This window comes from Streptomyces marispadix, assembly GCF_022524345.1.
Classification (GTDB): domain Bacteria; phylum Actinomycetota; class Actinomycetes; order Streptomycetales; family Streptomycetaceae; genus Streptomyces; species Streptomyces marispadix.
Map to the genome: position 1 here is coordinate 402,138 of NZ_JAKWJU010000002.1, position 114,090 is coordinate 516,227.

The window sequence follows — 114,090 nt, forward strand, 5'->3', positions numbered from 1 at the left end:
GGCCCGCACCCAGCCTGGGCATCTTGTGGAGGAGGCGCTGTGAGCAGCGACCCGTCGTGGGGCCGCGTCGATGAGGCGGGGACCGTTTACGTGCGTACAGCCGACGGCGAGAAGGTCGTCGGATCGTGGCAGGCAGGCTCCCCGGAGGAAGCGCTCGCCTACTTCACGCGCAAGTACGAGGGCCTGGTCGTGGAGATCAGCCTCCTGGAGCGGCGTGTGAAGACCACCGACCTGTCCACCAAGGACGCCACGACCGCGATCGAGCATCTGCGGGAGCAGGTCGACGCCCACCATGCCGTAGGCGACCTGGACGCGCTCGGCAGGAGGCTCGACGCCCTCACGGAGGCGGTGGAGAAGCGCCGCGAGGAGCGCAAGGCGGAGAAGGCACAGCAGAACGAGCGTGCCCGCCGCTCCAAGGAGGAACTGGTCGCCGAGGCCGAGGAGTTGGCGCAGAGCGAGCAGTGGCGCTCGGCGGGTGAGCGGCTGCGCGCCCTGGTGGAGAACTGGAAGCGCTTGCCCCGGCTGGACCGCAAGACCGACGACGAGCTGTGGCGCCGCTTCTCCCACGCCCGTTCGGCGTTCTCCAAGCGCCGCAAGGCCCACTTCGCTCAGCTCGACGCGCAGCGCGAAGAGGCCCGCCAGCGCAAGGAGAAGCTGGTGGCGGAGGCGCAGGCGCTCTCCGACTCCCGTGAGTGGGGCCCCACCGCCGCCAAGTACCGCGATCTGATGCAGGAGTGGAAGGCCGCGGGCCGCGCCCAGCGGGAGCACGAGGAGGACCTGTGGCAGCGGTTCCGCAGCGCGCAGGACGTCTTCTTCCAGGCGCGCAGCGAGGTCTTCGCCGAGCGGGACGTCGAGCAGCGGGAGAACCTGGCACGCAAGGAGGAGCTCGCCGCGGAGGCGGAGAAGCTGCTTCCCGTCACCGACCTCAAGTCGGCGCGCAGCGCGTTCCGCGGTCTCAACGAACGCTGGGACGCGGTGGGTCATGTGCCCCGTGACGCGCGGGCCCGCATCGAGGGCCGTATGCACGCGGTGGAGCGGGCGATCCAGGAGGCCGAGGAGGCCGAGTGGCGCCGCACGAACCCCGAGGCGCGGGCGCGGGCGGCGGGACTGACCGGGCAGTTGCAGGACGCGGTGGACAAGCTGCGCGGCCAGGCCGAGAAGGCCCGCGCTGCGGGGAACACCGCGAAGGCGGAGAAGCTGGAGAAGGAGCTGGCGGGGCGGCAGGAGCTGCTGGACCAGGCGATGAAGGGCCTGGAGGAGTTCGGAGGCTGACCGGCCGGCGTCAGGCGGTCCCGGTCCGTTCCGTCGGTCGGGTCGGTCTGTTTGGTTTCGGGTGCGCCGCGTGGAGGCACGCGGCGCTCCGGTCTTTCCGGGGCCGAACTCGCCGCGTACGCGCGGCAGTCGGCGACGCGGGCGGTCCTCAGGAGGGCCGTCGTGCGGACGTCACGCGGTAGACGTCGTAGACGCCCTCCACGCTGCGCACCGCCTTCAGCACATGTCCCAGATGCTTCGGGTCGCCCATCTCGAAGGTGAAGCGGGAGGTGGCGACACGGTCGCGCGAGGTCTGGACGGCTGCCGAAAGGATGTTGACGTGCTGGTCGGAGAGGATGCGCGTCACATCCGACAGCAGCCGTGAGCGGTCGAGCGCCTCGACCTGAATGGCGACGAGGAAGACCGACGACTGGCTGGGCGCCCACTCGACCTCGATGATCCGCTCGGGCTCCTTCGTCAGCGAGTCGACGTTGACGCAGTCCGTACGGTGCACGGAGACGCCGTTGCCCCGGGTGACGAAGCCGATGATGGGGTCGCCCGGCACCGGCGTACAGCAGCGCGCGAGCTTGACCCACACGTCGTCGACGCCCTTGACGACGACGCCCGGATCGGAGTTCGCCCGCCGCTTGGCGCGGCGCGCGGCCGACGGCATCGGCGGTGCCGTCTCGGCGAGGTCCTCGTTCGCGGCGTCCTCGCCGCCGAGGGACTGCACAAGCTTCTGTACGACGCTCTGCGCCGAGATGTGCCCCTCGCCGATGGCCGCGTAGAGGGCGGAGATGTCCGCGTAGCGCATCTCGTGGGCGAGGGTGACGAGGGAGTCGCCGGTGAGGATGCGCTGGATCGGCAGGTTCTGCTTGCGCATCGCGCGGGCGATGGCGTCCTTGCCCTGCTCGATGGCCTCGTCGCGGCGTTCCTTCGTGAACCAGGCGCGGATCTTGTTACGGGCACGGGGCGACTTCACGAAGCCGAGCCAGTCGCGGGAGGGCCCGGCGCCCGGGGACTTGGAGGTGAAGACCTCGACGGTGTCGCCGTTGTCGAGCGTCGACTCCAGCGGTACGAGGCGGCCGTTGACGCGTGCGCCGATGGTGCGGTGTCCGACCTCGGTGTGTACGGCGTAGGCGAAGTCGACGGGTGTGGCCTCCGCGGGCAGCGCGATCACGTCGCCCTTGGGCGTGAAGACGAAGACCTCGTTGCGGGAGAGGTCGAAGCGCAGCGACTCCAGGAACTCGCCCGGGTCCTCGGTCTCCTTCTGCCAGTCGAGCAACTGCCGCAGCCACGACATGTCGTTGACGTGCTCGTCGCCCTTGCCGGTGCCCTTGGGCACGTCCGTACGGACCTTGGAGGCCCCTGCGACGGCCTGCTGCTTGTACTTCCAGTGCGCTGCGATGCCGTACTCGGCGCGCCGGTGCATGTCGAAGGTGCGGATCTGGAGTTCGACGGGCTTGCCGCCCGGCCCGATGACCGTCGTGTGCAGCGACTGGTACATGTTGAACTTCGGCATCGCGATGTAGTCCTTGAACCGGCCGGGGACCGGATTCCAGCGGGCGTGGACGGTGCCCAGCGCGGCGTAGCAGTCGCGGACGGTGTCCACCAGGACGCGGATGCCGACCAGATCGTAGATCTCCGCGAAGTCCCGGCCGCGGACGATCATCTTCTGGTAGACGCTGTAGTAGTGCTTGGGGCGGCCGGTGACGGTGGCCTTGATGCGGGCGGCCCGCAGATCCGCCTGGACCTCGTCGGTGACGACTGCCAGATACTCGTCCCGTTTGGGCGCCCGCTCGGCCACGAGGCGCACGATCTCGTCGTACATCTTGGGGTAGAGGATCGCGAACGCGAGGTCCTCCAGCTCCCACTTGATGGTGTTCATGCCGAGCCGGTGCGCCAGCGGCGCGAAGATCTCCAGGGTCTCGCGGGCCTTCTGCTCCTGCTTGGCCCGCTTGAGATAGCGCATCGTGCGCATGTTGTGCAGCCGGTCGGCGAGCTTGATGACGAGGACCCTGGGGTCCTTCGCCATGGCAACGACCATCTTGCGTACGGTCTCGGCCTGCGCTGCCTCGCCGAACTTGACCTTGTCGAGCTTGGTGACGCCGTCCACGAGGAGGGCGACCTGTTCGCCGAAGTCCCGGCGGAGAGTGTCGAGTCCGTACTCGGTGTCCTCGACGGTGTCGTGCAGCAGGCCCGCCATGAGCGTCGCCGGGTCCATGCCCAGCTCGGCGAGGATGGTGGTGACGGCGAGGGGGTGGGTGATGTACGGGTCGCCGCTCTTGCGCTTCTGGCCGCGGTGCCAGCGCTCGGCGACCTGGTAGGCGTGCTCGATCTGGCGGAGGGTCGCGGACTCGATCTTCGGGTCGTTGCCGCGGACTATCCGCAGCAGGGGCTCCAGCACGGGATTGAAGGGGCTGGACCGTTGCACGCCCAGGCGCGCGAGCCGGGCCCGTACGCGGTTGGAGGAGCCGGAGCGGCCGGAGACGCCGGAGACGGCGCGGGCCGGGGCCACCCGCTCGCTGTGCGCCTTCCCGGAGGTGACCTGGGCGGGGGCGACCTGTGCGGGGGCGGCTACGGGGTGCTCACCGGCCGCGGCGCCGGCGGTGCCTGGACCGCTCTCCGGGGTGCCCGCGCTGATGGGACCCTGCCCGTCGGGGGCCGCCCCGTCGCCGTTGTCACCGGACTTGCCGCGTCCGCCGCGCTGCGAACCCGCCGCGCCACGGGACCCACGGCGCTCACCGGGGCCCGCCGCCTTGCCGGGGCCGCCGCCGCTCGCGACGCCTTCGCCCTCCTGAGGCAGCTCGTCCCGTGCCGCGGCGAGAGCGCCGGGCCCGCCGGGCTCGGCGTCATGACGCTGTGCCGCAGTGTACGGCTGGGCCTCGTCTGGCAAGAGCACTCCTCGTTGGACCCCAGGTCGGACTGCCATGGTATCGACCACGGGGGCGACCCCGCCCACGGCCGCTGGTGGGGCACAGCACGAAGGCGGTCACCCGCGTCTCCTGGGGAGAACGTACCGGGTGACCGCCTCGCGGCAGTCTCTCGTGGTCAGACCGTGACCAAGGCGTCCAGCGGGGCGTCGCGCAGCGCGGGCTTCAGCCTGTCCCGGCCGCCGAGGAAGCCGAGTTCCATCAGGACGGCGATCCCGGTGACGTGCGCACCCGCCCTGCGGACGAGCTGGAGCGACGCCTCGGCTGTGCCTCCGGTGGCCAGCACGTCGTCGATGATCAGCACCCGGTCCTCGGAGGCGAGGTCCTCGGCGTGCACCTCCATCTCGGCGGTGCCGTACTCCAGCTCGTAGGACTGGGCGAGGGTGGCACCTGGCAGCTTGCCGGCCTTGCGTACGGGGACGAAGCCCAGGCCCGCGCTTACCGCCACGGGGGCGGCGAGGATGAAGCCCCGTGCCTCCAGGCCGACGACCTTGGTGGCTCCGCGCTGTACGCAGATGTCCGCGAGGGTCTCGGTGAGCACCTTGAACGCCTCGGGGTCGGCGAGCAGCGGCGTGATGTCCTTGAACATCACGCCCGGGACCGGATAGTCCGCCACATCGCGGATGCGGCCGAGCAGGAGGTCGCGTACGCCTGCTGGGACGGTCGCCTCTGGATCGCTCGTGCTGCTGCTTGTCACGCGTTCACCTGCGCTTTCCGGATGGGCGGTTGCGGCTGCGGTTACGGGAGGAGGGCTGCCGGCGCTGGGCTCGTGCACCGGCGGCTTCGTTCCGCCCGCGGGGGCCGACGACTCCGGCCGCGGCCGTGGCGGGGTCGACCTGAACGCTGCCGTGCCCCGGGCCCGGGACGCCGTCCTCAGGGCCGGTGCCGTCCGGGCCGTCGTCCCCGAAGTCGTCCTGGGCCTCACGGCCCTCGTTCTTGGCCCGCTTCGCATGTACGCGCCTGGCCAGCGCCTTCATCTGCGGCTCGCGCTCCTTGAAGTCGGCGACGAGCGGAGTGGCGATGAAGATCGACGAGTACGCGCCCGCTGCCAGGCCGACGAAGAGGGAGAGGGCGATGTCGTTGAGCATGCCGCCGCCGAGGAGACCGCCGCCGATGAAGAGCAGACCGGCTACGGGGAGCAGCGCCACGACGGTGGTGTTGATGGAGCGCACCAGCGTGGAGTTGATGCTGCGGTTGGCGATCTCGCTGAAGGTGTAGCGGGTCTGCTTGGTGACGTTGCGACTGCTCTCTCTGAGGCTGTCGAAGACGACGACCGTGTCGTAGAGCGAATAACCGAGGATGGTGAGCAGACCGATGACGGTGCCCGGTGTGACCTCGAAGCCGACGAGCGAATAGATGCCGACGGTGATGGTGATGTCGTGGACCAGCGCGATGAGCGCCGCCAGGGCCATTCGCCATTCGAAGGCGATCGCCAGATAGATCACCACGAGGACCATGAAGATCCCCAGACCCAGCCAGGCCTTGTTGGCGATCTGCTCGCCCCAGCTAGGGCCGACGAGCTGGGTGTCGATGTCGTTGCCCTCGACCTTGAGGTCGCCGGCGATGCTCTCCTTCACCTCGCTCGACTTGGCCGTGTCGAGGCCGGCGATCTGGATGCGCATGCCGCCGTTGCCCAGCTTCTGGACGATCGCCTGGTGCCCGGACTCCTGCTCGGCGATCTCCTTCGTATGAGTGACCGTGGCCGAGGTCTTGGGCGTGGTCAGGACCGCGCCGCCCTCGAACTCGATGCCCATGTTGAGCCCGCGCACGACCAGTCCGACGATCGCCGTGATCGTGATGAGGATGGAGATGCCGTACCAGAGCTTGCGGTGGCCGATGAAGTCGTAGCCGACGTCACCGCGGTAGAGCCGGGCACCGATGTTGCCGAGTCGCGACATCTCAGGCCTCCTTCGGGTCGGTGCGGACGGCGGACGCGCGTCGGCCGCGGCGCAGTGGGGGTTTGGCGCCGAGCCTTCTCGGGTCGAGACCCGACCACGGGTGGCCGCTGGAGAAGAACCTCGTACGGGCGAGCAGCGTCATCAGCGGCTTCGTGAAGAAGAAGACCACGACGATGTCGAGCAGCGTGGTCAGTCCGAGCGTGAACGCGAAGCCCTGGACCTTTCCGACGGTGACGATGAAGAGCACCGCGGCGGCGAGGAACGACACGAAGTCGGACACCAGGATCGTGCGCCGGGCGCGCGGCCAGCCCCGCTCGACGGCGGGCCGCAGCGTACGGCCCTCGCGGATCTCGTCACGGATGCGTTCGAAGTAGACGATGAAGGAGTCCGCGGTGATGCCGATGGCGACGATCGCACCGCACACGGCCGGGAGGTTCAGCGCGAAGCCGATCGCCGGGCCGAGCAGCGACATGATCGTGTACGTCAGTACCGCGGAGACCAGGAGGCTGAGGATCGCGATGAACGACAGCCCCCGGTAGTACGCCACGAGGTAGACGACGACGAGCGCGAGCCCGATGGCGCCCGCGATGAGGCCGGCTTGGAGCTGGTCGCTGCCGAGCGCGGGGGTCACGGTCGTGACGTCCGACTCCTCGAACGTCAGCGGCAGCGCGCCGTAGGAGAGGATGTTGCCCAGCTCCTGCGCGGACTCCTGGGTGAAGCTGCCGGAGATCTCCGCGTTGGACGACAGCCGCTGGCTGACGGAGGGAGCGGAGACGACCTCGCCGTCGAGGGCGATGGCGAACTGGTTCTGCGGCTGCTGCTTCTTGGCGAGCTTGCCCGTGGTGTCGCCGAAGTCGTCGGAGCCCTTGCTGTCGAAGGACATCGTGACGATCCACTGGCCGCGCTGCTGGTCGAACTGGGCCTTGGCGTCGGTGACGTTCTTGCCTTCGACGCCGACCGGGCCGAGCACGTACTTGACCTTCTCCTTGGCGTCGCACGCGAGGACCGGCTCGCTCGACTTCGCCGCGGAGGCCCGCTCGCTGACCTTGGCCTTGGCCTGCTTGCTGTTGCAGTCAAGCTTCTGGAGCTTCTTCGCCAGCTCCGGCGGGACGCCGGGCGGCTGCTGTTGCTGCGGGGGCGTGGTGGGCGGCGGCGTGGACTTGTCCGGCTTGGGGGTCGGCTTGTCGTCGGCGGGGGCGGCCTTCGCCTTCAGCCCGTCCGTCACGGCACGGCCCTGATCGCTCTGGCCGCCCTGACTGTCCTGGCCGCTCTGCTGTCCCTCGGTGCCGCCCGGTTTGTCGCCCGTCTGCGGCGACTTGGAGGGGGACTTCGAGGGTGACTGCGACGGCTGCTGCTGCGGCGGCTTGGGCTGCTTGGTGGTCGGCGCATACGTCAGCACCGGGCGGAAGGCCAACTTGGCGGTCGTACCGACCTGTTCACGGGCCTGCTTCTCATTGGTGCCGCGGGGGATGTTGGCGATGATGTGCCGGTCGCCCTGGGTCTGGACCTCGGCCTCCGAGACGCCCAGACCGTTGACGCGCCGCTCGATGATGCCCACGGCGGTGTTCATGTTGGTCTGGTTGATCGCGTTCGGCTTCCCCGGCTGGTTCTTGGCCTCGAGGGTGATGCTCGTGCCACCCGCGAGATCGATGCCCAGCCGGGGCGTGCTGTGGCCGGAGAGGAACATCCCCCCGGTCAGGCCCACCATGGCCAGCAGGATCAGAAACAGCGAACGCCATGGTTTCGCGTGTGCGCCCGGGCTCCTGCGGCCTTTCTTCGGTGCTGCCACCTTCTCGTCTCTCCTGTCCCAGCAGCCGGTGCCGGACCCAGGAGTCGAGTGGGGCCGCCACGCGGCGCACAGATGGTCTGCGGACGTGCTCCGCCGCCGGGCCCGGTCAGTGGCCCGGCGGCGCCGACCTTACTCGGAGTCGGTGCCCTTGCGCTTGGCATCCTCGGGCTGGGCGTCATCCTTGGCCGGCTTGTCCTTCGCGTCCGTCGCCGCCTCCTTGGCGTCACCGGCGTCCGCGGTGTCCTCGCCGTCGTCGCTGCCGGACTTGGCGAAGTCGACCTTGGAGCCCTCGGCATCGTCGTCGTCCGAGGTGAGGGCCGAGGCGTCGTCGGGCACGACGGCGTCGATCGCGTCGTCGGCGGGCGTGCCGTTGACGATCCGCTCGTACTCCTCCTGCTCGAGTACGGCGCCTACGGCGTTCTTGGCGTAGAGGGCATGGGTGCCGGGAGCAACCTCAAGGAGGACCGTGTCGTCGCGGATCTCCTTGACGGTGGCGTACATGCCCCCGATCGTGCGGACACCGGTGCCCGGCGTCATCTGGTCACGCATCTGGGCTGCCTGACGCTGCTTGTTCTTGGCGGACCGGGTCATCAGGAACATCGCCCCGATGAGCACGATGAAAGGGAGGAGAGTAACGATATTCACGGCGGGAGAAAGTCCTTCGCACGACCGCCTTCGGCGGCCTGGATTTCGGGGTGGGCGTGCCGCCCTTGAAGGGACGGCGTCGGCGGAGTCTAAGCGAGCCCTCGCCAATGGAACAACGTCAAGAGTGCCACGGGGGTTCCTGGACGGATCCTCACCTACGGGTCACTCTCCGAACAACCCCTGCTGGCCCGTGGCCGCCGCCGGGTCCGCAGGGTGCCCGGCCTGCGGCGGACGGGCCAGGCCCAGGTGGTCCCACGCCGCCGGGGTGGCCACGCGGCCGCGCGGTGTACGGGCCAGCAGACCCTCCCTTACGAGGAAGGGCTCGGCCACCTCCTCCACGGTCTCCCGTTCCTCCCCCACAGCGACCGCCAGCGTGGAGAGGCCGACGGGGCCGCCGCCGAAGAGTTTCACCAGGGCGCCGAGGACGGCGCGGTCGAGCCTGTCGAGTCCGCGTTCGTCCACCTCGTAGACGCCGAGGGCGCGGGAGGCGATCTCGCGGTCGATGGCGCCGTCGGCCTTGACCTGGGCGTAGTCGCGCACCCTGCGCAGCAGGCGGTTGGCGATGCGGGGTGTGCCTCGGGAGCGGCCGGCGATCTCGGCGGCTCCCTCGGCGTCGGTACGTACGTCCAGCAGGCGGGCGGAGCGGTGGACGACCTGCTCCAGTTCGGCCGGTTCGTAGAACTCCATGTGCGCGGTGAAGCCGAACCTGTCGCGCAGCGGCGGCGGCAGCAGCCCGGCGCGAGTGGTGGCGCCGACCAGGGTGAAGGGCGGCAGCTCCAGCGGGATGGCGGTGGCGCCGGGGCCCTTGCCGACGATCACGTCGACTCGGAAGTCCTCCATCGCCATGTAGAGCATCTCCTCGGCGGGCCGCGACATCCGGTGGATCTCGTCGAGGAAGAGGATCTCGCCCTCCTGGAGCGAGGAGAGGATCGCGGCGAGGTCCCCGGCGTGCTGGATGGCAGGGCCCGAGGTGATGCGGATCGGGGCGCTCATCTCCGCCGCGATGATCATGGAGAGGGTGGTCTTGCCGAGGCCGGGAGCCCCCGAGAGCAGTACGTGGTCGGCGGTGCCCTGCCGCTGGCGGGCCGCCTTCAGTACGAGGTCGAGCTGCTCGCGCACCTTGGACTGGCCGATGAATTCGCTCAGTTCCTTGGGGCGCAGCGCGGCCTCGACGGCGCTCTCGTCGGTCTCGGCCTCGGGACCGACGAGGCGGTCGCCGGCGTCGTACGACTCGGGCCGCCCGGACTCGTCCCCTCCGTGCGCTGCGTTTTCGCCGTACTCGTCGCTGGTCATGGCGCCTGCCTCCGGCCGTGGTGGTGCCCGCTGCCGAGCGCGTGAGGGCGGGCGTACGGGCGCAAGGCCGCCGCGAGTGTCTCCGTGACCGTGCGCATGCCGGCGGCCGTGGTGCCCGTAGTGATCGTGCCGCCCCTGCTCAAGCCCAGTCCCGAGCCCATGCCCCTACGTGTGCTCGTCCCCGCTCGCGTGCCGCGGTCGTCATGCCGTGTCGTCCCGCTCTGAGCCGCCCTCATCTCACCGGGCCCGGTTCAGGGTCTGGAGCGCGGCGCGCAGCAGTTGCGGTACGGGCGGCTCGGCACCGGAGGCCGCCGCCTCCTCGGCCTGCGGGGCGACCGCCGCCACCGCCTCGTCGGCCTCACGCGTCGCATACCCCAACCCGACGAGTGCGGAGTGCAGTTGGCCGCGCCAGCCGCCGCCGTGCGCTCCGCCCGCGGCCTGCCCTGGTAGGGCGGCGGACGCGGCCGTCAGCGGTTCGCCGAGGCGGTCCTTCAACTCCAGCAGAAGCTTCTGCGCGCCCTTCTTCCCGATGCCGGGCACCGCTGTCAGCGCCTTCTCGTCGCCGCTGGACACAGCGGCACGCAACGCGTCGGGCGAGTGCACGGCAAGCATCGCCTGTGCCAGACGCGGGCCGACTCCGCTCGCCGTCTGGAGCAACTCGAAGGTCTGGCGGGCGTCTTCGTCCTCGAAGCCGTACAGGGTCAGCGAGTCCTCCCGTACGACGAGGGAGGTGGCCAGCTTGGCGTGGTGCCCGACGCGGAGCTGCGCGAGCGTGCCCGGCGTGCACTGCACGGCCATGCCCACGCCGCCGACCTCGACCACCGCGGCGTCGGGAGCGAGCGAGGCGACGGTGCCGGAGACGAAGGCGATCATCGGGCGGTGCCTTTCGGAGCTGCGGTGCCTTCAGGGGCTGTGGAGCCTCGGGGGCCTGTGCTGCCGTTGGGGGCCTGCGTGCCCTTCGCGGCCCGGGACGGCGCGGAGCGTTTCGCGAACTCCTGTGCCTGGGACCGGGCTTGGGCCCGGGCGAGGGCCGACTGCCCCGTATGCGCCTGCTGCTGGAGCTGCTTGAGCCGCTGCTGCGCGGGCACCCGCCAGATGTGGCAGACGGCGAGCGCCAGTGCGTCGGCCGCGTCCGCGGGACGCGGCGGCGCGTCGAGGCGCAGCAGCCGCATCATCATGGTGCCGATCTGCTGCTTGTCGGCCCTGCCCGTGCCGGTGACGGCGGCCTTGACCTCGCTGGGCGTGTGCATCTCGACGGGCAGTCCACGGCGTGCCGCGCACAGCATCGCGACCGCTGCGGCCTGGGCCGTGCCCATCACCGTACGGACGTTGTGCTGGCTGAACACCCGCTCCACGGCGACCGCTTCGGGCTCATGCCGCTCCAGCCACTCCTCTATGCCCTGCTCGATGAGCACGAGGCGCTCCGGGACGGCGACGTCCGACGGGGTACGCACCACGCCCGCTGCCCTCATCGTCAGCGGCCTGCCGGCGGTCCCCTCGACGACCCCGAGGCCGCAGCGGGTCAGACCCGGGTCGACTCCGAGCACACGCACGCCCGTCCTCCTCGCTCGCGGTTGCGGCTGCGACATGTTCCCGCAGGTTATCCGCAGGCACCGACAATCCCGCCGCGCCTGGGCGCGCCCGCAGGCCCGACTGCCCGTGTTCCGTGCGCAGTCGGCCGTCAAAGACCCGCGGACACACCCGACGTCGTACGGCAGGGCGGCAGGCACGGCAGCACAACGGGCACGGCGAAGAAGGACGGGGCTCAGGCGGCGACGCCGTGGCTCAGGCGTCGACCTTCGCCATGACCTCGTCGGCGACGTCGAAGTTGGCGAAGACGTTCTGCACGTCGTCGCTGTCCTCCAGTGCGTCGATCAACTTGAAGATCTTCCGCGCGCCTTCCTCCTCCAGCGGGACCTGCACGCTGGGAAGGAAGCTGTTGTCGGCCGACTCGTAGTCGATGCCCGCGTCGACGAGTGCGGTACGCACCGCGACCAGGTCGGTGGCCTCGCTGATGACCTCGAAGTTCTCGCCCAGGTCGTTGACTTCCTCGGCGCCCGCCTCCAGCACCGCCGCCAGCACGTCGTCCTCGGAGAGTCCGTCGTCGCCCTTGGGGACGATGACGACGCCCTTGCGGTTGAACAGATAGGAGACGGAGCCGGGGTCGGCCATGGAGCCGCCGTTGCGCGTCATCGCGACCCGTACATCCGACGCGGCGCGGTTGCGGTTGTCCGTCAGGCACTCGATGAGGACGGCGACGCCGTTCGGCCCGTAGCCCTCGTACATGATCGTCTCGTAGTCGGCGCCGCCGGCCTCCAGGCCCGCGCCGCGCTTGACCGCGCTGTCGATGTTCTTGTTCGGGACGGAGCTCTTCTTCGCCTTCTGGATGGCGTCGTAGAGGGTCGGGTTGCCGTCCGGGTCGGCACCGCCCGTACGGGCCGCGACTTCGATGTTCTTGATCAGCTTGGCGAAGAGTTTGCCGCGCTTGGCATCGATCACGGCCTTCTTGTGCTTGGTGGTTGCCCACTTAGAGTGGCCGGACACAGCCTCGCTCCTTCGACGTCACCGACATGAACCAACCCGGAGATCCTACCGTCAGCCGCCGGGGGCGCCGACCGCCCCACCAGGCCGCACGCGATCCCCGGCGCGGCCCCTGCCGGTCCTGACAAGGCGGGCACTCACCGCGCCCGTTCAGGCACGCGCGGTGCGCACCGTCTCCACGAACATCGCGTGCACCCGGTGGTCGCCGGTGAGTTCGGGGTGGAAGGACGTGGCGAGCAGCGCGTCCTGGCGCACCGCGACGGTGTGCCCGTCGTGTACGGCGAGGATCTCGGCGCGCTCCCCGGTCGACTCCACCCAGGGCGCCCTGATGAACACCCCTTCGACGGGGCCGCCTTCGACGCCCTTGACGTCGAGGGGCGCCTCGAAGGACTCGTTCTGACGGCCGAAGGCGTTGCGACGGACGATCATGTCGATTCCGCCGACGGTCTCCTGCTCGGGCCGCCGCGCAGGAGCGCCGGAGCCGCCCGAGGGCTCGCCTTCGAAGACCGGCGAGGGGTCGAGGATCTTGTCGGCGAGCAGGATCATCCCCGCGCAGGAGCCATAGGCGGGCATGCCCGCCCGCACCCGCTCGCGCAGCGGCTCCATCAGGCCGAAGGCGACGGCCAGTTTGGCGATCGTCGTCGACTCGCCGCCGGGCACGACCAGGCCGTCGACCTCCGCGAGTTCCTCGGGCCGCCGCACCGCGACGGGGCGCGCGCCCGCCGCGGTGAGCGCGGTGAAGTGCTCGCGGACGTCGCCCTGTAGGGCGAGTACGCCGACGGCGGGTGCGGTCACTGACAGGGGCCTCTCGTACGGGAGTTGTGTTGCGGAAGTCTCGTCACGGCGTGTGCGGCGTCCCGCCGAGGCGGTGGACGGGCCGGGCCGCCGGGGCCGCAGCCGTCACCAGCCGCGTGAGGCGTAGCGCTCGCCCTCGGGCAGGGTGTCGCAGTTGATGCCGACCATGGCCTCGCCGAGTCCGCGCGACGCATCGGCGATGATCTTCGGGTCGTCGTAGAAGGTCGTCGCCTTGACGATGGCGGCGGCGCGCTTCGCCGGGTCGCCCGACTTGAAGATCCCGGAGCCCACGAAGACGCCCTCGGCGCCGAGTTGACGCATCAGCGCGGCGTCCGCGGGGGTGGCGACACCTCCCGCGGAGAAGAGCACCACCGGCAGCTTGCCCAGCTCGGCGACCTCCCTGACCAGTTCGTACGGCGCACGCAACTCCTTGGCGGCGGCGTACAGTTCGTGGCCGTCGAGCGACTTGAGCCTGCCGATGTCGCCGTTGATCTGGCGCATGTGGCGTACGGCTTCGACGACGTTGCCGGTGCCGGCCTCGCCCTTGGAGCGGATCATGGCGGCGCCCTCGGAGATGCGCCGCAGGGCCTCGCCGAGGTTGGTGGCTCCGCACACGAACGGGGTGGTGAAGGCGAACTTGTCGCTGTGGTTGACCTCGTCGGCCGGGGTGAGGACCTCGGACTCGTCGATGTAGTCGACGCCCAGCGCCTGGAGGAGCTGGGCCTCCACGAAGTGGCCGATTCGGGACTTGGCCATCACGGGGATGGTGACGGCCTCGATGATCCCCTCGATCATGTCCGGGTCGGACATGCGCGCGACGCCGCCGTCCTTGCGGATGTCCGCGGGGACGCGCTCCAGGGCCATGACCGCGACGGCACCGGCGTCCTCGGCGATCTTCGCCTGCTCCGGTGTCACGACGTCCATGATCACGCCGCCCTTGAGCTGTTCGGCCATGCCGCGCTTGACGCGGGCGGTGCCGGTGGCGGGGGCCTGGGCGGCGGTGGCGGTGGCGGCAGAGGCGGAAGACGGGGTGGACACGTATGACCTCACTCGACGGTAAAAGTACGACAGGACCATGGTAGGTCCGTTCCATACACCGTCCCGGAGAGGGGTGGCCTTGGAAAAGGGCCAATTCCGCTGCGGTGGACTGGGGGCGGGGCGTTGTGGCCTTACGTGACCGCCGGGCCACAGGCTGCTCAACGGACCGCCGGGGGCCGCACCCCGCGCCGTCTCCCAGGGTCTCCGTCGCCCCGATCTCCCTTACGCCGGCGCCCCGTTGCCCCGGTCCGCGAGCGCCGGCGGCGGCTCGTCGTCCATCTCGAAGGCCAGCGGGAACGGTGCGTACCCGGCCAGCCGCAGCCAGCGCACGGTGCGATGGCGGCGCAGCGCGCGAGCGGCCCGCACGGCGTCGTTGTGGAAGCGCCGCGCCATCGGCACCCGCCGTACGGCCGCCGCGAGTTCGCTCGCCGCCTCCTCACCGCCCGGCGCGGCCCGTACGGCCTCGACCTGCGTGCTCTCGTCGAATACCGCGCGCAGCGCCTGGCTCAGCTCGCTCTCGGCGACCTCACGCTGTTCCTCGGCGGCCTGACGGGCGTCGTGCGCGGCCTGGTACAGGACCATCGACGCGGCCGGATCGAGGACTCCGGCGGTGGCCAACTCCTGGGCGATGGAAGCCCGTCGGAGGAGCTGGGCGTCGAGCGCCGCCCGTGCCGCGTCGATGCGGGCGTGCAGCCGGTCGAGCCGTCCGGCCGTCCAGCTCAGATAGACGCCGACGAGGAGCACCGCCACGGCAAGCAGGATCAAGGTGGTCATCGTGGGCATGGCTTCCGCGCTCTCCCTCGTTCACCGGCCGGCGGCACGGCGGCGTCGCCGGTCACGGGCGTCATCGGTAACGGTCGGCATCGGTAACGGTCGGCATCGGTAACGGTCGGCATCGATCACGAGCGGCATGGATCTCGGGCGCCGTCGGTCACGGCGTCATCGGTGGGCGGCATCAGTCACGGGCAAGGCCGAAGCGGGCGAGGAATCCGATGCGTTCGTCGGGTGCTACCGCTGCCGCCCCGTCGGTGACGGTCTCGTAGACGGCGAGGATGTCGGCGCCCACGGTCGACCAGTCGAAGCGGCGTACATGGCGGCTCCCGTACGCACGAAGTGCCGCCCGGCGCTCCGGGTCGGTCAGCAGCCGCACGGCGGCGTCCGCGAGCGCGTCCGCGTCCTCGCTGGGGAACAGCTCGCCCGCCTCTCCCCCGTCGAGCACCTGCGCGAAGGCGTCCAGGTCGCTGGCGAGCACGGGGGCGCCCGCGGACATCGCCTCGACGAGGATGATCCCGAACGACTCGCCCCCGGTGTTGGGCGCCACGTAGAGATCGACGCTGCGGAGCAGCCGCGCCTTGTCCTCGTCGCTGATCATGCCGAGGAACTCAACGCGCCCTCGCACGCCTTCGGGCAGCTCCTCCACGGCCTCGTCCTCGTCGCCGCGTCCCGCGACCAGCAGCCGTGTGTCCGGAAGCGATTCGAGGATGCGCGGCAGCGCCCTCATCACCACGGGAAGTCCCTTGCGGGGCTCGTCGATCCGTCCGATGAAGCCGATGGTGCCGCCCTGCCACTCCGCCTTGGGCTCCGCGCGTGCGAAGAAGTCGACGTCGACGCCGTTGGGGATGACGACGGCGTCGCCGCCGAGGTGCTCGACGAAGGTGCGGCGCGCGTACTCGCTGACCGCGATCCGTGCGCTGATCTTCTCCAGCGCGGGCTGGAGGATCGGATACGCCGCGATCATCGCCCGCGAGCGGGGGTTGGAGGTGTGGAAGGTGGCGACGATCGGCCCCTGCGCGGCCCAGCAGGTGAGCAACGCGAGGGAGGGAGTGGCCGGTTCGTGGATGTGCAGCACGTCGAAGGCGCCCTCGTGCACCCAGCGCCTGACGCGTGCCGCGGACAGGAAGCCGAAGTTGAGGCGTGCCACGGAGCCGTTGTAGGGCACGGGCACGGCACGCCCCGCCGACACGACGTACGGCGGCAGCGGCGTCTCGTCGTCGGACGGCGCCAGTACGGACACCTCGTGCCCGGCGGCGTCGAGATGCTCCGCCAGGTCGCGCACGTGGAACTGGACGCCGCCCGGCACGTCCCAGGAGTACGGGCAGACGATCCCGACCCTCATCGCTCGCGGTCCTCCCCTGGGGCGGTGCGGCGCCCGGAGGCACGCTCGTCGACGTGAGCCGCCTCAGCGTCGGACCCGGCCGCGCCCGCCGTGCCGTCGCCCGAAGTGCCGCAGTTCGCGGGGCCGCTGTTCGCCGGACCACTGCCCGAAGTGCCGCTGCCCGCCGGGCCGTTCGCCGCCGGGCCGTCTCCCTCCGTAGCGACCGGCGCTGAGTCGGCCGCCGGGCCGTCCCCCGTACCGCCGTGCGGCTCCCCCGCCCCCTCCCGCACCGGCAGGTCCGAGAGCCACAGCCGCTGAAGCATGTGCCAGTCCTCCGGATGTCCCGCGATGCCCTCGGCGAAGCGGTCGGCCACGGCCTGGGTCATCGCCGACGTCTTCTCCTCCCGTGTGCCCCGCGAGGGCACCTCGACCGGTGGGTGGACCATCCCCTCCATCCGCGGCGGCTCCTCGTACCAGAGCGTCACCGGCAGCAGCAGCGCCCCGGTCTGCTGGGCGAGCAGCGCGGGCCCCGCGGGCATGCGCGTACGTTCGCCGAAGAAGTCCACCTCGACGCCGGAGGACGACAGATCACGGTCGGCCACCAGGCACACCAGGCCGCCGTCGCGCAGCCGCCGGGCGAGCGTGCCGAAGGCGCTGCCGCCGGAGTGCGGCAGCACCTCCATGCCGAGCCCCTCCCGGTAGGCGACGAAGCGGTCGAAGAGCGATTCGGGCTTGAGGCGTTCGACGACCGTGCTGAAGGGCGTCTTCAGCACGGTCGTCACATACGCGCCCGCCAGATCCCAGTTGGCCAGGTGCGGCAGCGCGAGGATCACGCCGCGGTCCGAGGCGATGCCGTCGGTCAGCCTGCGCAGCTCGTGGATGTGGACGTTGTCCCGTATGTGCGGCTCCTGCCAGGCCGGTAGCCGGAACGACTCCATCCAGTACCGCAGATACGAGCGCATCCCGGCCTGTGACAGCTCCCTGAGGCGCTCGGAGGAGGCCCCTGGCACCACACGCGCCAGGTTCGCCTCAAGCCGGCGTACGCCCTTGCCGCGCTGTCTCCAGGCGGTGTCCGCGATGGAGCGGCCCAGCGCCGCCGCGACCGGTTCCGGAAGCCTGCGCACTCCGGCCCAGCCCAGCCCGTACAGCGAATCGGTCAGCCGCTCGGCGGGAGTGCTGCTCACGCGCCCGTCCCCTCCGCCTCGGCGGCCTCACGCCGTACGGTCACCACCCGCTGCCCGAGAGTCACGAGGCTGCCGAGGGCGACGGCCCACAGAGCGATGGGCAGCAGGACGCCGATGTAGGGGACGCCGAAGGTCGTGAAGCCCGAGAATCCGGCCAGGACCAGGGTGATGACGAGCCGTTCGGCGCGCTCCACAAGGCCGTTGACGTTCACCGGCAGGCCGATGCTCTCGCCTCGGGCCTTGGTGTACGACACGACCTGGCCGCTGGCAAGGCAGAAGATCGTCACCCCGCACATCAGGACGCTGTCGCCGCCGCCCGCGTACCACAGCGCGATGCCGCCGAAGACCGCCGCGTCCGCGACGCGGTCGAGCGTCGAGTCGAGGAAGGCGCCCCAGCGGCTCGAACGCCCGAGCTGCCGGGCCATGTTGCCGTCGACGAGGTCGGAGAAGACGAAGAGCGTGATGACGACGGTGCCCCAGAAGAACTCGCCGAGCGGGTAGAAGACCAGCGCTCCCGCGACCACTCCTCCGGTGCCGATCAGGGTGACCGTGTCCGGGCTCACTCCCAGCCGCAGCAGCATCGTCGCGAATGGGGTGAGGACACGCGTGAAGAACGCACGCGCGTACTTGTTCAGCATGGCCGTCCCGTTGATCGATGGCGGGGCCGGCAGCGGGATGCGCGGCCGGCGGGCCCATGTTAGCCAGGCTCGCAGGCCCCCGGGCCCAGGGTCCACGGGCCGCACTGGCCTACGTATGGACGCGTGCGGAGTGCGGTGGAAAGCTCGAAGTAACGCGGCAAACGCGTCGAAGCCAGACGGACCCAGCAGGTGTCGACCGGAAGGCGGGACACATGGGCGACAAGGCGAGCACACACCCCGGAGCCGCCGGCAGGGCAGCGGCGGCCGACCACCCCTCCAAACTGCGGAACGTGGTACTGGTCGGCCACAGCGGCTCGGGAAAGACCACCCTCGTCGAAGCACTCGCGCTGGCCTCAGGGGCAGTGACGAGAGCCGGCAGGGTGGAGGACGGCGGAACCCTCTCCGACTACGACGAGATCGAGCACCGTCAGCACCGTTCGGTGCAGCTCTCGCTGGTGCCGGTCGAGTGGGAGGGAATCCGGATCAACATACTGGACACCCCCGGATATGCGGATTTCGTCGGGGAGTTGAGGGCCGGTCTGCGTGCGGCGGACGCGGCCCTCTTCGTCGTCTCGGCGGCGGACGGCGTCGACGGCGCGACCCGGCTCGTATGGGAGGAGTGCGCGTCCGTGGGGATGCCGCGGGCGATCGTGGTGACCCATCTCGACGCCGCACGCGCCGACTTCGAGGACATGGTCTCGGTGTGCCAGCGCGAGTTCGGCGGCGAGGACCCCGACGCGGTCATTCCGCTGTATCTGCCGCTGCGCGGCGAGCAGGGCGCCGACGGCCAGGCCCCCGTGGAGGGGCTGCTCGGCCTGCTCTCCCAGCGCGTCTACGACTACTCCTCCGGCACACGTACCGAACGCGACCCCGATCAGGGGCAGTTGCCGCAGATCGAGACCGCCCGCAACAGGCTCATCGAGGGGATCATCTCCGAGAGCGAGGACGAGACCCTCATGGACCGCTACCTCGGCGGTGAGGAGTGCGACATCCAGACCCTGATCAAGGACCTGGAGAAGGCCGTCGCCCGCGGCGTCTTCCACCCGGTGCTCGCGGCGGCCCCGGCCCCCGAGGGCGGGAAGCACGGACTGGGCACCCTGGAGCTGCTGGAACTGATCACGGGCGGTTTCCCCTCCCCGCTGGAACACGAGATCCCCGCCGTCACCACGCCGGAAGGCAAGCCGCAGCCGGCGCTGGCCTGCGATCCCGAAGGGCCGCTGGCCGCCGAGGTAGTCAAGACCTCCTCCGACCCGTATGTGGGCCGCATCTCACTCGTACGTGTCTTCTCCGGCACCCTCCGTCCCGATGAGACCGTGCACGTCTCCGGGCACGGCCTGGAGGACCGGGGCCACGAGGACCACGACGTCGACGAGCGGGTCGGAGCGCTGTCCGCGCCCTTCGGCAAGCAGCAGCGACCGCTGTCGAAGGCCGTCGCGGGCGATCTCGCCTGCGTGGCGAAGCTCAACCGCGCCGAGACCGGCGACACCCTCTCCGCCAAGGACTCCCCGCTGCTGATGGAGCCCTGGCTGATGCCGGACCCGTTGCTTCCGGTCGCCATCGAGGCACACACCAAGGCCGACGAGGACAAGCTCTCGCACGGTCTGTCCCGGCTCGTCGCCGAGGACCCGACGATGCGCCTGGAGCAGAACCCCGACACCCGCCAGCTCGTGCTGTGGTGCCTGGGCGAGGCGCACATGGGCGTCGCGCTGGAGCGGCTGCGCAGCCGCTACGGCGTCAACGTCGACTCCGTACCGCACAAGGTGTCGCTGCGGGAGACCTTCGCCGAGCAGGCGGAGGGCCGCGGACGACACGTCAAACAGTCGGGCGGGCACGGGCAGTTCGCGATCTGCGACATCACCGTCGAGCCGCTGCCCGGCGGTTCGGGCATCGAGTTCGTGGACAAGGTGGTGGGCGGCGCCGTGCCGCGGCAGTTCATCCCGTCCGTGGAGAAGGGCGTAAGGGCACAGGCCGCCAAGGGCGTCGCCGCCGGCTATCCGCTGGTGGACTTCCGGGTGACGCTGCACGACGGCAAGGCCCACTCGGTGGACTCCTCCGACGCGGCCTTCCAGACGGCGGGCGCGCTGGCGCTGCGCGAGTGCGCGGCCAAGGCGCGCATCCATCTGCTGGAGCCCGTCGCGGAGTTGGAGGTCGACGTGGAGGACGAGTACGTGGGCCCCGTGATGAGCGATCTGTCCGGGCGCCGCGGCAAGGTCTCCGGTACCGAGCAGGCATCCGACGGGCACACGCTCGTGAGGGCGCAGATCCCGGAGATCGAGATCAGCCGGTACGCGGTGGAGCTGCGCTCGCTGTCCCACGGGACGGGCCGCTTCGCGCGCTCGTACGCCTGCCATGAGCCGATGCCCCAGCAGTTGGCTGGCAAGATCCTGGAAGCCGCCCAGAACGGCGGCTGACTGCGGCTACGCTGGACAAAGGCACGTGAAGAGGTGTGCCGGCCACGGCAGTTGGGAATGCCGTGGTCGGCACCCGCACGTGTTCGGCACAGCATGCGGGCGGGCAGCGCCGAGGCTTGAGGGAGTGGGGGCTCAGTGGCCGGGTTCGAGGATTTCGAGGGCATCGAGGCCGCGTCCGACTTCAGTCCGGGCGCCCAGGTGCCGCTCTCGGGCTCGGGCGGGCAGACGGCGGCCACGCAGGCCCTGGCCTCCGCGGCGTACCGGGACACCCCGATCACGACTCTCATCGAGGCGAACGACAGCGCGTCCGTGAAGGCGCCGCGCCTGTCGCTTTTCGAGCCGAACCTCGGCGAGGCGTTCTCCCGCGCCGTCCAGGTACGGCTGCTGGGCGGGGCGCGCAAGGCGCTCATCCAGTCCTTCGGCATCGAGCCGCAGACGGTCGTCGAGCACTGCCTGGCCGCCTCCCGGATACGCAAGGACCGCGACACCCGGCTGACCGTGATCATGGTCATCTTCGGGGTGCTGTTCCTGCCGGGCACACTGCTGTGGCTGCTGGCCTTCCAGTTGCGCCGTGCGATAGCGGGCGCGCAGGACAAGCGCATGGGCGCCTTCGGCATGGCCGCCATGGTCGCGCTGGGCGGTCTGGCCGTGGTGTTCATGCTGAAGCTGCCCTTCACCGGCGTCCTCGGCATCTATCTGCGCGCAATGCTGGTCCTGCCCATCGTCGGCTGGCTGTGGGCGAAGCAGGTCTGCGAGCGCTCCGCGAAGCTGCTCCGCGCCCAGTGGGAGCAACTGCTCGGCGGCGGCGGCGTCGGCGCGAAGATCCCCGAGGCCGTACCGCAGGACCCGGGCGACGCGGGCGCCGAGCGCATCCGGCTGGGCCTGGCGAAGCTCAGCGCCGAGCAGGCCAGCAACCTCGTCTACTACGCCGGTCCCAAGGGGATACTCGGCATGGGCACGCGCTGGGGAAGCTGGCAGCTCGCCGAGGAGCTGGTCCCCAAGGACCCCGAGGGCGACATCAACCCGTTCCGCAGTTGGGACGTCGTACGTGCCATCTACGACCAGCTCCGCATGCTGGAGCGAGGCCCGCTGCACACCGGCGGCTTCCCCAAGCCGTCCATACGGCACTGGATCGTCTCCCCCATCGGCGAGGGCGCCAAGGAGGTCTCACGCCCGGAGGGCCAGGAGGTCGAGGGCTACCGCATCAAGGACTTCGAGATACAGCGCATCTGCAACGAGCAGCAGTTCGGCAGCGGCAACAGGCACTATCTCGGCGTCCAGTTCGTGCTCTGGGACGGCCAGTTGGTGATCACGCTGCTGATCACGGTGACGGTGCTGCACCACACGCTGCGCATCGAGGTCACCGGCCACGCGCTGGGGCCCGTACATCCGCTGTTCACGACGAAGCCGTCGGCGAAGACCAAGACGGTCTCCAAGAGCGTGAAGTTCTGGGAGACCAAGGACATCAAGCTGCCGCTGGTGGAGACCAAGGAGGTGGTCCGGCTGGCCGCCCGCGCTCCGCTGACGTGGTTCCCGCCGGTGCTGGACTTCCTCGGCGGCAAGCTGAATCTGCCGGAGCCCTTCGGCCTGCGGCACGCATGGGCGGACAAGCCGTGGCGGCACCGCTTCATGGCCGACGACGCGCTGCGCGCGGCCACGCCGGTGCTGCGGGTGGTGCACTCCGCGGCCATGCGCGTGCTGGACGAGAACGGCTGCGACACCAAGCAGTTCGGCGCCCGTTCGCTCGTGCTCAGCGGCCAGGTGCAGGGCGCCGAGCCGACGAAGGCCGACTCCTACAACGCGTGAACCTGCCGCAGGCGGGCGGCGGTCGAGGCTCGTTCCGTATTCGTATGGGCCCGCGGTCACCGCACCGGCGGGCGCTCCCGTCCGCTAGTCCTGCCAGGCGTCGGCGAGCATCTTGCGGGTCTCCGCGAGGAGTTGAGGCAGCACCCGGGTGTGCCCGACGACCGGCATGAAGTTGGTGTCTCCGCCCCACCGCGGCACGACGTGCTGATGGAGGTGCGCGGCGATCCCCGCGCCCGCGACCGACCCCTGGTTCATGCCGATGTTGAAGCCCTGCGCCCCGGAGGCGACCCGCAGCGTCGTCATCGCCCGCTTGGTGAACTCGGCCAGCTCCGCGGTCTCTTCGTCGGTGAGCTGCGGATAGTCGGCCACGTGCCGGAACGGTACGACCATGAGGTGGCCGCCGTTGTACGGGTAGAGGTTCAACACCGCGTAGACATGCTCGCCTCGGGCGAGGACCAGCCCGTCCTCGTCGCTCTTGACCGGGATCGAGCAGAAGGGACAGCCGTCGTCCGCGCCGGGACCGGTGGGCTTGTTCTCACCCTGGATGTACGCCATGCGGTGCGGTGTCCACAGGCGCTGGAACGCGTCCGGCGTCCCGACCCCGATCTGCTGTTCCGGCTCGCTCGTCATGCGGGCCAGCATAGGACTTTCCAGGTGCGGGGCGGGGCCCCAGGGTGGCTCCCCGGGGCCCGCGACCGGGCCGCTACGAGCGCTGTGCGACCGCCTCCAGCAGCTCCGCGACCGCCTCGTTCTGCGGTACGCCGTTCTTCTGCGTGCCGTCGCGGTAGCGGAAGGAGACGGCGCCAGCGGAGACGTCCTCGTCCCCAGCGATGATCATGAAGGGGACCTTGGACTTCTGCGCGTTGCGGATCTTCTTCTGCATCCGGTCCGCGGAGGAGTCGACTTCGATGCGCAGGCCCTTCTTCTTCGCCTCCGCCGCGAACTCGTTCAGATACGGCACATGTGTGTCGCCGATCGGGATGCACACCGCCTGCACGGGAGCCAGCCACGCCGGGAACGCCCCCGCGTAGTGCTCCAGCAGCACCGCGAAGAACCTCTCGATCGACCCGAAGAGCGCACGGTGGATCATCACCGGCTGCTGACGGGAGCCGTCTGCCGCGGTGTACTCCAGCGCGAAGCGCTTCGGCTGCTGGAAGTCGACCTGGATCGTGGACATCTGCCAGGTCCGCCCGATGGCGTCCTTGGCCTGCACCGAGATCTTCGGCCCGTAGTAGGCGGCGCCGCCCGGGTCCATCACCAGCTCCAGACCCTGCTTCCCGGCGGCCTCGCGCAGCGCCTCGGTGGCCTCCTCCCACTCCTCGGGCTCGCCGATGAACTTCGGGTTCCCCTCCTCGCGGGTGGAGAGTTCGAGGTAGAAGTCGCTGAGGCCGTAGTCGCGCAGCAGATCCAGCACGAAGGTGAGCAGGCTGTCCAGCTCGCCGGGCATCTGCTCCTTGGTGCAGTAGATGTGCGAGTCGTCCTGGGTGAAGCCGCGGGCGCGGGTGAGGCCGTGCACCACGCCCGACTTCTCATAGCGGTAGACCGTCCCGAACTCGAAGAGCCGCAGCGGCAGTTCACGGTACGAACGGCCGCGTGCCTTGAAGATCAGGTTGTGCATCGGGCAGTTCATGGCCTTCAGCCGGTAGTCCTGCCCCTCGAACTCCAGGGGCGGGAACATCGACTCCCCGTAGTTCGGCAGATGCCCCGAGGTCTCGAACAGGCCCTGCTTGGAGATGTGCGGGGTGTTGACGAAGTCGTAGCCCGACTCCTCGTGCCGCTGCCGCGAGTAGTCCTCCATCACCTTGCGTACGACGCCGCCCTTGGGATGGAAGACGGCCAGCCCCGAGCCCAGCTCCTCCGGGATGGAGAACAGGTCGAGTTCGGCACCGAGCTTGCGGTGGTCGCGCTTCTCGGCCTCCGCGAGGAACTCCAGATACGCCTTCAGCTCGTCCTTGGTGGGCCAGGCCGTCCCGTAGATGCGCTGGAGCTGCTTGTTCTTCTCGCTGCCCCGCCAGTACGCGGCGGCGCTGCGCATCAGCTTGAACGCCGGGATCGCCCTGGTCGACGGCAGATGCGGGCCCCGGCACAGGTCCTTCCAGCACAGCTCACCGGACTTGGCGTCCAGATTGTCGTAGATGGTCAGTTCGCCCGCGCCGACCTCCGCGCCGGCGCCCTCGGCGGCCTCTGCCGCGGAGCCCTTCAGCCCGATCAGCTCCAGCTTGTACGGCTCGTCCGCCAGCTCGGCGCGGGCGTCCTCGTCGGTGGTGACACGGCGGGAGAAGCGCTGCCCCTGCTTCTGGATCTGCTGCATCTTCTTCTCGATGAGCTTCAGATCGTCGGGGGTGAAGGGCTCGGGAACGTCGAAGTCGTAGTAGAAGCCGTCCCGTACGGGCGGCCCGATGCCCAGCTTCGCCTCGGGGAACAGCTCCTGCACGGCCTGCGCCATCACATGCGCGGTGGAGTGGCGGAGGATGTCGAGGCCGTCCTGGCTGGTCAGTTCCACGGGCTCGACCTCGTCGCCCTCGGCGATCTCGTAAGCGAGGTCCTTCAGCTCGCCCGCCACGCGTGCGGCCACGACGGAGCGCTCGCCCTCGAAGAGAGCGGCGGCAGTCGTGCCCGTCGTCACCACGCGCTCTTCCCGCTCGGAATCGCGTTGGATGATCACACGGACATCGGTCACCGGTCTCTCCTGACTGTCGTTTCGCCGAGCGCCGACGGGCGTCGTGCGCAGCTCGAATCGTACCGAGAGCGGTCCCCTTCCCGCGAAACGGTTACCTGCCCGGGGGCCTCCCCGTCCCCGCGCCCCCGGCCGGGCCTTCGTCCCCGATTCCCTTACGGCCGCCCGCGGTTGACCGCTCACGCGGTGCGGTATCAGTTGCGCGGGCGCCCTTACGGAGGGGAGTGGTGCCATGACCCCCTGGTACGAGGGGCCGCTCGCGGCACTGACCCTGCGGTCCCGCGTGAGCGTCCCGCGGCAGGGCACACACCGAGGCGCCGATCCGGAACACGACCGCGATCCGGAAGACGACCGGCTGTGCGGCGCGGTCGTCGTCGTCCAGCGGGCCGCCGCCGCACCCGCGGAGGTGTACACCCCACCCGGCACATCGAGCGCCGCCGGCGACACCAAGCGACGTTCCCTCCGGCCGCCTCGCCTGCGAGACGGCCCGCGCCCTGGCGGTCCACGCCTCCGGCGCTCCCCTCGTCGTACTGGACCCGCCGTACGATCTGACGCTGCTGGACCGGGAGTTGAGGCGGCACGGCCATGCGCCGCTCCCCCGCAGCCTGGGCGGTCGCGGCATGTGCGTACTCGATCCGGTGCTGCTCGACCGGCGTCTGCGCCGCGCTGCGGGCTCCCCCGGCCCCCGTCGCGACCCGGGCCCGGCCGACGCCCATGCCCATGCCCCTAGCGGTCTGATCCGCCTCTGCGGCGCCTACGGCGTACCGGCACCCGCGGACACCCTCCAGGACGAGGCAGCCGCCGCACTGACGATCACACGCGCCCTGGGCCGTCACTTCGCGCATCGCCTCGCGGGACTGACGCCTGCCGCGCTCCACACCCTCCAGGCCGTCTGGTTCGCCGCCGAAGCGGACGGCCCCGCTCCGTGGTTCACCGGCGGCAGCCGACGGCAGTCGGACCACATCTGGCCTCTGCGCCCGGCGAGGACGCCCTGACCCACCTCCGCACACGAAGAGACCGGCCCGTCGACTGACGGACCGGCCTCAACTGCACGTGGGCGATACTGGGTTCGAACCAGTGACCTCTTCGGTGTGAACGAAGCGCTCTCCCGCTGAGCTAATCGCCCGCTCGCGGCACGTGCAGAACCATACAGTGCCGCTCAGTCATCGACCAAACCCCTTCCGAGCCACCGCTGGAGACCCCGGCGCCCGGCCGCCATCATCAGCGCGTGGTTGGCACGGAAGAGCGGACGCGCGGGCGCCGCCAGCCACCGCAGCAGCGGCCTGCGTACCTCGACTTGCTGCTCGTACACCGCCACCGCGCCCCCGGGCCCCGCACCGCCCTGCCGTGCCGTCTCCCCCGTGACGGTCCAGCGCGCCCACCCGGCCATGTCCCCGCCGATCTCCAACTCCAGTACGCCCGCGGCCGGATCGTGCCGAAGCGCCTTCCCGGTGATCCACAGATCCAGAGGCAGTACGGACCGGATGCGCGCGCTCCCGGCCGACTCCTCCAGCGCGCGCACCTCCCGTACTTGAGGCCACCAGGCCGGGTACTCCTCCGCACGCTCCAGCACCGCGTAGACCTTTTCGGGAGCGGCGTCGAGACGCCATACGCTGCGAAAGGCGAAGCGGTGACGCCTGCCCGCGCTCATCGGCGCCCTCCTCACGACGCTCTCCACGGACGGCCGTTCACCTCGGCGCCCGCTGCTCCCGGCGCATCCTGCCACGGCACCCGGGCACCGCCGCGGCACCGCATCGGCCGAATTCACCTGTTCCGGCGGCGACTTCACTTCTTGTCGCACAGCCGGAAAGCCGAAGCCCTTAATTACCGATGAAGTGAATTCCCCGAAGCGACCGAAGCAGCCCTTAATGCACAAAACAGAGGCCCGGACGAATGCCCGGACCTCTGGAGAAGCGGTGGGCGATACTGGGTTCGAACCAGTGGCCTCTTCGGTGTGAACGAAGCGCTCTCCCACTGAGCTAATCGCCCGCTGCGCGCACAAGATTACCGCATGTCAGCCGGTGCTCAGGACCGTGATCAGGACCGCACTGCCGCCCGCGCGCACCCGCACCGTCAACGCACTCTGGTCAACTCCCTGCGCCTGCGCCGCTCCTGCCGCCGGACCTTCAGCCGGTGCGTCCACTCCAGCACCTGCCGCTTCGTCCAGCGCAGCACGCGCTGTGCCCAGGAGAACTCCGTCGCCCACAGCCCGATGCCCGCGAAGATGATCAGCCAGCCCGGACCGGGCAGCGGCAGCAGAACCACGCCGCCGGCGACGACCGCCAGCCCGACGAGGAAGATCACCACCTGCCAGGTGCGGTGCAGCGGCCTGGACGCCTTGATGAACCGCGGCGCCCGTGAACCCAGGGGTTTACGGTCACTCTCTGCGTACATAACCCCAACGTAACCGAAGCCGGAGCGGTCACCGGAATAGCCGTACGCGATAAAAACGCCACAGGCCATATCAAGGGCTGTATTGCTCGCATAACGGTCAGAGGGGTTTACAACCGACGAGTACGTGGCATGTCGATTTCGCCGACGTGCGAACCCCCGAGCGCACACTGAGCGAAAGGCCCTGGCGCTTATGAACACCACGGTCAGCTGCGAGCTGCACCTGCGCCTCGTTGTTTCGAGCGAGTCATCACTGCCGGTACCCGCGGGGCTGCGGTACGACACGGCCGATCCCTATGCCGTCCACGCCACCTTCCACACCGGCGCCGAGGAGACCGTCGAATGGGTCTTCGCGCGCGATCTCCTGGCCGAGGGCCTCCACAGGCCCACCGGCACCGGAGACGTCCGCGTATGGCCCTCCCGGAGCCACGGCCAGGGAGTCGTCTGCATCGCCCTCAGCTCCCCGGAGGGCGAGGCTCTGCTCGAGGCCCCGGCGCGGGCCCTGGAGTCCTTCCTCAAGCGAACCGACGCTGCCGTGCCGCCCGGCACCGAGCACCGACACTTCGACCTCGACACAGAGCTCTCGCACATCCTCGCGGAGAGCTGACCCCACCGGTCCCGCGCAGCCGTCCGACTCGGGGCGACGGCTGCGCCTCCCTCGGCACAGCACGGCACGCACGACGACGCCGTCACCCTCGGACCCGGCTCCACCGGGCTCCCGCGGTGGCGGCGTCGCCGTGCGTCGCAGGCGTTAGTCTCTGCGCACCGGACCCGACGGTCAGACCCGAGGAGCGACCCGTGCAGATCAACCACGACACCCGGTGCGCGCTCGACGACGTTGTGGACCTGCTGAACACGGCGGCCGACGGGGACCGGCCCGATCTGCTCGTCTCGGTGGCCGACCTCGGTGCGTACGTGGAGCGCAACAGTCTCAGCGACGTCGGGGAGCTGGCCGAGGACGACCTGGGTGCCGTGCGGGCGGTGCGGGAGCGCTTCGCGGAGGTCTTCGCCGCGGGCGACGACCGTACGGCGGCGGGGCTCGTCAACGCGCTGGTGGCGGAGGCGGGCACGACCCCGCAGCTCACCGACCACGACGGGTACGACTGGCACGTGCACTACTTCGCGCCGGGTGCCTCCGTCGCCCACCATCTGGCCGCCGACGGGGGGATGGCCCTCGCGTTCATCATCGTCTCCGGGGAGCGTGACCGGCTGCGCAGGTGTGCGGCGCCGGACTGCCGCCGGGCCTTCGTGGATCTCTCACGCAACCGTTCGCGCCGCTACTGCGACAGCCGTACGTGCGGCAACAGGCTGCACGTGGCGGCCTACCGTGCGCGGCAGCGGGAGTCGGCTGAGGCCGCGCAGGGCTGACCGGTGCCGCCGGGGGGCGCCTGTGACCGTGCGGCCGGGGCGCCTGGCCCGGACCGGCGGCGTGCTGCGGTCAGTTCAGGAAGAGGTCGTGGACGCCGGTGATGGCCAGCAGTACCGCGATGAACGTCAGGAAGAACATCAGCGGCGGCTGGGAAATGGCGTACAAGCAGCCCTTGGGCTCCGGGAGTTGCGCCTCCGGCAGGGCCGGGACGTGGACGGGCTGTGCGGTCGCGGCTGGCGCGGAGGGCGGCTCGGCGAGCTCGGCCGGGGGATTCGGCGTCATGTCCATCTCGCGGTGATGATGACGCAGCCCGCACCCCGGCGACGGTCAACACGCCCACGGCTCGGTGGAGTTCAGGGGGACAGTTGGCGCCGTGGTGAGGAACGTGGTAGATGCGGCCAGGGGGCGCGGCTGCGAATGCTGTGCTGACGGGGAGTCAGAAGTCAGATGCCGTGCTTCTTGAGGATGGCCTCGATGTCGGAGAAGTCGTCGTCGCCGCCGGCGGCGGGCTTCTCCTGTTTCCCAGACGCGGGTTTTCGCCCCGGGCCCGTCTGCTGTGCCGTAGCGGATGCCGGCCCGCGGGAGCCCAGGGCGGGAGCGGTGGCCGTAGCGGAAGCGGACGCACGTGCGGGGGCGGAAGCAGCCGCGCGGGGCTGATCCGCGGCCTTGCGGCGCGATCGTCTGCCGGCGAAGCGCCCGATCACGTACAGCACGAACGCGACCGCCAGGACCGCGAAGCCCGCCCAGACCGTGGGCTTGAGAACGAGGTCCGCGGCCCAGGTGCCGACCGCCCTGACGATCTTTCCGCCGAGGCCCAGCAGGCCCGACATGGCCAGTCCGACCGGCACCAGCGAGAACGCCGCGACGCGGGTGGCGGCGGCGAAGCGCCGCCGGAAGGCCGTCAGGAAGGCGACGGCCAGGCCGGCTGCGGAGAGCGCGGCGCACACGGTCGTGGTCAGCATGTCTGCCATTTTGCTACGTGCGAACCGGGGAGGCCACGGCGGCACCTGGATTCAGGGAGATCTCGGGGTGATCGCCATTCCCTGCGGCTGAGAGACTGTCGGCATGGACGACGCCCCCTCCCCGCTCGTGCTCGACTACTGGTGCGAGCTTCAGTGCCCCGACTGCCACCGCGCTCAGGGCGATCTGGACGCGCTGCGCGAGCGCTACGGGGAGCGGCTTGAGATCCGGCTGCGGCACTTCCCGCTGGAGAAGCACAAGCACGCGTACGCGGCGGCGCAGGCCGCGGAGGAGGCGTACGCGCAGGGCAAGGGCGACGCCTACGCGGCTGCCGTGCTGCGGCGCAACGAGGAACTCGCCGCTCGCGGCGAGGAGTTGCTGCTGGAGGTCGCACGCGAGATGGGCCTGGACGAGGGCGAGTTCGAAGGCGCCCTGATCGACGGGCGTCATCTGCTGATCGTCGACGCGGATCAGGCGGAGGGCAAGGCGATCGGGGTGCGGGGCACTCCGACGTATGTCATCGGCGGGCAGCGGCTGGACGGCGGCAAGAGCCAGGAGGGGCTGCGGGCACGCATCGAGGAGATCGCGGACGGGCTGCTCGGCGAGGGGCGTTCGTAGTTCCGCCACTGCCGGCCCTGGCGAAGCCCCCCGTGGAGCGTCAGAGCAGCGGTTTCCAGAAGTGGTGCTCGGCCACGCGGTAGCCGAGCGACGAATACAGCCTCATCGCGGGCGTGTTGGCGGTGAGGACGTGCAGGCCGAGCGTGCGGGCCCCGGCGGCGAGGGCCTCGCGTTCGGCGACGAGCATCAGGGTGCGTCCATGGCCGCGGCCGCGCTGCGCCTCGTCGACCTCGATCTCGTAGACGTAGGCGTCGGAGTCCTCGCGGGGGCTGCGTTCCAGCTCGACCCAGACGCATCCGGCGTCCGTGCCGTCGTGGACGAGGACGCGCAGCGCCGCGCCGCGCGTCGACGCCCCTTCGGGCAGCAGCGCGTCGAAGGACTCGTCGGCCCTGCGGGCGGCTTCGTCGGCGGACAGGCCGCGGTCCGTCATCGACTGACGGAGCCGTGGCTGCCCGGACTCGCGCCAGGCGGGGAACTCCCCCTCGGTCATGGGACGGTCGGCGCTGCCTGCCGGGAGGCTCGGTTCCTCCTCCAGCTCCTTGACCATGCTGCGGCTGCGCTCCTGGTAGCCGAGGCCCCCGGCCAGGCCCAGCGCTGCCTGCGCCCCGGCAGGGACGCTGATCTCCACGCGCCGGCAGCCCCAGCCGCGCAGCACCTCCTCGGCTGCGAGGGAGGCGACCGCTCCGCGTCCGCGCCGCCGTTCGCTCTCCTCGACGACGAGTCGCGTCACACGGCCGGTCAAGGGACCGTACTGCGGGTCGACCGTGAGCCGCAGCAGGCCGACGGGACGGCTGTTGACGCAGATGTCGTACGAGCGGGAGCGGATGCCGTCGGCGTCGTACTGATCGGGGCCGGTGGGGCGCAGCGTCGTGGTCACGGTGGAGTTCTACCGGCTGCGCCGTGCCACGTCACCCCGCTACGGCTGCCGTGCGCACGCCAGGCCCTCGGTGCGGCCGGGGCCGCCTTGGCCCGCGCTCACCTCGGGTCGGGATCGGCCGCCGAACGCTCCGCGAAGAGCTTCATCGCCTTGAGCGTGACCGGTCCGGGAGCGCCGGGCAGCAGACGGTCGTCGACCCGGTGGACGGCCTGTACGTCGCGCAGGGAGGACGTCAGGAAGATCTCCTCGGCCTGCTCCAGGACGTTCATCGGCAGATCGGTCTCCCGCGCACCGGCCCACTCCGCCACGAGGGCGCGCGTGATGCCGGCGAGGCAGCCCGACTCCAGCGGGGGCGTGTGGAGTTCGCCGTCGAGTACGACGAAGACGTTGGTGCCCGTGCCCTCGCACAGCCTGCCGACGGTGTTGGCGAACAGGGCCTCGCCTGCGCCCTCCCGGTGGGCGCGGGCGAGCGCCATGACGTTCTCGCCGTACGACGTGGTCTTCAGGCCCGCGAGGGCTCCGCGTTCGTTGCGGGTCCACGGGACGGTGATCACGGCCGTGGTGTCGGGCCTGCGGGGCGCCTCGGTGAGCACGACGACGAGGGTGGGGCTGACGTCGCCGCGGTCCGAGCCGAGCGGCGAGGGCCCGCCGGTGTAGGTGATGCGCAGCCGTCCCAGCGGCACCGGTTCCGCCTCTGTGACGGCGGCGCAGGCCCGTCGTACCTCGTCGGGGTCGGGCTCGGGCAGGCCCAGGCCGCGGGCGGACGTGGCGAGGCGTTCGATGTGCCGTGTGAGGGCGAACGGCGTGCCGTCCGTGGTCTTCACCGTCTCGAACACCCCGTCTCCGACCGTCAGTCCGTGGTCCAGAACGGAGACGCGTGCGTCGTCGACGTCCCGGAGTCCGCCGTCGAGCCAGATCCTCACAGGGCTCTCCTTCCGCTCGTCGCCGTGGAGTACGGCACCTCGGGGTCGCGCATGTCCGACGCTACCTTGAGCAGCCCGGACGCCTTGAGTTCCGTCTCCGCCCACTCCGCTTCCGGGTCGGAACCCCAGGTGATCCCCGCGCCCGTGCCGAAACGCAGTACGGCGCCGGAAGTTCCGCGTTCGATCCAGAACGTGCGTATGCCGACCGCCAGCGTGCCGGTGCCCCGGTCGGCGTCGACCCAGCCGATTCCTCCGCAGTACGGGCCGCGCGGAGCGGTCTCCAGGGCGTCGATGATCCGCAGGGCGCTGAGCTTGGGGGCGCCGGTGACCGAGCCCGGTGGGAAGGTGTGCCGCAGCAGCTCGGGCCATCCGGCTCCGGGGGCGAGTTCGCCGCGCACCGTGGAGACGAGATGTACGAGTCCCGGGTGCGGCTCTACCTCGCACAGCGCGGGCACGGTGACCGTTCCGGGGGCGCAGACGCGGCCGAGGTCGTTGCGTACGAGGTCGACGATCATCACGTTCTCGGCGTGGTCCTTCTCCAGCAGGCCGTCGGCCGTGCGGGCCGTCCCCTTGATCGGGCCCGAGGTGACGGTGCTGCCGGAGCGCCGCAGATACAGCTCGGGGGATGCGGTGGCGACCTCGACGCCGTGGGCGGGGAGGCGGACGGCACCGGCGTACGGGGCGGGGTTGCCGCGTGCCAGCAGGGCCGAGAGGCCGGAGATGTCGGAGGCGGCGGGAGACGCGTCGGGCAGGGGCGCGGTCAGTACGCGGCAGAGGTTGGCCTGGTAGACGTCGCCTGCGGCGATGTGCTCGCGGATGCGCCGTACGCCGGCGGTGTAGGCGTCGCGGTCCATGGAGCTGGTCCACGCGGCGGGGCCGGGACCGCGCCAGCGGGCGGCGGCGAGCGGTGCCATGGGGATGCTTGGCCTGGTGTCCGACGTGCCTTTGGCGTCTGCGGGCCCTCGACGGTCCGCTGGGGCTCGTTGGTCTGCCGTCCCGCGTACGTCGCCGAAGCGGGCGCACAGCAGACGGCCCTCGAAGTCCGCCACCACCGCCCACCAGCCCGCGGACTCCAGCGCCGAGGGGTCGCTCGTGACGTCTCGCAGGTCGGTGGCGATCAGCGAGCCGAAGCGGGCGAACGGGGCGGGGGCGTACACATGACCGAGTCTATGTGCGGCCCGTGGGCGTCCACGGGCCGCCTCCGGTGCGGCCCGGGTACGCCTCGGCTACGGCTTCGGTCCTCGGGGAGGCCGCCTCGCGGCGCCGCGGTGCTGCTCGGCGGGCCGTACGGACGGTCACGCAGGGGAAACAGAATTTGAGCTGGCAGCGTTATCCGCTAGAGTTCAACTCGTCGCCGGGAAGCGCGAGCAGACCGGGACGACAACCTGCGGACGTGGCTCAGTTGGTAGAGCATCACCTTGCCAAGGTGAGGGTCGCGAGTTCGAATCTCGTCGTCCGCTCTGTGTGGGGGTCTCGTGACTCCCGCTCGGTGGAGTGGCCGAGAGGCGAGGCAACGGCCTGCAAAGCCGTCTACACGGGTTCAAATCCCGTCTCCACCTCCAAGGACGATTAGCTCAGCGGGAGAGCGCTTCCCTGACACGGAAGAGGTCACTGGTTCAATCCCAGTATCGTCCACGCAGGCCAGGGGCCGTTTCCCGAAGTGGGAAGCGGCCCCTGGCGTTTGCCGTGCCACACCAACTGTGCGGCTACGAGGCGGAGTCGGGCTCCGGTGCGGTTGTACGGGCGGGCGGGACCGTGAGCAAGGGGCGGTAGGTGGTGGCCTCTTCGGGTTCGCCGACGCGGTGGCCTTCGGCTTCGACCCAGGCGTGGGCGGCGAAGGGCGGTGTTCGTACTCCGGTGCGCCAGGTGGGCCACGTACCGCGCATGCGGCACAACAGCGCGGTGGCCAGGGAGCGTTGGAGGCAGAAGCGGCCGGAGCAGAGTGTGCTGACGGTGGTCACGTCCTCGCGGGCCCGCAGGGCGGTGGCGTAGTCGGCGGGCCGTGCCCCACGTCGTGCGGTGAGCAGGACGCTGCGGATGCGCTTGGGCGGCAGGCGGGCGAGGAGCAGGGCGGCGGTCACGGCGGCGCGGGCGGCGAGGCGGCGGCCGAACGGGAGGCGGCTCTCGGTGGTGTCGAGGATTTGGCTCATGCGGGGTCCACCACCAGTCCGGCGCGGGTGAGCTGGGTGAGCAGGGCCGTTACGTCGTCGCAGGCGCGTTGCCGGTCGACGGGGCGGGTGGCGGCGAGCCTGTCGGCGATCTGCCGGGGTGTGGCGCCGTCGACGAGGGCTTCGACGACGGCGGCGCCGGTGGCGTTGAGTTGCCAGTAGCGGCCGTCGCGTTCGTCGAGCAGGATCATGCCGTCCTCGGTGGCGGTGCAGGCGACGTCAGGATGCAGGTGCGTCAACAGGGTGCCCTTCCTTGGGGCGTCGGGCGGTGAGATGGGCGGGTACGGGGTGGGCGGCCAGGTCGCGCAGCCATCCCTCCGTGGCCAGGGTGTTCTCCAGGGCGGGGGCGCCGCCGGGCTGTAGGCCGGGGCTGAGGAGCGCCCGTCGCAGCGCCTCCTCGTCGGCGACTCCCGCGGTCACCAGATGTGAGGATGCGGCCCATTCGGCGAGGTGGGGACGGTGCGCTCTGAGGCCGTGGTGCCAGTCGGGCCCGCAGTGGTCCTTGGTGGTGCGCTCAAGGATGTGCGCGGGGACCAGGCCGTCCATGGCGGCGGCCAGCAGCGGCTTGTAGGACCAGGGGCTGCCCGCGTCCTCGGGGCGTACGGCCAGGCACGCGTCCATGACGGCGTCGTCGCAGAACGGGCTCTCCACGGGCAGCCCGTCCGACGCGCCGGCGTCTCTGAGGAGAGCGGCTGCTCGTCCGGCCTCTCTCATGTGGTGGATCCAGGCGTGGCGGCCGAAGTCGGCTGCCAGCGGCCGTACTTGGGCGGCGGCGGAGCGCAGCAGGGCAGCGAGCCGGTCTGCGGCCTGCCTGCCTGCCCAGGTGGGAAGGGCGGGGAGCGGTCCCCATGTTTCGGGTGCGGTCCGTGTCGTGGGATCTTCGCGGAGCCGGTCGGCTGCGGCGGTCAGCCAGGCGGGGTAGGTGCCGGGGCCCAGCAGCAGGCGGGCGGCGGCGGCCAGGGGCCAGCGGCTGTGTGCCTTGTGTCCGGCCGTGTGACGCAGAGCCGTCCGGGGGCTGCGGCGCAGCAGGGCGTGGACGTAGGACGCGGGGGGTGTGACGACATGGTCGCCGCCGTGTCCCGAGAGGCGCAGCGCCGCTCCCCGGGTGCGTAGCGCGTGGGCCGTGTGCTGCTGGCGGGCGCGGTCGCGCAGCACGGCCGTGGGCTCCTCCGCGGGCTCTCGTCGTTCGTTCAACCCGGTGAAGCAGGCGGGGAGTTCGGCGGAGGGGAAGACCAGGGGCTCCACGGCGGGAAGACGCTCCGCCGCACGACGGGCGTAGTGATGATCCTCGTTGCCCGGTGTGTCCCAGTGCAGGGTCGCGGTGACCAGACGGGCACCGGCCTCGGCTGCCAGGAAGCACAACGAGGTGGAGTCCATGCCGCCGGACAGGTCCGCGCCCAGGATCCGACCCGGCCGCGCCCGCACCGCGACCGCCTCGCGCAGAGCCTCGCGCAGGCGCAACGCCCCTTCTGCGAGGGGCAGTTCGGCAGGCGGCGGCTCCCACCACCAGGCCGTACGGCACGAACCGTCGGGCTCCAGGTGCAGGGCCTGGCCCGGGGTCACGGTGTCCACGCCGGGCCACATCGCGGCGTCGGCCAGGGGGTACGGCAGGCAGGGGAACGCGAGGTGGGCGGCGAGCCGGGCGGTGTCCGGTCCCCCGCCGGTGAGCCATGCCAGGGTGCGTGCCCGGTCCGCGCACACCGTCACCCCCTCCACCACCGCCCGGTGGAGGCGACGCGCCCCGGAGGCGCTACCGCGTACATATCCGCGGCCGTCCAGGGACGCGGCCACGTGGAAGCTTCCCCGCACACCGCGCAGCGCGGCCTCCAGGTCCGCGGCCGTACGCACCCGCTTGAGCCGGGATGCGAGGTCGGCGGCGGTCGCCGAGGACGTGCCCAAGACCGCCAGCTTCCGTACGCCGGCGGTGGCCACGACCGTCTCCTCCGCCGCCCAGGAGCCCAGCAGCCAGGGCCGTCCCGACGGATGAGAAACCCGGCTGACCGCGTGCTGTTGCAACCGTTCCGCCATGCCGGGCGGCAATTCCCGGTCCGGAAGCGCCACGAACCAGCCTGCCGACGAACCGCTCACCGCACGCTCAACTCCCCCACCACAAGCACGAGTTCGGGCGCCCCTTCGTTCGGCGGCGCGCTTGTACCGCTCAACGGACCCCCGAACAACACACCTTGCTCGGAGGGGAACGGGTGCCGATCCGCGCCGGGAGACGATCGGCCGCGCACCGGCACCCGCACATCACTCAACCGCCTACTGGGGCCACGAGACGCTCAGGCCCAGAACAGGACAGGGCCCTCCGGCCAGGTGCCGATCCTGCCCTGGGTGAGGTCGGCGAAGTCACCGGCCTCGACCATCAGCGGGGCCTCGTACACCTCGGCAGGCTCGATGTTCAGCGTCTGGCTTTCCATGGATCAACCTCCGTACATGGAGCGGACTTTCCGCCCCTTACGGAAAGTAGGACCCACTACGTACGAGGCACCAGGCATACCGGACGAAACCCCACGCACGCGCGATTCCGCCGTGAATAAGTCACACACACCACCCCGCCGAATCAGCCGTCAGTGGCTCCATTTCGGGCTTCCTACCTGCGCGAACGCGGGCGCAGGACGAGGTGTCGGACCCGGGGAGCGACCGCAGGAGCGTGGGCCGGGCGTGCTCCTCCTGGTGGCCGCGTCCACCTTCCACAGCGTCGCCGGAACCGGGAGCATCGGTGACGCAGAGCGTCTGCCCTGTGCGCGGCCTCAGTCCGCGCCCGACGACGTCCCCCGCAGCGTCTCTCTCGACCGCCGTTCCCCCGCGCTCAACACCCCCGGGCGACCGGGAATCCGGGACCCGGGGACCGGCCTACGGGTCCGCCGCCGAGTGATCGACTGCGTGAGCGACGTCGCGGACCGGGGCGGACGCCCGCGCTCTCCCGCGGATTTGTCTTGCAGGTCAGGGCGTGACAATATCTCTGTCGTTCCAACCCGCGCGGTTAGCTCAGCGGGAGAGCGCTTCCCTGACACGGAAGAGGTCACTGGTTCAATCCCAGTACCGCGCACATGCGAGTGCCCCGGCCGGACGGCCGGGGCACTTCTGTGTGGGGCGCAAGGGGAGCGAGCCGCGATGATGCGGTCGACTTCCCGGCGGGGCAGGACACATGAGCCCGGTGGGCCCGATGCGGTTCACGGCCCCGCATCGCTCACGACGAGAAGAGCATGTGCCCGAAGCCGCGCTTGTGGCCGTGGCCATGGTGACCGTGGTGGCCGTGGTGTGACGCGCCCCAGGCGGGGGCTGCGGGGTAGGACTGCGGCGCGTGGCCCTGCCCGTAAGGGGCGCCCGGAGGCGGTCCGGCGGGCTGCTGCCACTGGGATTCCAGGCGTGTGAGCGCCTCGAGTTCGCCGTAGTCGAGGAAGATCCCCCGGCAGCCGCCGCACTGCTCGATCTGGACACCGTTGCGGTTGAACGTCTGCATCGGCGCACCGCACTTGGGACACTGCATGGTCGAACTTCCTCTCCACGTCGGTGTTTCCACCGCTCGGCTACTGCGGATCCAGACTAAGGCCCGTTTCGTCCCGTTGTCCGGGGGCGGGGAGGCCCGCGATGCGGTGGCAGGCCTCGGCGCAGGCCGTCTCGGCCTCGTCGAGGGGGCGGCGGGCGCCGTGCGCCTTGGCCACCGCGAGCGCCGTCGTCTGTACGGTCAGCGCGCGTGCCGCGGCGTCGAGGCTGGGCGGCCAGGTGCCGGGGCCCCCGCTCAGAGAGCGCGCACCGGGAGTGGTCGCGTCTGCGGCGGATTCGTATGCGTGGAGGAAGCGTTGCCACGACTCCGCGGGCAGCAGGCCCGTCGCGAACCACGCGGCGGGGCGGGCGAGATCCCACGCCGGGTCGCCGAGGCCGAGGTCGTCGACGTCGATGAGCTGCCAGGCGCCGCCGTCGGCCGGGTGCCGGACCAACTGGCCCAGGTGGAAGTCTCCGTGGCACAGGGCGCTCACCGGCGAAGGCCGGTCGGTCGAGTGCTCGTTTCTGCACCAGGCGGGCAGCTTCGCCCAGGCTGCCTCTGCCGCCGTGGCAGCGGCCGTGAGGGCGGCCGGGGGCGCGGCGGGCGCGTCGCGGCGGGCCAGCGCGGCGCGCATCCGCTTCAGCGCGCGGGCGGCCTTCTGCGGTCCGCGCATCTGCGGGACCGTGCGCGGCAGTTCAGCGCCGAGAGCTTCCGTCGATACGGAGTGCAGGCGGGCGAGAAGCGTGCCTGCGGCCTCCCAGGGGGCCGACTCGGGGGCGTCCGGGTCCACGGGACGGCCGCGTGGCCAGAGGGTCGCGGGCCGCCCGCCGTACAGATGCGGCGGACGCATGTACGGCTCGTCGGCGGCCGTGCCGCCGGGGGTGAGCGGCGGCAGCAGTATGCCCGCGAGCAGCGGATGGGCGGCGATGCGCAGTCGTACCGTGAGTTCGTCCACGTCGGCCAGGTCGGCCACGTCACCCGGATCGTGCGAGCCGCCCGAGTCGGCCCTCTCCCCCAAGTCGCCCTGCGCGACAGGGGGATGGGCCTTGGCCACTACGCCGCCGAGGCCCACGACCGTGCCGTCGGGGCGGTCGGCGAGAACGACCGGGTCCGCTTCCGGCCCATGCCCGCCGGAATCCGGCGCGGGCGGTGACGCCTCTCGTGCGAGCGCGCACAGCCGGTCGGTGAGTGTGAGCGTCGTCCGCAACGTCCCCCCTCCCCGGCGACGGATACGGCCCGGCCGTGGGCGACCTGCCGTCCTCCCGGTTGATCGTACGCGGGCCGCGCACGCGCCCTCATGCGTGAGGTCAGGGATACGCGGGGCCCGGAATACGCGGGGCCCGGAATACGTGAGGTCCGGAATACGTGAGGTCCGGGCAGCTCCCCAGCTGCCCGGACCTCAATGCCGTCCGTCGCACCCCCGTCCCCACGGGGCTGATGGGCCGGGTTATCCCCGACTCGGGCCGCTCTCCCGAGCCTGGGGCACTTCAGTGCCCCAGCATTCCGGCCACGGACGACGCCTGTGCGGCCACCGCCTCCACCGCCCCGAAGGCGACGGCGAGTACGGCGGCCAGTGGCAGCACCATGGCGGCCGCCACGAGCGGATGCCGGCGGTCGCCGCCACGGGTGCCGAGGGCTGCGATCGCCGTCAGCCGTTCCCGAGTGCCGCGTGCCGTGCGTCCTGCCGTGTGAGCCATGGTCCGCTCCCGTCTGTCCCGGGGCGGCGGACGACTGACCTCGGGGGACGAGTGCTTCGCCCGCCGCTTGCAAGAAGACTAGGCGGGCCGCAAGGAGAGGACGTCATGCCCGCGTATCGACTGCGGGGCCTCCCCCAGGATGACGGCGGGGTCCGGCGGATACTCCCCAGGGTGGAGGCGGAGGTCGCCTGTTCCGGGGTCTTCCCCGAGGGGTCCCTTACGGGAGGACCGCACCGGCGGCTTCGCCGGTGCCCATCGTAGGGAAGAAGGGGCCTCGCGGGTGGCCGCGGGGATGTGCGGCGGGTGACATCGCTCACCGGCCGAGCACCGGACGGCCGCCGCTCGTTACTCCGATATCGGCTCAATTCCCGTTGCCAGGCGCGGGATTACGTCCGTACGGGACTCGTCGCCCGGGGCGTTCCGCGTCGGCCGGGTGCCGTGTCGCCGCGTCAAGTGACCGGCCTGCGAACGGCGTTGGGAAACGCAGTGCACGACCGAGGCGGAGGCGGCCGCGAGTTGGGGCACGTGACGGTGGTGCGCTCGGTCGTGGCAATGCGTACGCCGCCGCGTGCGCGGCCTGTCGTCGCCGCGCGGCAGCAGTCCGTAAGCTGTGCCTCGTCAGACGGACGCACGAGAAGACGACCAGGGCACTCCGCCCTCCCGGTGACCGGCTGGGGTCTCCCCCGAAGGCCAGGGAAGGGCCCGAACACCTCAGGCAGGGGAACGACATGGCGATGATGCGGCTCCGACGAGAGGATCCGCGAGTCGTCGGCTCGTTCCGGCTGCACAGGCGGCTGGGCGCGGGCGGCATGGGCGTGGTCTATCTCGGTTCCGACCGGCGGGGGCAGCGGGTCGCGCTGAAGGTGATCCGTCCGGACCTCGCGGAGGACAAGGAGTTCCGCTCGCGCTTCGCCCGTGAGGTCTCGGCCGCGCGCCGCATCCGCGGAGGCTGTACGGCGCGGCTGGTGGCGGCCGATCTGGACGCGGACCGGCCGTGGTTCGCCACGCAGTACGTTCCGGGGCCGTCGCTGCACGACAAGGTGACGGAGTCGGGCCCGCTCCCGGCGAGTGAAGTGGCCTCCATCGGGGCGTCGTTGGCGGAGGGCCTCGTCGCCGTGCACGAGGCCGGAGTCGTACATCGGGATCTGAAGCCCTCGAACATCCTGCTGTCGCCCAAGGGTCCGCGCATCATCGACTTCGGCATCGCGTGGGCCACCGGTGCGAGCACCCTCACCCATGTGGGTACGGCCGTTGGCTCGCCCGGGTTTCTCGCGCCCGAGCAGGTGAGGGGCGCGCTGGTGACGCCCGCGACGGACGTCTTCGCGCTGGGGGCGACCCTGGCCTACGCGGCGACGGCTGACTCGCCCTTCGGGCAGGGCAGTTCGGAGGTCATGCTCTACCGCGTGGTCCACGAGGAGCCGCAGCTGGAGAGCGTCCATACGGCGCTCGCCCCGCTCATCCACGCGTGTCTGGTGAAGGCCCCCGAGGAGCGGCCGAGTCCGCTTCAGCTTTCGCTCCGTCTGAAGGAGATCGCCGCGCGGGAGGCTCGCGGGCTGTCGGAACAGACGGGCGGTGCCGCCCCTGCGGACGGTGCCGCGGGTGGTGCCGGCGGCATGGCAGGCGGGGGCGCGGGAGGCCATGGCGGTTCCGGCGGGCGTCCCGTCGGCGCCGGCGGGGCCGCTTCAGGCGGCGCGGCCGGTGCCGGACGTCCCCCCTCCACCAGGGCCTCCGGCCCTCGTACGGGTGCCAACCGGCCGCCGTCGTCGGCGAGTTCGGGCACCGCGGCGGGGTCCGGCGCCGGTGCGGCAGGAGCGGGCGGACGCGGCAGGCCCGGCGGACCACGGTCGCGGGCCACGGGCGACCGTCCCCGGCTGCGGCGGCCAGGGGAGCGAGAGCGAGGACGGCAGCGGCCCGAGGCGTCCCGCCGGGAACGCCGCCACGAACATCACCGGGAGCACCGCGAGCACGGCGAATCCGGCGCGGGCGCCACCAGCGGCATGGGAAGCGCGGGTGGTTCGGGCGGCGCCGCGCCGGGTGGCGGGGGTCATCCGGGCTCGTCCCGCGGCCCGGCATCACGCACCGGGGACCGCTCGAAGGGGGCGGGCCCCGGGAACCCGAATCCGCGGACTTCCACTCGGAATTCCACGCGGACGGGCGGCAACGGCGCGGCGGGGCGGGGCCCCCGTGTACGGCGGCCCGGTGGCGCGGACGGACGCGATCACGGCTCGGGACCCGTCAGGCGCGGCGCCGACCGGCGGCTGCTGCGGCAGCGGCTCGTGGTCTTCGTGACGGTGACGCTGCTGGTGGCGCTGGGCATCGCTGCGGCGCAGGGATGCCAGGGGCCCACGCGGGGGCTGGGGACCGGCGGTGCGCCACGTCCAGGGGCCGCGGCCACGGAAGCTCCGCGGGATGCGGCAGCTCCTCCGGCCGCTGAGTCGGCCGCGGACGCGTCGGCTCCCTCGGTTCGGGCTCCCTCGGTCCGGGCTCCCTCGGTCCGGACTGCTTCCGCTCGGGCCGTCCCTGTACGGCCCGCCTCCCCCTCGGTTCTCTCCGCCTCGCGTACGCCCGCCCGGCTCGCCCGACTCGCCTATTCGCGGGGAGAGTTCACGCCGCTGGAGATGCGCCTCGCCGCGGTGGGACGGTACGCGGACAGGCGCTGACCCATGGTCCGGCCGTCGGTTCCCCGACGGCCGGTTCGTCGGTCGGTCAGCTCGTAAGCCGGACAGTTCGTACGTCGGACAGGTCGTCGGTCGGTTCCTCGTCATGCGTGAGGCAGCCGACAGGGACTCCGGTGCGTCAGGGCTCCAGCGCGGGCGTGGACGCCCCACGTCACGGCGTAGAACCGCTCCTCGTCAGCGCGTAGAAGGCGACCGCTGCCGCCGCACCCACGTTGAGCGAGTCGACGCCGTGTGCCATCGGGATGCGTACGCGCTCGTCGGCGGCCCCCATGGCCCGCCGGGACAGCCCCTCGCCCTCCGCTCCGAGGAGGAGCGCCGCACGCTCCGGCGGGGGCGCCAGCGCGTCGTCGAGCGGGACGGCCTCCTCGTCCGGGGTGAGCGCGAGCAGCCGGAACCCGGCGTCCCGCACGGACTCCAGCCCCTGCGGCCAGGTGCCGAGCCGCGCGTACGGCACCGAGAAGACCGCGCCCATGGACACCTTGACGGAGCGGCGGTACAGGGGGTCGGCACACGACGGTGACAGCAGCACGGCGTCCATGCCGAGGGCGGCGGCGCTGCGGAATATCGCGCCCACGTTGGTGTGATCGTTGACCGCCTCCATGATCACGACGCGTCGAGCGGCGCTCAGCACCCGCTCCGGCTCGGGCAGGGGCTTGCGTTCCATGGAGGCGAGGGCGCCACGGTGGACGTGGTAGCCGGTGACCTGCTCGGCCAGCGCGGGGCTCACCACATAGGCGGGCGCCCCGGACTGCTCCACGACGTCCCGCATCACGGGGACCCACTTCTCGGAGAGCAGCATCGAGCGCATCGCGTATCCGGCCTGTGCGGCACGGCGTACGACCTTCTCGCCCTCGGCGATGAACAGGCCCTCGGCGGGCTCGCGTCTGCGGCGCAGTTCGACGTCGGTGAGGCCGGTGAAGTCGGACAGCCGCGGGTCGGCCGGGTCGCCGACTGGGATGAAAACAGCCACAGTTGATTCCGCTTCAGCTTCCGGAAGAGGAGCCGGGGCCCGTGCCGGAACCCATGCCGGAGGCGTCGCCGGACGCTGTCCACGGGAACGTGCCGGGGTGCCCCGATCCCACGGACACCACGTCGCCGACCACGACGACCGCCGGCGGCCGTACCTCCTCGGCGGCGGCCCGCTCCGCGATCGTCTCCAGCGTGCCGTCGACGCGCCGCTCTCCCCGCAGTCGTCCCCTCCTGGACGACGGCGACGGGCGTGCTCGCGTCCCTTCCGTGCCGGATCAGGGTCTCCGCGATGGCACCGAGGCGTTCCACGGCCATCAGCAGCACGAGCGTGCCGCGCAGCCGCGCCAGCGCGGGCCAGTCGACGAGCGACCGCGGATCGCCGGGCGCGACATGGCCGCTGACGACCGTGAACTCATGGGCGACCCCTCGGTGGGTGACCGGGATTCCGGCCGCTCCGGGGACGCTCACGGCGCTGGTGATGCCCGGCACGACCGTGACCGGGACTCCCGCCTCCGCGAGCTGTTCCGCTTCCTCCATGCCACGGCCGAAGACGAACGGGTCGCCGCCCTTGAGCCTCACCACCGACCTGCCTGCCTTGGCGTGCTGGATCAGGGCGTCGTTGATGGCCTCCTGGGCCATGGCGCGTCCGTAGGGGATCTTCGCGGCGTCGATCACCTCGACGTGCGGCGGCAGTTCGGCCAGCAGATCGCGGGGGCCGAGCCGGTCGGCGAGGACGACGTCCGCCTCCGCGAGCAGGCGGCGGCCCCGCACCGTGATCAGCTCCGGGTCGCCGGGGCCGCCGCCGACGAGGGCCACTCCCCCGGTACGGCCGCGGTGCCGTGGTGCGCCGAGGGTGCCGTTGTGCAGGCCCTCGACGACGGCGTCGCGTACGGCGGCGGAGCGACGCGGGTCCCGTCCCGTGAGCACGGCGACGGTGACGCCCTCGCTCCGGCCTGTCGCCGGGGTCCAGGCGGTGGCCGCCGACGCGTCGTCGCTGCGTACGCACCACACTCTGCGGTTCTCGGCCTCGGCGGAGGCGGCCGTGTTGGTGGCGGGGTCGTCCGTGGCGATCAGCGCGTACCAGGCGCCGTCCAAGTCGCCTTCGGCGTAAGGGCGGCGCTGCCAGGTCAGTTCCCCGGCGTCTGCCATGGCCTCGACGGACGGTGTGACTTCGGGGGCGATCAGCAGCACGTCCGCGCCCGCGGCCAGCAGCGCGGGCAGCCGCCGCTGCGCGACGCCGCCTCCGCCGACGACCACGACCCGGCGCCCTTCGAGGCGCAGCCCGACGGGGTAGGCGGGGTGTTCGCTCGCGGCGTCGGACTGGGGACCGGTGCCGGTGCCGGGCACGGACTCGGACATGCTGGTGCGGCTCCTCGTGTTGCTGTTGCGGAAGGCCGCTGCGGCGCTGGAGCGGCGAGATCTGCGATGTGCGGGGCGTCTTCGTGCGGGCGTGCTGGTACGTGTCGAGCGGGGCGGACCTGAGCGCGGGCTTGCTGTGCCGGACCGGGCGGCCCGGCCCACGGCCGTCGTACGGGCCCGAACATGCTCGTACGGGCCTGCCGTACGGCACCGGGCCGGAACAAGGACCGCCTCGGACAGCCTATGGCGCGGGTGCCGGTGACGCTGTTCCCCGGATCACTGCACGGCCCCGTACGCAGGGACGTCGCGACGCGGCGGGGCGGCGCGTGCCCCGCCCCGATCACCGCTGTCCGTCGTAGGTCCGTGGCCGCGAACTCGTAGGCCCGTGGCCGCGAACTCGCCCTCGTATGGGCGCGGTTGGGGCGGGGCGCCGCCCGCTGGCTTCAGCTCTTCCCCGTCACTCCCGCCGAGTCGAACGTCGCCACCTCGTGCATGGCACGCGCCGCGCTCTGCACCATCGGCAGCGACAGCAGTGCGCCCGTGCCCTCGCCCAGCCGCAGATCCAGATCGATCAGCGGGCGCAGGCCCAGCTTGGTGAGCGCCGCCACGTGCCCCGGCTCGGAGCTGCGGTGCCCCGCGATGCACGCGGCCATCGCCTCCGGTGCGATACGGCGGGCGACGAGGGCGGCTGCGCCCGCGCTCACCCCGTCGAGGATCACCGGCGTACGAAGGGAGGCGCCGCCGAGGATGAGGCCGACGAGCGCGGCGTGTTCGAGGCCGCCGACCGCCGCCAGCATGCCCAGCGGATCCTCCGGGTCGGGCTGGTGCACCTCCAGGGCACGGCGTACGACCTCGACCTTGCGGGCGTGCGTCTCGTCGTTGATGCCGGTGCCGCGGCCCGTCACCTCGGACGGGTCGGCGTCGGTGCAGGCGGCGACGAGCACGGCCGAGGCCGTGGTGTTGGCGATGCCCATCTCCCCTGTGAGGAGCGCCTTGTTGCCTGCCGCGACCAGGTCGCGTGCGGTCTCGATGCCGACTTCGAGGGCGCGCAGGGCCTCCTCGCGGGTCATCGCCGGACCCTGCGTCATATCTGCCGTGCCTGCCCGGACCTTGCGGGGCAACAGGCCCGGCGTGGACGGGAGTTCGCCGGCGATGCCCACGTCGATGACGCAGACCTCCGCGCCGACCTGGTTGGCGAAGGCGTTGCAGACGGCGCCGCCGCCGAGGAAGTTGGCGACCATCTGGGCGGTGACCTCCTGCGGCCACGGGGTCACGCCCTGAGCGTGCACACCGTGGTCGCCCGCGAAGATCGCGACGGCCGCGGGCTCCGGAAGCGGCGGCGGGCACTTGCGCGAAAGGCCGCAGAGCTGCGCGGAGATGATCTCCAGCATGCCGAGCGCGCCGGACGGCTTGGTCATCCGCTTCTGCCGCTCCCACGCCTCGCCCAGCGCCTTGGCGTCCAGCGGGCGGATGGCGGCGACGGTGTCGGAGAGCAGGTCCTGCGGCTCCGCACCGGGCAGCACCCGGCGTCCGTACGACTCCTCGTGCACGACCCAGGAGAGCGGGCGGCGCTTGGACCAGCCCGCCTGCGCGAGTTCGGGCTCCGGCGGGAACTCGTCGACGTATCCGACGCACAGATACGCCACGACCTCCAGATGCTCGGGCAGCTCCAGCGCACGCACCATCTCGCGCTCGTCGAAGAAGCTGACCCAGCCGACGCCGAGGCCCTCCGCGCGTGCGGCCAGCCACAGGTTCTCCACGGCGAGCGCCGAGGAGTAGGGCGCCATCTGCGGCTGGGTGTGACGTCCGAGGGTGTGCCGTCCGCCGCGGGTCGGGTCCGCGGTGACGACGATGTTGACGGGGGTGTCGAGGATCGCCTCGATCTTCAGTTCCTTGAACTGCTTGGCGCGGGCCTTCGGCAGGGACTCCGCATAGGCGTGGCGCTGGCGTTCGGCCAGCTCGTGCATGGCACGGCGGGTCTCCTCGGAGCGGATGACGACGAAGTCCCACGGCTGGGAGTGGCCGACGCTGGGCGCGGTGTGCGCCGCTTCGAGGACGCGCAGCAGCACCTCGTGCGGGATGGGGTCGGGCCGGAACCCGTTGCGGATGTCGCGGCGTTCGCGCATCAGGCGGTGTACGGCCTCGCGCTCTTCGTCCGCGTAGCCGGGGGCCGGAGGACCGCCCGCCGTGGCGACCTGTTCCGCGGGCGGGTCCTGGCTCTCGCCGTCCGGCTCGGGGGCGTCGCCGGGGGCGCTCTCCGCGCCGGGGGCGTCGGCGGAGCCGGGCTCGGCCGCGCCGGGGCCGGCGGACGCACCGGGCTCGGCAGGGACGCCGGGCTCGGGCTCCGCGGCGGTCTTCGCGCCGTCGTCGGCTGCGTTGCCGCTTCCGGGGTCGCTCTGCGCCGCGGTGTCGGTCTCTTCTGCTGTCTTGTTCTCGGCCACCGCGACAGTCTCCGCCTCCGGGGCGGGGGCGGGAAGCTGCGCGTCGGTAACGGGTGAACCCTCCTCGGTCTCCGGCGTCCCCGTGGCGCCGCCGCCTTCGGTGGCAGGGGCCTCCGTGGCGGCCTGTGCTTCCTCGCTTGCGTGAACGGCGTCGTGCGTTGTCGCGGTCTTCTCCTGAACGGTCTGTGGGGCCTCGGGCGCGGAAGCGTCCCCGGGTACGGGCTGCTCCGCGGGCGCGGGGGCACCTTCGGCTGCGGGCACGGGAGTCGGGGCGGCGCCGCCCTCTCCGGCCGCCGCCTCCTGGCCGCCTTCCGCTGCCGTGTCCCCGTCCTTGCGGCTGTGCTTGCCGCTCCGCTGAGGCGTCTCGGCCTGCTGTTCCGGTGCCGCGTGCGCCTCGGCGTGACGGCTCTGCTGCGCGGGGATCGAGGCTACGGCCCCGGGCGCCTGGGCTCCGGCCTGGGCCTGGTTGTAGGCATCGGCCTGGGCCTGGTCGCCCGGACCCGCTTCACCGGCCCCCCCGGTTGCAGCGGTGACGGCTGCCTCGCCGAGGGCTGCCTCTTCGCCGCCCTGCTGCTGCGCCGGGATCTTCGCCGTGTCGGCCGCCGCCGGTCCCGCTCCCCCGGCGGGCGTGGCCCCGCTCTTCGTGTCCGTCGCGGTATCGCCCTCAACCGGCTTGGCCGCACCCGCCTGTTGGGGCTCGATGGCCTCCACCGCCGTCGAGCCAGGCGAGGACACCCAGGTGTTGCCGGTGCCGGTTCTCTCTTCGCCGCTCTCCTCCTTCGCACGGCGCCGCCGCCTGCGGCCACCGCCGGAACGGGGAGCCGCGGCCCGGCCCTGCTGTTCACCGTGTCCACCGCTCTGCGGCTCGGCAGCAGCCTGGGGCTCCGCGGTCTGGGGCTCGGCTGCCTGGTTCTGCGTGGTCCGGGGCTCCGTGGGCTCCGCGGCCTGGTCCGCGACCGCCGCGCCGGTCTGGGGCTCCGTGGCGTCAGCGGCAGCGTGCTGTTCCGGCGTGGCGGCGGGATCGACAGGTACGGCCGCCTCCGGCTGTTCGGACGCGGGGTCCGGCTGCGGCGCGTTCTCCGGTACGGATGCGGCGAGTTGGGGGCCCGCGAGGGCCATGGTCTCCGCTGTCTGTGCGCCGGAGGCCACGGCCGTCTGCGACTGCGGCTCCGGCTGCGGCTGCGCGTCGGTCTCCGCACCCGCGTACGGCTCGCCCTGCGCCGCCCACATCTCGTTCTGCGGTGGCAGCGCCCCGAGTTGGGGCCCGGGCAGCGTCTCCGCGTTCACCTGCGTGTGGTCCGGGTACCCGGCGTCGACGGCCGTGGCCGCCACGTCCTGGGGCGGTACGGCGCCGTGCCGGCCGCCGTGCTGGTCTCCGTACTGCTCACCGTGCTGGGCACCGTGCTGAGCGCCGAACTCGTCGTGCTGCGCCGTCACTTCGACGGCGACGGCGGCAGCGGCAGCCGCGTCGGCACCGGGAGCGGCACCGGCCTCCGCATCCGCAGCGCCCCGCTGCTGTGCCTGCGGTTGCCCCTCCGCCGCCGTCTGCACCTGGCCCTGACCCTGCCCCGCGCCCTGCGTCGAGTCCTGCTCCGAGACCTGCGGACCCGGCTGGGAGGCCGGGGGCGCACTCGGCTGCGCATACGACCGCGAACTCGTTGATTCCGTCGGTGCTTCCTGCTGCGACTTGGTGGAACTCTCCTGCGCCGCCGCGGACTTCCCACGCCTCGCGCGCCCGCTCGTACGAGCGCCCAGCCCTCTGTCGGAGAGGGGACGTACGGCCCCGGACTGCTCCGGCTCGGGCGGGCCCAGGTGGAGCGGCCTACGGGGAGGAGTCTGAGCGCGAGGGGTGCCCTTCGCGGGCGTACGGCCCCCGGCGAACGCCTCTCGTACCTCGCCGCAGTCGATGGAACCGGAGTCCCGGCCGTCGGTCTCGTGGGGCCCCGGCACATGGTTCGGGCCGGGGTCGCCGGAGAACTGCTGTGCCTCCGGCGGCATTTGCGTCTGCTGCGTCTGCCCCTGCTGCTCGGGCTGAGGCTGGGGCTGGGGCTGCTGCTCAGGCTGCGGCAACTGCCCGCCGTACGGGTCCAGATGCCCGTAGGAGGCGTCGTGCACGAACCCGTTCTGCTGCCCGTACACATCCTGTTGCACTGCCATATGCGACTGCGCCTGCGCCTGCGCCTGGGACATGGGCTCGGACATCGACGGGGACATCGGCTGGGACTGCGGCTGCGGATGCGCGGCGCCGACGGGGGCGTGCGGGTCGTGCGCCTGAGCCGCGTATGCCTGCTGGTCCTGAGCCTGAGGGTCGAAGGACTGGGGATCGAAAGCCTGGGGATCGAAGGACTGCGGATCGTAAGCCTGAGCACCGTAACCCTGAGGGTCGTGCCACGCGTCCGCACCGTGCGAACCCGGCAGCAGCGACTGCGGGTCGGCGGGCGCGAGGCCGGGCCCCGCGCCGGGGACGAAACCGGAGGCCGCTGCCTCGCCGAGACCGTCTCCGAGACTGTCGCCCAGGCCCTCGCCCGGTCCCGCGTAGGGGTGGGATCCGTTCACCGGAAGGCCCGGTTGCCGACCGTCCGACTGCCCGCCTGAATTCTCCGGCTGCCCCTCACCAGGGATCCGGCCGGTGTCAGTCATGCGTACCCCTCGCCCATCGGTAGTGCTTCTCACAGCCCCGCGAACAGCCGCCGGGCCCCGTAGATGAAGAACGAGCGCGCACACCGTGCGGCACGTTCATCAGCCACGCGCCATACGGACATTGACGGACGAAGCGTCAACACCGCATGGCGGCACAACGATCGGTCAGCCTACCCGGGGCTGGGCCTGCCTTCGTGCACGGAGGGGTGAGAAACAGCACTTCGTCGTGGTTCGTCACGCACCGGCCACAGAGATTCAGACTCGGACACCGGACAGCAGGAAAACGACAGCTCGTTCACTTTCCACCCACTCCGTGGTGTCCAGCTCCACGGACTGGAGCAGGGCGCATTCGACTTCGTAACCGCCCTCTGCGAGCGCCCTTCCGAGGGCCTCCGCCTCGTCCCGGGTGGCGGCGTGAGTGACGATACGGCCCGGACGCCGGTCGGCCACCGCCGTGACGGTGGGTACGCCTCCGCCGCCCACCCGCACCACGTCCGGCTCCGGCAGATCCTCGAGGACTTGGGGCGCCGCGCCGTGCACGGTCTCGATCTGCACGCCGAACCGCCGTGCCGCGGCGTCCGTACTAGCACAGGCCGACGGGTCCCGGTCCACGGCGATGACCGCGGCGCCGAAACGCGCGGCCTCGACGGCGACGGCACCGCTGCCCGCGCCGATGTCCCATACGAGATCGCCGATACGCGGGCCGAGCCGGGCGAGTTGGCAGGCGCGAAGCTGACGCGATTCGCTCGCACGCGCCGGGGCGTGCGCCGCGCCGTGCGCGGGGGCTCCGGTGTCGTAACCGGGCGCACCCGGCGCGCCCGCCATCGCAGGTCCGGCCGTAGTGCCGAAGCCGCGGGCCGGGCCGCCGAGGCCGGAGCCGCCCGTCCCACCGGCCGCACGGTCCGGGTAGTCGGAGAGCGGAAGGGCCCAACCCCTCACGGCGGGCGGGTAGTCGGGACCGTGCGCCGCGAGCCAGCCGCCCCCCGGGCCGCCGTGCGCGGACGAAGGCCCAGGTGCCGTACCGCGTCCGGCGCCCGGCGTGAGCCCGGGCTGCGGAGCGGCGGGCCCCGTCGAACCGCCCGCCACGATCACCACGTTGGGGTCGCGCCAGGTGTGGTCGGCGACCTTGTCGGAGGTGAGCACGGTGACTTCCTCGTGCGCCGTGCCCAGCGCCTCGCATATCACGAACGTACGGTGCACCGAGCCAAGAAGCAGCGCGAGTTCGGCGGGGCCGGCGCCCGGGGACGTGAGCACGCCGACCTTGGTGTGGGCGCGGCAGACGTTGACGGCGTGGCGCAGCGTACGGGAGTTGGCCACCACGAGCTGCGCGTCGTCCCACGGCATGCCCGCACGGGCGAAGGCGGCGGCCATCGCGGAGACGGCGGGAACGACCTCCACCTCCAGGCCGTGTTCCGGCGCGCGGAGCGTACGCACGACGCCGAAGAAGCCCGGGTCGCCGTCGGCGAAGACGACGGCGGTGCCGCGGTGGCGGGCGATGTTCCGCGCGGCGAGCGAGACGCTGCCGAGCTTGATCTGCTCTGCGCGCGGCGGCACTTCGGGAAGCTGGAGATGGTGCGCGGCTCCGGCGACGAGCGTGGCCGCACCGAGGGCGGAGCGGGCGGCGCCTGACAGAGGCGAACCGTCCCACCCGATCACGGTGACGCGGTCGGCCATGGGTGCGTCTCCTGGGCTCGTCTGGTGCTCACGGTGCTCGTCGCAGGTCGGGGGTCATCGAGCCTACCCCCGTGCGGACCGGGACCGGAGGCCGGGTGCGGACGGTTCCGTACATGCGGGCCTACAGGCGGATTCGCACCGGGGACCTACGTCGTTCACAAGACCGCCACACCATCGGGCGAGCGCGTGGGAGCAGGCAGACGTGCGCGTTTCCGGGCGGGGCCGACTCCGCGCGAGGGCGCCGACTGCGATGGCGGCGGAGGCGATTGCGATGCGGGCGGCCTCGACGATGGCGGCGCGGCGGCGGGGCGGCGCGGTGGCGGGGCGGCGGTGCTCAACTGCGAGCGCGGCACAAGGACTTGGCGCTTCGCCGATTTGGCGACTCGGCAGCACGGCACTGGACCGGCGACGGGCACGGCCGTGCCCCCGCCTCGGCGGGAGGTGTGAACTCGCCCTCGGCAGGGCGCGGATGAACGGACGCGTCCGCTAGCGCGGCGAGTGGAGCCACTCCGGATAGGGCGCGTAGCCGCCCGTGTCCGCGAGCTGTTCCGGGATGCCGTCGAGGTCTTCGGGCAGCAGGCTCCACACCAGCAGATCGGTGCGGATCTCCGCCCAGCCGCCGTCCTCGGTGCGGGTGCGCGCTATCCAGGCGTTGCGCAGCACGCCCTCGCTGATGCAGCCGAGCTTCTGCGCGACCTGCTGCGCAGCGGTGTTGTCGGCCGCCGTGTGAAGCTCCATGCGTTCGAACTTCTGGTCCTGGAACAGCCATTGGGCCACGGCCAGCACCGACTCCGAGGCGTAGCCCTCTCCGCGCGCCCAGGGGGCGACGACGTAGCCGACCTCGGTGCCGAGGATGCGCCAGTCGGTGTGTTCGAGCTGTACGAGGCCGACGAGGCGCTGGGTGAGGAACTCGGTGACGGCGAACGCGATGCCCTCCCCCTCGGTCCGCATCGCGGGGGCCCGCCGGAGGATGAACTCCCGTGCGTCGGCCTCGCGATAGGGCACCGGCACGGTCGTCCACGCGGCCACGAGCTCGTCGCGCATCATCTCGGTGAGCGACTGCACATCCGCTTCCTCGAACGGGCGCAGCACGAGACGGTCCGTGCTGATCGAGACGTCCGGAAAGATCGAAGTCATGCGCCGCTCCATACGGATCGAGGGGCTGGGGTGTCGCTCCCCAGAAGACCACCGCGGGGTCTGCCGGCCGTTCTGGGAGGACCGCCGGCGGGGGTCCTGGGTGCACCAGACGTTTGCCGCAGTGCACAGCATGCAGCATCGGAGGCCGTGCGCGCAGCGCCGAGAGCCCCTTCGCAGGCTGGACGGCGCACGGTAAACCGACTTGTCGATACGGGGACCTCCGGCAGGGCGCGCGCCGTCGCCTGCCCCAGGTGCCCGTCGCGGAGTGCCGTCCTCCGCCGGGCCCCCGCGCGGTGCCCCTGCCGCCGCACCCCTGGCGGCCCCTTCTAGACTTCGCCGCGTGTTCACCCCGCTCACCGTCGTCCTCGCAGTCGCGGCGCTCGCGCTCGCCGCCTGGTGCGGCTGGGCGGCCTACCGCGATCAGCCCACCAAGGACTGGCACTTCATCGGCATGGCCGTCGTCGCCGTGCTCGCGCTCGCCCAGCTCGTCGTCGGAATCGTGCGGTTGGCCACCGGCGGCGAGCCCGCCGAGGGCACGGTCGTCTTCGTCGCGTATCTGGCGGCCGTCACGGCCTGCGTGCCGGTGGTCGGCCTGATCTCCCTCACGGAACGCACCAAGTGGGGCTCGCTGACCGTCGCCGCGGGCGCGCTCGTGCTGGCCGTGCTCCAGGCACGCCTGCACGAGATCTGGGGAGGCGGGCATGGCGCCTGAGACGCCGCCCCGAGGGCAGGACGCGGCTGGCGCGAAGGGCGAAGGAGGGCGCCGGCGGCGGCATCGGCGGAGGAGGCATCGGCAAGGGCCCCGGGACCCTGCTCGTCACGCTCTACGGCATCTTCACCGTCGGCGCCGCGTCCCGCTCGATCGTCCAGCTCACCACCCGTTTCGACGAGGCGCCACTGGCCTATGTCCTCTCGGCCGTGGCCGCGCTCGTCTACGCGTTCATCACGCTGTCGCTCGTACGGGGCGGCGAGAAGGCACGCAAGGCGGCCCTCGGCTGCTGCTGTGTCGAGCTGCTGGGCGTGCTGACGGTGGGCACATGGACGCTCGTGGAGCCGTCGGCGTTCCCCGACGCGACCGTGTGGTCGGACTACGGCATGGGCTATCTCTTCATCCCGGTGATCCTGCCGGTGACGGGGCTGCTGTGGCTGCGCCGCTCACGCGGCGCAGCCTCCCGCTGAGCGCCCTCCGGTCCGGCCGCCTCTCAACTGCCGTGCGGCGCAAGCTTGCACGGGACGCCGTCGATCCGTGCCGGGTCGTCCATCGGTCCGTGCCCGGATGCGTGTACCGGTCCAGGGCGTTCAGGTCCAGGGCGTAGGTCCAAGGCGTACAGGTACAGGGTGTGCCGGTCCCCGGCGGGACCGTCAGGCGCTCGCGCCGACCGCCGCCGAACCGGCAGACCCGGCGACCCCGGAGGCACCCCCGGCCTTTCCCCCGACGTCCTTCGTCATCGACGTCAGCGTCACCTTCCGGTCCTTCTCCGTACTGCCGGACGCGATGTAGCCGTACTTGCGGTACAGCCGCAGATTGCCCTCGCTGCGATGCCCGGTGACGAGCTGGTACCGCTTGGCGTGCCGCTCCGCGGCGAGCCTGTCCTCGATGGCGGCCAGCAGCCTGCCCCCCAGCCCGTGCCGCTGGAGGCGCGGGTGTACGCAGAGCCTGTCGATGCGTGCCGTGCCGTCGGCGTCGACCGAGCCCCGTACGGAGCCCACGACCTCGTCGCCGAGCCGGGCCACCATCACGCAGCCCGAGGCCATCTCGGCACGCAGTCCGTCCAGGGTCTGGGTGAGGGGCGCGATGGCGTAGTCGCCGTAGGCCTCCGCCTCGCTCTGGAAGCACAGGTACTGGAGCTTGAGGATTTGCTCGGCGTCTCCATCGACCGCCGCAGAGATGGTCACGCTCATACCCATGTGCGCCTGCCTCCCCTTTGTCATGGTGCGTCCGGGCACGTGTGTACGAGGGTGAGCCGTGTCCGGACCGTCTGCCCTGGTGACGCCGATTGCTTCCCGCAGCATTCCCCCAAGTTCACGGGACGCAATCCGGCAGTCCGAGCATTCTGCGCAGGCAACCCAGACATCGGGAACGAACCGGGCCCACGCTCCCCTGTGACATTCCCAACTCATCTGCGATCTCGGGGTAGGTGAGGTCCCTGCCGGAGAACAGCGCCCGCATCAGCGACGGGCAGCGGCCGGGAAGCCGGGAGAGCGCCGCGTCGAGAAGTCTGCGCTGCTCAGCGGCGAGAACGCTGCTCTCGGCGGCGGGGGCGCCCACGGGCCCGCCGTGCGGCAGCGTCGTCTCGCGGCTGCTGCGCCGCCGTGCCCTTCGCGCCTCCGCTCTCACGGCGGCACGCAGCCAGCGTGCGGAAGAGATCCCCGGGACGCCGCCGGACGCCCGCGCCCCGGCCTCGAACCAGCGCAGCCATACGGCCTGTTGCAGCTCCTCCGCCTCCTCGCCCGCGGCTGCCGCCTCCGCGGCGCACTCCGCCGCGACGAGGCGGCGCAGCGGAACGGGCGGCAGTGGCAACTCGGGCGGGGACTCCGAGGACCAGGACGCATCGGCCGTCGAGGCGGCGTCCGCGTCGGCGTCCGCCTCCCCGGCGCTGCCCGGTTCCGCCGTACGGGCTCGTACGGGAACGACGTGTACGGATGCGGCTCGTACGGGCCCGGTCACGGGACGGCCCGACGCCGCGGCGCGGATGTGTGCGGAACGGAGGTCCATGCCGTGCGCAACGCCCCGTGCACGAGCGCCGGTTGACACAAGGCGGCGACGCCACCCCTGCGGGTGACGCCGCCGCCGTGCGCGCTGACGCGGTGCCGCGCTGCCTCCCCGCCCCACCTCGTGGAAGGCGGACCGGCACGCTCAGCCCGCGCGGAAGTCCTCCGCCGCGAGCAGCCCGGTGTCGCAGTTGTCGGTGAAGATGCCGTCGATCCCCGTGCTGAAGTACGCCTTGAAGGCGCCGAAGGCGTCACCGTAGGCGTTGGCGTCCTGGCCCTTGCGGAACTCGGTGGGCAGGAAGGTGTTCTCGTTCCGCATCGTGTACGGGTGCAGGATCAGGCCCTGCGCATGTGCGTCGCGCACCAGCGTGGTCGGTTCGCCGAGGCTGCCGTCGGGCTTCTTCGGGATGACGAGGTCCACGAGCGGCCCGATGCCTTCGGCGAACCGCGCCATCCACTTCAGCCCCTCCGGCTTCACCAGGTCCGCCACGGTGCGCGGATCGCCCGCCTCGACGAAGTCCCAGGGCCGGGAGGAGGCCGCGTCCAGCAGGCACACTCCGGGGCAGTCGACGAGCTTGTCCAGCTTCTGGATGCTGCTGGGTTCGAAGGACTGCACGAAGTTCGGCGAGTCCGCGCGGTCCCGCCCGTACTTGCGCAGCAGCTTCGCCAGCCGGGGCTCCAGCTCCAGTCCGAGCTTGCGGAAGTAGGTGGGGTGCTTGGTCTCGATGTGCAGCCAGACGGGCCGGCCGCGCCGGTCGCCCTGCTTCTGCGCCCACTTGAGCACGTCCTCGAAGAGCGGTACCTCCCAGCGGCCGTCGTAGAGGGTGTTGCGCTGACGGTTCTGCGGGATGCGCTCCTTGGCGCGCAGCGTGCGCAGCTCGGCGAGGGTGAAGTCCTCGGTGAACCAGCCCGTCAGGTCCTTCCCGTCGACCTTCTTGGTCGTCTTGCGCCCGGCGAACTCGGGGTGGTCGGCGACGTTCGTCGTGGCCGTGATGTCGTTCTCGTGACGGCAGACGAGGTGGCCGTCCTTGGTGGGCACGAGGTCCTGCTCGATGACGTCCGCGCCCATGCGGAAGGCGAGTTCGTACGAGCCGAAGGTGTGCTCGGGGCGGTACCCGCTGGCACCGCGGTGAGCGATGACGGCAGGCATGGGGAGCCCTCCGCCGTGCCGGTCCTTCCCGCGTCCCCCGCTCCTGTCCTCCGCGAGTGCGCTCCCGCCCGTGCCGACCGTGGCTGCGCCCGCGGCGCCCAGTACGGCCGCTCCGAGCACGAGTCTCCGACCCGGCTGCTGCTCCTGTCCCATGGGCTCTCCTCAGCTCGTGTCACATCTGTTGCGTACGCCCGAACTCGTAGGCCCCGGCGGACGACTGGCTGATCGTAGGTCGGGCTTACGTACGGAAGGGAGGCTTGGGGCCGAACATGCGGGAAACACGTCCGTCATGACACTCCGGCACACTCGGGTACGGCATACGCACGGCGGCGATGGCACCTCGTCCGGTACCGAGAGCCGGTCCGACGCCGCGTCGACCCTGGTGTGCGCGCCGCCGTCGGCGGCAAGTATCGTCCTCACCTGCGCAGGTATGCGCGCCAACGTCACCGGCCGGAGGAACCGTTGTCCCGTTTCCGTCTGATCAAGGCAGTGCTCGGCCCGCTTCTGCGGGTGCTGTTGCGCCCGCAGGTGGAAGGGGCGGAGCGAATTCCCGGTTCCGGTCCGGTGATTCTGGCCGGCAACCACCTCACCTTCATCGACTCGATGGTCCTCCCGCTGGTGACCGACCGTCAGGTGTTCTTCATCGGCAAGGACGAGTACGTCAAGGGCCGTAGCCTCAAGGGGCGGTTGATGGCGTGGTTCTTCACGGGCGTCGGCATGATCCCCGTCGACCGCGACGGCGGACGCGGAGGCGTCGCGGCGCTGATGACGGGCCGTCGCGTGCTGGAGGAGGGCCGGATCTTCGGCATCTACCCCGAGGGCACCCGCTCCCCCGACGGCCGTCTCTACCGGGGCCGCACGGGCATCGCCCGTCTCGCGCTGATGACCGGCGCGCCCGTGGTGCCGTTCGCGATGATCGGTACGGACGCGATCCAGCCCGGCGGCAAGGGCCTGCCGCGTCCGGCACCGGGGCGCCGTATCGCGGTGCGCTTCGGCGAGCCCCTCGACTTCAGCCGCTACGAGGGCATGGACCGCGACCGCTATGTGCTGCGGGCCGTGACGGACGAGGTGATGAGCGAGGTCATGCGCCTGTCCGGCCAGGAGTACGTGGACGTCTACGCGACGAAGGCGAAGGCGGCCTGACCCGCCGACCCGTTCCTGCCGGTCCCGCATGCCGATCCCGCTCTCCGGGCCCGGCCGCTCCCGCTCCGGTCCGCCGATCCCGCCATGACGGGCGGCGGCCACTTCAAGGCCCCCGGCCGGGTGAAGTCCGTACGCCCCTGATTCGTCGGACTCACGGCGGCAACTCCGCCAGCATGTCTGGTACCGAGAATCAAGGGCCCACGCCCGGCGACCCGGATCGCGAACCCGGAGGGTCCGAACCCACCGGCGGACGTGGCAGGCCCCAAAGCCCCGAGAGTCCCCAGAGCCCTCAGAGCCCTCAGAGCCCCGGCGGGCCCGGGAGACCGGGAAGACCCGTCGCAGGAACAGGCGGAACAGGAACAGGCGGCACAGGAGCAGGCGCAAGCCCAGGACAGGGGCCGGGCCCCGGCTCCGGGGCGGAGCGGACACCCGCGGCCAGCCCCACGGAGTTCGGAGGCCGTTCCTGGAAGTCCGTTCTGCGCCGCACGTTCAAGGAGTTCAAGGACGACGAGCTGTCCGACCGGGCGGCGGCACTGACCTACTACGCCGTACTGTCGATCTTCCCGGCGCTGCTCCTGCTCGTCTCCATCCTGGGAATCCTCGGCAAGGACACCATCGACAAACTCCTGTCCAACATCTCGAAGTTCGCGCCCGGCTCGGTGCGCGACATCCTCACCAACGCCGTGACCCAGCTCCAGGGAAGCACCAGCACCGGCAGCGTCCTGGCCGTGGTCGGCCTGCTGGGCGCGCTGTGGTCCGCGTCGAACTACATCGCGGCCTTCATCCGCACATCCAACGTCGTCTACGACGTTCCCGAGGGCCGCCCCGCCTGGAAGGTCACGCCGGTACGCGTCGGCCTGACGCTGCTGCTGATGGTGATGCTCGCCGTCAGCACCGTGCTGGTCGTCTTCACCGGTCCCCTCGCGAAGAACGCGAGCGACGCACTCGGGCTCGGCAGTACGGCGCTCACCGTGTGGACCTACGCGAAGTGGCCGTTCCTGCTGCTGCTCGTGGCCCTGATGATCGCTGTGCTGTACTGGGGCGCGCCCAACGTCAAGGGCCGGGGGCTGCGCTGGGTGACTCCCGGCAGCGCGCTCGCGGTGCTGATCTGGCTGGCCGCCTCCGCGGGGTTCGCCGTGTACGTGGCCAACTTCGGCTCGTACAACAAGACTTACGGCACCCTGGCGGGCGTCATCATCTTCCTGGTCTGGCTGTGGATCACCAACCTGGCCATCCTGCTGGGCCTGGAGTTCGACGCGGAGATGGCACGTCAGCGTGCCATCAGCGGCGGCCATCCCCGCCGGGAGGAGCCGTATGTGGCGCCGCGCGACACCCGTAAGTGGCCCGACGAAGGGGTGCGCCGGCCGAAGGGCGGACCGGAGGAAGGCGGTCCGGAAGAAGAGGGCGGCTCCCGCAAGGCCGCGTGACGGCGACCGACCAGCCCGACGAACGGACAAACGAACCCGACAGACGAGCGCCGGAAGGCCCTGTGAGCCTTCCGGCGCTCGCGCGTGCGCCTGCCGTGTGCAGCCGCGGGGTGCGCGCCCCTTGTGGGGGGCGCTCAGGCGGGCCAGGTCCCCGTGAGTCCGCGTACCCCGGACGCGCCACCACGGTGGATGAGCGCCTTGATCACACCCGCGATCGCTCCCTTGAGTGCGACGGCGGGCAGGATCTCCTTCCAGGCGCGCTCCTCGTCGGAGGCGTCGGGCGCGTCGTCCTCGTGCGCGACGGCCTTCCAGATCTTGCTGAAGAGCGCGCTGGCGATCATGCCGCCGAGCAGCCCGAAGACGATCGCGAAGGGTTTGTAGAGCAGCTTGGCCACTCCGCTCACCCCCTTCCGGTCCTGCCGAACCTGCCGTGCCTGCGGCCCTTGCCGTCCATCCACTGCAAGCCCCGCATGCCGCTCATGTCGGGCATGCCGGGCGTGCTGTGCCGTCCACGGGTGCCGGGCATGCCCGGCAGGCTGCGGCTTCCTTGCATGTTCGGGATCCACTGCGGGCCACGGGAGCGGTGCATGCCCGGCATCCGCCGCATGCCCTTGCCCTTGCCCTGCCTCATGCCGTGCCGGATTCCGTTCCGTATGCCGTGTGAGCGGTGCATGCCGGGGATGTTGCGCATACCGTTCATGCGGTTCCTCGGCTGGCGGTTGATCAGCAGATACGCCGCGAGGGCAGCGGCGCCCAGTGCGCCCACGACCGCCATGGCCGGGCCCGGCCTGGTGAAGCCTCGGTCCGCGGCCTCCTCCGCCGTGTGCTGCATCCTCGCCTTCGCCTCGTTCATCTCGAACAGGGCCTTCGACTTGGCGTGCGCGGCCATCTCCCGTGCGTACGCCTTGACGTCCGCCTTGCCCGCCAGCTCCGCGACCGTCTGCGCCAGCTCCTCGCGGGCCTGCTCGACCTCCGCCCGAAGCTGCTTGCTGTCGGTGGCGGTGCCGGACTTGCGCGTCATCGGTGGGCTCCTTCCCTGATCGCATCGACGTCGGCCTTGACGCTGTCGATGGTCTTCTCGGGTTTCGGTGGTGAGGCGGAGCCCAGCTCACGCTTGCCCGCCAGCGCCATCACTCCGGCCACCAGCAGCAGCCCGCCGGCCACGATCAGTGCCGCGGCCCATACGGGAAGCGCGACCGCTATGCCCGCTATCGCCGCGAACACCATCGACCACAGGGCCAGCAGCCCCATGACCGCGGCGCCGCCGAACATGCCGCCGCCGAAGCCGGCGTGCTTGCCCTTCTCCTTCATCTCGGCCTGAGCCAGCCGCATCTCGCTGCGCACCACGTCGCTGAGCTGCTGCGATGCCTGCTTGGTCAGCTCCGCGACGGTGTGGTGGTTGGTCTCCTCCGGCCGGTGACGCACAGATCCGATCATCGCGTCTCGCCTCGCTTCATATCGGGGAGGGCATCCGGCGACCGGGTGCCCTCCCGCGGGGCGGCTACGCGTGTGTGCTGTCCGCAGCGGTCAGCACAGATCGGTGCTGGTCAGCGGCGTTCCCCGGCCCAGGCCCGCTGCGCGGCGAGGTCCCTGCGTACCTCCGCGAACTGGACGGCCACCGCCGAGGGCGCGGTGCCGCCGCGGCCGTCCCGTGCCGCCAGCGCGCCGTCGACGGTGAGGACCTCCCGTACGTCAGGGCCGAGGTGCGGGGAGATCGCGGCGAACTGCTCGTCGCTGAGTTCGTGCAGCTCGATCCCCTCGCGCTCGCAGACCTTCACGCACTCGCCCGCGACCTCGTGCGCGACCCGGAACGGGACGCCGCGCCGCACCAGCCACTCGGCGATGTCCGTGGCCAGCGAGAAACCGGCGGGCGCGAGTTCCGCGAGGCGTTCGCGGTGCACGGTGAGCGTCGCGAGCATGCCGGTGAAGGCGGGAAGCAGCATCTCCAACTGGTCGCACGAGTCGAAGACGGGCTCCTTGTCCTCCTGGAGATCACGGTTGTACGCCAGCGGCAGCGCCTTGAGCGTCGCGAGCAGCCCCGTGAGATTGCCGATCAGGCGGCCCGACTTTCCGCGTGCCAGTTCGGCGATGTCGGGGTTCTTCTTCTGCGGCATGATCGACGAGCCGGTGGAGAAGGCGTCGTGCAGCGTGACGAAGGAGAACTCCTTGGTGTTCCAGAGGATGATCTCCTCCGCGATCTTCGAGATGTCGACGCCGGTCATCGCCGTGATGAAGGCGAACTCGGCGACGAAGTCCCGCGAGGCCGTCCCGTCGATGGAGTTGCCCGACGAGCCGTGCTCGAAGCCGAGGTCGGCGGCGACCGCCTCCGGGTCCAGCCCGAGCGACGACCCGGCCAGCGCGCCCGAGCCGTACGGGGAGACGGCGGTACGGGCGTCCCACTGACGCAGCCGCTCCGCGTCCCGTGAGAGGGCCTGCGCGTGGGCCAGCACGTGGTGGGCGAAGAGCACGGGCTGGGCGTGCTGGAGGTGGGTGCGGCCCGGCATCGCCACGTCCGGGTGCGCCTCGGCGAGGCCGACGAGGGCCTCCTGAAGGTCGGCGAGCAGCCCGGCGATGATGCGGGCGTGATCGCGCAGATACATGCGGAAGAGGGTGGCGACCTGGTCGTTGCGTGAACGCCCCGCGCGCAGCTTCCCGCCGAGGTCCGGTCCGAGGCGTTCCAGCAGGCCGCGTTCGAGCGCGGTGTGTACGTCCTCGTCGGCGACGGTGCCGGTGAACGTGCCGTCGGCGACGTCCCGTTCGAGCCGGTCGAGCCCCTCGGTCATCTGCCGCAGCTCGCCGTCGGTGAGCAGACCGGCCTTGTGCAGCACGCGGGCGTGTGCGCGCGAGCCCGCGATGTCGTAGGGCGCGAGCCGCCAGTCGAAGTGCACGGAGGCCGACAGCTTCTCCAGGGCTTCGGACGGCCCGTCGGCGAAGCGCCCGCCCCACAGCCGTATGTCCTGGCCTGCGGCGTCCTGCTGCGGCGCTTCGTTGCTGGGCATTGCTTGCTCTCCTCGGGTGGGTGTGAAATGCGGCGCCTCCCCGCCGGATGCGGCGGGGAGGCGCTGGTGGAAGTGGTGCGCGGGCCCCTGCGGGCCGGGGGACGCAGACTACTGGGCCTGCCGGGCGTGAGGCCCGTTACCCGGCCAGGTCCCGCTTCGCGGCGATCTTGCTGGACATGCCGAACAGCTCGATGAAGCCCTTCGACATGGACTGGTCGAAGGTGTCGCCGCTGTCGTACGTCGCGAGGTTGAAGTCGTAGAGCGACTGCTGGGAGCGCCGGCCCGTGACGACGGCCCGCCCGCCGTGCAGCGTCATCCGGATGTCTCCGCTGACGTGCTCGTTGGCCTCGTCGATGAAGCCGTCCAGGGCGCGCTTGAGCGGGGAGAACCACAGCCCGTCGTAGACGAGTTCGGCCCACCGCTGCTCGATCTGCCGCTTGTAGCGGGCCAGTTCGCGCTCGACGGTGACGTTCTCCAGCTCCTGGTGTGCCGTGATCAGCGCGATGCCGCCCGGGGACTCGTACACCTCGCGGGACTTGATGCCCACGAGCCGGTCCTCGACCATGTCGATCCGGCCGACGCCCTGGGCGCCCGCCCGCTCGTTGAGCTGCTGGATCGCCTGTAGCACGGTCACGGGCTTGCCGTCGAGCGCGACGGGGACGCCGGCCTCGAAGGTGACGATCACCTCGTCGGCCTCGCGCGGGGTGGCCGGGTTCTCGGTGTACTCGTAGACGTCCTCGACGGGCGCGTTCCAGATGTCCTCCAGGAAGCCCGTCTCGACGGCCCGTCCGAAGACGTTCTGGTCGATGGAGTACGGGGACTTCTTCGTCGTCGCGATGGGCAGGCCCTTGTCCTCGCAGAAGGCGATCGCCTTGTCCCGGGTCATCGCGTAGTCCCGTACGGGCGCGATGCACTTCAGGTCCGGGGCAAGGGAGGAGATGCCGGCCTCGAAGCGCACCTGGTCGTTGCCCTTGCCGGTGCAGCCGTGGGCGACGGTGGTGGCGCCGTGCTTGTGCGCGGCGTCCACGAGGTGCTTGACGATGGTGGGCCGGGAGAGGGCGGAGACCAGCGGATAGCGGTCCATGTAGAGCGCGTTGGCCTTGATCGCCGGGAGGCAGTACTCGTCGGCGAACTCGTCCTTGGCGTCCGCCACTTCGGCCTCGACGGCGCCGCAGGCGAGGGCACGCTTGCGGATGACGTCGAGGTCCTCGCCTCCCTGGCCCACATCGACGGCGACGGCGACGACCTCGGCCCCGGTCTCCTCGGCGATCCAGCCGATGCAGACGGAGGTGTCAAGGCCGCCGGAGTAGGCGAGTACGACGCGCTCAGCCACGGGGTTCTCCTTACAGTGCATACGCTGATGGGTATAAGTATGCACTGCACCGTATGCTTCGTCAACGTGGCTGGTCAGAGGCCTATAGCTCGCGAATCGGGTGCGGAACGCGGACTCAGCGGCCGCCGTCCAGCTCCTCCTTGAGCACCGCGGCATGGCTGTAGTCGAGCTGCTCCTCCTTCACGGCGGTCAGCAGCGTCACGGTGCCCTCGCGGGCCTGCTCGCGCAGCCGCTCCAGCACCTCGCGGGCCTCCTGCCCGGACAGCTCCGCGCGGTAGCGCTTCGCGAACTCGCCGAAGCGGTCCGGGTCGTGGGAGTACCACTTGCGCAGCTCGGTCGAGGGGGCGATGAGCCTGTCCCACTCGTCGAGCCGTGCGTCCTCCTTCTTCATCCCCCGCGGCCACACACCGTCCACGAGCACTCGCAGCCCGTCCTTGCGGGGCCTGGCCTCGTCGTACACGCGCCGCACCTGGACATGCCTCGTACTGGTCATGAATCCAGGGTGGGACAGCCGGGAGCGGAGCGCACGGCAGGGAAGCGGCGGCGTAGTGCTCCCCCGGGCCTGGTGCTCCCCTGGGCCTAGTGCTCCCCCGCTGCCTTGTGCTCCTTCTGCGCCAGGTTCAGCAGATGGCCCGCGAGGGCCTGGCCGCCGTCGGGCGCGCGGCTGATGAGCAGCAGCGTGTCGTCGCCGGCGATGGTGCCGATGATGTCGTGGACGCCGGCCTGGTCGATGGCCGAGGCGAGGAACTGGGCCGCACCGGGCGGCGTGCGCAGCACCACCAGGTTCGCCGACGCCTCGGCGGAGATGAGGAGTTCGCCCGCCAGCCGCGCCATGCGGGCCTCGCTCGCGGACTCGCCGAGCGGCGCCTTGGGCGTACGGTCGCCGCCCTCGCTGGGCACGGCGTAGATCAGTTCGCCGCCGGTGTTGCGGATCTTCACCGCGCCCAGCTCGTCGAGGTCGCGGGAGAGGGTGGCCTGGGTGACGGAGAGCCCGTCGTCGGCGAGGAGCTTGGCGAGCTGGCTCTGCGAGCGCACCGGCTGCCGGTTGAGGATGTCGACGATCCTGCGGTGCCGGGCGGTACGGGTCTGCGGCACGGCCGGGCCTCCGTAACCGTTGCCCAGCTCCTGCTCCTGCGCGTACCCCTCGGTCATCGGCCCGGTCTCCTTCGACTCATCGGCTCTTCTGCCCGCCGTCGACCGCGTCCAGGATCGCGGGGAGAGCCCGGACGAGAGCGTCCGCCTCGTCGTCGGTGACGATCAGCGGCGGAGCGAGCCGTACGACATCCGGCGCGACCGCGTTGACCAGGAACCCCGCGTCCTGAGCCGCTTGTTGCACTAGAGGTGCGACGGGCTCGGTGAGCACGATACCCAGCAGCAGTCCCGCGCCGCGGACCTGCTCGACGAGCGGATGTCCGATCGACCAGATCCCGTCACGCAGCCGCTCCCCCAGCCGCCCCGCACGGGCGGGCAGCTCCTGTTCGGCGAGGGTCCGCAGCACCGCGATCGCGGCAGCGCACGCCACCGGATTGCCGCCGAAGGTCGAGCCGTGCTGACCGGCGGTGAGCAGCCCCGCCGCCTCGCCGAAGAACATGGCCGCGCCCAGCGGCAGACCGCCGCCCAGGCCCTTGGCCAGGGTGATGATGTCCGGTTCCACACCCTGCGCCTGGCAGGCGAACCAGTGGCCGGTACGTCCTATACCTGTCTGGATCTCATCGATCACGAGAAGCGTCCCGCTCGCACGGGTGATCTCGCGGGCCGCGGCCAGATATCCCTCGGGGGGCACGACTACGCCGTTCTCACCCTGCACGGGCTCGACGATCACCAGCGCGGTGTCGGTGGTGACGGCCGCCTTCAGCGCCTCCGCGTCTCCGTAGGGGACGTGGGTGACATCGCCCGGCAGGGGCTCGAACGGGGCCTGCTTCGCGGGCTGTCCGGTCAGCGCCAGGGCGCCCATGGTCCGGCCGTGGAAGCCGCCCTCGGTGGCGACCATGTGGGTACGGCCCGTCAGCCGCCCGGCCTTGAAGGCCGCCTCGACGGCCTCCGCGCCCGAGTTGCAGAAGTAGACGCGTCCCTCGCGGCCCGCCAACTCCAGCAGCCGCTCGGCCAGTTCGACGGGCGGCTCGGCGATGAAGAGGTTCGAGACATGGCCGAGGGTGGCGATCTGATCGGAGACGGCACGTACGACCGCGTCATGGGCGGTGCCGAGCGCGTTGACCGCGATGCCGCCGGTGAAGTCGGTGTAGGACCTGCCCTGTTCGTCCCAGAGGGTGCTGCCCTGACCGTGGGTCAGGGGGATGCGCGGGGTGCCGTAGTTGTCGGCGAGGGCGGCCTGCCAGCGGGCGGTGAGCGCGGAGGCGGCGGCCGCGTCGGCGTCGGCGGACTGTGCGTTGGCGTCGCGTGCGCCGGTGGCGTCGCGTGCGTCCGTGGTGGTCATTTCGCGGGCTCCCCCTCACGCTTGTCCGGCACGACCATCGTGCCGATGCCCTCGTCGGTGAAGATCTCCAGCAGGATCGAGTGAGGTACGCGGCCGTCCAGCACGCGGGCGGTGCGGACCCCGTTGCGTACGGCGTGCAGACAGCCCTCCATCTTCGGGACCATGCCGCTGGACAGCTCCGGCAGCAGCAACTCCAGTTCCGCGGCGGCGAGTTCGCTGATGACCTCGTCGCTGTCCGGCCAGTCGGCGTACAGGCCCTCGACGTCGGTGAGGACCATCAGGGTCTCGGCGCCGAGCGCGGCGGCGAGCGCGGCGGCGGCGGTGTCGGCGTTGACGTTGTAGACGCCGGTGCCGTCCGGGTCCCCGTCGTCGTCAGCCCCGCCGTCAGCCCCGTCGTCAGCATCGCCGTCCGCTCCGGCGCGGGAGTCGGCGCTGCGTGCGATGGAGGAGATGACGGGGATGCGCCCGTCGTCGAGCAGCGCCTGGATCGCCCCGGTCTCGATGCTGTCGATGTCGCCGACCCGGCCTATGTCGACCGCCTCGCCGTCGATGTGCGCGTAGCGCTTGGTGGCGGCCATGATGTGCGCGTCCTCGCCGGTCATGCCGACGGCGAGCGGACCGTGCCGGTTGAGGAGATTGACCAGTTCGCGCTGGACCTGGCCCGCGAGGACCATCCGTACGACGTCCATCGTCTCGGGCGTTGTCACCCGCAGGCCCGCCTTGAACTCCGACTCCAGGCCCAGACGCGTCAGTTGGGCGCTGATCTGCGGGCCGCCGCCGTGCACTACGACGGGACGCAGCCCGGCCTGGCGCAGGAAGACGACGTCCTGGGCGAAGGCGGCCTTCAGCTCACGGTCGACCATGGCGTTGCCGCCGAACTTGATGACTACGGTCTTGCCGTTGTGGCGGGTGAGCCAGGGCAGCGCCTCGATGAGCGTCCGCGCCTTGGGCAGTGCGGTGTGCCGACGCGTGGGGTGCACCTGATCGGTCATGAGCTGTACGCGCTGTTCTCGTGGACGTAGTCGGCCGTCAGGTCGTTGGTCCAGATGACGGCGGACTCGGAGCCCGCGGCCAGATCGGCGGTGATGCGCACCTCGCGGTAGCGCATGTCGACCTTGTCGCGGTCTTCTCCCGTGGCGCCGTTACGGCACACCCACACGCCGTTGACGGCCACGTCGAGTTCGTCCGGGTCGAAGACCGCGCCGGTGGTGCCGATGGCGGAGAGCACACGGCCCCAGTTGGGGTCCTCGCCGTGCACGGCGCACTTGAGCAGATTGTTGCGGGCGATGGAGCGGCCGACCTCGACGGCGTCGTCCTCGCTCGCGGCGTTGACGACCTCGATGCGGATGTCCTTCGAGGCGCCCTCGGCGTCATGGATGAGCTGCTGCGCCAGATCGTCGCAGACGGCCCGTACGGCTTCGGTGAACTCCTCGGCGCCGGGGGTGACTTCACTGGCGCCGGACGCCAGCAGCAGCACGGTGTCGTTGGTGGACAGACAGCCGTCGGAGTCGATCCGGTCGAAGGTGGTACGGGCCGCGTCGCGCAGCGCACCGTCCAAGGCTGCCGAATCGAGGTCGGCGTCGGTGGTCAGTACGACGAGCATCGTGGCGAGGGAGGGCGCGAGCATGCCCGCGCCCTTCGCCATGCCGCCGACGGTCCATCCGCCCTCTCCCCGCGCCACGGCCGTCTTGTGCACGGTGTCGGTGGTCTTGATCGCGAGGGCGGCCTTCTCGCCGCCGTACTCGGAGCGCCGCGCCGCCGCCTCGTCCACGCCGGGCAGCAGCTTGTCCATGGGCAGCCGCGTACCGATCAGGCCCGTCGAGCAGACGGCCACCTCGGCGGCGCTGTGGCCGAGCGCGGCGGCGGCCCGTTCGGCCGTGGCATGGGTGTCCTGGAACCCCGCGGGGCCCGTACAGGCGTTGGCGCCACCGGAGTTGAGCACCACGGACGAGACCCTGCCGCCCTTGAGCACCTGCTGTGACCAGAGCACCGGCGCGGCCTTGACGCGGTTGGCGGTGAACACTCCGGCAGCCGCGCGGCTCGGGCCCTCGTTGACGACCAGCGCGAGGTCCGGGCCGCCGCTGTCCTTGATCCCGGCCGCGACGCCCGCGGCAGTGAATCCTTTCGCCGCTGTCACGCTCACTGTGCTTCTCCGTTCGCTTCGAGACCCGCTTCAAGTCGCGCTTCAAGTCGCGCTTCGGCGGCTGCCGCCGGGACCGTACGGCCGTCCGTTCCGCTGCCCGTACGGGCGCTCACGGCGCGGTCCCCACGAGCGGCAGCCCCAGCTCCTCCGGCAGCCCCAGGGCGATGTTCATGCTCTGCACCGCGCCGCCCGCGGTGCCCTTCGTCAGGTTGTCCACGGCCGCCACGACGATGACGCGCCCCGCGTCCGGGTCCAGCGCCACCTGGAGCTGCACGGTGTTGGAGCCGTACACGAAGCCCGTCGCGGGCCACTGGCCCTCCGGGAGCAGTTCGACGAACTGCTCGTCCGCGTACGCCTTTTCGTAGACGGCACGCAGCTCCTCCGGCCCGGTGCCGGGCCTCGCCTTCGCGCTGCACGTGGCGAGGATGCCGCGCGGCATGGGCGCGAGCGTGGGCGTGAAGGAGACGGTGACGGGCTCACCGGCCGCCGCCGAGAGGTTCTGCGCCATCTCCGGTGTGTGGCGGTGACCGCCGCCCACCCCGTACGGGCTCATCGATCCCATCACCTCGCTGCCGAGGAGATGCGGCTTGAGCGCCTTGCCCGCGCCGGAGGTGCCGGTCGCCGCGACGATCACGGCCTCCGGTTCGGCAAGCCCCGCCCCGTAGGCCGGAACGAGCGCGAGGGAGACGGCCGTCGGATAGCAGCCGGGGACGGCGACGCGGCACGATCCCGCCAACGCGGCGCGGGCGCCCGGCAGTTCGGGCAGCCCGTAGGGCCAGGTGCCGGCGTGCGGGGTGCCGTAGAAGCGCTCCCACGCCCGCGCGTCCGACAGGCGGAAGTCCGCGCCGCAGTCCACGACGAGCACGTCCTCGCCCAGCTCGTTCGCGATCGCGGCGGACTGCCCGTGCGGCAGCGCCAGGAACACCACGTCGTGCCCCGCCAGCACGGAGGCCGAGGTCTCCTCCAGCACCCGGTCCGCGTACGGAAGCAGATGCGGCTGGAGCGCGCCGAGCCGGCTCCCCGCGTTGGAGTTGCCGGTGAGCGCCCCGACCTCGGCCTCGGGGTGCGCGGCCAGCAGACGCAGGATCTCGCCGCCCGCGTATCCGCTCGCCCCCGCGACCGCTGCTCGTACAGTCATCGATCCCCTCCTCGTCGCCAGCATGACTATACGTGGTGCAGCAGGTTTATGCAAAGCGGAATCGGGCGCCGCCGACCTCGGGTGTGACCGAGGTTTTCAGTCGGCGGAGGAGCAAACTGGGCAAGGTCTCCGGCGAGGTAGCCCCATCCTGTTCCCGATCGAGGAACGACCGCCCCCGGACAAGGCGCATCGCTCACCATGCAGGACGCAGGGCACTGCCGCAGGGTGGCGGTCAGGCCGCAGGGCCGCAGCCCCCGTCGCCCAGTGTCAGCAACCCCGCGAACAGCAGCGCGCCCCGGATCGCCGCTCGCATCGCGGAGGCCCCATGCCGGTCGTGGACCACCGCACCCATCGCGGCGCCGTAGGAGCGCCGCTCCCCGGCAGATTCGGTGTGGCCCTCTATGGAGGCGATCGCAGGGGGCCACCTGCTGTTTCTTGTTCATTGCTACGTCGCTGATGTCGGCATACCGATTCGTGACGACTTCCTGGTACTCCCGGACAGTCGGCTCTTTCGGCGGGTCGTGGGGGGGATCGGCGGCTCCGTGTCCTGCGGGGCGGCGTCAGGGATTCGTCAAAATCGCGGCCTCGGCCGTATGGATCGCGTCAACGGCTGGTGCGCGGGCGCCGGCAGGGGGCTTTCATCGAGAAGCCCGAGATATTCCGACTCTGTTCCAGGAGCTCACGATGGCCGATGTGGCCTTCGCGCTGGTGGCTCTCATAGCCAAGGGGGTGGCAAAGCTGTGACCGCCGAGAACATCGTCGGCCTCGTCGTGGCTGTCGCCCTGCTGGGTTACCTCGCCTTTGCCCTGCTGTACCCGGAGAGGTTCTGAGCATCGATATGAGCCCCTTCCTCGCTGGAGTGCTGCAGTTGCTTGCGCTGATCGCGGCGCTGGCTCTGGCGTACCGTCCGCTCGGCGACCACATGGCCGGTGTCTACTCCTCCACCAAGCATCTGCGGGTGGAGAAGTGGATCTACAAGGCCATCGGTGCCGATCCCGATGTCGGGATGCGCTGGCCCGCGTATCTGCGCGGGGTCCTGGCCTTTTCCGCCGTGAGCGTTGTCTTTCTCTACCTGTTGCAGCGTTTTCAGGGCAGCCTGCCCGGGTCGCTCGGCTTCTCCTCCATCGACCCGGACCAGGCGTTCAACACCGCCGCGTCCTTCGTGTCGAACACCAACTGGCAGTCGTACTACGGCGAGCAGGCCATGGGGCACGTCGTGCAGACCGGCGGCCTGGCGGTGCAGAACTTCGTCTCGGCCGCTGTCGGCATCTCCGTCGCAGTGGCCCTCGTACGGGGCTTCGCCCGGTCCCGCACCGGCGAGCTGGGGAATTTCTGGGCGGACCTGGTGCGCGGCACCGTCCGTATCCTGCTCCCGGTCGCGGCGGTCGCGGCGATCGTGCTGGTCGCCTGCGGCGCCATCCAGAACTTCACCGGCGTCCACGAGGCCGGACAGTTCACGGGCGGCTCGCAGCAGTGGCGGGGCGGCGCCGTCGCCTCGCAGGAGGCGATCAAGGAGTTGGGCACCAACGGTGGCGGGTACTTCAACGCCAACTCCGCCCACCCCTTTGAGAATCCAGGGCCGTTCTCGAATCTGTTCGAGATCTTCCTGATCCTCGTCGTCCCGTTCTCGTTGACCCGCACTTTCGGCAGGATGGTCGGCTCGCTGAAGCAGGGGTACGCGATCCTCGCCACGATGGCCGTCATCTGGGTCGGCTTCACCGCGCTCATGATGTGGACCGAATTCCACCACGGCGGCCCGGCGTTGGACATCGCCGGCGGTGCGATGGAGGGCAAGGAGAACCGTTTCGGAGTCGGCAGTTCGTCGATCTTCGCAGTCTCCACGACGTTGACCTCGACCGGGGCGGTCGACTCCTTCCACTCCTCCTTCACCGGCTTCGGCGGCGGCATCACCATGCTGGGCATGCAGCTCGGCGAGATCGCCCCCGGAGGTGTGGGCTCCGGCCTGTACGGGATGCTGATCCTGGCGATCATCGCGGTCTTCATAGCGGGCCTGATGGTCGGCCGTACGCCCGAGTACCTAGGCAAGAAGATCGGCACCCGCGAGATCAAGCTGGCGGCCTGCTACATCCTCATCACCCCGGCGCTGGTGCTCTGCTTCACCGCCGCGTCGACGGCCTTGCCCACACCGGCCCATTCGATGACCAACTCGGGTGCGCACGGCTTCTCCGAGATCCTCTACGCCTTCACCTCGGGAGCGAACAACAACGGCAGCGCCTTCGCCGGTCTGAACGCGGACACCCAGTGGTTCAACACCACCATCGGTCTCGCGATGCTGCTGGGCCGCTTCCTGCCGATGGTGTTCGTGCTGGCGCTGGCCGGCTCGCTCGCCGGACAGAAGCCGGTCCCTGCCACGGCGGGCACGCTGCGCACCGAAAAGCCGCTCTTCACCGGCCTGTTGGTCGGCACGATCATGATCATCGCTGGTCTGACGTACTTCCCGGCGCTGGCGTTGGGGCCGCTCGCCGAAGGTCTGGCGTCATGACCACCACGAAACAGAAACATGAGGAGCCCGGCTCCATGTCCACCGTCACTCCCACCCGTGCGCCGCACCAGGACATACCCACCGGTCACAAGCCGGAGCGCGGACGCGTCGGCGGAGGTCTGTTCGACCCCGCGCAGCTGATCAAGTCCTTCCCCGAGGCCGTCCGCAAGCTCCGCCCGCGGGTGATGATCAAGTCCCCCGTGATGTTCGTGGTGTTGATCGGCTCCGTACTGACCACGGTCTACGCGCTGAAGGACCCCACCGGCTGGTTCGGCTGGGCGATTGCCCTCTGGCTCTGGCTGACCGCGCTCTTCGCCAACCTGGCCGAGGCGGTGGCCGAGGGCCGCGGCAAGGCGCAGGCCGACACCCTGCGCAAGGCCAAGACCGATACCGTCGCCCGGCGGCTCGACGGGCAGAGCGAGGAGCACGTGCCCGGCACCGAACTGGGTATCGGCGATCTGGTCGTCTGCGAGGCCGGCGACGTCATTCCCGGCGACGGTGACGTCGTCGAAGGGGTCGCGAGCGTCGACGAGTCGGCCATCACCGGCGAGTCCGCGCCGGTCATCCGCGAGTCCGGTGGAGACCGCAGCGCCGTCACCGGCGGCACGCGTGTCCTCTCCGACCGCATCGTCATCAAGATCACAACGAAGCCGGGCGAGACGTTCATCGACCGGATGATCAAACTGGTCGAGGGCGCTGCCCGTCAGAAGACGCCCAATGAGATCGCGCTGAACATCCTTCTCGCGTCCCTGACGATCGTCTTCCTGCTCGCGGTCGTCACTCTGCAGCCGTTCGCGGTCTACGCGGGCCAGAAGCAGCCCGTGATCGTACTGATCGCGCTCCTGGTGTGCCTGATACCGACCACCATCGGTGCGCTGCTGTCCGCCATCGGCATCGCCGGCATGGATCGCCTGGTGCAACGCAATGTGCTCGCGATGTCGGGCCGCGCGGTCGAGGCCGCGGGCGACGTCTCCACGCTGCTGCTCGACAAGACCGGCACCATCACCTTCGGAAACCGTCAGGCCGCCGAGTTCGTCCCGGTCGACGGCGTCGGCGAGGCAGAGCTGGCGGACGCGGCGCAGCTCTCCTCACTCGCGGACGAGACCCCCGAGGGCCGTTCGATCGTCGTCCTCGCCAAGGCGAAGTACCACTTGCGCGAGCGGGACCAGGGCGAGCTGTCGCACGCCGAGTGGGTGGCGTTCACCGCACAGACCCGTATGTCGGGTGTGGACCTCGACGGTCGCAAGGTCCGCAAGGGCGCGACCGGTTCCGTCATCGCCTGGGTCACCGAGCGCGGCGGCCGGGTGGCCCAGGACGCGGACGCGGCCGCCGATGCGATCTCGGAGGCGGGGGGTACGCCTCTGCTCGTCGCGGTCGAGGACGAGACGGGTGCGCGCGTACTCGGTGTCATCCACCTCAAGGACGTGGTCAAGGACGGGATGCGCGAACGGTTCGACGAACTGCGCCGCATGGGCATCAAGACCGTCATGATCACGGGTGACAACCCGCTGACCGCACGGGCCATCGCCGAAGAGGCCGGAGTGGACGACTTCCTCGCCGAAGCCACTCCCGAGGACAAGATGGCACTGATCAAGCGTGAGCAGGGCGGCGGGAAGCTCGTCGCGATGACCGGCGACGGCACCAACGACGCCCCGGCTCTGGCGCAGGCGGATGTCGGGTTGGCCATGAACACCGGTACTTCGGCCGCCAAGGAGGCCGGGAACATGGTCGACCTGGACTCCAACCCCACCAAGCTCATCGAGGTCGTCGAGATAGGCAAGCAGCTCCTGATAACCCGGGGTGCCCTGACCACGTTCTCGATCGCCAACGACGTCGCGAAGTACTTCGCGATCATCCCCGCGATGTTCGCCGTGGTCTATCCCGGCCTGGACAAGCTCAACGTCATGGCGCTGGCGTCCCCGCAGTCCGCGATCCTCTCCGCGGTCATCTTCAACGCGCTGATCATCGTCGCGCTGGTGCCGCTCGCCCTGCGGGGCGTGCGCTACCGGCCGAGCAGCGCGGACAAGATGCTCCGCCGCAATTTGGGGATCTACGGTCTCGGCGGCCTGATCGCCCCCTTCATCGGCATCAAGATCATCGACCTGCTCATCTCCCTCGTCCCCGGAATCGGCTGATCGCCATGAACAACTCACCGAGCAGCACAGCGCGCCTGGTCGGAGCCGGGCTCCGCGCTCTCCTCGTCCTGACGGTGGTGACGGGCGTCCTCTACCCGCTGGCCGTGACCGGCGTCGCCCAGGCTCTCTTCAACGAAAAGGCCGACGGCTCGGAGGTCAGATCGAACGGCAAGGCCGTCGGGTCGAGCCTCATCGGCCAGACGTACGACCTGCCGAAGAAGGACCCCGACAACGCCGAGGAGGCCGCACGTCCGGACCTGAAGTGGTTCCAGCCGCGGCCGTCCAACGGCCTGGGCGTCAACAGCGTCAACACCCAGTACTCGATCATCCTCTCCGGGGCCACCAACCGGTCCGCCGACAACCCCGAACTGATCCAGTGGGTCAAGGACGCCAAGAAGGCCGCGATCAGAGACAACACCGCGAAGGGCTACACGCCCAAGCCCTCGGACGTACCGGCCGACGCCGTCACCTCCTCCGGCTCGGGCCTGGACCCGCACATCTCCCCCCAGTACGCGCAGCTCCAAGTCCGCCGCGTCGCCGAGCGGAACCACCTCGAGGTGAGGCAGGTCGAGAAGCTCGTCGAGGACCACACCGACGGCCGTACCCTCGGCTTCATGGGCGAGCCCCGCGTCAACGTTCTTCAGCTGAACATCGCTCTCAAGGAACTCACCGCGAAGTGACCGGGGCCACAGCAGCGGCCGGGAGCCTGCGGAACAAGGACCTCCTCGGGGTGGCTCCCGGCCCCCCTGCCGGCAGTCGATGACGACACCCTTCTCACGCACGACAGAAAGGCGGCACACCGATGACCCGGGTGCTGTTGGTGGAGGACGAAGCACAGCTCGTACGAGCCCTCGAGATCAATCTGAAGGCGCGCAAGTACGAAGTCGACACCGCACCTGATGGAGGAACAGCTCTCCGGCTCGCCGCGGCGCGCCCCCCGGACGTCGTACTGCTGGACCTCGGCCTGCCCGACATGGACGGCATCGACGTCATCACCGGGCTTCGCGGCTGGACCCGTGTGCCGATCCTGGTGGTCTCCGCCCGCCAGACTTCGGACGAGAAAGTCGACGCACTCGACGCCGGGGCCGACGACTACATCACCAAGCCCTTCGACATCGCCGAACTACTCGCACGGCTGCGGGCCGCATCCCGGCGAACGGCTCCGGTGGCGCCCACCAACCCCCCGTTGACCGTCACGACCGAGGACTTCACCGTCGACCTGCTGGCGAAAAAGGTCAAACGCGACGGGCGCGACATCCGCCTCACCCCGACCGAATGGCACCTGCTGGAAGTGCTGATCCGCCACCGCGGACAACTGGTCAGCCAGAAACGGCTCCTGCAGGAAGTGTGGGGTCCCACCTACGGCACACAGGCCAACTACCTCCGCGTCTACATGGCCCAGCTCAGACGCAAACTCGAAGCAGACCCCTCACACCCCCGCCACCTCATCACCGCCCCGGGCATGGGCTACCGCTTCGAGACCTGAGTCCTCCCCACACCTGGCGGACCGTCCCGCACGAGGGGGCCAACCCCGGTACACAGTCCACGATCGCAAGGATCGCAACCATGGCACGCGGCAAGCTTCGGATCTACCTCGGTGCGGCGCCAGGCGTCGGCAAGACCTACGCCATGCTCTCCGAGGCACACCGCCGCACCGAACGCGGCACGGACTGCGTCGTCGCCTTCGTGGAGCACTACAGCCGGCCACGCACCGAAGTGATGCTGCACGGCTTGGAGCAAGTACAGCGGCATGAGATCGACTACCGCGACACCACCTTCACCGAGATGGACGTGGACGCAGTCCTCGAGCGCCGGCCCGCCGTCGCCCTCGTCGACGAACTCGCCCACACCAACGTCCCCGGCTCGCGCAACACCAAGCGCTGGCAGGACGTCGAAGAACTCCTCAACGCCGGCATCAGCGTCGTCTCCACGGTCAACATCCAGCACCTGGAATCCCTCGGCGACGTCGTGGAGTCCATCACGGGGATACGGCAGCGCGAGACCGTCCCCGACGAAGTAGTACGCAGAGCCGACCAGATCGAACTGGTCGACATGTCCCCGCAGGCGCTGCGCCGCCGCATGGCCCACGGAAACATCTACAAACCGGACAAGATTGACGCCGCACTCTCCAATTACTTCCGCCCCGGCAACCTCACCGCACTCCGCGAACTCGCGCTGCTCTGGGTCGCCGACCGAGTCGACGAATACCTCCAGGAATACCGCGGCGAGCACAACATCCGCTCCACCTGGCAGGCCCGCGAACGCATCGTCGTCGGACTCACCGGCGGCCCGGAGGGACGCACACTCATCCGCCGCGCCGCGCGGCTCGCCGAGAAAGGAGCCGGCGGCGAGGTCATGGCCGCCTACATCGCCCGCAGCGACGGCCTGACGTCCGTCTCCCCCAAGGAACTCGCCGTCCAGCGGACCCTGGTCGAGGACCTGGGCGGCACCTTCCACCACGTCATCGGCGACGACGTCCCGTCCGCCCTCCTGGACTTCGCACGCGGCGTCAACGCCACCCAGATCGTCCTCGGTTCCAGCCGCCGCAAGGCCTGGCAGTACATCTTCGGCCCCGGCGTCGGCTCGACCGTGGCACGTGAGTCAGGCCCCGACCTGGACGTCCACATCGTCACCCACGAAGAGGTCGCCAAGGGCCGCGGACTGCCGGTGGCTCGCGGCGCGCGGCTCGGCCGCTCCCGGATCATGGGGGGCTGGGTCGTGGGCGTCGCAGGACCTGCGCTCCTGACCCTCCTTCTCAACGGCGTCGCTCCCGACGTCGGCCTCGCCAACGACATGCTGCTCTTCCTCGCACTCACTGTCGCGGCGGCCCTCGTCGGCGGGCTGATGCCCGCGCTGGTCTCCGCAGCCGTGGGGTCGCTGCTGCTGAACTACTACTTCACCCTGCCGACGCACCGGCTGACCATCTCCGACCCCAAGAACATCGTCGCCATCATCGTCTTCGTGGCCGTGGCGGTCTCGGTCGCCTCCGTGGTCGACCTTGCCGCCAGGCGCACACACCAGGCAGCCCGGCTACGTGCCGAATCCGAAATCCTCTCGTTCCTGGCCGGCAGCGTGCTGCGATTCGGGGCATCGCCCGCGCAGCGAGGTGAAGAAGCGGGCCTGGAGGCACTCCTCGACCGCGTGCGCGAGACCTTCAACATGGAATCTGTCGCGCTCCTGGAGAGGGAGAGCGACGTCGCCCCCTGGACCTGTACGGGGAGCGTCGGCAACACCCGTCCCCTCGGACGGCCCGAGGACGCCGACGTGGACGTGCCCGTCGGCGACCACATGGCGCTGGCCCTCTCCGGCCGCGTCCTGCCCGCCGGGGACCGACGCTTGCTGTCCGCCTTCGCCGCGCAGGCAGCGCTCGTACTCGACCGCCAGCGCCTGGTCGGCGAGGCCGAACAGGCCCGCGAACTCGCCGAGGGCAACCGCATCCGGACCGCACTGCTCGCAGCAGTCAGCCACGATCTGCGCACCCCGCTGGCCGGGATCAAAGCATCGGTGACCTCCCTGCGCTCCGGCGACGTCGACTGGTCCGAAGAGGACCAGGCCGAGCTGCTGGCCGGGATCGAGGAAGGAGCCGACCGCCTCGACAACCTCGTCGGCAACCTGCTCGACATGTCGCGCCTGCAGACCGGAACGATCACACCGCTCATCCGCGAGATCGACCTCGAGGAGGTCGTGCCGATGGCTCTCGGCGGAGTGCCCGACGACAGAGTCGAGCTGGACATCCCCGAAGACCTGCCCATGGTCGCCGTAGATCCCGGGCTCCTGGAACGCGCTGTCGCCAACATCGTCGAGAACGCCGTCAAGTACACCCCGGACAACCTGCCGGTGCTGGTCTCTGCCAGCGCGATCGCGCACCGCGTGGAGGTCCGCGTGGTCGATCAGGGTCCCGGCGTCCCCGACGAGGCGAAAGACCGGATCTTCGCGCCCTTCCAACGCTACGGCGACGCCCCCCGCGGCACCGGAGTCGGCCTCGGCCTGGCCGTCGCCCGCGGCTTCGCGGAAGCCATGGGCGGCACACTCACCGCGGAGGACACCCCTGGCGGAGGCTTCACCATGGTCCTGACCCTCACGCCCGCCGCAGGCCACTCACCGACGACTCCCGACCTCTCCGCCAGGGCGACTTCGTGATGCATGCCAGGGCCGGGCCATCGAGTACACAGCCGTCAGTGAAGAGCAAGGCGGCCTGACGGGACGGTACCCGGCGGCATTCTGTGCACCATGTGCACTTGCTGCGGTGCGGCTCACGGCCGGGCCGGCGGCCGCGGAGACGGAGGCCGGGCTCAACTTCAGCCTGCGTGACGGCTCGGCCGCGGCGCGGCCCGCCGTCCCCGCACAGCAGTTGGTCGACGTGCACGCGCGGTGTCGTTCCCGGCATCCCTGACCTGACCGCCGGCTCGATGATCTCCTCTTCCATTTCCGACGTGCCGCCCGGCGATGCCGACCGCGCGGGGGCGGTGGTGTGCCACGCCGCGCCCGAGGGACCGTCTCCCGGGGGGCTTGGTCAGGCCGCGCGCCGGCGATGAGATGGCGGGCCCCGGCCGGTCGTCATTGCGAGGGATGCCGCGCGGACACCCCGGGGGACGCGTATGCCGAGGGCGGCGCCGAAGCGAGGACAGGGAGAGACCATGAGCGACGTTAAGCGAGAGGCCGCACGGGGAGCCCTGCGGAGACCGGTGCCCCATCCCGCCCTGCGGCGGCTCGAACCGCTCGTCGGCGAGTGGGACATGTGGGCCATGGACGGGCAGGCGGGGCCGGTGCGCGGCTGGTTCGACTGGGCCGAAGGCGGCGCCTTCCTCGTCCAGCGCACGGACGTGACGGCCACGACCCGCGTCCCCGCGGCGTGGGAGGGGCACCTGCCGTTCCCGACGGTCACGATGACCGGATACGACGACTCCACGGGCGAGTTCACGACGCTGTACGCAGACGGGCGCGGCGTCGCCCGCGTGTACGGAACGGCCGTCGGCGACGGCGCCTGGCGGATGTGGCGGTCCGCCGAGGGTTTCCACCAGCGGTTCTCCGCGACCGTGGACGCGCTCGGGGGCACCATCACCGGCGCCTGGGAGCAGTCGGCCGACGGCAAGGACTGGGAACGCGACTTCAGCGTGGAGTATGTACGGGTGCGGTGAGGCGCGGACGGGGTGATCTCCACGGGCAGTGATCTCCGGGGCGGGATCTCCGGGGCGGTGATCCCCGGGGACGGGAGAGGCCCCGTTCCCGCCGTCGCTTCCGCCCGGTTCCGTACGTACGGCCTACGGCCTACGGCCTGCCGTTACGGTGGCGGACCGATGGGGCGGACCGGCGGAGCCGCGCGTCGGCCGAGGGGGGAGATCACATGGGTGCGGAGCCTGGGCCTCCGGTGCTGTGGCTGGGCGGGCCGCCGGGCGCGGGCAAGACGACCGTGGCGCGGCTGATCGCCCGGCGTCACGGACTGCGCTGGTACAACGCCGACGCCCACACCTGGGAGCACCGGGCCCGCGCCGTCGCGAACGGGCACGCCCAGGCGATCCGCTGGGAGGAGCTGCCCCGCGCGGAGCGCTGGACGGGACCGCTGCCCGAACTGCTGGCGATGTCCCTGCACCACGAGCGGGGCGCGATGGTCGCGGACGATCTGCGTGCGCTGCCCGCGTGTCCGGCCACCATCGCCGAGGGGACGCCGGTCACCCCGGAGGTCGCCGGCGCCTTCGGGCGTGCGCTGTGGCTGCTGCCCACACACGCCGTCCAGGAGCAGCGCCTGCTGGAGCGCGGCATGTCGCCGCGGGACGGCGCGTTCCGCCTCTACCGGGGGCTGCTCGACGTGATCGAGGACCAGGTGGAGGCGTACGGCGGCAGACGGCTGCGCGTGGACGGCTCGCAGAGCGCCGAGGAGACCGCCGCCGAGGTGGAGGCGGCCTTCTCCTCGTCCCTCGCGGAAGGCCCGGTGGCGGGGACGGCCGCCGAGCGCCGCGCTCTGCTGCGCTACGGCAACAGGGCCCTCGTCGCACAGCACGAGCAGTTCTTCGCCCGTCCCTGGGCGCCGCCCGCCCCGCCGGACGCGGCAACGGCCTTCGCGTGCGAATGCGGGGACACCGGCTGCACCGAGGACGTCGAGCTGCCCGTGGCGCGCTTCCCCCGGCCGCCGGAGCCGCTGTCCGCTCCGGTGCTCGCCGACGGGCACAACGCCCCGGCGTGGCCCGTCAGTTGCCCAGGCTGAGGCTCCAGTCACCGGCGTGCCCGGAGAGCGTGAGTACGGCCAGCGGCTGGGCGTCGACCTGCCAGTACGCCTGGGGCGGCGCCTTCAGCACGTAGCACAGAGCGGCCCGCATCACCCCGGGCTCGGTCACGGCGACGATCCAGCTGCCGTCGCCGACGGGCCGGGTGTCGAGCCAGCCGCCGATGCGCTGGATGAACGTCACCAGGGACTCGCCGCCGTGCGGCGCGGAACGCGGATCCGACAGCCATGCCTGTACGGCCTGCGGCTCACGAGCGGCGACCTCCCGCAGGGTGTATCCGCTCCAGCGGCCCATGTCGCAGTCGCGCAGGGCCGGTTGGGCCACCGGGGAGAGGCCGAGGGAGAGACCCGTCTCGCGGCAGCGCACGGACGGGGAGCAGTACCGCAGCTCTGCGGCGGCCAGATGGGAGAGCGAGGGACCGGCCGTCTTGACTTCGTGCCATCCCGTGGCGTCGAGGGAGCGGCTGTCCCCGAACCGCACATCGAGCACTGATGAGCTGCGGCTGGATGCCAGCAGGGTGAGGCGAAGGGCCATCCGGCGATCGTAGAGCGATCAGCGTCCTACTTCGATAGGACGTTCGTCATTCCCGCCCCTGCTCGGGGGCACTGTGGTGGACACCACTCGCCGAGAGCGGTGCAATGAAAGCGCACGTCATCATCGCGGTCATCACTGTCATTGCGGGTCGTTGCGGTCACCTCCGTCGTCGCGGTCGTTACGGTCGTTGCGGTCCTCACGGGGCATCGCGACCGGGTGCGCCCGGGAGCGGCGGGCACGGGAGCGGGCGGTCGTGGAACTGGACGAGGTCGCGGACGAGTTGTACGGGCTGCTCCCGCAGGAGTTCACCGCCGCACGGGACGACCGCGCGCAGCGGGCGCGCCGCGAAGGACAGCGCGAGCTGGCCGCCCGCATCCGCGCTCTGCGCCGCCCCACGCTGGCCGCCTGGGCGAGCAATCTGCTGGTACGGGAGCAGGGCGAGCAGGTCGCGCCGCTGCTGCACCTCGGCGAGGAACTGCGCGGCGCCCACCGCAGTCTGGACGGCGAGGAGCTGCGTGCCCTCTCCCGCAGGCAGCATCAGCTCGTCAGCGCCCTGGCCAGGCAGGCCGAACGGCTCGCCTCCGCCGCCGGGCAGCCCCTGGGAGCGCAGGCACAGCAGGAGGTCGCCCAGACGTTGCACGCCGTGCTGACGGATCCCGACGCCGCGCAGGAGTGGGCGGCTGGACGGCTGGCGAGGCCGCTGACCGCCACGGCCGGTTTCGACGCGGCGGCACGCGAGGCGGCGGCTGCACCGGCCGGGGTCCGCGCCGGGCGTGGAGCCGCCGAGTCCGCCGCGCGGGCCGCCACCGGGACCGGCAAGCGCACCGCGAAGGACGCCGCCGCGGGCACCGCGACGGAGACCGGCGTACGGAGACCGAAGAGCGATCAGCGGGCGGCGAGGACGGCGGAGCAGAACCGCAAGAAGGCGGAGCAGAACCGCAAGGCGGAGCGGGCCGCCGCACGCGAGGCCGCCGACGAGGCACGACGCCTGCGCAGCGAGGCGGACGCCGCGCATGAGGAGACCGCGGCAGCACACGCGGAACGCGAGGACGCGGAGGAACGCGTCGAGCGGCTGCGCGGTGAGCTGCGCGAGGCGGAGGAGGCCCGTAAGGAGTCGCGGAAGCGGGCACGTGACGCGGAGCGCGCCGGACGGGAGGCGGACCGGCGGGCGGAGCAGGCCGAACAGGCGGCGGACCAGGCCCGGCGAAAGGCAGGGACGTCATAGGCGGGGACGTCATAGGCAAGGACTTCAATGGCGGGGCGTCCAAGGGCGGGGCCCGTTCCCGCTGGCGCATACGGCGACCCTCGAAAGGCGCTTGCGGCCCGCACCGGGACTCGGAGCCCGCACGGTGACTCACGGCCGCTCGCGCACCACGTCCCCCGGCGACTTGTCGTCCCGCAGCCCCAGATAACGCGGGTGCCGCAGCCTTCCGTCCCTCGTCCACTCCGTGAAGCCGATCTCCGCGACGAGTTCCGGTGACACCCAGTGGGCGCCCCTCTCCCGCACGGGATCGGCGAACGGCGAGCGTGGCCGCTCCAGTTCGTCCATCCTGCGCCGCAGGTCCAGCAGCGTCGCCCGGTCGTAGCCGGTGCCCACCTTGCCCGCGTACCGCAGGCGTCCGCGCTCGTGGTAGCCGAGCAGCAGCGCGCCGAACCCCGTTCTGCTGCCCGCGGGTTCGGTGAAGCCTCCGACGACGAACTCCTGGCCCGCGGCGCACTTGAGCTTCAGCCAGTCCGGGGACCGTCTCGTCGCATACCGGCCCTCGGCGACCTTGGCGATCAGTCCCTCCCAGCCGCGCCCGCAGGCCTCGTCCAGCAGTCGCTGCCCGCCCTGGTTGCGGTGGGTGGTGAAGCGCAGCGGGCCGTGGAAGCGCAGGGCGCGGCGCAGCAGCGACTTGCGGACGCGCAGCGGCAGGGCCCGTACGTCCTGGCCGTCGAGCCGCAGCAGGTCGAAGAGGTAGTACGTCACGGCGACGGGCGAGGCACGTGCCTGCCGTGGGTCCGTGAGCTGCATGCGCTGCTGGAGCCGGGAGAAGTCGGTACGGCCGTGCGAGAAGGCGACGATCTCGCCGTCGGCGGTGAAGTCCGGGCAGTCCTGATCGGCCAGGGCGTCGACGATCTCGGGATAGGTGCCGTTCAGGGGCTGGCCGGTGCGGGACAGCAGCCGGACCCGGTCCCCTTCGCGTACGGCCAGGACGCGGACGCCGTCGAGTTTGCGCTCGAAAATCCAGCCGCCTCCGGAGAAGTCACGCCGGTCGCTGAGCGTCGCCAGCATGGGGCTCGCGGCCAGCTCGGCGCCCGGCGGGGCGCCGCGCAGCCGGTTGCGGTGCCCGGCGGGCAGCGCGTCCAGCAGTGTGCTCATGGCTGTGGCTCCTCCCTGGTCGCGGTGGCAGGTACCCCGGTGCGTACGGGCCATGCTGCGGGCGTACGCGGCGCCGGGCGGGCGGAGGTGCGCGGAGTCCACGGGCCGTGCCACGCCCGCTTCCGTGCCCCCTGTTCCCGACCGTCCGCCCCGTCCCTCCCGCTTCGGCCGTCCGCTCCGCCCGTCAGCTCCGGCCGTTCCCGCCTCAGCCGAGCACGTCGTCGCATGCCGTGCGCAGCCGCCGTACCCCGTCCGCGATCTCGCCCTCGCCCGCCGCCGGGGCGAAGCTCAGACGCAGATGACGGGCTGCGGGCTCGGCGGCGAAGTACGGCCGCCCCGGCGCGACGGAGACCCCGGCACGCAGCGCGGCCCCGGCGAGCGCGAACTCGTCCGTACCGTCCGGGAGTCGCAGCCACAGGTGGTAGCCGCCGCGCGGTGCGTGCGTCACCGACAGCGCGGGCTCGCGGGCGAGCGCGCCGAGCATCACCTCGCGCCGCTCGCGCAGCCGGGCCGCGACGTTACGCAGATGACGCGGCCAGGCAGGCGCACCGACGAGTTCCAGCGCCGCCTCCTGCAACGGCCGGGGAACGAAGAAGCTGTCCACCGTCTGTACGGCACGCAGCCGCTCCAGCACAGGGCCCCGCGCGGCGAGCGCACCGACGCGCAGGCTCGGCGAAGTGGCCTTGGTCAGCGAGCACAGGTGCACGACGCGGCCGTCGGGGTCGGCCGACCGCAGCGTCGGCGGCGGCGGTCCCGCGTCCTCGTGCACGAGGTGCCGCGCGAAGTCGTCCTCGACGACGAACGCGCCCGCCTGCCGCGCCGCCTCCAGCACCGCCTCCCGGCGCTCGGCGTGCAGCACGGCACCGGTCGGGTTCTGGAAGAGCGGCTGGCAGACGAGGACGCGGGCGCCGCTGGCGCGGAAGGCGCCGTCGAGGAGTTCGGGCCGCAGACCGTCGGTGTCGACCGGCACGGGCACGGGCCGCAGACCCGAGGCGCGTGCGGCGGCCAGCAGCCCGGGATACGTGGGCGACTCGACGAGCACGGCCGCACCCGGCGCGGCGAGAGCACGTAGCGCGGTGGTGATGGCGCTCTGGCCGCCGGCGGTGATCAGTACGTCGGCGGCGGTGACGCTGCCGTCGGGGCCGCCGATCTCGCGGGCGAACCAGCCGCGCAGCTCCGCCACGCCCTCGACGGGCGGCCGCTCCCAGGCGCCGGGCCTGCGTCCGGCGCGGGCCAGCGCGGCGGCGAGCGCCCGCTCGGGGCGCAGGCCGGGGGGCAGATAGCCGCCGCTGAGTTCGACGACGCCCGGGGGCGGCGCGGCCAGGGTGGCCAGTACGCCCCCGGCGTCGACGCTGCGCGGCACCTGGTCCGCCGAGGCGTCGGCGCTCAGGGCGACCTCCTGCCATGAGGTGTCGCCCTCGGCGGGCGGGGCCGCTCGCGGCCCGCTGCGGAAGACCCCGGCTCCCGGCCTGGTGACCACCAGTCCCTCGGCGGCGAGCCGCGCGAGGGCGCGGGAGACGGTGACGGGGCTGACGCGATGCGTCTCGACAAGCCGTCGACTCGACGGCAGCTTCTCACCCGGCGAGTAGCGATTCATCTCCTGCCGCAGCACGCTGGCGAGTTCGGCCACACTGCTACGCTCGTACATGAGAGCCAACAGTAGCGCTATCGAGCGCGAGCGAATAGCGGTCGACGGCGGGACCCGGCCCGAGGGCGGCGGTCTCGTACTCGCCGCGCTCGGCGTCACCTGCTTCTCGCTCACCTTTCCCGCCACTGCCTGGGCACTGGAGGGCTTCGGCCCGTGGTCGGCCACGTCGCTGCGCACGGTCGTCGCGGGGCTCGTGGCCTGTGTGCTGCTCGCCGCGCTGAGAGTCCCCGTACCGGCTCGGCGGCACTGGCCTTGGCTGGCCGTCTCCGCCTCCGGTGTCGTGATCGGCTTTCCGCTGCTGACGACGCTCGCGCTGCGCACCTCCTCCACCGCGCACGCTGCCGTCGTCGTAGGCCTGCTGCCGCTGACGACCGCTCTGTACTCGTCGCTGCGCACCGGGGCCCGCCCCTCGCCGCTGTTCTGGGGTGCGGCGCTCGCGGGCGCCTCGGCCGTCGTCGCCTTCGCCCTGCATGAGAGCGGCGGCGCTCCCACAGCCGGTGACCTCTACCTCGGCGCGGCGCTGCTGGTGTGTGCCGCGGGCTACGGCGAGGGCGGGCGGCTGGCCCGCGAGCTGACCGGACTCCAGGTGATCGGATGGGCGCTGGTGGGCTGTCTGCCGCTGGCGGTTCCCGCCGCGTTCGCCGCGCTGCTCGCCGAGCCCGCGCATCCGACCGCGCACTCGGTAGCGGGTCTGGTGTGGGTGGCTACCGGCTCGCAACTGCTGGGGCTGCTGATGTGGTACCGGGGCATGGGCCTCGCGGGAGTCGCCAGGGCCAGCCAGACGCAGTTGGCGCAGCCGCTGCTCACGCTCGGCTGGTCGGTGCTGCTGCTCGGGGAGCGGCTGCCTCCCGCCGCGCCTGCCACTGCTCTCGCCGTTCTGGTCTGCCTGGCCGCCGTCCAAAGGGCACGCACATGAGGGGCGCACGACCGAGGCGGGTCCGGGCCATCCGGCTTAGAATATGTGTACGGACAGCACATCACGGACTGTACGGATTTCCGGTGCATCCCCTGCGAACAGGAGGATTCTCCTGATGCGAGCGAACACGGGCGACCGTCTTCTGGTACACGGCCGGGTCGTGGGCGAGCACGACCGCGAGGCGGAGATCGTCGAGGTGCTGGGCACGGACGGCGAACCGCCGTTCAGGGTCCGCTTCGACGACGGCCACGAGGCTGTGATGTCGCCAGGGCCCGACTCAGTTGTGCAGGCGGGCAAGAAGGCCAAGCGTCACGCCTGAGCGACGGCCTGCGTACGACGGCCGCGAACTTCGAGCACGAACGGCTCCCACGAACTTCACCCGGTACGACTCCCCCGTCCCCGGGGCCCGCCCGACGGGCCTGCGGGGACGGGGCTCGTCCTGTGACGGCCCTGTTCCCGCTCGGGTGACGACTCGCTGTTCCCGCTCGGATGGCGACTTGCACGCCATCGACGGTCTCCCGCCAACGGCGCCCGCTCGCCCGTCCGTTGACCCCCGGGCAGCCGAACTGGCCACGCTACGGCCGGAGTCGACCGCCCGGCACAACGGCCCGGCGGTAGAGTTGTCGCCCCAAATCACTGCGCAGCGCGGTCATTACGGTCAAAGCACCTTCTCTGCGCAGATCTCACAGCACATCTCGCTGCGTATGCCGCCGGCGGCCGTCTCGTCAACGGTCGCCGACGCAGTCGTCGCCGTGGAGGCACCTTGTCGTCAGCACCTTCCGCCGGTACGCCCGAGGCTCGTGGACCGTTACCCGGCGCCAACGGACCGGGGCCCGAGGCGGAGGCCGCCGGCCGGACGCCCGAGGCGGCCTCCCCTCCGTCCGGCCCGTCCTCGCCGTCCTGGCTCGACGCCGCCTCCGACGCCCTCGAACCCGGCAGCAGCGGCCTGCCGGGGCGCGGCAGGCTCAAGCCGCTGTTCCTGAAGCTGTGCTTCGGAGCCGTCGGCGTCCTCTTCGCCGCCTTCGCCGGGGTGTGGGCGTCCAATCAGTTGGCCGAGTCCACGGTGCGCGACAACCAGCACGCGGAGGACCAAGTCGACCAGGAGGAGCGGCCGTTCATCGGCACCGTGGAGAAGGACCGTACGACGCCGGAGAACTGGAAGATCGTCCTCGACCGCACGCTGACGAAGAAGGAAGCGGCGAAGCTGCGCTCCTTCTCCCCGTACTCGGCCACGGGCATGACGGGCGCCGCCCGCTTCCTGACGTCCCTCGGCGGACGCGTGCTGCGCTTTCCGCCGCTGCTCGACCGCTACCCGCCGGGCTACACGTACAAGAACGGCGGCGACGCGGCCGCCTTCAACCTGAACCTCTTCTCCAAGCGCAAGGCCCAGCTCTCCATCACCGACATGCGCCCGGTCGGCATCTCGTGCCGCAAGCCGACGGCGAAGGCCGTGGCCGTCTTCCCGCCGCAGGGCGGGGCCGCCTACGAGGGGATCTTCTACGATCTGACCGCCCCGGACTCCCCGCCCATCGTCACCGACCCCGACTCACGCCAGGGACGGCCCTACTTCGACCGCCGGAAGATCGACCTGGGCGGAGGCGAGTCGCCCGGCGGCCTGCACGTCGAATCCGTGACCAAGGGCAGGACGTGCGACTGGCGGATCAGGGCCGAATACAGCGACGCCGACAGCGGCTCCGGCCATCTGACGCTGGGGAACGGGCGGAGGCCCTTCCGTACCGAGGCGGCGCCCACCCGTCCCGAGCAGCTCTTCTACGTGGATGCCGGCCGGCCTCGGGACGACAGCTGGGTGGCCTGCCATGAGAATCCGGCGGAACTGGCCTGCCGCCAGTGGGTGGAGGAGCGTTCCCGGCCGGCACCGGACCCGGAGTCGCCGGCGCGCTGAGCACGCCGGCACCCGGGCATAGCCCGCGAGTCGCCGGGGCCCCGAGCTGCCGGGGTGTACGGGCTGCGGGCTGCCGCTGCGCCGGCTGCTCGCCGCGAAGCGACGCCCGCCTCCGTTAGCGACGCCGCGGATAGTGATCGGCGACGACCCGGTCCATCGCCCCGATGACGTCCTCCGAGACCTCCTTGGCGGAGAAGAACGCATGCCCGCGCACCTCCGGCAGCGACTCGCAGTAGGTGAGGTGCCGGGAGAGTTCCGCCGGGTCCTGCCACTGCTGGGGCTGCGCCGGATCACCGGCCTTGTAGAGCGCTTCGCCGATGTGCAGCCGCGTGCGGGTGCCGCGTACGGTCTCCGCCCACCAGGGCGCGAGCTTCGCGTAGTCGGCGTCCTCGAAGCCCATGTGCCAGTAGAGCTGCGGGATGACGTAGTCGAGCAGCCCCTCGCGCACCCACTTGCGGGTGTCCGCGTACAGGTCGTCGTACGTCTGCACCTGCGCCGCGCTGTCCGAGCCGGCCGGGTCGCTGGACTTGTTGCGCCACACGCCGAACGGGCTGATGCCGAAGGGCAGTCGAGGCTTGATCCGGCGGATGCGCCGCGCGGCCTCGGCCACCAGCAGATCGATGTTGTTCCGGCGCCAGGCGGCCCGGTCGGGGAAGCCCTTGCCGTACTCCTCCCACGCGGCGTCGTCGTCGAAGGTCTCGCCTTCCACCGGATACGGGTAGAAGTAGTCGTCCCAGTGGACGCCGTCGATGTCGTAGCGGCGTACCGCGTCGAGCATGGCGTCCTGCACGAAGCGCCTGACCTGCGGCAGCCCCGGGTTGTAGTAGAGCTTGCCGCCGTAGGCGACGGCCCACTCGGGGTGGCGCCGTGCCGGGTGAGTGGGCACGAGCCTGCCCGGATCGTCGTGGAGCGCGATGCGGTACGGGTTGAACCACGCCTCCACCGCGAGACCACGGCGGTGACCCTCACGTACGACGAAGCCCAAGGGGTCCCAGCCCGGCGCCTTGCCCTGGACTCCGGTGAGCCACTCCGACCAGGGCTCGTACGGCGAGGGCCACAGCGCGTCGGCGGTCGGCCTCGCCTGGAACCAGACCGTGTTGAGGCGGCGCCGTTTCGCGGCGTCGAGGTGGGCCAGCAGCTCGGCCTGCTGCTCCTCGGGCGTCAGGGAGGAGGCGCTGGGCCAGTCGCGGTTGTCGACGGTCGCGATCCACATGCCGCGCAGTTCGCGGTCGCCGCCGTCCGCGCCGTACCCCCGTTCCCGTGCGTCGAGGGCCCGTCGCCGCTCCAGCGCCGCGGCGCTCTGGTTCGTCGAACCGGCCGCCACTCCCGCCAGCGCTCCAACGGAGCCCGCCGCGAAGCCTCTTCGTGTGATGCGCCGCATCTCGTCCCCTTCCCCCTTCGTCGTCCCCTGCGTGGTGGCCGCTCCTCGTGGCCGCTTCCCGTGGTCCCGGGCCTTGGTCTTGTGGTCCTGGTGTCCTGGTCCCTGGTCCTGGTCCTGGTCGTGGTCCCTGGTCTTGGCCGTGGCCTCTCCATGGTCGCTCTCCGGCAGCGGGTCACCGGCCGAGGCCGCCTGCCGTACGCGCCCGGTCCTCGGTCGTACGGCCACCGCCAGCCGGAGTGGTGGAGACCAATTCGCCGATGCTGCCGTGCTTGTGGCGCCCGTACAAGCCCCCGTGCGGGCTTTCGCCCCCGGCCCACGAGGCGGCCGCGCTCGGAGGTAACGTCGGGGACGGCGTCGGAGCACCCCCGTACGCACCGCTCCGGGGGGAGGAACGGAGCCGTTCCTCAGGGGGCCGTTCCTCGGCGGGCCGATCCCCAGGGGGCTCTCGCCCGTCGCGCCCTGGACCGAAGGATCAGCGAAAGGCACGAGGGTGACGGACATCGAACGCGTCGGAGTGGTGGGCTGCGGCCAGATGGGCTCGGGCATCGCCGAGGTGTGTGCACGGGCCGGACTGGACGTCATGGTCGCCGAGACCACCGGAGAGGCGCTGGAACTGGGCCGCACCCGCCTGGCGAACTCCCTTGGCAGGGCGGCGGATCGAGGCAAGATCACCGAGGAGGAGCGGGACGCCACCCTCGGCAGGCTCGCCTTCACCACGGATCTGGGCGACCTCGCCGACCGTGATCTCGTCGTCGAGGCCGTGATCGAGAACGAGCAGGTCAAGACGGAGATCTTCCAGGTCCTCGATCAGGTCGTCACCCGGCCCGACGCCGTGCTCGCCTCCAACACCTCCTCGATCCCGCTGGTAAAGCTCGCGGTGGCGACCTCACGCCCCGACCAGGTCATCGGGATCCACTTCTTCAACCCGGCGCCGGTGCAGAAGCTCGTGGAGATCATCCCGGCGCTGACCACAGGCGAGGAGACCATCAAGCGTGCGGAGGCGGCCGTCTCCGGAATCCTCGGCAAGCACACGATCCGCGCCCAGGACCGCTCCGGTTTCGTCGTCAACGCGCTGCTGATCCCGTACCTCCTCTCCGCGGTCCGCATGTTCGAGTCCGGGATCGCCAGCCGCGAGGACATCGACAACGGCATGGAGTACGGCTGCGCCCACCCGATGGGGCCGCTGAAGCTCGCCGACCTGATCGGTCTCGACACGGTCGCCTCGGTCGCGGACTCGATGTACTCGGAGTTCAAGGAGCCCCTGTACGCCGCTCCCCCGCTGCTTCAGCGGATGGTGGACGCGGGACGCCTCGGCCGTAAGGCGGGCGCGGGCTTCTACGCGTACGGCTGACGGGACCCGCTGCGAGGGGTCCACGGAGACTCGCGGCCCGAGGAGTCAGGTCACCTGCGGACACGGGCCGTCTACGGACTCAGCCCGTCTGCGGACCGCGAGCCGTCTGCGGGACGCGTGGTCTACGGGCACGAGCACGCCGACTGCGCCTCCGCACCGGTCGGCGGTGGCATGACCCGCGTCCGTCCGTGGACCCGGCAGTCCTCGTCGCGGTCGTTGCGCAGGGCGAGCAGCGCCACGTCGTCGGGCAGGCTGCCGCCCGCGTGCCGCAGCAGGGACCGCCGCACCGATCCGACGACGTCCGCCGGTTCCGCCGTGACCTGCCGTGCGGGACGTCGTGCCCGCCTGGCCCCGCCCCCGGCGAGCGCCGCGGTGAGCGCCTGGCGCAGCGGGAAGCAGCCGCCGCCCGAGTCCCGGGCGTCCTCGGCGCCGTCGGTGTAGAGGAACAGCGCCTCGCCGGGCCGCAGCAGCAGACGGAAGGGCTCAGGCCCCTCCGGCGGGAGCGGCAGCATGCCGAGGGGCGGCAGCGGTACGGCGTCGGAGACCGGTTCGCTGTGGCATCTGCCGTCGCCTCCCGCGGTCAGCCGGTACGGCCACGGGTGACCGCAGTTGACGGCGACGACGGTGCCGTCCACGCGTACCTCCAGCAGCAGCACCGTCACGAACTCCTCGTCGACGGGCTCGACTTCACTGCCGGGCGGGCCGCCGACGAGCCCTCCTCCGCCGCCCTGGCCGGCGTGGTCCGCCGACGCATGACGGCAGGCGGCGAGATGCCGGTCCAGGGCCTGTTCCAGCCGGTGCGGCACCCGCTCCAGCCTCGGCTCGTCGTGTGCCGCCTCACGGAAGCTGCCCAGCACCGCCGCCACGGTGCTCACCGCGCCCAGGCCGTGCCCCCGTACGTCGCCGATCAGCACACGTACACCGTGGTCCGTGGACATCGCGTCGTAGAGATCACCGCCGACGGCGGCACCGTCGGCCGCCGAGAGATAGCCGGCTGCCACCGTGAACCCCTCGATGCGGGGCGGCAGCGGCCGTATCAGCGCCTGCTGCGCCGCCGTCGCCACCTCCCGGGTACGGGCCAGCTCGTCGGTAAGCCGCACCCGCCGACGGATCGCGAAGCAGCTCGCCGCCGCGACGCTCACGATCGCCGCGCCCATGCCCGCCCTGCCGCCGATCTCCTCGTACACCGGGACGGAGCCCAGCGGGTAGAGCGCGCACAGCGCGCAGACCCCGGCCAGCCATACGCCCGTGCGTCCGCCGGCGCCCGCGCACGCCAGCGCGGGTGTGGCGGCCAGCAGCGCCACACAGTGCGTGTCGACGGGCAGCAGCAGCTCCCACGCCAGCACGCCGACGACCCACAAGGCAGGCAGCGTGAAGGCCACCGCCTTGCGGGCCCTCCACACGCCTGCGCCCGGCGCCGGGGCTCCCGCCGTCCGCGTCATCGCGCGTGCGTCCGGCTCCGCGTCCGCGGCGTCCGGTCCGGTGAGGCCGGGGCTGGCCACGCAGATGCGCGGTCCCTGGTCTCCGGTCATGCGTGGTCCTTCCGGCCTCGCGGGGCCGTCGCCTGCCCCAGTCCGTACTGCTGCCCCGCCCCTCCCCCGCGTCCCCGCACTTCCCGATTCCCCACGACCAGGACGATGTTGTACGAACCACGAGCCGCACCTGCCAAGGTCCGGTATTCCTCACACGATTGAGTGACCGGGCGCGTGGCTGTGCGTGAACGGTCCGCCCTTACGTGCGAACTCCGTTGCCACGTCCGGAAGTCGGCCTCCGCCCAGGCACACCGGCGAGCACGGAACCAGAACGCGGCCCACAGCACACAGAGCGGCCCGGCCCCCGGTGTGATCCAGGGGCCGGGCCGCTCCCGTGCCCGAACTCGGGCCGCCCGCAGACGCTCTCAGACCGCTTGCGCGTCTCAGGAGCCCGCAGGCGACTCCGCTCCGCGCAGCACCGCACCCGTGCGCTCGACGGCCGCAGCCACCGCCGCGTCCCGCGCCGCCGACGCCTCGTCGGCGGTGAGCGTACGGTCGCCCGCGCGGAAACGCAGCGCGTACGCCAGCGACTTGCGCCCGCCGCCGAGCTGTTCACCGGTGAAGACGTCGAACAGCCGCACGGATTCGAGGAGTTCGCCCGCACCTTCGCGCAGCGCGGCCTCCACGTCGGCCGCCGGTACGGACTCGTCCACGACCAGGGCCACATCCCTGGTCGCCACCGGGAACCCGGAGACCCTCGGTGCCGGTACGAGCCCGCCGCCCGCCTTCTCCACGGCGTCCAGGTCGATCTCCATCGCACAGGAACGCTGCGGCAGCCCCAGCGCCTTGACCACACGCGGATGCAACTCGCCGGCGTGGCCGACCAGCCTCTCGCCACCGGCCTCGCCCGTGACGTAGAGCGCCGCGCAGCGCCCGGGGTGCCAGGGCTCGTATCGGGCGGCGCGCACGGTCAGTTCGGCACCGGCAGCGCTCGCGACCGTGCGTGCGGCCTCGACCGCGTCGGCCCAGTTCGCCGGGCGCCCCTCGCCCCACCAGCCGGGCTGTTCCCGCGGCCCCGACAGCACCACGGCCGCATGCCTCGGCTGCCGCGGCAGCGCCGCTTCGAGGGAGGCGATCTCCTCGTCCGCGGGGCGCGCCTCGACGCCCGGCCGTCCCGCCCGCGTCTCCTCGCCGGTCGGCACGAACACCAGGCCCGTCTCGAAGAGGGCCAGTCCGCCCTGGCTTTCCTGGCTGCCGCGGCCGTCGTTGCGCCGCAGCGCGCTCAGCAGGCCCGGCAGCAGCGTGGTGCGCAGCGACGGCTCCTCGTCGGAGAGCGGGTTGACGAGGTCGACGGTGCGACGCCGGGCATCGTCCTCGGGCAGGCCGAGCTGGTCGAACGAACCCTGCCCGACGAAGGGGTAGTTGAGCGCTTCGACATAGCCGGCGCCGGCCAGTGCGCGCCCGACCCTGCGGTGCAGCCGCTGCCGCTCGGTCAGGCCCTCCCCGGCGGGCGGCCTGGGCAGCGTCGAGGGCAGGTTCTCGTAGCCCTCCAGCCGGATGACCTCCTCGGCGAGGTCGTTGGGGTCGGTCAGGTCGGGACGCCACGAGGGCACGGTGACGGTCAGTTCGTCCTGCCCGTACACGTCGCAGCCCACCTGCTGAAGCCGTCGTACGACGGTCTCGCGGGCATAGGTGACCCCCGCGACCCGGCCGGGATGGGTGGCCGGGATCTTGACGGTGTGCGGCCCGTGCGGCTTGGCGAAGTGGGTGACCCCGGACCCGGCGGTGCCGCCGGCGAGGAGCACCAGCAGATCGACGGCGCGCTGCGCGGCCGCGGCGGCGGCCTCCGGGTCGACGCCGCGCTCGAAACGCCTGGACGCCTCTGAGGAGATCTTGTGCCGCCTGCTCGCACGCGCCACGGTCACCGGGTCGAAGTGGGCGGCCTCCACGACGACTTCGGTCGTGCCGCGCCACTCGCCGCTCTGCGGGTCCTGCTCGGGGTCGGCGACCTCGCTGTTGATGCCGCCCATCACTCCGGCGAGGCCGATGGGCCCGGAGTCGTCGGCGATGACGAGGTCCTCCGGGTCGAGCTTCCGCTTCGTGCCGTCGAGGGTGGTCAGCCGCTCGCCCGGGGTCGCACGGCGGACCGTGATCGGTCCGTCCAGCCTCTCGCGGTCGTAGGCGTGCAGCGGCGAACCCAGCTCCAGCATCACGTAGTTGGTGATGTCGACGGGCAGGGAGACGGGGCGCATGCCGGACTTCTGCAAACGCCTCTGGAGCCACAGCGGCGAGGCCGCCTCGGGCCGCAGCCCGGTGACGGTGCGTGCGGCGAAGCGGTCGCAGCCTCCCGGGTCGGCGACGTTCACCTGGAAGCCCTCGGCGTTGGGCGTGGGCACGTCCAGCAGCGCCGGGTCGCGGAGCTGCTGCCCGTACGCGATGGCCGTCTCGCGGGCGATCCCGCGCATGGACAGGCAGTAGCCGCGGTCGGGCGTGACGGCGATGTCCAGTACCTCGTCGAGGAGTTCGAGCACCTCGACGGCGTCGGCGCCCGGCTCGTACTCCGGCGGCAGCACGATGATGCCCGAGTGGTCGTCGCCCATGTCGAGTTCGGCCGCCGAGCAGATCATGCCCTCGGAGACCCTGCCGTAGGTCTTACGGGCGCTGATGGCGAAGTCGCCGGGCAGCACGGCTCCGGGCAGCGCCACCACGACCTTGTCGCCGACGGCGAAGTTGGTGGCGCCGCAGATGATGTTCTGCGGCTCACCGCCGGAGTTGGCGACGTCGACCTGGCAGTAGCGGATCGGCTTCTTGAACTCCGCCAGCTCCTCGATCGCGAGGACCTTGCCGACGACCAGCGGGCCCTTGAGCCCGGCGCCCAGCCGGTCGACGGTCTCGACCTCCAGACCGGCCTCGATCAGCTTCGCCGCGACGTCCCGACCGGTCTCGCCTGCCGGCAGCTCTACGTACTCTCGCAGCCACGAAAGCGGGGCGCGCATCAGATCTCCATCCCGAACGGCCTGGTGAAGCGCACGTCACCCTCGACCATGTCTCGCATGTCCTCGACGTTGTGGCGGAACATCATCATCCGCTCGATTCCGAATCCGAAGGCGAACCCGCTGTACTTCTCCGGGTCGACGCCGCAGGCGGTCAGCACGCGCGGGTTGACCATGCCGCAGCCGCCCAGTTCGATCCAGCCCTCGCTGGAGCAGGTGCGGCAGGGACGGTCCGGATTGCCGACGGACTCGCCGTGGCAGCGGTAGCAGACCATGTCCATCTCGGCCGAAGGCTCGGTGAACGGGAAGTAGTTGGGCCGCAGCCGGGTGTGCACTCCCTCGCCGAACAGCTCGCGCACCATGTGGTCGAGCGTGCCCTTGAGGTCGGCCATCGTCAGGCCCTCGTCGACGGCGAGGAGTTCGACCTGGGTGAAGACGGGCGTGTGCGTGGCGTCCAGCTCGTCGGTACGGAAGACCCGGCCGGGGCAGATGACGTAGACCGGCGGCTCGCGGTCGAGCATCGTACGGATCTGCACGGGCGAGGTGTGGGTGCGCAGCACGACGCCGCTGTCGCCGGTCCCCTCGCCGCTGTCGTCGACGGGGCCGCCGTTCTCGCCGCCCGCGTCCTTGGGCGCGCGTACGAAGAAGGTGTCCTGCATCGTGCGCGCCGGGTGGTCGGGCGCGATGTTGAGGGCGTCGAAGTTGAACCACTCGGCCTCGGCCTCCGGTCCCTCCGCCACCTCGTAGCCCATGGCCACGAAGATGTCCTCGACGCGCTCGCAGAACGTCGTCAGCGGATGGCGGGCACCGGCGGGTGAACGGTCGTAGGGCAGCGTGACGTCCACTGCCTCCTCCACGAGGACCCGCTCGTCGCGCTCGCGCTCCAGCTCCTCCTGCCGCTGCTTCAGCGCCTGGCCCACGGCGCCGCGTGCCTGGCCCACGCGCTTTCCCGCGTCGGCCTTGGCGTGCGGGGGCAGGGCGCCGATCTCGCGGTTGGCGAGGGCCAGCGGGGAGCGGTCGCCGGCGTGGGCGGCCTTCACCTCTCGCAGCGATTCGAGATCACCGGCGGCGGCGATGGCGGCGAGCGCCTCGTCCTTCGCCCGGTCGATCACTTCCGGTTTCAGTGCCTCGACCTCGACGGGGTCGTAGGACTTGTTGGGTGCGGACATCGTTTCCCGTACTTCCGATTGGATCCGGCTGCGCAAGGTGCCCTTCGGCCGGGGGCCTGGGGTGGGGACCCCGGCAGCCGAGTCTAGATGGACGGGAGTGCGCCGCCGCACACGGCCGTGATCGCCTGATCACGCGGAGGGGCCGCGCTCCCGCTGGGCTGCGGAGAAGCCCGTGCGCGCCGCTCAGCCCAGAAAGGCAGGGGCGCCCACGGGCAGGGTAAATCGGAACTGGGCGCCACCGGCGACCGCCCGTCCCACGGTGATCGTCCCGCCGTGCGCCTCGACGATGCCCTTGACGATGTAGAGGCCCAGGCCGGTGCCGCCGCGCTTGCTGCCCCGCCAGAAGCGGGTGAAGACGCGGCTCATCGACTCCTCGGGAATGCCGGGGCCTTCGTCGCTCACGGTGACTGCCGTTCCTTCTTCGTCGCTGCGGAGGGGGGCGGGTGCCACCTCGATGGTGACAGTGCCCTCGCCGTGGCGCACCGCGTTTTCCAGCAGATTGCCCAGCACTTGGTCGATCTTGTCGGGGTCGGCCCACAGTCCGGGCAGCGGCCCGGTCACGCGGGTGACGAAACGGTCGGCGGAGCGTCCCGCCGCGATGTGCGCGTCGATGTGGCGGCGTACGGCCGCCGCCATGTCCACCGGCTGCCGCCGCACCTCCAGGCGCCCGGAGTCGATACGGGAGATGTCGAGGAGTTCGGCGATGAGCCGGGTGACGCGGTTGGCGTCGGCGTCGACGGTCTCCAGCATCAGCCGCTTCTGGTCGTCGGTGAAGCGCTCCCACTTCGCCAGCAGCGTCGCGGTGAAGCCCTTCACGGAGGTGAGCGGGGAACGCAGTTCGTGTGCGACCGTCGCGATCAGTTCGGCGTGGCTGCGCTCCGCGCGGCGGCGGGCCTCGGTGCTGCGCAGGGTCACCACCAGCCGCTGGAGGGGGCCGAGGGGCTGCGCCCGTATGTAGCGGGCGGCGACCAGCACTTCACGACCCCCGGGGAGCAGCAGGTTGCGCTCGGGCTGGCCGGTACGGGTCGCGAGGCCGCCGTAGGGGTCGGTGACCTGCCACCAGCGGCGGCCGTGCATGTCCTCCAGGGGCAGCGCGTGCTGGAGGCTGCCGCCGACGGCTTCGGCGGGGCTGCGGCCGGTGAGGCGGGCGGCGGCGGCGTTGAAGCAGACGACCCTGCCCGTGCCGTCGGCGACGACCAGGCCCTCGGGCAGATCGTCGGGATCGACGCCGGGTGCGTGGTCTTCGGGGTGCGGCGGCGAAGCTCCGTTCGCGCTACGGGAGTTGACGTCGTGGGCGCGGTGGTCCTCGCCGAGGCCCGCGTCGCCCGAACTCACCGCGTCGCCCGTACATCCCTGGCTCGACGTGCATCCCTGGCCGGCGGAAGCGGAAGGTGACGAGGACGGGGCACCGCGCGGCATTGCGCGCTCCGTCCACACGTCCATCCCGCCCGCACCCCCCTCTTCTGGCATCACCGGCTCCACGGTCCCCGGCTGGAACATCCGGCCCCGACCTGTCCGACTCCGGGCCCGGCCACCCTACTAGTGCACCGTCCGCCTGTCCCTCCCCGCGACGTGGGGCGGAAGCCGCACGGCAGCGGGTGCGATGCGCCCCGGGCGCGCGCCGGGGCGCACGGTTCGGCACAGCCGTAGCCGCTCTGCGGGAGGCCGCTGACGTGCTACGTGCCGTCGCCGCCGGAACCTTCGCGGCGCCGCCCCGCGCTGCGCTGCGCCCGTGCCGACGCGTACAGGCAAACGGCAGCAGCGGTCGCCAAGTTGAGGCTCTCCGCCCGCCCGTGAATGGGGACCCGCACCACCTCGTCGGCGAGCGCGCGGGTCTCCTCCGGCAGGCCCCACGCCTCGTTTCCGAAGATCCATCCGGTGGGGCCGCTCATGGCCCCCTCGTCGAGTTCGTCGTCGAGGTCCCGCTCGCCGGCTCCGTCGGCGGCCAGCAGACGTACGCCCGCTCCGCGCAGCCCCTCGGCGGCCTCGGCGACCGGTACGCCCACGGCCACGGGCAGATGGAAGAGCGAACCGGCGGAAGCCCGCACCGTCTTGGGGTTGTACAGATCGACGGAGGCGTCGGTGAGGATCACGGCATCCGCCCCCGCGGCGTCGGCACAGCGCAGCACGGTGCCCGCGTTGCCGGGATCGCGTACATGCGCGAGTACGGCCACGAGGCGCGGCCGGGCGGCCAGTACCTCCTCCAGCGGCGAGTCGGTGAAGCGGCACACCCCCACGAGGCCCTGCGGGCTGACGGTCTGCGCGATGCCGTCCAGCGTCTGCGGATCGGCGAGATGGACGCGTGCGCCCGACTCCCGTGCCCCGCACAGGATTTCGGGGTGACGCCCGGCTGCCTCGGCGGTCGCGAACAGCTCCACGAGCGCGGACGGAGCGGCGTGCGGACCGCCGCCCGAGCCGCCGTCGGCGCAGCCGCCGCCCACCACAGCGCCGACGGCCTCACGTACCGCCTGCGGCCCCTCGGCCAGGAAACGGCGGTCCTTGGCGCGGAAGTTGCGCCGCACGAGCCGACGTGCTGCCGCTACGCGTGCGGAGCGCGGCGAGATCGGATCGGTGCCGTGGATCGGGTCGGGGTCGGGGGTGCCCATGGGCGGCGGCTCACTTCTCGGTTCGTGACCTGCGAGGGTGCCGAGGCCGCGACAGCAGCGGACCCGCGGGCGCTGATGCCCACGGGTCCGCTGCGATGCGTCACGCCTGCGGTGTGCTTCAGGCTGCCTTCGGAGCGTTGACGTCGCTCGGCAGAGCCTTCTGCGCCGCCTCTACGAGCGCGGTGAACGCCCCGGCGTCGTTGACCGCGAGGTCGGCGAGGATCTTGCGGTCCACCTCGATCTCGGCGGCCTTCAGACCCTGGATGAAGCGGTTGTACGTGATGCCGTTGGCGCGGGCCGCGGCGTTGATGCGCTGGATCCAAAGCTGGCGGAAGTCGCCCTTGCGCCGCTTACGGTCGTTGTAGTTGTAGACGTAGGAGTGGGTGACCTGCTCCTTCGCCTTCCTGTACAGACGGGAGCGCTGGCCGCGGTAGCCGCTGGCCTGCTCCAGGATCGCCCGGCGCTTCTTGTGTGCGTTGACTGACCGCTTGACGCGTGCCACTTGATAACTCCTTGGTACACGGGGCCGGTCTGGTGGGACGACCACCCAGCCCGAATCGATTGGGTCCCGGTCGAACCGGCCTTACTTGCCGAGAAGCTTCTTGGCCTTCTTGGCGTCGGCCGGGGCCATCTCGGTCTTGCCGGCAAGGCGGCGCGTCAACGTGGACGGCTTGTGCTCGAGAAGGTGGCGGCGACCGGCACGCTGGCGCATCACCTTGCCCGAGCCGGTGATCTTGAAGCGCTTACGGGCACCACTGTGCGTCTTGTTCTTCGGCATGTCGCCGTTCACTCCTCGTCGGTGACGCCCCGCGCCCGGCCGTTCCCGGCCGGTGTCGAAGGCGCCGTCTGTCGCTTGTACGGGGGTTGTGCGGGGTGTCCCGAGGCAGGAGGCCCCTGGAGGGCTCACGCCTCGGCGGGCTCCTCGGCGGGGTTGCTCTCCTGCTGGCGGCCGGCCTTGCGGGCGGCCTGCGCCTCGCGGGCCTCGGCCATCGCCTCGGTCTTCTTCTTGTGCGGACCGAGCACCATGATCATGTTGCGGCCGTCCTGCTTCGGGTTGGATTCCACGAAACCCAGGTCGGCGACGTCGTCCGCGAGCCGCTGAAGCAGCCGGAAGCCCAGCTCGGGGCGGGACTGCTCACGTCCGCGGAACATGATCGTGATCTTGACCTTGTCACCCTGCTTGAGGAACCGGACGACGTGACCCTTCTTGGTGTCGTAGTCGTGCGGATCGATCTTCGGCCGGAGCTTCATCTCCTTGATGACCGTGTGCGCCTGGTTCTTGCGCGCCTCACGGGCCTTCATGGCCGACTCGTACTTGAACTTTCCGTAGTCCATGAGCTTGCACACCGGCGGGCGGGCCGTCGCGGCCACCTCGACTAGGTCGAGGTCGTATTCCTGTGCGAGCTCCAGGGCCTTGGCAAGCGGCACGATGCCGACCTGCTCGCCACTGGGACCGACGAGTCGCACCTCGGGGACGCGAATCCGGTCGTTGATGCGGGGCTCGGCGCTGATGGGGCCTCCTCGGGTACACGGCACGGCGGTCTGGCGGACGGCCGCGCAAGTGATGTCGTCTGTGTGACCACCGCGCCGAGACGCAGAAAACGCCCCTGACGGACACAGGCGGTGGCTCCTCAAAGACCTGGAGCACCGACGCGCGATCCGCGGGGCGCAGCCTGACCGTTGACCCGCGGCCCTGGGGGCCGTCAGGTGGGAGTTCGGAGCCTCCACTTGCGGGCTGAAGTCACTTACTCTCCAGCCGGTCGGTTTCCCAGCATACCAGGGGGCACTAACACGCCCCACCGGGGCGGTGCGAGGGCGATACGGGGCGGGAGCACGGCTGCGACGGCGGGGCCTAGGCTGGCACACATGAGCGACTCAGCTTCCAGCGGCCCGCAGGCGCCCGGCGGTCCCGACTTCGACAGCATGACCCGCGACATCGCGGACGTACCGGCGGTCGAGGTGATCACCACCGTCGCCGTGCATCTGATGAGTTCGGCGGCGGTCAACCTCGGACTGTCCGAGGGCGGGGAGGAGCACCGCGACCTGGACGAGGCGCGGAAGCTCATCCACTCGCTGGCCGGTCTCGTCACCGCGAGCGCCACGGAGATCGGCTCGTACCATGCGGCGCCGCTGCGGGACGGGCTGAAGTCGCTCCAACTGGCCTTCCGTGAGGCGTCGGCGGTGCCGGACGAGCCGGGTCAGGGGCCTGGCGAGAAGTTCACGGGGCCGGTGTTGAGCTGACGTGAGCGGGCCGCCCGCCCGGGTTCGCCCTTCGCAGGCGGCTCCGTAGGCAGGTCCTTCGGCAGCCCGGCTGAACGGCGCGGACGCCGCCGTTCAGCGCGGCGAGCCCGAGGGCTGGAGGTTGCGGTGCAGGTCCGCGCCCGCGGGCGGATGTGTGACCCGGTGCACCGCGGCCGCCAGCAGGCCGCCCACCAGCGGTGCCACGAGGAAGAGCCAGAACTGGGTCAGCGCCGCACCGCCCGCGAAGATGGCCGGGCCCAGGCTGCGGGCCGGGTTGACGGAGGCTCCCGTGAGCGGGATGCCGACCAGGCTGACCACCGCCAGCGTCAGTCCGATGGGGATGCCGCCGAAGCCCGCGATCGCGATTCTGTGCGTCATGCAGAGATAGACGTAGACGAGCAGCGCGGTCATCAGCAGCTCGGCGAGGAACGCGCCGCCGAGGTTGATCTGCACTGCCGAGCGGTCTCCGAAGCCGTTGGTGCCGAAGCTCTCGCTGGTCTTCAGCCCGGGGACCTGCTTGGCGAGGAGGAAGAGGAGCGCGGCGCCCGCGATGGCGCCGGCGAGCTGTGCGATCCAGTACTTCACCGCGGTGTGCACGTCGAGGCGCTTGGCCGCGAGCATGCCGAGGGTGACGGCCGGGTTCACATGGGCGCCGGAGACCGGTCCGAAGAGGTACGCGACTGCGAGCAGCGTGAAGCCGAAGGTCAGGGCGATGCCGAGCGTCCCGATGTACTCGCCCGACAGCACCGTGGCGCCCACTCCGAAGAAGACGAGCACCAGGGTCCCCAGGAATTCCGCCGCGGTGGTCTGGAGTTCCGTCTCGGTCTGCATGGCACTCCCCACAGTCGGGATCGGTCGTCCACCATCCTCCGCCGCACGCGCCGGGCTCGCATGTCGAGCGGGACGGGCACGCAAGGGCGGGGCGGCACAAGGGGAACGGGCGCGAACGGGGCGCGTGACCGTACGGGAGTGAGGGCGCGTCAGCGGCGGTAGAGGGCGCTCCCGGGCAGCGAGGTGCCGGGCGGAAGGAGGGCGATCTCCAGTCCGCTCAGGAGGCGGGAGCGCAGCGTCTCGTCGGACGCCAGGGCACCGGCGAGGCGCCGCACCGCGGCGGAGGCCGCCTCGGTGTCGGCCGAGGTCCCCGGGTCGAGGGTCAGTGCGAGGGTGCCGTCGGACCGCGGGCCGCCGGGGGCGAGATACGCGCCCGTCACCTCGGGCTCGGCGGCCAGCAGCGTACGGAGCGCGGCGGCGACCCGGGCGTCGGCGGAGGCGTCCGTGCCGGTGCGGCCCTCGGCGAGAGCACGCAGCGCCGGGCCGGTGAGCTGGTATGTGACCGGGCCTGCGAGGTCCAGTACGAGGGTGTCGGCCTGCTCGTGGGCGAGCGCCTGGAGCGCCTGGTGCAGCGGTACGGCGACGGGGCGGGCCGCGGCGTCCCAGCGGGCGAGGGAGTCGGTGCTGGTGAACGCGGGCAGCGCGCGGCGACCTTGGGGGAGGTCAGCGTCGGAACGGCCATGTCGCTGGTCTTCTCCCCGCCCGCCGCGCGTGGGTCCGGCCCGCCCGTCTCCTCCCCCGCTTCTCGCTGCCCCGGGGCCGCGCCCGAAGCCGGGTCCGGCGAGGGGTCCGAGCGTTCCACCGCGACGACGGGCACCAGCAGCCGCGCCCGGGTCAGTGCCTCCAACACGCGCTGTTCGGCGCCCGGCCGTGCCGGGTCGGTCCGCCAGGCGGCGAGCGCCTCGGCCAGAGCGGGGTCGGCGGAGCCGTCGTCGTCGGCGAAGCCGGGGTCGGGGATCTCCTTGAGCGCCACGGGCCTGAGCTTAGTTCCGTACGGACGCGCCTCTTCACGCCGGGGCGAGAGCGGAACGGACGGGGAGCACGGGCTCGAAAGCCGGGGTCGTGCGCCCGGAAACCCGCCGCCGCCCCGGCCGCCTCAGCCGGCGCGCCGTCTCTGCCGCGCGCCGTCTCAGCGTCGACACAACTCAGCCGCGCGGCAGACGCGAGCGTGCCCCGCGCAGAGTCTCCAGGCTCACGCCCTTGTGCACCGCCACCGCGCCCCCGATCAGCAGCAGCCCCAGCACGGCGGCCATGGTCGCCAGCCAGCCCGCGCTCGGCCCGTCGTCCGGGCCGGTGCCGAAGAACTCGCTCCTGTAGGGCGGCTGGCTGGGCTGCTGCTTGCGCGGCTTGATGTTCGTGCCCATCTCGATGGCCGCCGCGGGGTCGACGACTCCCGTGCCCAGGGCGTCGCTGCGTCCGCCCTCGGGAGTGTGGCGGGCGGTGTCGGAGATCAGGTCCTTGATCTGGGCCGGGCTGAGATCGGGGTGTGCGGCCCGTACGAGCGCGACCGCGCCAGAGGCGAAGGCCGAGGCCGCGCTGGTGCCCCAGCCCTCGTAGTAATGCCGGTCCGGGTCGGCGATCAGCACCTGCTTGCCGGGGGCGGCGACCGTCGCGTACCAGCGCCGCGTGGAGAACGACGCCCGTGCCCCGCGGCGGTCGACGGCCGTGACCGCGACGACCCCGGGATAGGCCGCAGGATAGGAGACGTGGTCGCCCTCCTCGCCGCCGTTCCCGGCGGAGGCGACGACGACCGCGCCCTTGCGCTGCGCGTAGCGGACGGCGGCGTCCTCGCCCGGCTCCGGGTGCGCTGAGCTGCTGTCGTCCCCGAGGGAGAGGTTGATGACGTCGGCGCCCTTGTCGGCGGCCCAGCGGATACCGGCGGCGAGGGCGGTGGGCCGCTGGTCGCGCGCTTCCTTGCGCTTGGGGTCGCTGTCCTCCAGCAGTACCCGTACGGGGAGGATCCTGGCGTCCGGGGCGACGCCGAGGACGCCGAGCTTGCGGCCCTTGCCGTGTCCGTGCCCGGCGATGATGCCCGCCATGGCGGTGCCGTGCCGCGCCCAGGCGCGGTCTCCCTTCTTCGCGCCCATGCCGAGGAAGTCCTTGCCGCCGTGTACGGCGCCCTTCAGATCGGGGTGGCTCGGGTCGACGCCGGTGTCGAGCACGGCGACGGTGATGCCCTTGCCCCTGGTGGTCTTCCAGGCGTCCGAGGCGTGGATGGCCTTCAGGCCCCACTGCTGGCGCTGGATGCCCTCGCCGTCCGCCGCTGCCGCGCTTCCGGCCGCGGGCAGCAGCGGGAGGATGCCGAGCGCCCCCGCGAGCACCGCCGACGTGAGACGGCGGGAGTGGCCGCGTACGGGCCCGCTGCGTGCAAGTCGTGTGCGTACGGGCGCAGTCGGGGGCCCGGACCCCGGCGCGGCCGTGGGCTTCGCAGAAGGAGTGCCGGGCCGGGCGGACGTGGTGCCGGGCCCCGCGGGCCGGGGGTCCCCGCTTCGAAGGTCCGCGGTACGGGGGTCTTTCACTGGTCGTCCTCCGCTTCTCCTGCCGCACTGCGCAGCCGGCGCTCGATGCGGTCCGCGATGCCCTGTGCGTCATGGCCGAGTCCGGCCTGCGCCGCGGCGGAGGTCTCGCCCTTCTCGGTCGCCTCGGCCGCGGGCTGCGGATCGCTGACCACACGTCCGTCGGCGAAACCGCTCACCGCGTAGACGACGACGGGAGCGTCGGAGAGCACCCGTATCGTCCAGCTCGCCCGCTGCGCGTCGCCGAAGTCGGCCGAGACCGTGCCGCGTGACCCGTAGGGACGTGGCATGAGGTCGGTGCGTTCGCTGAGGTTCTCCACGGCGAACCGCTTGCGCAGCGCTCGCATGCCCGCCCCCTCGGAGCGGGTGAAGAGCAGTCCTACGGTGGTGACGCTGCTGGTGGTCTCGTCGGCGTAGGTCGCCCGCACCAGGCGGCTGCATCCCACGGGCGAGAGTGCCTTGGCCAGCAACGGGTCGAACGCGCCCCGGCAGTTGCTGTCCGGGGCGACCGCGACGCGCAGCCAGCGGCGGTCGGCGCCGCCGGGCCCCGCTCCCCGTCCCTCCAGTACGCGGGGGAAGAGCCGGTCGACGGAGTTGTTGTGCCACGCGGCGCGCATCTCGTCGAACGAGCCGTCGGTGACCGCCTGTTGGCCGGGGTCGTCGGTGAACAGCGTGCCGGCGGCGGCACCGCCCAGCAGCCCGACGCCCAGCACGAGGCAGACGGCGGCGGCGACTGTGCGCGGCGCGGGACGGTTGTGCACGGGCTCGTCACGTACGGGCCTCAACTGCCAGGTGGCGGGGCCCGAGTCGGGGGGTCCGCCGGGACTCGCGGGCGGGGTGGCGGGCATCGGCGGGCGCTGCGGCGGTACGGCGCCCGGCCGCCCGGCGCCACCAGCGGTGCCGGGCCCGGAGTTGCCGCCTTCCGGTCCGCTGCTGCCTCTGGCTCCCGAGCCGCCCTGGCCGTCGGCCCCCGTGGCGGAACCCCCGCGGCTTGCCGTTCCCGACGTCAGCGGCTCCCCGGTAGGCGGCGGTGGCTGGGGAGTCGAGGAGGGCCAGGGCACGCGTGGCCCTCCGGGGGGAGCGGAAGAGGGGGACGGGGCGGACGAGGGCCGGGGGCCGGCGGGCCTGGATGCGTCCGATTCCGTGTCGTGCGGCATCTGTGGGGTGGGCTCGTCTCTCTGGGGATGCTCCACGGGCGCGCCCGTACGCGGAGACGCGGAGGGGCGCGGGGGAAATGCGGGGCGTGGCGGGACCTGGGGACGTCCGGGAATCGAGTCCGGTGAAGGGTCCGGGGAGTGTGTGCGGTCGGCGTCAGTGCTCATCTGCACCCCTCCCGCGCGCAGTGCCACCCCACACGATCCCTTTCGGGGCATGCCGGTTCGTATCGGACAGCACGCCGCTGGTCCAGACTCATCACAGCGTGCGGCCGTCACTCTACGGTGCGAACTGGTGGTCCCGGCAACCCGGTCGGGCAGATGGCAGGGCTGTCCTGCACGGCTCGGCTCTGGCAAGCTGCCGGGGTGCCCGACGTCGAACCGGACCCCGCGTCCCGTACAGAAGCACGCTCCACGGCCCGTCCAGCGGCCGGTCACGGAGCAGGTCCCGCGGCCGACCGCGGCCGCTACGACCGTGCGACGGCCCATCTCGATGCGCCGCTCGCCATCGTGGATCTCCAGGCGTTCGACGCGAACGCCGACGATCTGGTGCGCCGTGCCGGTGGCAAGCCGGTGCGCGTGGCGAGCAAGTCGGTGCGCTGCCGTGCCCTGTTGGAGCGTGTGCTCGCCCGCGAGGGATTCGCCGGGGTACTGAGCTTCACCCTCGCCGAGTCCCTGTGGCTGGCGCGCTCGGGCATCGACGACGTACTGCTGGCGTATCCGTCGGCCGACCGCTCCGGCTTCGCAGAACTGGCCGCGGACGAGAAGCTCGCGCGCAGCGTGACCGTGATGGTGGACGACATCGCGCAGCTCGACCTCATCGACGCCGCGCGGGACGGCGGCACCCAGGAGATCCGGGTCTGCCTCGAACTCGACACGTCCCTGCGGCTGTTGGGCGGGCGCATCCGTGTCGGTGCACGTCGCTCGCCGCTGCACTCTCCCTCCCGGCTGGCCGAGCTGGCCCGCTCCGTGACCCGCCGCGAGGGGTTCCGGCTGACCGGACTGATGGCCTACGAGGGGCACATCGCGGGCGTGGGCGACGACGCTCCCGGCAACTGGCCGCGCTCGCGCGGCGTACGGCTGATGCAGGCCGCCGCTCGGCGCGAACTGGCCGCCCGCCGGGCCGCGGCCGTAGCCGCGGTGCGCCGGGTCGCCCCGGATCTGGAGCTGGTCAACGGGGGCGGCACGGGCAGCGTTCAGCACACTGCCGCCGAGGACGCCGTCACGGAGATCGCCGCCGGCTCCGGCCTGTTCACGCCGCGCCTCTTCGACCACTACACGTCGTTCACGGGCAGGCCCGCCGCGCTCTTCGCGCTGCCCGTCGTACGCAGGCCGGGCGTCGGTGTGGTGACCGTGCTGGGCGGCGGATATCCGGCATCGGGGGCGCCGGGCGCGGACAGGCTGCCGCAGCCGTTCCTTCCGCGTGGTCTGCGCTACGACAGGCAGGAGGGCGCCGGGGAGGTGCAGACGCCGCTGCTGGGGGCCGCCGCGGACGACCTGCTGGTGGGCGACCGCGTGTGGTTCCGGCATGCCAAGGCCGGTGAGCTGTGCGAGCGTTTCGACACCCTGCACGCCGTGGAAGGCGACCGCGTCACCGCCTCGCTGCCGACGTACCGGGGCGAGGGCCACACGTTCCTCTGAGCGCCGACCGGCTGCCCGGCGGCCGTCGTGAGTCCGGCGGCCGTCGTGAGTGCGGCGGTTCGACTACGACGGCAACGGCCCTCAGACGTCCTTGCCCGGGGTGCCGCCTGTGCCCTCGTCCTCCTTGACCCCCTCGGCCAGCTTGTCCATGTCGCTGAGCGGAGGCGCGGAGCGCGCGATGTCGAAGCCGGTGCGCAACAGCAGCATCTCGCCCGAGCCGTCGGGGTGGGTGAAGGCCACCGACTCCACGTAGGCGTCCGGCTTGGTGCGGTTGACGATCTTCCAGCGCACCCGGTACGCCTCCTCGCCCGCGACCGAGGTCTTCTCGGAGGCCACCGCCTCGTGCGAGGTGATGCCGCCGTAAGTCCCCTTGCTGTAGGCGGTCTTGGCGAACCGTTCGATGTCCCTCTTCGCCGTGTCCTCGGCGCTGGCGGTGTCCGTCGGGGCGACGACGATGGAGGACGAGCCGCGCAGACAGCTCTCGTCCTTGCTGCCGGGGCATCTGTACTCGCCGGTGGTGACCATCGGCCCGAACGGGTCGTGCCGCCAGCCCTCCAGCACGGGCAGATCGACCCCGGTGGCCGGTACTTCGCTCTCCGGGCCCTCCGGCCCCTCCGGTCCGTCCGGCTCCGGTCCCGGCTGCGTGGGCTCGCCGTTCGGGGCTCCGCCGCCCGCCTCGTCGCGCGGTGCGCTGTCCGCGCCCACCACGAAGGTGAGCACGGCGCTGACGACGAGCGCGGTGACGAGCACCGCCGCGCCCACGACACCCGCGACGAGAGGACCGCGCACGGCCGCCTTGGTACGGGTCTGGCCCGTCCAGGAGGAGCCGTCCCACCACCGTTCCGCGGAGGGCGAGTTGGCTCTCTGCGCCGGGTCGGGGTCGGGGTACCAGCCGGGCGGCGTCGTCATGCTCACGCTTGCACTGTAGGACAACAGTTGTACGAATCACATGGCCGCCGCCCGGCCCGGGCCCCCTGCCCCGTACCGGTCAGAGAGGCGTCACATACGCACCGGAGATGCCGCCGTCGACCATGAAGTCCGTGGCGTTGACGAACGACGCGTCGTCGCTGGCCAGGAAGGCGACAGCGGCGGCGATCTCCTCCGGCTCGGCGAAGCGTCCGGGCGGTACGTGCACCAGGCGGCGCTGTGCCCGCTCCGGGTCCTTCGCGAACAGCTCCTTCAGCAACGGGGTGTTGACGGGCCCCGGGCAGAGCGCGTTGACCCTGATGCCCTCACGGGCGAACTGCACGCCCAGCTCCCGCGACATCGCCAGCACGCCGCCCTTGGACGCGGTGTAGCTGATCTGCGACGTGGCGGCCCCCAGCACCGCGACGAAGGAGGCGGTGTTGATGATCGAGCCACGCCCCTGCCGCTGCATGTACGGGATGACGTGCTTGCAGCACAGATACACCGAGGTGAGGTTCACCTGCTGTACGCGCTGCCAGGCGTCGATGCCGGTGGTGAGGATCGAGTCGTCGTCGGGCGGGGAGATCCCGGCGTTGTTGAACGCGATGTCGACCGAGCCGTAAGTCTCGTACGCCGTACGGAAAAGCGCCTCGACCTGCCCGGAGTCGGTGACGTCCGACTCCACGTACAGTCCGCCGGTCTCCTCGGCCGCGGCCTTGCCGCGCTCGCCGTCGACGTCGGCGCAGACCACATGTGCGCCCTCGGCGGCCAGCCGCCGCGCGGAGGCGAGGCCGATGCCGCTGCCGGCGCCGGTCACCACGGCGGTACGGCCCGTCAGTCGGCGGCAGTCTGCGGCCTGCGCGGGGCCGTTGAGCGGTTCGGTCACTGCTGCTCCTCCGTGCTGATGAAGACGTTCTTCGTCTCGGTGAAGGCGGCGAGGGCGTCGGGGCCCAGCTCACGGCCGAGGCCCGACTGCTTGTAGCCGCCGAAGGGGGTCGAATAGCGCACGGCGCTATGGGAGTTGACGGACAGGTTGCCCGCCGCGACGGCACGGGAGACCCGCAGGGCACGCCCCACGTCCCGGGTCCAGACCGAACCGGCGAGCCCGTACTCGGAGTCGTTGGCGATGCGGACGGCCTCCTCCTCGTCGTCGAAGGGGATCGCCACGGCGACGGGGCCGAAGATCTCCTCGGCGCTGCGCCGCTCGCCGGGCCGTCCCTCCAGCACGGTCGCCGGATACCAGAAGCCCTTGCCCGCGGGGACCTCGCGCGCGGATCAGCGCGGGCTCGTCCTCCGGTACGTAGCCGCGCACGCGTTCACGCTGGCGGTGCGAGATCAGCGGGCCCATCTGAGTCGACGGATCGGCCGGATCGCCCGCCGCGAAGGTCTTCACCGCGGGCTCCAGCAGCTCCAGGAAGCGGTCGTAGACCTGGCGCTGTACGAGGATGCGGCTGCGGGCGCAGCAGTCCTGCCCGGTGTTGTCGAGGAACGAGCCCGGGGCGGACGAGGCGGCCAGCGCGAGGTCCGCGTCGGCGAAGACGATGTTGGGGCTCTTGCCGCCGAGTTCGAGCGTCACGCGCTTAACGCTCGCGGCGCATCTGGCCATGATGTCCTTGCCGACGGCCGTTGAGCCGGTGAAGACGATCTTGGCCACGCCCGCGTGCTCGACGAGGGCGGTGCCGGCCACCGGGCCCTCGCCGGGCAGCACTTGGAAGAGGCCCTCGGGCAGCCCCGACTCCAGGGCGAGTTCGCCGAGGCGCAGCGCCGTCAGCGGCGTGGTCTCGGCGGGTTTCAGCACGACGGCGTTGCCGGCGGCGAGCGCGGGCGCCGTGCCCCATGCGGCCACCGGCATGGGGAAGTTCCAGGGCGCGATGACGGCGACGACGCCGAGCGGTTCGGCGAAGGTGACGTCGATCCCGCCCTCGACGGGGATCTGGCGGCCGTTGAGCCGTTCCACTCCCCCGGCGGCGTAGTCGAGGAGGTCGCGTACGTTGCCGGCTTCGAAGCGGGCGTTGCCGAGGGGATGTCCGGCCTCGCGCATCTCCAGCCCGGCGAGTTCTTCGAGGTGTTCGTCGACGGTGACGGCGAACCGCCGCAGCAGCCGCGCCCGTTCGCCGGGGGCGAGGGCCGCCCAGGCGCTCTGGGCTCGCGCCGCCCGGCGCACCGCGGCGTCGACGTCGCCGGGCCCGGCGGCGGTGACGGTGGTGATCAGTTCCTCGGTCGCCGGGTTGACGACCGGAAGTTCGTCCTTGTGGTGCTGGTCTGGCAAAGCCGTTCCTCACATGCGCTCGAAGGAGCGGAAGCGCTCCCAGTCCGTGACGGCGGTGTCGTATGCCTGCTGCTCGACGGCCGCCATGTTGCTGTAGTGCGCGACGACTTCCTCGCCGAACGCCTCGCGTGCGATGTCGCTGCGCTCCCACAGCTCGGCGGCCTCCCGCAGCGTCGTGGGGACGTGCTCGGCGTCACCGTTGTAGGCGTTGCCCGTGCAGGCCTCCTCAAGCTCCAGCTTCCGGTCTACGCCGTGGAGGCCCGCGGCGATCATCCCGGCGGTGGCGAGGTACGGGTTGACGTCGCCGCCCGGTACGCGGTTCTCCAGCCGGTGGCCGTGCCCGTGCCCGACGACGCGCAGCGCGCAGGTGCGGTTGTCGGGGCCCCAGGCGACAGCCGTGGGCGCGAACGAGCCCGGCTGGAACCTCTTGTAGGAGTTGATGTTCGGGGCGTAGAGCAGCGTCAACTCCCGCATCGCGGCGAGCTGTCCGGCAAGGAAGTGGCGCATCGTGGCGGACATGCCGTACGGGCCGTCGTCGTCGGCGAGCACCGGGGCGCCGTCCGCGTCGCGGAGCGAGAGGTGGATGTGGCACGAATTGCCTTCGCGCTCGTCGTACTTGGCCATGAAGGTCAGCGCGTGGCCGGTCTGCGAGGCGATCTCCTTGGCGCCGGTCTTGTAGACGACGTGCTGGTCGCAGGTGGTGAGCGCCTCGTCGTAGCGGAAGGCGATCTCGTGCTGCCCGAGGTTGCACTCGCCCTTCGCCGACTCCACGCGCATCCCGGCTGCGGCCATCTCGTTGCGGATGCGGCGCAGCAGCGGCTCGACGCGGCCGGTGCCGAGCATCGAGTAGTCCACGTTGTACTGGTTGGCCGGGGTCAGCCCCCGGTATGCGCTGTCCCACGCCTGCTCGTAGGTGTCGCGGAAGACCATGAACTCCAGCTCGGTGCCCGCGTAGGCGCTCCAGCCGCGCTCGGCGAGCCGGTCGAGCTGGCCGCGGAGGATCTGCCGGGGAGAGGCGGCGACGGGCGAGCCGTCGTGCCACGCCAGATCGGCGGTGATCATCGCGGTGCCCGGGTTCCACGGGACGAGGCGCAGCGTGCTGGTGTCGCCGTGCATGGCGAAGTCGCCGTAGCCGCGCTCCCAGGACGACATGGAGTAGCCGTCGACGGTGTTCAGGTCGACGTCCACGGCGAGAAGGTAGTTGCAGCCCTCGGTGCCGTGCTCCAGGACCTCGTCGAGGAAATGGCGGGCCGCGAACCGTTTGCCTTGCAGCCTCCCTTGCATGTCCGTGAAGGCCAGGGCGACTGTGTCGATCTCCTCCCGTTCGACGAGCACTCGAAGCTCGTCGACTGAGAGCGGGGGTGTGCGGTCTGCCACGTCTGGCCTCCTGTCGGTCCACGGGAAGTCATAAGGTAGTCCCGAATACCATTGGTTCGGAAGGGGTTCCGATGAGGGAAGGCCAGTGAACGCCCGGCACGGCACCGGTACGGGCGGGTCCGGCGGCACGGCCGGGGACGACCGTCTCGCCGCTGTGCTTCGGCCGGTGCGGGCGGGCAACGGTTTCGAGGAAGCGCTGGAGCAGATACTCCAGATCGTCCGGCTGGGCCTCGTCCCCGACGGCGAACGCCTTCCCTCCGAGCGTGAACTCGCCGGGCGCCTCGGCATCAGCCGCGTCATGCTTCGCGAGGTGCTGAAGGTCCTCGCCGAGGAGGGCCTGGTGGTCAGCCGCCGCGGGCGCTACGGGGGCACCTTCGTACGACACCCTCAGCCGCCCTCGCCCGGCACGGGCTCCCCTGAGGAGCTGCGGCGCGGCGTGTCCGGCGCCGCCGGCGCCACCGGCGAAGACGACGTGAGGGATACCCTCCGCTTCCGCGAGGTGCTGGAGACCGGCGCGGCCGAACTGTGCGCCTCACGCGGGCTGGACGAAGACGAGGCCGCCCGTCTCCGCGCCGCCCTGGACGCCACGCGCAACGCGGCGCTGGCCGACTACCGGCGCAGCGACACCCTCCTGCACCTCACCCTCGTAGAGCTGGCCGGTTCTCCCACGCTGACCGCCCAGTACGCCGCCGCACGCGCGAAGGTCAACGATCTGCTGGGCCGGATTCCGCTGCTGGTACGCAACTTGGAGCACGCGCAGCAGCAGCACACGGAGCTGGTCGACGCCGTGCTGGCGGGCGATCCCGAGCGGGCGCGGCGTGTGAGCCGCGAGCACTGCGCGGGCACCGCCGCGCTGCTGCGGGGCTTCCTGACCTGACCGGACCGGGAGCCGCGCCCGGCCAGGGAGCCGCCACGACCCGGGAGCGGCCCGGCCCAGGCGCTGCCACGGCCCGCTCCCTGGGGCGCCCGGACGACGCGTTCGGCAGCCGAAGTAACCACCACGTAACGCACGGGGGGTTGCGCTGCGCCCCACCTCGGCGCAAAGGTATGTCTCCACACCAATGCCGAGGGTAGGAGCGGTCATGGCCGATGGAACCAAGTCCTCGCACCCGTCCCCCGATTCGGGCCCGGAGAGCGCGGAGGCATATCTCCAGGCCCGTTCGCTCCGGCGCGGCAGCGCGGGCTGGCTGCTGCTGACCGGCCTGGGCGTCGCCTACGTCGTCTCCGGCGACTACGCGGGCTGGAACTTCGGCCTCGCCGAGGGCGGATTCGGCGGCCTGGCGATAGCCACCGTGCTCATGGGCGCGATGTACACCTGCCTGGTCTTCTCCCTCGCGGAGCTGTCCTCGATCCTGCCGACCGCGGGCGGCGGCTACGGCTTCGCCCGCCGCGCGCTGGGCACTTGGGGCGGCTTCCTGACCGGGACGGCCATCCTCATCGAATACGTCCTGGCGCCCGCGGCCATCGCCGTCTTCATCGGCGGTTACGTCGAATCGCTCGGTCTCTTCGGCATCCACGCGGGCTGGCCGGTGTATCTGGTCTGCTTCGCGCTCTTCATCGGCATCCATCTGTGGGGCGTGGGCGAGGCGTTGCGCTTCAGCTTCGTCGTCACCGGGATCGCCGTCGCGGCGCTGCTGGTCTTCTGCGTGGGGGCGTTCACCCACTTCGGGGGCGGTTCGCTCAACGACGTCGCGGTCGACGGCGACGCGTTCGGCTCCAGTTCATGGCTGCCGCTGGGACTGCTGGGCATCTGGGCGGCGTTCCCGTTCGGCATGTGGTTCTTCCTCGGCGTCGAGGGCGTGCCGCTGGCGGCCGAGGAGGCCCGCGACCCCGTACGTGCCATGCCGAAGGCACTGGCCCTCTCCATCGGCATCCTCGTGCTGCTGGCCGTGCTCACGCTGATCCCCGCGGCGGGAGCGGCCGGTTCGGACGCCATCAAGGACGCCGACAACCCGCTTGTCGCGGCGCTCCAGGCCGCCACGGGCGGCGAGGCGACGACGCTGAGCAGAATCGTCAACTACGCGGGCCTCGCGGGCCTGGTGGCCTCCTTCTTCTCGCTCATCTACGCCGGGTCACGGCAGCTCTTCGCGCTCTCCCGTGCGGGCTATCTGCCTCGCTTCCTGTCGCTGACGAGCCGCCGCAAGGCCCCGTATCTGGGGCTGCTGGTGCCGGGCGTGATCGGCTTCTCGCTCGCGGCGTACACCGGGGACGGCGCGCGGATGCTCAACATCGCCGTCTTCGGCGCCGCCATCAGCTACGTGCTGATGGCGCTCTCGCACATCGTGCTGCGCCGCCGTGAGCCGGAACTGCCGCGCCCCTACCGCACCCCGGGCGGACTCGTCACGTCCTCGGTGGCGTTCGTGCTGGCCTGCTCGGCGGTCGTCGCCACGTTCCTGGTCGACCCGGCGGCGGCCGGGATCGCCCTGGTGCTCTATGTCGTCGCCGTCGCCTACTTCGCCCTCTACAGCCGCCACCGCCTGGTGGCCGCCGCCCCCGAGGAGGAGTTCGCGGCGCTCGCCGCCGCCGAGGCGGAGCTGGACCGCGGCTCCGATGACGACCCCGCTCCTGCTCCGGCTCCCCGTCCGGGCTCCTAGTACGTACAGGATCGTGTTCGTACATACAGGATCAGACGAGGTACGTACGAAACGTGGCGTGATACGCCCGTAGGCTGGAGCACGCGGAGCACAGCGCGACCGGGACCACCGGGGACCGAGGCAGCGGCGTACGGCCGCCCCCGGCCCCCGGGCCCGCGTCAAGCCGCCGAAGACCGACGACGAGACCGCTGCCGGAGGCCACCTTCATGCAGACCCCGCTCATCGGCGTCAGCACCTACATGGAGACCGACGTCCGCTGGGGAGTGTGGCAGCACCAGGCCGCGGTGCTGCCCGCCGGATACCACCGCCTGGTGCAGCGGGCGGGCGGCTGTGCGCTGCTGCTGCCGCCCGGCGAGGACGAGCAGGCACGGCGGATCGTGAGCAGGCTGGACGGGCTGGTGGTCTCCGGCGGGCCCGACGTCGACCCCGCGCGCTACGGGGCACGGCGCGAACCGGACTGCGGCCCCTCCGACCCCGCGCGGGACGCCTGGGAACTCGCCCTG

The 114,090-nt window shown here is 71.5% G+C and carries 96 protein-coding genes, 6 tRNA genes and 4 pseudogenes (1 of these 106 cut by a window edge); 34 read left to right on the plus strand and 72 right to left on the minus strand.

The genetic code is table 11. The features are described 5' to 3' along the window. The first annotated feature begins 39 nt into the window (after nt 1-39). Nucleotides 40-1,272 carry a DUF349 domain-containing protein gene (locus tag MMA15_RS01755; protein WP_241057170.1) on the plus strand — a complete coding sequence of 411 codons (1,233 nt, stop codon included), beginning with the start codon at nt 40-42 and terminating at the stop codon, nt 1,270-1,272. A gap of 148 nt (nt 1,273-1,420) precedes the next feature. Here the strand turns inward: MMA15_RS01755 and MMA15_RS01760 are convergent, their stop codons facing one another. The 15 genes from MMA15_RS01760 to pgsA all read right to left on the minus strand — a co-directional run bounded on the left by MMA15_RS01760 (nt 1,421) and on the right by pgsA (nt 18,100). Further along, a complete protein-coding gene (locus MMA15_RS01760; RefSeq protein WP_372498311.1) occupies nt 1,421-4,057 on the minus strand; it encodes a RelA/SpoT family protein in 2,637 nt (878 codons plus the stop codon). 245 nt (nt 4,058-4,302) lie between these two features. Then, on the minus strand, nt 4,303-4,881 hold the full coding sequence (locus tag MMA15_RS01765) for an adenine phosphoribosyltransferase (protein ID WP_241057172.1): 579 nt from the start codon (nt 4,879-4,881) through the stop codon (nt 4,303-4,305). A 4-nt stretch (nt 4,882-4,885) separates the two neighbouring features. Continuing rightward, nucleotides 4,886-6,082, minus strand: coding sequence for a protein translocase subunit SecF (secF, locus tag MMA15_RS01770; protein ID WP_241057173.1), 1,197 nt, complete (start codon nt 6,080-6,082; stop codon nt 4,886-4,888). Between the two features lies 1 nt (nt 6,083). After that, a complete protein-coding gene (secD, locus tag MMA15_RS01775) occupies nt 6,084-7,871 on the minus strand; it encodes a protein translocase subunit SecD (protein WP_241057174.1) in 1,788 nt (595 codons plus the stop codon). Between the two features lie 129 nt (nt 7,872-8,000). Next, nucleotides 8,001-8,516 carry a preprotein translocase subunit YajC gene (yajC, locus tag MMA15_RS01780; RefSeq protein ID WP_241057175.1) on the minus strand — a complete coding sequence of 172 codons (516 nt, stop codon included), beginning with the start codon at nt 8,514-8,516 and terminating at the stop codon, nt 8,001-8,003. A 162-nt stretch (nt 8,517-8,678) separates the two neighbouring features. Beyond that, entirely contained in the window at nt 8,679-9,809 is a 1,131-nt protein-coding gene (gene ruvB / locus MMA15_RS01785) for a Holliday junction branch migration DNA helicase RuvB (RefSeq protein ID WP_241057176.1), read from the minus strand. 237 nt (nt 9,810-10,046) lie between these two features. Next, nucleotides 10,047-10,682, minus strand: a complete 636-nt coding sequence (gene ruvA, locus MMA15_RS01790) for a Holliday junction branch migration protein RuvA (RefSeq protein ID WP_241057177.1) — start codon at nt 10,680-10,682, stop codon at nt 10,047-10,049. Next, nucleotides 10,679-11,362 carry a crossover junction endodeoxyribonuclease RuvC gene (gene ruvC, locus MMA15_RS01795; RefSeq protein WP_241057178.1) on the minus strand — a complete coding sequence of 228 codons (684 nt, stop codon included), beginning with the start codon at nt 11,360-11,362 and terminating at the stop codon, nt 10,679-10,681. Before ruvC ends, ruvA begins: the two co-directional genes overlap by 4 nt. A 232-nt stretch (nt 11,363-11,594) precedes the next feature. Beyond that, on the minus strand, nt 11,595-12,353 hold the full coding sequence (locus tag MMA15_RS01800) for a YebC/PmpR family DNA-binding transcriptional regulator (RefSeq protein WP_241057179.1): 759 nt from the start codon (nt 12,351-12,353) through the stop codon (nt 11,595-11,597). 147 nt (nt 12,354-12,500) lie between these two features. Continuing rightward, entirely contained in the window at nt 12,501-13,151 is a 651-nt protein-coding gene (pdxT, locus tag MMA15_RS01805) for a pyridoxal 5'-phosphate synthase glutaminase subunit PdxT (protein WP_277400673.1), read from the minus strand. Between the two features lie 99 nt (nt 13,152-13,250). Then, nucleotides 13,251-14,183, minus strand: a complete 933-nt coding sequence (gene pdxS, locus MMA15_RS01810) for a pyridoxal 5'-phosphate synthase lyase subunit PdxS (RefSeq protein WP_308290491.1) — start codon at nt 14,181-14,183, stop codon at nt 13,251-13,253. Between the two features lie 222 nt (nt 14,184-14,405). Further along, nucleotides 14,406-14,957, minus strand: a complete 552-nt coding sequence (locus MMA15_RS01815) for a hypothetical protein (RefSeq protein ID WP_241062921.1) — start codon at nt 14,955-14,957, stop codon at nt 14,406-14,408. Nucleotides 14,958-15,138: 181 nt separating this feature from the next. Beyond that, nucleotides 15,139-16,299, minus strand: a complete 1,161-nt coding sequence (locus MMA15_RS01820) for a glycosyltransferase family 4 protein (RefSeq protein ID WP_241057181.1) — start codon at nt 16,297-16,299, stop codon at nt 15,139-15,141. Then, complete coding sequence (locus MMA15_RS01825) at nt 16,296-17,462, minus strand: phosphatidylinositol mannoside acyltransferase (protein ID WP_241057182.1); 1,167 nt, start codon at nt 17,460-17,462, stop codon at nt 16,296-16,298. The genes MMA15_RS01820 and MMA15_RS01825 overlap by 4 nt, the downstream gene beginning before the upstream one ends. Next, on the minus strand, nt 17,459-18,100 hold the full coding sequence (gene pgsA, locus MMA15_RS01830) for a phosphatidylinositol phosphate synthase (RefSeq protein ID WP_241057183.1): 642 nt from the start codon (nt 18,098-18,100) through the stop codon (nt 17,459-17,461). Before pgsA ends, MMA15_RS01825 begins: the two co-directional genes overlap by 4 nt. A gap of 212 nt (nt 18,101-18,312) precedes the next feature. Here pgsA and MMA15_RS01835 point away from each other — a divergent pair, with 212 nt between their 5' ends. Both MMA15_RS01835 and MMA15_RS01840 read left to right on the plus strand, forming a co-directional pair. Further along, nucleotides 18,313-20,511: an elongation factor G-like protein EF-G2 gene (locus MMA15_RS01835; RefSeq protein ID WP_241057184.1), complete on the plus strand. Its 2,199-nt coding sequence runs from the start codon at nt 18,313-18,315 to the stop codon at nt 20,509-20,511. Between the two features lie 135 nt (nt 20,512-20,646). Beyond that, on the plus strand, nt 20,647-22,317 hold the full coding sequence (locus tag MMA15_RS01840; protein ID WP_241057185.1) for an AbeC-like domain-containing protein: 1,671 nt from the start codon (nt 20,647-20,649) through the stop codon (nt 22,315-22,317). 84 nt (nt 22,318-22,401) lie between these two features. Here the strand turns inward: MMA15_RS01840 and MMA15_RS01845 are convergent, their stop codons facing one another. After that, nucleotides 22,402-22,959: an HIT family protein gene (locus MMA15_RS01845; protein ID WP_241057186.1), complete on the minus strand. Its 558-nt coding sequence runs from the start codon at nt 22,957-22,959 to the stop codon at nt 22,402-22,404. A 61-nt stretch (nt 22,960-23,020) separates the two neighbouring features. Beyond that, nucleotides 23,021-24,997 carry a threonine--tRNA ligase gene (thrS, locus tag MMA15_RS01850; RefSeq protein WP_241057187.1) on the minus strand — a complete coding sequence of 659 codons (1,977 nt, stop codon included), beginning with the start codon at nt 24,995-24,997 and terminating at the stop codon, nt 23,021-23,023. Nucleotides 24,998-25,614: 617 nt separating this feature from the next. On the opposite strand from thrS, the gene MMA15_RS01855 reads away from it, so the two are divergent. Further along, nucleotides 25,615-25,989, plus strand: coding sequence for a 3'-5' exonuclease family protein (locus tag MMA15_RS01855; protein WP_241057188.1), 375 nt, complete (start codon nt 25,615-25,617; stop codon nt 25,987-25,989). A gap of 59 nt (nt 25,990-26,048) precedes the next feature. Here the strand turns inward: MMA15_RS01855 and MMA15_RS01860 are convergent. From MMA15_RS01860 to MMA15_RS01875, 4 genes are all read right to left on the minus strand, one after another. Continuing rightward, nucleotides 26,049-26,120, minus strand: a tRNA-Val gene (locus MMA15_RS01860). A gap of 33 nt (nt 26,121-26,153) precedes the next feature. Next, nucleotides 26,154-26,645: an SRPBCC family protein gene (locus MMA15_RS01865; protein ID WP_241057189.1), complete on the minus strand. Its 492-nt coding sequence runs from the start codon at nt 26,643-26,645 to the stop codon at nt 26,154-26,156. A gap of 266 nt (nt 26,646-26,911) precedes the next feature. After that, nucleotides 26,912-26,983 (minus strand) — tRNA-Val (locus MMA15_RS01870). Nucleotides 26,984-27,067: 84 nt separating this feature from the next. Then, nucleotides 27,068-27,388, minus strand: coding sequence for a TIGR02611 family protein (locus MMA15_RS01875; RefSeq protein ID WP_372498162.1), 321 nt, complete (start codon nt 27,386-27,388; stop codon nt 27,068-27,070). 190 nt (nt 27,389-27,578) lie between these two features. Between MMA15_RS01875 and MMA15_RS01880 the strand changes: the two genes are divergently transcribed. Further along, nucleotides 27,579-27,992, plus strand: coding sequence for an SsgA family sporulation/cell division regulator (locus MMA15_RS01880; protein ID WP_003959770.1), 414 nt, complete (start codon nt 27,579-27,581; stop codon nt 27,990-27,992). Between the two features lie 191 nt (nt 27,993-28,183). Next, a complete protein-coding gene (locus tag MMA15_RS01885) occupies nt 28,184-28,753 on the plus strand; it encodes a CGNR zinc finger domain-containing protein (protein ID WP_241057190.1) in 570 nt (189 codons plus the stop codon). A gap of 70 nt (nt 28,754-28,823) precedes the next feature. Here the strand turns inward: MMA15_RS01885 and MMA15_RS01890 are convergent, their stop codons facing one another. Together MMA15_RS01890 and MMA15_RS01895 are read right to left on the minus strand one after the other, a co-directional pair. Further along, the gene (locus MMA15_RS01890; protein WP_241057191.1) at nt 28,824-29,042 is read right to left on the minus strand and encodes a hypothetical protein; all 219 of its coding nucleotides are present in this window, start codon (nt 29,040-29,042) and stop codon (nt 28,824-28,826) included. A 155-nt stretch (nt 29,043-29,197) separates the two neighbouring features. Further along, a complete protein-coding gene (locus MMA15_RS01895; RefSeq protein WP_241057192.1) occupies nt 29,198-29,716 on the minus strand; it encodes a hypothetical protein in 519 nt (172 codons plus the stop codon). A gap of 103 nt (nt 29,717-29,819) precedes the next feature. On the opposite strand from MMA15_RS01895, the gene MMA15_RS01900 reads away from it, so the two are divergent. Then, on the plus strand, nt 29,820-30,332 hold the full coding sequence (locus MMA15_RS01900) for a DsbA family protein (RefSeq protein WP_241057193.1): 513 nt from the start codon (nt 29,820-29,822) through the stop codon (nt 30,330-30,332). Between the two features lie 40 nt (nt 30,333-30,372). Here MMA15_RS01900 and MMA15_RS01905 read toward each other — a convergent pair whose 3' ends face one another. From MMA15_RS01905 to MMA15_RS01915, 3 genes are all read right to left on the minus strand, one after another. Next, complete coding sequence (locus MMA15_RS01905; RefSeq protein WP_241057194.1) at nt 30,373-31,209, minus strand: GNAT family N-acetyltransferase; 837 nt, start codon at nt 31,207-31,209, stop codon at nt 30,373-30,375. 98 nt (nt 31,210-31,307) lie between these two features. Further along, entirely contained in the window at nt 31,308-32,132 is an 825-nt protein-coding gene (locus tag MMA15_RS01910) for an aminotransferase class IV (RefSeq protein WP_241057195.1), read from the minus strand. Then, nucleotides 32,129-33,289, minus strand: a complete 1,161-nt coding sequence (locus tag MMA15_RS01915) for a chorismate-binding protein (protein WP_241057196.1) — start codon at nt 33,287-33,289, stop codon at nt 32,129-32,131. The genes MMA15_RS01910 and MMA15_RS01915 overlap by 4 nt, the downstream gene beginning before the upstream one ends. A gap of 230 nt (nt 33,290-33,519) precedes the next feature. Here MMA15_RS01915 and MMA15_RS01920 point away from each other — a divergent pair. The 3 genes from MMA15_RS01920 to MMA15_RS01930 all read left to right on the plus strand — a co-directional run bounded on the left by MMA15_RS01920 (nt 33,520) and on the right by MMA15_RS01930 (nt 33,767). After that, nucleotides 33,520-33,592 (plus strand) — tRNA-Gly (locus tag MMA15_RS01920). Nucleotides 33,593-33,620: 28 nt separating this feature from the next. Then, nucleotides 33,621-33,694, plus strand: a tRNA-Cys gene (locus tag MMA15_RS01925). Nucleotide 33,695: 1 nt separating this feature from the next. Next, nucleotides 33,696-33,767: transfer RNA gene (locus tag MMA15_RS01930), tRNA-Val, on the plus strand. A 71-nt stretch (nt 33,768-33,838) separates the two neighbouring features. Here MMA15_RS01930 and MMA15_RS01935 read toward each other — a convergent pair. The 4 genes from MMA15_RS01935 to MMA15_RS01950 form a co-directional block, all read right to left on the minus strand. Beyond that, on the minus strand, nt 33,839-34,282 hold the full coding sequence (locus MMA15_RS01935; protein WP_241057197.1) for a lasso peptide biosynthesis B2 protein: 444 nt from the start codon (nt 34,280-34,282) through the stop codon (nt 33,839-33,841). After that, the gene (locus MMA15_RS01940; RefSeq protein WP_241057198.1) at nt 34,279-34,539 is read right to left on the minus strand and encodes a lasso peptide biosynthesis PqqD family chaperone; all 261 of its coding nucleotides are present in this window, start codon (nt 34,537-34,539) and stop codon (nt 34,279-34,281) included. Before MMA15_RS01940 ends, MMA15_RS01935 begins: the two co-directional genes overlap by 4 nt. Then, nucleotides 34,520-36,388, minus strand: coding sequence for an asparagine synthase-related protein (locus tag MMA15_RS01945; protein ID WP_241057199.1), 1,869 nt, complete (start codon nt 36,386-36,388; stop codon nt 34,520-34,522). The genes MMA15_RS01940 and MMA15_RS01945 overlap by 20 nt, the downstream gene beginning before the upstream one ends. Nucleotides 36,389-36,582: 194 nt before the next feature. Next, nucleotides 36,583-36,720 (minus strand): lasso RiPP family leader peptide-containing protein, encoded by a 138-nt coding sequence (locus MMA15_RS01950; RefSeq protein ID WP_241057200.1) that lies wholly within the window; start codon nt 36,718-36,720, stop codon nt 36,583-36,585. A 560-nt stretch (nt 36,721-37,280) separates the two neighbouring features. Between MMA15_RS01950 and MMA15_RS01955 the strand changes: the two genes are divergently transcribed. Beyond that, a tRNA-Val gene (locus MMA15_RS01955) sits at nt 37,281-37,352 on the plus strand. A gap of 141 nt (nt 37,353-37,493) precedes the next feature. Here MMA15_RS01955 and MMA15_RS01960 read toward each other — a convergent pair. The 3 genes from MMA15_RS01960 to MMA15_RS01970 form a co-directional block, all read right to left on the minus strand. Beyond that, a complete protein-coding gene (locus MMA15_RS01960) occupies nt 37,494-37,793 on the minus strand; it encodes a TFIIB-type zinc ribbon-containing protein (protein WP_241057201.1) in 300 nt (99 codons plus the stop codon). Between the two features lie 40 nt (nt 37,794-37,833). Further along, entirely contained in the window at nt 37,834-38,997 is a 1,164-nt protein-coding gene (locus MMA15_RS01965; protein ID WP_241057202.1) for a phosphotransferase family protein, read from the minus strand. Nucleotides 38,998-39,277: 280 nt separating this feature from the next. Next, a complete protein-coding gene (locus tag MMA15_RS01970) occupies nt 39,278-39,487 on the minus strand; it encodes a hypothetical protein (protein ID WP_241057203.1) in 210 nt (69 codons plus the stop codon). 728 nt (nt 39,488-40,215) lie between these two features. Here MMA15_RS01970 and MMA15_RS01975 point away from each other — a divergent pair. Beyond that, nucleotides 40,216-41,041 (plus strand): annotated as a pseudogene (locus tag MMA15_RS01975) (serine/threonine-protein kinase); the annotation flags it as partial. Nucleotides 41,042-42,316: 1,275 nt separating this feature from the next. On the opposite strand, the gene MMA15_RS01980 reads toward MMA15_RS01975, so the two are convergent. From MMA15_RS01980 to MMA15_RS02000, 5 genes and pseudogenes are all read right to left on the minus strand, one after another. After that, the gene (locus MMA15_RS01980; RefSeq protein WP_241057204.1) at nt 42,317-43,135 is read right to left on the minus strand and encodes a TrmH family RNA methyltransferase; all 819 of its coding nucleotides are present in this window, start codon (nt 43,133-43,135) and stop codon (nt 42,317-42,319) included. 13 nt (nt 43,136-43,148) lie between these two features. Then, nucleotides 43,149-44,493: pseudogene (cobA, locus tag MMA15_RS01985) on the minus strand (uroporphyrinogen-III C-methyltransferase). A gap of 443 nt (nt 44,494-44,936) precedes the next feature. Beyond that, nucleotides 44,937-49,490: a nicotinate-nucleotide--dimethylbenzimidazole phosphoribosyltransferase gene (gene cobT / locus MMA15_RS01990; RefSeq protein WP_372498163.1), complete on the minus strand. Its 4,554-nt coding sequence runs from the start codon at nt 49,488-49,490 to the stop codon at nt 44,937-44,939. A gap of 339 nt (nt 49,491-49,829) precedes the next feature. Continuing rightward, nucleotides 49,830-51,248, minus strand: coding sequence for a precorrin-6y C5,15-methyltransferase (decarboxylating) subunit CbiE (cbiE, locus tag MMA15_RS01995; protein ID WP_241057205.1), 1,419 nt, complete (start codon nt 51,246-51,248; stop codon nt 49,830-49,832). 486 nt (nt 51,249-51,734) lie between these two features. Beyond that, nucleotides 51,735-52,385, minus strand: coding sequence for a GNAT family N-acetyltransferase (locus tag MMA15_RS02000; protein WP_241057206.1), 651 nt, complete (start codon nt 52,383-52,385; stop codon nt 51,735-51,737). A 340-nt stretch (nt 52,386-52,725) separates the two neighbouring features. Between MMA15_RS02000 and MMA15_RS02005 the strand changes: the two genes are divergently transcribed. Together MMA15_RS02005 and MMA15_RS02010 are read left to right on the plus strand one after the other, a co-directional pair. Next, nucleotides 52,726-53,097, plus strand: coding sequence for a hypothetical protein (locus MMA15_RS02005; protein WP_241057207.1), 372 nt, complete (start codon nt 52,726-52,728; stop codon nt 53,095-53,097). Nucleotides 53,098-53,123: 26 nt separating this feature from the next. Next, nucleotides 53,124-53,564, plus strand: a complete 441-nt coding sequence (locus tag MMA15_RS02010; protein ID WP_241062923.1) for a hypothetical protein — start codon at nt 53,124-53,126, stop codon at nt 53,562-53,564. Between the two features lie 183 nt (nt 53,565-53,747). Here the strand turns inward: MMA15_RS02010 and MMA15_RS02015 are convergent, their stop codons facing one another. The 3 genes from MMA15_RS02015 to MMA15_RS02025 all read right to left on the minus strand — a co-directional run bounded on the left by MMA15_RS02015 (nt 53,748) and on the right by MMA15_RS02025 (nt 56,400). Next, nucleotides 53,748-54,293 carry a GNAT family N-acetyltransferase gene (locus tag MMA15_RS02015; protein ID WP_241057208.1) on the minus strand — a complete coding sequence of 182 codons (546 nt, stop codon included), beginning with the start codon at nt 54,291-54,293 and terminating at the stop codon, nt 53,748-53,750. 115 nt (nt 54,294-54,408) lie between these two features. After that, nucleotides 54,409-55,101 carry a sigma-70 family RNA polymerase sigma factor gene (locus MMA15_RS02020; protein WP_308290492.1) on the minus strand — a complete coding sequence of 231 codons (693 nt, stop codon included), beginning with the start codon at nt 55,099-55,101 and terminating at the stop codon, nt 54,409-54,411. Nucleotides 55,102-55,242: 141 nt separating this feature from the next. After that, nucleotides 55,243-56,400 carry a glycerophosphodiester phosphodiesterase gene (locus tag MMA15_RS02025; RefSeq protein ID WP_241057209.1) on the minus strand — a complete coding sequence of 386 codons (1,158 nt, stop codon included), beginning with the start codon at nt 56,398-56,400 and terminating at the stop codon, nt 55,243-55,245. Nucleotides 56,401-56,709: 309 nt separating this feature from the next. Between MMA15_RS02025 and MMA15_RS02030 the strand changes: the two genes are divergently transcribed. Together MMA15_RS02030 and MMA15_RS02035 are read left to right on the plus strand one after the other, a co-directional pair. Then, nucleotides 56,710-57,390 carry a lysophospholipid acyltransferase family protein gene (locus MMA15_RS02030; protein ID WP_241057210.1) on the plus strand — a complete coding sequence of 227 codons (681 nt, stop codon included), beginning with the start codon at nt 56,710-56,712 and terminating at the stop codon, nt 57,388-57,390. Between the two features lie 173 nt (nt 57,391-57,563). Then, complete coding sequence (locus MMA15_RS02035; RefSeq protein WP_308290493.1) at nt 57,564-58,817, plus strand: YihY/virulence factor BrkB family protein; 1,254 nt, start codon at nt 57,564-57,566, stop codon at nt 58,815-58,817. 134 nt (nt 58,818-58,951) lie between these two features. Here the strand turns inward: MMA15_RS02035 and MMA15_RS02040 are convergent, their stop codons facing one another. From MMA15_RS02040 to argC, 11 genes are all read right to left on the minus strand, one after another. Then, entirely contained in the window at nt 58,952-59,221 is a 270-nt protein-coding gene (locus tag MMA15_RS02040; protein ID WP_308290494.1) for a DUF4235 domain-containing protein, read from the minus strand. Next, entirely contained in the window at nt 59,218-59,838 is a 621-nt protein-coding gene (locus MMA15_RS02045) for a DUF3618 domain-containing protein (protein ID WP_241057211.1), read from the minus strand. Before MMA15_RS02045 ends, MMA15_RS02040 begins: the two co-directional genes overlap by 4 nt. After that, on the minus strand, nt 59,835-60,254 hold the full coding sequence (locus tag MMA15_RS02050) for a phage holin family protein (RefSeq protein WP_241057212.1): 420 nt from the start codon (nt 60,252-60,254) through the stop codon (nt 59,835-59,837). Before MMA15_RS02050 ends, MMA15_RS02045 begins: the two co-directional genes overlap by 4 nt. 110 nt (nt 60,255-60,364) lie before the next feature. Next, nucleotides 60,365-61,816, minus strand: coding sequence for an argininosuccinate lyase (gene argH, locus MMA15_RS02055; RefSeq protein WP_241057213.1), 1,452 nt, complete (start codon nt 61,814-61,816; stop codon nt 60,365-60,367). 136 nt (nt 61,817-61,952) lie between these two features. Next, nucleotides 61,953-63,149, minus strand: a complete 1,197-nt coding sequence (locus tag MMA15_RS02060; RefSeq protein ID WP_241057214.1) for an argininosuccinate synthase — start codon at nt 63,147-63,149, stop codon at nt 61,953-61,955. A 115-nt stretch (nt 63,150-63,264) separates the two neighbouring features. Next, complete coding sequence (locus MMA15_RS02065; RefSeq protein WP_241057215.1) at nt 63,265-63,642, minus strand: DUF488 domain-containing protein; 378 nt, start codon at nt 63,640-63,642, stop codon at nt 63,265-63,267. Between the two features lie 86 nt (nt 63,643-63,728). Further along, nucleotides 63,729-64,301, minus strand: coding sequence for an arginine repressor (locus MMA15_RS02070; protein ID WP_241057216.1), 573 nt, complete (start codon nt 64,299-64,301; stop codon nt 63,729-63,731). Between the two features lie 19 nt (nt 64,302-64,320). Further along, nucleotides 64,321-65,583 (minus strand): acetylornithine transaminase, encoded by a 1,263-nt coding sequence (locus MMA15_RS02075; RefSeq protein WP_241057217.1) that lies wholly within the window; start codon nt 65,581-65,583, stop codon nt 64,321-64,323. Further along, on the minus strand, nt 65,580-66,575 hold the full coding sequence (argB, locus tag MMA15_RS02080) for an acetylglutamate kinase (RefSeq protein ID WP_241057218.1): 996 nt from the start codon (nt 66,573-66,575) through the stop codon (nt 65,580-65,582). Before argB ends, MMA15_RS02075 begins: the two co-directional genes overlap by 4 nt. Then, a complete protein-coding gene (gene argJ, locus MMA15_RS02085; RefSeq protein WP_241057219.1) occupies nt 66,572-67,726 on the minus strand; it encodes a bifunctional glutamate N-acetyltransferase/amino-acid acetyltransferase ArgJ in 1,155 nt (384 codons plus the stop codon). Before argJ ends, argB begins: the two co-directional genes overlap by 4 nt. A 109-nt stretch (nt 67,727-67,835) precedes the next feature. Continuing rightward, nucleotides 67,836-68,864 (minus strand): N-acetyl-gamma-glutamyl-phosphate reductase, encoded by a 1,029-nt coding sequence (gene argC, locus MMA15_RS02090; RefSeq protein WP_241057220.1) that lies wholly within the window; start codon nt 68,862-68,864, stop codon nt 67,836-67,838. A gap of 740 nt (nt 68,865-69,604) precedes the next feature. Between argC and kdpF the strand changes: the two genes are divergently transcribed. The 8 genes from kdpF (at nt 69,605) to MMA15_RS02130 (ending at nt 79,704) form a co-directional block, all read left to right on the plus strand. Continuing rightward, on the plus strand, nt 69,605-69,694 hold the full coding sequence (kdpF, locus tag MMA15_RS28130) for a K(+)-transporting ATPase subunit F (protein WP_241057221.1): 90 nt from the start codon (nt 69,605-69,607) through the stop codon (nt 69,692-69,694). An 8-nt stretch (nt 69,695-69,702) separates the two neighbouring features. Next, entirely contained in the window at nt 69,703-71,367 is a 1,665-nt protein-coding gene (kdpA, locus tag MMA15_RS02100; RefSeq protein WP_241057222.1) for a potassium-transporting ATPase subunit KdpA, read from the plus strand. After that, nucleotides 71,364-73,502, plus strand: a complete 2,139-nt coding sequence (gene kdpB, locus MMA15_RS02105) for a potassium-transporting ATPase subunit KdpB (protein ID WP_241057223.1) — start codon at nt 71,364-71,366, stop codon at nt 73,500-73,502. The genes kdpA and kdpB overlap by 4 nt, the downstream gene beginning before the upstream one ends. Before the next feature lie 5 nt (nt 73,503-73,507). Continuing rightward, nucleotides 73,508-74,182 carry a potassium-transporting ATPase subunit C gene (locus MMA15_RS02110; RefSeq protein ID WP_241057224.1) on the plus strand — a complete coding sequence of 225 codons (675 nt, stop codon included), beginning with the start codon at nt 73,508-73,510 and terminating at the stop codon, nt 74,180-74,182. Nucleotides 74,183-74,304: 122 nt separating this feature from the next. Next, complete coding sequence (locus tag MMA15_RS02115; protein ID WP_241057225.1) at nt 74,305-74,988, plus strand: response regulator; 684 nt, start codon at nt 74,305-74,307, stop codon at nt 74,986-74,988. A gap of 80 nt (nt 74,989-75,068) precedes the next feature. Continuing rightward, nucleotides 75,069-77,642, plus strand: coding sequence for a DUF4118 domain-containing protein (locus tag MMA15_RS02120; protein WP_241057226.1), 2,574 nt, complete (start codon nt 75,069-75,071; stop codon nt 77,640-77,642). Between the two features lie 497 nt (nt 77,643-78,139). Then, on the plus strand, nt 78,140-78,640 hold the full coding sequence (locus MMA15_RS02125; protein WP_241057227.1) for a hypothetical protein: 501 nt from the start codon (nt 78,140-78,142) through the stop codon (nt 78,638-78,640). Nucleotides 78,641-78,846: 206 nt separating this feature from the next. Further along, nucleotides 78,847-79,704 (plus strand): nucleoside/nucleotide kinase family protein, encoded by an 858-nt coding sequence (locus MMA15_RS02130; RefSeq protein WP_241057228.1) that lies wholly within the window; start codon nt 78,847-78,849, stop codon nt 79,702-79,704. On the opposite strand, the gene MMA15_RS02135 is transcribed toward MMA15_RS02130, so the two are convergent. Continuing rightward, on the minus strand, nt 79,688-80,257 hold the full coding sequence (locus tag MMA15_RS02135; protein WP_241057229.1) for a histidine phosphatase family protein: 570 nt from the start codon (nt 80,255-80,257) through the stop codon (nt 79,688-79,690). The genes MMA15_RS02130 and MMA15_RS02135 overlap by 17 nt on opposite strands. 253 nt (nt 80,258-80,510) lie before the next feature. On the opposite strand from MMA15_RS02135, the gene MMA15_RS02140 reads away from it, so the two are divergent. Further along, nucleotides 80,511-81,482: a hypothetical protein gene (locus tag MMA15_RS02140; protein ID WP_241057230.1), complete on the plus strand. Its 972-nt coding sequence runs from the start codon at nt 80,511-80,513 to the stop codon at nt 81,480-81,482. Nucleotides 81,483-81,611: 129 nt separating this feature from the next. Here the strand turns inward: MMA15_RS02140 and ligD are convergent, their stop codons facing one another. Next, entirely contained in the window at nt 81,612-82,619 is a 1,008-nt protein-coding gene (gene ligD / locus MMA15_RS02145) for a non-homologous end-joining DNA ligase (RefSeq protein ID WP_241057231.1), read from the minus strand. Between the two features lie 205 nt (nt 82,620-82,824). After that, nucleotides 82,825-84,267: an aminotransferase-like domain-containing protein gene (locus MMA15_RS02150; protein ID WP_241057232.1), complete on the minus strand. Its 1,443-nt coding sequence runs from the start codon at nt 84,265-84,267 to the stop codon at nt 82,825-82,827. Here MMA15_RS02150 and MMA15_RS02155 point away from each other — a divergent pair. The 3 genes from MMA15_RS02155 (at nt 84,266) to MMA15_RS02165 (ending at nt 87,086) form a co-directional block, all read left to right on the plus strand. Beyond that, nucleotides 84,266-85,183, plus strand: coding sequence for a DMT family transporter (locus tag MMA15_RS02155; RefSeq protein ID WP_241057233.1), 918 nt, complete (start codon nt 84,266-84,268; stop codon nt 85,181-85,183). The two genes, MMA15_RS02150 and MMA15_RS02155, sit on opposite strands and share 2 nt — an antisense overlap. Before the next feature lie 115 nt (nt 85,184-85,298). After that, a complete protein-coding gene (locus MMA15_RS02160; RefSeq protein ID WP_241057234.1) occupies nt 85,299-85,502 on the plus strand; it encodes a DUF1918 domain-containing protein in 204 nt (67 codons plus the stop codon). A 444-nt stretch (nt 85,503-85,946) separates the two neighbouring features. Continuing rightward, nucleotides 85,947-87,086, plus strand: a complete 1,140-nt coding sequence (locus MMA15_RS02165) for a hypothetical protein (RefSeq protein ID WP_241057235.1) — start codon at nt 85,947-85,949, stop codon at nt 87,084-87,086. A gap of 115 nt (nt 87,087-87,201) precedes the next feature. On the opposite strand, the gene MMA15_RS02170 is transcribed toward MMA15_RS02165, so the two are convergent. After that, complete coding sequence (locus MMA15_RS02170) at nt 87,202-88,467, minus strand: glycoside hydrolase family 10-like protein (protein ID WP_241062927.1); 1,266 nt, start codon at nt 88,465-88,467, stop codon at nt 87,202-87,204. 490 nt (nt 88,468-88,957) lie between these two features. Between MMA15_RS02170 and MMA15_RS02175 the strand changes: the two genes are divergently transcribed. Next, a complete protein-coding gene (locus MMA15_RS02175) occupies nt 88,958-89,818 on the plus strand; it encodes a 3-hydroxybutyryl-CoA dehydrogenase (RefSeq protein ID WP_241057236.1) in 861 nt (286 codons plus the stop codon). A 122-nt stretch (nt 89,819-89,940) separates the two neighbouring features. On the opposite strand, the gene MMA15_RS02180 is transcribed toward MMA15_RS02175, so the two are convergent. The 8 genes from MMA15_RS02180 to infC form a co-directional block, all read right to left on the minus strand. Next, nucleotides 89,941-91,350, minus strand: coding sequence for a PP2C family protein-serine/threonine phosphatase (locus MMA15_RS02180; RefSeq protein WP_241057237.1), 1,410 nt, complete (start codon nt 91,348-91,350; stop codon nt 89,941-89,943). Nucleotides 91,351-91,733: 383 nt separating this feature from the next. After that, complete coding sequence (gene pheT, locus MMA15_RS02185; RefSeq protein WP_241057238.1) at nt 91,734-94,286, minus strand: phenylalanine--tRNA ligase subunit beta; 2,553 nt, start codon at nt 94,284-94,286, stop codon at nt 91,734-91,736. Beyond that, nucleotides 94,286-95,452, minus strand: coding sequence for a phenylalanine--tRNA ligase subunit alpha (pheS, locus tag MMA15_RS02190; RefSeq protein ID WP_241057239.1), 1,167 nt, complete (start codon nt 95,450-95,452; stop codon nt 94,286-94,288). The genes pheT and pheS overlap by 1 nt, the downstream gene beginning before the upstream one ends. A 183-nt stretch (nt 95,453-95,635) precedes the next feature. Further along, nucleotides 95,636-96,895, minus strand: coding sequence for a sensor histidine kinase (locus tag MMA15_RS02195; RefSeq protein WP_372498312.1), 1,260 nt, complete (start codon nt 96,893-96,895; stop codon nt 95,636-95,638). Nucleotides 96,896-97,128: 233 nt separating this feature from the next. Next, on the minus strand, nt 97,129-98,058 hold the full coding sequence (locus MMA15_RS02200; RefSeq protein ID WP_241057241.1) for a TrmH family RNA methyltransferase: 930 nt from the start codon (nt 98,056-98,058) through the stop codon (nt 97,129-97,131). Nucleotides 98,059-98,176: 118 nt separating this feature from the next. After that, nucleotides 98,177-98,560: a 50S ribosomal protein L20 gene (gene rplT, locus MMA15_RS02205; protein WP_241057242.1), complete on the minus strand. Its 384-nt coding sequence runs from the start codon at nt 98,558-98,560 to the stop codon at nt 98,177-98,179. Between the two features lie 81 nt (nt 98,561-98,641). Continuing rightward, nucleotides 98,642-98,836: a 50S ribosomal protein L35 gene (gene rpmI / locus MMA15_RS02210; protein WP_070018614.1), complete on the minus strand. Its 195-nt coding sequence runs from the start codon at nt 98,834-98,836 to the stop codon at nt 98,642-98,644. A 125-nt stretch (nt 98,837-98,961) separates the two neighbouring features. Then, complete coding sequence (gene infC / locus MMA15_RS02215) at nt 98,962-99,594, minus strand: translation initiation factor IF-3 (RefSeq protein WP_241057243.1); 633 nt, start codon at nt 99,592-99,594, stop codon at nt 98,962-98,964. A gap of 330 nt (nt 99,595-99,924) precedes the next feature. On the opposite strand from infC, the gene MMA15_RS02220 reads away from it, so the two are divergent. After that, nucleotides 99,925-100,299: a DUF1844 domain-containing protein gene (locus MMA15_RS02220; RefSeq protein WP_241057244.1), complete on the plus strand. Its 375-nt coding sequence runs from the start codon at nt 99,925-99,927 to the stop codon at nt 100,297-100,299. 93 nt (nt 100,300-100,392) lie between these two features. On the opposite strand, the gene MMA15_RS02225 is transcribed toward MMA15_RS02220, so the two are convergent. The 4 genes and pseudogenes from MMA15_RS02225 to MMA15_RS02240 all read right to left on the minus strand — a co-directional run bounded on the left by MMA15_RS02225 (nt 100,393) and on the right by MMA15_RS02240 (nt 104,494). Further along, entirely contained in the window at nt 100,393-101,130 is a 738-nt protein-coding gene (locus MMA15_RS02225) for an MIP family channel protein (RefSeq protein WP_241057245.1), read from the minus strand. Nucleotides 101,131-101,279: 149 nt separating this feature from the next. Further along, nucleotides 101,280-102,103: pseudogene (locus MMA15_RS02230) on the minus strand (SseB family protein). A gap of 172 nt (nt 102,104-102,275) precedes the next feature. Beyond that, nucleotides 102,276-103,451 carry a type VII secretion-associated serine protease mycosin gene (gene mycP, locus MMA15_RS02235; protein ID WP_308290495.1) on the minus strand — a complete coding sequence of 392 codons (1,176 nt, stop codon included), beginning with the start codon at nt 103,449-103,451 and terminating at the stop codon, nt 102,276-102,278. Between the two features lie 194 nt (nt 103,452-103,645). Next, the gene (locus MMA15_RS02240; RefSeq protein ID WP_241057246.1) at nt 103,646-104,494 is read right to left on the minus strand and encodes a hypothetical protein; all 849 of its coding nucleotides are present in this window, start codon (nt 104,492-104,494) and stop codon (nt 103,646-103,648) included. A gap of 672 nt (nt 104,495-105,166) precedes the next feature. On the opposite strand from MMA15_RS02240, the gene MMA15_RS02245 reads away from it, so the two are divergent. After that, nucleotides 105,167-106,441 (plus strand): alanine racemase, encoded by a 1,275-nt coding sequence (locus MMA15_RS02245; protein ID WP_241057247.1) that lies wholly within the window; start codon nt 105,167-105,169, stop codon nt 106,439-106,441. A gap of 81 nt (nt 106,442-106,522) precedes the next feature. Here the strand turns inward: MMA15_RS02245 and MMA15_RS02250 are convergent, their stop codons facing one another. The 4 genes and pseudogenes from MMA15_RS02250 to MMA15_RS02265 form a co-directional block, all read right to left on the minus strand. Further along, complete coding sequence (locus tag MMA15_RS02250; RefSeq protein ID WP_241062929.1) at nt 106,523-107,350, minus strand: DUF2510 domain-containing protein; 828 nt, start codon at nt 107,348-107,350, stop codon at nt 106,523-106,525. Nucleotides 107,351-107,429: 79 nt separating this feature from the next. Beyond that, nucleotides 107,430-108,233, minus strand: a complete 804-nt coding sequence (locus tag MMA15_RS02255; RefSeq protein ID WP_241057248.1) for a 3-oxoacyl-ACP reductase — start codon at nt 108,231-108,233, stop codon at nt 107,430-107,432. After that, nucleotides 108,230-109,616, minus strand: a pseudogene (locus MMA15_RS02260) (aldehyde dehydrogenase family protein). The gene MMA15_RS02255 and the pseudogene MMA15_RS02260 overlap by 4 nt, the downstream one beginning before the upstream one ends. A 9-nt stretch (nt 109,617-109,625) precedes the next feature. Beyond that, nucleotides 109,626-110,993: a glutamine synthetase family protein gene (locus MMA15_RS02265; RefSeq protein ID WP_241057249.1), complete on the minus strand. Its 1,368-nt coding sequence runs from the start codon at nt 110,991-110,993 to the stop codon at nt 109,626-109,628. A gap of 85 nt (nt 110,994-111,078) precedes the next feature. Between MMA15_RS02265 and MMA15_RS02270 the strand changes: the two genes are divergently transcribed. From MMA15_RS02270 to MMA15_RS02280, 3 genes are all read left to right on the plus strand, one after another. Then, complete coding sequence (locus MMA15_RS02270) at nt 111,079-111,870, plus strand: FadR/GntR family transcriptional regulator (RefSeq protein ID WP_241057250.1); 792 nt, start codon at nt 111,079-111,081, stop codon at nt 111,868-111,870. Nucleotides 111,871-112,075: 205 nt separating this feature from the next. Then, nucleotides 112,076-113,587, plus strand: coding sequence for an ethanolamine permease (gene eat / locus MMA15_RS02275; protein ID WP_241057251.1), 1,512 nt, complete (start codon nt 112,076-112,078; stop codon nt 113,585-113,587). 206 nt (nt 113,588-113,793) lie between these two features. Continuing rightward, nucleotides 113,794-114,090 carry the 5' portion of a gamma-glutamyl-gamma-aminobutyrate hydrolase family protein gene (locus MMA15_RS02280; RefSeq protein ID WP_241057252.1) on the plus strand. It continues 504 nt past the right edge of the window, so 297 of the gene's 801 nt are visible here — the first part of the coding sequence; its start codon is at nt 113,794-113,796; its stop codon lies off the right edge, out of view.

Bases quoted from the DNA above. Each gene is read 5' to 3' on its own strand.
- ruvB (WP_241057176.1), bottom strand. From the start codon at position 9,809: ATGACCAGCGACGAGTACGGCGAAAACGCAGCGCACGGAGGGGACGAG.
- argB (WP_241057218.1), bottom strand. From the start codon at position 66,575: ATGACCGATCAGGTGCACCCCACGCGTCGGCACACCGCACTGCCCAAG.
- MMA15_RS02065 (WP_241057215.1), bottom strand. From the start codon at position 63,642: ATGACCAGTACGAGGCATGTCCAGGTGCGGCGCGTGTACGACGAGGCC.
- MMA15_RS02050 (WP_241057212.1), bottom strand. From the start codon at position 60,254: ATGATCGGATCTGTGCGTCACCGGCCGGAGGAGACCAACCACCACACC.
- secF (WP_241057173.1), bottom strand. From the start codon at position 6,082: ATGTCGCGACTCGGCAACATCGGTGCCCGGCTCTACCGCGGTGACGTC.
- pheS (WP_241057239.1), bottom strand. From the start codon at position 95,452: ATGTCCGCACCCAACAAGTCCTACGACCCCGTCGAGGTCGAGGCACTG.
- MMA15_RS02000 (WP_241057206.1), bottom strand. From the start codon at position 52,385: ATGACTTCGATCTTTCCGGACGTCTCGATCAGCACGGACCGTCTCGTG.
- ligD (WP_241057231.1), bottom strand. From the start codon at position 82,619: ATGAGCACACTGCTGGACGCGCTGCCCGCCGGGCACCGCAACCGGCTG.
- MMA15_RS01935 (WP_241057197.1), bottom strand. From the start codon at position 34,282: ATGAGCCAAATCCTCGACACCACCGAGAGCCGCCTCCCGTTCGGCCGC.
- kdpA (WP_241057222.1), top strand. From the start codon at position 69,703: ATGAGCCCCTTCCTCGCTGGAGTGCTGCAGTTGCTTGCGCTGATCGCG.
- MMA15_RS01900 (WP_241057193.1), top strand. From the start codon at position 29,820: ATGGACGACGCCCCCTCCCCGCTCGTGCTCGACTACTGGTGCGAGCTT.
- MMA15_RS01855 (WP_241057188.1), top strand. From the start codon at position 25,615: ATGTGCGTACTCGATCCGGTGCTGCTCGACCGGCGTCTGCGCCGCGCT.
- MMA15_RS01875 (WP_372498162.1), bottom strand. From the start codon at position 27,388: ATGTACGCAGAGAGTGACCGTAAACCCCTGGGTTCACGGGCGCCGCGG.
- MMA15_RS01890 (WP_241057191.1), bottom strand. From the start codon at position 29,042: ATGGACATGACGCCGAATCCCCCGGCCGAGCTCGCCGAGCCGCCCTCC.
- MMA15_RS02200 (WP_241057241.1), bottom strand. From the start codon at position 98,058: ATGGGCACCCCCGACCCCGACCCGATCCACGGCACCGATCCGATCTCG.
- MMA15_RS02240 (WP_241057246.1), bottom strand. From the start codon at position 104,494: ATGCCCGCCACCCCGCCCGCGAGTCCCGGCGGACCCCCCGACTCGGGC.
- MMA15_RS01835 (WP_241057184.1), top strand. From the start codon at position 18,313: ATGGGCGACAAGGCGAGCACACACCCCGGAGCCGCCGGCAGGGCAGCG.
- argC (WP_241057220.1), bottom strand. From the start codon at position 68,864: ATGACTGTACGAGCAGCGGTCGCGGGGGCGAGCGGATACGCGGGCGGC.
- MMA15_RS02075 (WP_241057217.1), bottom strand. From the start codon at position 65,583: ATGACCACCACGGACGCACGCGACGCCACCGGCGCACGCGACGCCAAC.
- MMA15_RS02135 (WP_241057229.1), bottom strand. From the start codon at position 80,257: ATGGCCCTTCGCCTCACCCTGCTGGCATCCAGCCGCAGCTCATCAGTG.
- MMA15_RS02250 (WP_241062929.1), bottom strand. From the start codon at position 107,350: ATGACGACGCCGCCCGGCTGGTACCCCGACCCCGACCCGGCGCAGAGA.
- MMA15_RS02125 (WP_241057227.1), top strand. From the start codon at position 78,140: ATGAGCGACGTTAAGCGAGAGGCCGCACGGGGAGCCCTGCGGAGACCG.
- MMA15_RS02180 (WP_241057237.1), bottom strand. From the start codon at position 91,350: ATGACCGGAGACCAGGGACCGCGCATCTGCGTGGCCAGCCCCGGCCTC.
- MMA15_RS01950 (WP_241057200.1), bottom strand. From the start codon at position 36,720: ATGGAAAGCCAGACGCTGAACATCGAGCCTGCCGAGGTGTACGAGGCC.
- rpmI (WP_070018614.1), bottom strand. From the start codon at position 98,836: ATGCCGAAGAACAAGACGCACAGTGGTGCCCGTAAGCGCTTCAAGATC.
- MMA15_RS01895 (WP_241057192.1), bottom strand. From the start codon at position 29,716: ATGCTGACCACGACCGTGTGCGCCGCGCTCTCCGCAGCCGGCCTGGCC.
- MMA15_RS02110 (WP_241057224.1), top strand. From the start codon at position 73,508: ATGAACAACTCACCGAGCAGCACAGCGCGCCTGGTCGGAGCCGGGCTC.
- MMA15_RS01865 (WP_241057189.1), bottom strand. From the start codon at position 26,645: ATGAGCGCGGGCAGGCGTCACCGCTTCGCCTTTCGCAGCGTATGGCGT.
- MMA15_RS02130 (WP_241057228.1), top strand. From the start codon at position 78,847: ATGGGTGCGGAGCCTGGGCCTCCGGTGCTGTGGCTGGGCGGGCCGCCG.
- MMA15_RS02225 (WP_241057245.1), bottom strand. From the start codon at position 101,130: ATGCAGACCGAGACGGAACTCCAGACCACCGCGGCGGAATTCCTGGGG.
- cbiE (WP_241057205.1), bottom strand. From the start codon at position 51,248: ATGGCCGACCGCGTCACCGTGATCGGGTGGGACGGTTCGCCTCTGTCA.
- pheT (WP_241057238.1), bottom strand. From the start codon at position 94,286: ATGCGCGCCCCGCTTTCGTGGCTGCGAGAGTACGTAGAGCTGCCGGCA.
- MMA15_RS02160 (WP_241057234.1), top strand. From the start codon at position 85,299: ATGCGAGCGAACACGGGCGACCGTCTTCTGGTACACGGCCGGGTCGTG.
- MMA15_RS02020 (WP_308290492.1), bottom strand. From the start codon at position 55,101: ATGGACCTCCGTTCCGCACACATCCGCGCCGCGGCGTCGGGCCGTCCC.
- MMA15_RS02115 (WP_241057225.1), top strand. From the start codon at position 74,305: ATGACCCGGGTGCTGTTGGTGGAGGACGAAGCACAGCTCGTACGAGCC.
- MMA15_RS02150 (WP_241057232.1), bottom strand. From the start codon at position 84,267: ATGTACGAGCGTAGCAGTGTGGCCGAACTCGCCAGCGTGCTGCGGCAG.
- MMA15_RS02155 (WP_241057233.1), top strand. From the start codon at position 84,266: ATGAGAGCCAACAGTAGCGCTATCGAGCGCGAGCGAATAGCGGTCGAC.
- MMA15_RS01845 (WP_241057186.1), bottom strand. From the start codon at position 22,959: ATGCTGGCCCGCATGACGAGCGAGCCGGAACAGCAGATCGGGGTCGGG.
- pgsA (WP_241057183.1), bottom strand. From the start codon at position 18,100: ATGCTGAACAAGTACGCGCGTGCGTTCTTCACGCGTGTCCTCACCCCA.
- MMA15_RS02045 (WP_241057211.1), bottom strand. From the start codon at position 59,838: ATGACGCGCAAGTCCGGCACCGCCACCGACAGCAAGCAGCTTCGGGCG.
- MMA15_RS02220 (WP_241057244.1), top strand. From the start codon at position 99,925: ATGAGCGACTCAGCTTCCAGCGGCCCGCAGGCGCCCGGCGGTCCCGAC.
- eat (WP_241057251.1), top strand. From the start codon at position 112,076: ATGGCCGATGGAACCAAGTCCTCGCACCCGTCCCCCGATTCGGGCCCG.
- MMA15_RS01970 (WP_241057203.1), bottom strand. From the start codon at position 39,487: ATGGCTCACACGGCAGGACGCACGGCACGCGGCACTCGGGAACGGCTG.
- MMA15_RS02015 (WP_241057208.1), bottom strand. From the start codon at position 54,293: ATGGGTATGAGCGTGACCATCTCTGCGGCGGTCGATGGAGACGCCGAG.
- MMA15_RS01815 (WP_241062921.1), bottom strand. From the start codon at position 14,957: ATGACCACCTTGATCCTGCTTGCCGTGGCGGTGCTCCTCGTCGGCGTC.
- MMA15_RS01960 (WP_241057201.1), bottom strand. From the start codon at position 37,793: ATGCAGTGTCCCAAGTGCGGTGCGCCGATGCAGACGTTCAACCGCAAC.
- MMA15_RS02035 (WP_308290493.1), top strand. From the start codon at position 57,564: ATGTCTGGTACCGAGAATCAAGGGCCCACGCCCGGCGACCCGGATCGC.
- MMA15_RS02070 (WP_241057216.1), bottom strand. From the start codon at position 64,301: ATGACCGAGGGGTACGCGCAGGAGCAGGAGCTGGGCAACGGTTACGGA.
- MMA15_RS01880 (WP_003959770.1), top strand. From the start codon at position 27,579: ATGAACACCACGGTCAGCTGCGAGCTGCACCTGCGCCTCGTTGTTTCG.
- MMA15_RS02195 (WP_372498312.1), bottom strand. From the start codon at position 96,895: ATGGACGTGTGGACGGAGCGCGCAATGCCGCGCGGTGCCCCGTCCTCG.
- ruvA (WP_241057177.1), bottom strand. From the start codon at position 10,682: ATGATCGCCTTCGTCTCCGGCACCGTCGCCTCGCTCGCTCCCGACGCC.
- kdpB (WP_241057223.1), top strand. From the start codon at position 71,364: ATGACCACCACGAAACAGAAACATGAGGAGCCCGGCTCCATGTCCACC.
- argH (WP_241057213.1), bottom strand. From the start codon at position 61,816: ATGCCCAGCAACGAAGCGCCGCAGCAGGACGCCGCAGGCCAGGACATA.
- MMA15_RS02170 (WP_241062927.1), bottom strand. From the start codon at position 88,467: ATGCGGCGCATCACACGAAGAGGCTTCGCGGCGGGCTCCGTTGGAGCG.
- MMA15_RS02120 (WP_241057226.1), top strand. From the start codon at position 75,069: ATGGCACGCGGCAAGCTTCGGATCTACCTCGGTGCGGCGCCAGGCGTC.
- MMA15_RS01820 (WP_241057181.1), bottom strand. From the start codon at position 16,299: ATGAGGGTCGGGATCGTCTGCCCGTACTCCTGGGACGTGCCGGGCGGC.
- MMA15_RS02025 (WP_241057209.1), bottom strand. From the start codon at position 56,400: ATGGGACAGGAGCAGCAGCCGGGTCGGAGACTCGTGCTCGGAGCGGCC.